The 113899-nt window shown below is 69.5% G+C and carries 106 protein-coding genes and 2 pseudogenes (1 of these 108 cut by a window edge); 69 read left to right on the top strand and 39 right to left on the bottom strand.

The window, feature by feature from the left end; all coding sequences use genetic code 11:
- Both KME78_RS10690 and KME78_RS10695 read left to right on the top strand, forming a co-directional pair.
- Positions 1 to 227, top strand: a pseudogene (locus KME78_RS10690) (TRAP transporter large permease subunit); the annotation flags it as partial.
- A gap of 17 nt (positions 228 to 244) precedes the next feature.
- The gene (locus KME78_RS10695; RefSeq protein ID WP_219528671.1) at positions 245 to 481 is read left to right on the top strand and encodes a hypothetical protein; all 237 of its coding nucleotides are present in this window, start codon (positions 245 to 247) and stop codon (positions 479 to 481) included.
- Here KME78_RS10695 and KME78_RS10700 read toward each other — a convergent pair.
- Entirely contained in the window at positions 478 to 1119 is a 642-nt protein-coding gene (locus KME78_RS10700) for a TetR/AcrR family transcriptional regulator (RefSeq protein ID WP_246650908.1), read from the bottom strand. The two genes, KME78_RS10695 and KME78_RS10700, sit on opposite strands and share 4 nt — an antisense overlap.
- A gap of 256 nt (positions 1120 to 1375) precedes the next feature.
- On the opposite strand from KME78_RS10700, the gene KME78_RS10705 reads away from it, so the two are divergent.
- The 4 genes from KME78_RS10705 to KME78_RS10720 all read left to right on the top strand — a co-directional run bounded on the left by KME78_RS10705 (position 1376) and on the right by KME78_RS10720 (position 4952).
- Positions 1376 to 2359, top strand: a complete 984-nt coding sequence (locus KME78_RS10705; RefSeq protein WP_219528672.1) for a sugar ABC transporter substrate-binding protein — start codon at positions 1376 to 1378, stop codon at positions 2357 to 2359.
- Positions 2356 to 3399, top strand: a complete 1044-nt coding sequence (locus KME78_RS10710; RefSeq protein ID WP_219528673.1) for an ABC transporter permease — start codon at positions 2356 to 2358, stop codon at positions 3397 to 3399. The genes KME78_RS10705 and KME78_RS10710 overlap by 4 nt, the downstream gene beginning before the upstream one ends.
- The gene (locus tag KME78_RS10715; protein WP_219528674.1) at positions 3396 to 4151 is read left to right on the top strand and encodes an ATP-binding cassette domain-containing protein; all 756 of its coding nucleotides are present in this window, start codon (positions 3396 to 3398) and stop codon (positions 4149 to 4151) included. The genes KME78_RS10710 and KME78_RS10715 overlap by 4 nt, the downstream gene beginning before the upstream one ends.
- A 192-nt stretch (positions 4152 to 4343) precedes the next feature.
- A complete protein-coding gene (locus KME78_RS10720) occupies positions 4344 to 4952 on the top strand; it encodes an NYN domain-containing protein (RefSeq protein WP_219528675.1) in 609 nt (202 codons plus the stop codon).
- Between the two features lie 118 nt (positions 4953 to 5070).
- Here the strand turns inward: KME78_RS10720 and KME78_RS66040 are convergent, their stop codons facing one another.
- Positions 5071 to 5982 (bottom strand): LysR family transcriptional regulator, encoded by a 912-nt coding sequence (locus KME78_RS66040; protein ID WP_219528676.1) that lies wholly within the window; start codon positions 5980 to 5982, stop codon positions 5071 to 5073.
- Between the two features lie 120 nt (positions 5983 to 6102).
- Here KME78_RS66040 and KME78_RS10730 point away from each other — a divergent pair, with 120 nt between their 5' ends.
- From KME78_RS10730 to KME78_RS10740, 3 genes are all read left to right on the top strand, one after another.
- Complete coding sequence (locus KME78_RS10730; protein ID WP_219528677.1) at positions 6103 to 6396, top strand: muconolactone Delta-isomerase family protein; 294 nt, start codon at positions 6103 to 6105, stop codon at positions 6394 to 6396.
- A gap of 2 nt (positions 6397 to 6398) precedes the next feature.
- Complete coding sequence (locus KME78_RS10735; RefSeq protein ID WP_308126890.1) at positions 6399 to 7592, top strand: YbfB/YjiJ family MFS transporter; 1194 nt, start codon at positions 6399 to 6401, stop codon at positions 7590 to 7592.
- Between the two features lie 73 nt (positions 7593 to 7665).
- Positions 7666 to 8661 (top strand): alpha/beta fold hydrolase, encoded by a 996-nt coding sequence (locus KME78_RS10740; RefSeq protein ID WP_219528679.1) that lies wholly within the window; start codon positions 7666 to 7668, stop codon positions 8659 to 8661.
- Positions 8662 to 8670: 9 nt separating this feature from the next.
- Here KME78_RS10740 and KME78_RS10745 read toward each other — a convergent pair whose 3' ends face one another.
- Entirely contained in the window at positions 8671 to 11394 is a 2724-nt protein-coding gene (locus tag KME78_RS10745; protein WP_219528680.1) for an AfsR/SARP family transcriptional regulator, read from the bottom strand.
- Positions 11395 to 11475: 81 nt separating this feature from the next.
- Here KME78_RS10745 and KME78_RS10750 point away from each other — a divergent pair, with 81 nt between their 5' ends.
- From KME78_RS10750 to KME78_RS10760, 3 genes are all read left to right on the top strand, one after another.
- Entirely contained in the window at positions 11476 to 12393 is a 918-nt protein-coding gene (locus tag KME78_RS10750; RefSeq protein ID WP_308126891.1) for a M23 family metallopeptidase, read from the top strand.
- 69 nt (positions 12394 to 12462) lie between these two features.
- Positions 12463 to 12756 (top strand): hypothetical protein, encoded by a 294-nt coding sequence (locus KME78_RS10755; protein ID WP_219528681.1) that lies wholly within the window; start codon positions 12463 to 12465, stop codon positions 12754 to 12756.
- Positions 12757 to 12763: 7 nt separating this feature from the next.
- The gene (locus KME78_RS10760; protein WP_219528682.1) at positions 12764 to 13234 is read left to right on the top strand and encodes a pyridoxamine 5'-phosphate oxidase family protein; all 471 of its coding nucleotides are present in this window, start codon (positions 12764 to 12766) and stop codon (positions 13232 to 13234) included.
- Positions 13235 to 13261: 27 nt separating this feature from the next.
- Here KME78_RS10760 and KME78_RS10765 read toward each other — a convergent pair whose 3' ends face one another.
- Positions 13262 to 14023 (bottom strand): SDR family NAD(P)-dependent oxidoreductase, encoded by a 762-nt coding sequence (locus KME78_RS10765; RefSeq protein ID WP_219528683.1) that lies wholly within the window; start codon positions 14021 to 14023, stop codon positions 13262 to 13264.
- Between the two features lie 45 nt (positions 14024 to 14068).
- Here KME78_RS10765 and KME78_RS10770 point away from each other — a divergent pair, with 45 nt between their 5' ends.
- On the top strand, positions 14069 to 14437 hold the full coding sequence (locus KME78_RS10770; protein ID WP_219528684.1) for a carboxymuconolactone decarboxylase family protein: 369 nt from the start codon (positions 14069 to 14071) through the stop codon (positions 14435 to 14437).
- A 50-nt stretch (positions 14438 to 14487) separates the two neighbouring features.
- Here the strand turns inward: KME78_RS10770 and KME78_RS10775 are convergent, their stop codons facing one another.
- From KME78_RS10775 to KME78_RS10790, 4 genes are all read right to left on the bottom strand, one after another.
- Positions 14488 to 15114, bottom strand: coding sequence for a maleylpyruvate isomerase N-terminal domain-containing protein (locus KME78_RS10775; RefSeq protein ID WP_219528685.1), 627 nt, complete (start codon positions 15112 to 15114; stop codon positions 14488 to 14490).
- A gap of 8 nt (positions 15115 to 15122) precedes the next feature.
- Complete coding sequence (locus tag KME78_RS10780) at positions 15123 to 15938, bottom strand: alpha/beta fold hydrolase (protein WP_219528686.1); 816 nt, start codon at positions 15936 to 15938, stop codon at positions 15123 to 15125.
- A gap of 146 nt (positions 15939 to 16084) precedes the next feature.
- Positions 16085 to 17293: an FAD-dependent oxidoreductase gene (locus KME78_RS10785; RefSeq protein ID WP_219528687.1), complete on the bottom strand. Its 1209-nt coding sequence runs from the start codon at positions 17291 to 17293 to the stop codon at positions 16085 to 16087.
- A 123-nt stretch (positions 17294 to 17416) separates the two neighbouring features.
- Positions 17417 to 18382: an Lrp/AsnC family transcriptional regulator gene (locus tag KME78_RS10790; RefSeq protein ID WP_219528688.1), complete on the bottom strand. Its 966-nt coding sequence runs from the start codon at positions 18380 to 18382 to the stop codon at positions 17417 to 17419.
- A gap of 192 nt (positions 18383 to 18574) precedes the next feature.
- Here KME78_RS10790 and KME78_RS10795 point away from each other — a divergent pair, with 192 nt between their 5' ends.
- The 3 genes from KME78_RS10795 (at position 18575) to KME78_RS10805 (ending at position 20338) form a co-directional block, all read left to right on the top strand.
- Positions 18575 to 19195, top strand: a complete 621-nt coding sequence (locus tag KME78_RS10795) for a hypothetical protein (RefSeq protein ID WP_219528689.1) — start codon at positions 18575 to 18577, stop codon at positions 19193 to 19195.
- A gap of 158 nt (positions 19196 to 19353) precedes the next feature.
- Positions 19354 to 19923 carry a TetR/AcrR family transcriptional regulator gene (locus KME78_RS10800; protein ID WP_219528690.1) on the top strand — a complete coding sequence of 190 codons (570 nt, stop codon included), beginning with the start codon at positions 19354 to 19356 and terminating at the stop codon, positions 19921 to 19923.
- The gene (locus KME78_RS10805) at positions 19916 to 20338 is read left to right on the top strand and encodes a thioesterase family protein (RefSeq protein ID WP_219528691.1); all 423 of its coding nucleotides are present in this window, start codon (positions 19916 to 19918) and stop codon (positions 20336 to 20338) included. Before KME78_RS10800 ends, KME78_RS10805 begins: the two co-directional genes overlap by 8 nt.
- A gap of 37 nt (positions 20339 to 20375) precedes the next feature.
- On the opposite strand, the gene KME78_RS10810 is transcribed toward KME78_RS10805, so the two are convergent.
- Complete coding sequence (locus tag KME78_RS10810; RefSeq protein WP_219528692.1) at positions 20376 to 21521, bottom strand: FAD-dependent oxidoreductase; 1146 nt, start codon at positions 21519 to 21521, stop codon at positions 20376 to 20378.
- Positions 21522 to 21624: 103 nt separating this feature from the next.
- On the opposite strand from KME78_RS10810, the gene KME78_RS10815 reads away from it, so the two are divergent.
- Complete coding sequence (locus KME78_RS10815) at positions 21625 to 22323, top strand: TetR/AcrR family transcriptional regulator (protein WP_219528693.1); 699 nt, start codon at positions 21625 to 21627, stop codon at positions 22321 to 22323.
- Positions 22324 to 22539: 216 nt separating this feature from the next.
- Here KME78_RS10815 and KME78_RS10820 read toward each other — a convergent pair whose 3' ends face one another.
- On the bottom strand, positions 22540 to 23316 hold the full coding sequence (locus KME78_RS10820; RefSeq protein ID WP_219528694.1) for a FadR/GntR family transcriptional regulator: 777 nt from the start codon (positions 23314 to 23316) through the stop codon (positions 22540 to 22542).
- An 87-nt stretch (positions 23317 to 23403) separates the two neighbouring features.
- On the opposite strand from KME78_RS10820, the gene KME78_RS10825 reads away from it, so the two are divergent.
- The 5 genes from KME78_RS10825 to KME78_RS67890 all read left to right on the top strand — a co-directional run bounded on the left by KME78_RS10825 (position 23404) and on the right by KME78_RS67890 (position 27046).
- Complete coding sequence (locus KME78_RS10825) at positions 23404 to 24294, top strand: carbon-nitrogen hydrolase family protein (protein ID WP_219528695.1); 891 nt, start codon at positions 23404 to 23406, stop codon at positions 24292 to 24294.
- Positions 24295 to 24299: 5 nt separating this feature from the next.
- Entirely contained in the window at positions 24300 to 25655 is a 1356-nt protein-coding gene (locus KME78_RS10830; RefSeq protein WP_246650909.1) for an APC family permease, read from the top strand.
- 308 nt (positions 25656 to 25963) lie between these two features.
- Positions 25964 to 26299, top strand: coding sequence for a PadR family transcriptional regulator (locus KME78_RS10835; protein WP_219528697.1), 336 nt, complete (start codon positions 25964 to 25966; stop codon positions 26297 to 26299).
- A complete protein-coding gene (locus KME78_RS10840; protein WP_219528698.1) occupies positions 26296 to 26682 on the top strand; it encodes a DUF1048 domain-containing protein in 387 nt (128 codons plus the stop codon). The genes KME78_RS10835 and KME78_RS10840 overlap by 4 nt, the downstream gene beginning before the upstream one ends.
- Positions 26683 to 26866: 184 nt before the next feature.
- The gene (locus KME78_RS67890; protein WP_372454903.1) at positions 26867 to 27046 is read left to right on the top strand and encodes a CPBP family glutamic-type intramembrane protease; all 180 of its coding nucleotides are present in this window, start codon (positions 26867 to 26869) and stop codon (positions 27044 to 27046) included.
- Here KME78_RS67890 and amaB read toward each other — a convergent pair.
- Positions 26997 to 28517: an L-piperidine-6-carboxylate dehydrogenase gene (gene amaB, locus KME78_RS10850; RefSeq protein WP_219528700.1), complete on the bottom strand. Its 1521-nt coding sequence runs from the start codon at positions 28515 to 28517 to the stop codon at positions 26997 to 26999. The genes KME78_RS67890 and amaB overlap by 50 nt on opposite strands.
- A 25-nt stretch (positions 28518 to 28542) precedes the next feature.
- Positions 28543 to 29934: a 2-oxoadipate dioxygenase/decarboxylase gene (hglS, locus tag KME78_RS10855; protein WP_246650910.1), complete on the bottom strand. Its 1392-nt coding sequence runs from the start codon at positions 29932 to 29934 to the stop codon at positions 28543 to 28545.
- Positions 29935 to 30074: 140 nt separating this feature from the next.
- On the opposite strand from hglS, the gene KME78_RS10860 reads away from it, so the two are divergent.
- Entirely contained in the window at positions 30075 to 30968 is an 894-nt protein-coding gene (locus KME78_RS10860) for a LysR family transcriptional regulator (RefSeq protein WP_219528701.1), read from the top strand.
- A gap of 175 nt (positions 30969 to 31143) precedes the next feature.
- On the top strand, positions 31144 to 33375 hold the full coding sequence (locus KME78_RS10865) for a HelD family protein (RefSeq protein ID WP_246650911.1): 2232 nt from the start codon (positions 31144 to 31146) through the stop codon (positions 33373 to 33375).
- A 76-nt stretch (positions 33376 to 33451) separates the two neighbouring features.
- Here the strand turns inward: KME78_RS10865 and KME78_RS10870 are convergent, their stop codons facing one another.
- Positions 33452 to 33901, bottom strand: coding sequence for a MarR family winged helix-turn-helix transcriptional regulator (locus KME78_RS10870; protein ID WP_219528703.1), 450 nt, complete (start codon positions 33899 to 33901; stop codon positions 33452 to 33454).
- A 97-nt stretch (positions 33902 to 33998) separates the two neighbouring features.
- On the opposite strand from KME78_RS10870, the gene KME78_RS10875 reads away from it, so the two are divergent.
- From KME78_RS10875 to KME78_RS67100, 3 genes are all read left to right on the top strand, one after another.
- Positions 33999 to 37235: an efflux RND transporter permease subunit gene (locus tag KME78_RS10875; RefSeq protein WP_219528704.1), complete on the top strand. Its 3237-nt coding sequence runs from the start codon at positions 33999 to 34001 to the stop codon at positions 37233 to 37235.
- Between the two features lie 81 nt (positions 37236 to 37316).
- On the top strand, positions 37317 to 38747 hold the full coding sequence (purB, locus tag KME78_RS10880; RefSeq protein WP_219528705.1) for an adenylosuccinate lyase: 1431 nt from the start codon (positions 37317 to 37319) through the stop codon (positions 38745 to 38747).
- Entirely contained in the window at positions 38744 to 39517 is a 774-nt protein-coding gene (locus KME78_RS67100; protein ID WP_219528706.1) for a GNAT family N-acetyltransferase, read from the top strand. Before purB ends, KME78_RS67100 begins: the two co-directional genes overlap by 4 nt.
- Positions 39518 to 39548: 31 nt before the next feature.
- On the opposite strand, the gene KME78_RS10890 is transcribed toward KME78_RS67100, so the two are convergent.
- Entirely contained in the window at positions 39549 to 39815 is a 267-nt protein-coding gene (locus KME78_RS10890; protein WP_219528707.1) for a protealysin inhibitor emfourin, read from the bottom strand.
- A 134-nt stretch (positions 39816 to 39949) separates the two neighbouring features.
- Complete coding sequence (locus KME78_RS10895) at positions 39950 to 41026, bottom strand: M4 family metallopeptidase (protein WP_219528708.1); 1077 nt, start codon at positions 41024 to 41026, stop codon at positions 39950 to 39952.
- A gap of 190 nt (positions 41027 to 41216) precedes the next feature.
- Here KME78_RS10895 and KME78_RS66045 point away from each other — a divergent pair, with 190 nt between their 5' ends.
- The 4 genes from KME78_RS66045 to KME78_RS10915 all read left to right on the top strand — a co-directional run bounded on the left by KME78_RS66045 (position 41217) and on the right by KME78_RS10915 (position 44357).
- Positions 41217 to 42224, top strand: coding sequence for a DUF4037 domain-containing protein (locus KME78_RS66045; protein ID WP_281428690.1), 1008 nt, complete (start codon positions 41217 to 41219; stop codon positions 42222 to 42224).
- 61 nt (positions 42225 to 42285) lie between these two features.
- On the top strand, positions 42286 to 43338 hold the full coding sequence (locus KME78_RS10905) for a class I SAM-dependent methyltransferase (RefSeq protein WP_219528710.1): 1053 nt from the start codon (positions 42286 to 42288) through the stop codon (positions 43336 to 43338).
- Positions 43339 to 43407: 69 nt separating this feature from the next.
- Positions 43408 to 44061 carry a TetR/AcrR family transcriptional regulator gene (locus tag KME78_RS10910; RefSeq protein WP_219528711.1) on the top strand — a complete coding sequence of 218 codons (654 nt, stop codon included), beginning with the start codon at positions 43408 to 43410 and terminating at the stop codon, positions 44059 to 44061.
- Positions 44058 to 44357 (top strand): DUF6204 family protein, encoded by a 300-nt coding sequence (locus tag KME78_RS10915; RefSeq protein WP_308126921.1) that lies wholly within the window; start codon positions 44058 to 44060, stop codon positions 44355 to 44357. Before KME78_RS10910 ends, KME78_RS10915 begins: the two co-directional genes overlap by 4 nt.
- A 262-nt stretch (positions 44358 to 44619) precedes the next feature.
- On the opposite strand, the gene KME78_RS10920 is transcribed toward KME78_RS10915, so the two are convergent.
- Positions 44620 to 45372, bottom strand: a complete 753-nt coding sequence (locus KME78_RS10920; RefSeq protein WP_219528713.1) for a MerR family transcriptional regulator — start codon at positions 45370 to 45372, stop codon at positions 44620 to 44622.
- Between the two features lie 71 nt (positions 45373 to 45443).
- Between KME78_RS10920 and KME78_RS10925 the strand changes: the two genes are divergently transcribed.
- Together KME78_RS10925 and KME78_RS10930 are read left to right on the top strand one after the other, a co-directional pair.
- Positions 45444 to 46397: a MerR family transcriptional regulator gene (locus tag KME78_RS10925; protein ID WP_219528714.1), complete on the top strand. Its 954-nt coding sequence runs from the start codon at positions 45444 to 45446 to the stop codon at positions 46395 to 46397.
- On the top strand, positions 46394 to 46906 hold the full coding sequence (locus tag KME78_RS10930) for a hypothetical protein (RefSeq protein ID WP_219528715.1): 513 nt from the start codon (positions 46394 to 46396) through the stop codon (positions 46904 to 46906). The genes KME78_RS10925 and KME78_RS10930 overlap by 4 nt, the downstream gene beginning before the upstream one ends.
- A gap of 317 nt (positions 46907 to 47223) precedes the next feature.
- Here KME78_RS10930 and KME78_RS10935 read toward each other — a convergent pair whose 3' ends face one another.
- The 3 genes from KME78_RS10935 to KME78_RS10945 form a co-directional block, all read right to left on the bottom strand.
- Positions 47224 to 48234, bottom strand: coding sequence for a tyrosine-type recombinase/integrase (locus tag KME78_RS10935; RefSeq protein ID WP_219528716.1), 1011 nt, complete (start codon positions 48232 to 48234; stop codon positions 47224 to 47226).
- Positions 48235 to 48299: 65 nt separating this feature from the next.
- Positions 48300 to 49829, bottom strand: a complete 1530-nt coding sequence (locus KME78_RS10940) for a helix-turn-helix domain-containing protein (protein ID WP_219528717.1) — start codon at positions 49827 to 49829, stop codon at positions 48300 to 48302.
- 16 nt (positions 49830 to 49845) lie between these two features.
- Positions 49846 to 51549, bottom strand: coding sequence for an enoyl-CoA hydratase-related protein (locus tag KME78_RS10945; protein ID WP_219528718.1), 1704 nt, complete (start codon positions 51547 to 51549; stop codon positions 49846 to 49848).
- Between the two features lie 259 nt (positions 51550 to 51808).
- Between KME78_RS10945 and KME78_RS10950 the strand changes: the two genes are divergently transcribed.
- Entirely contained in the window at positions 51809 to 52732 is a 924-nt protein-coding gene (locus KME78_RS10950) for a hypothetical protein (protein WP_219528719.1), read from the top strand.
- On the opposite strand, the gene KME78_RS10955 is transcribed toward KME78_RS10950, so the two are convergent.
- Both KME78_RS10955 and KME78_RS10960 read right to left on the bottom strand, forming a co-directional pair.
- Positions 52712 to 53965, bottom strand: a complete 1254-nt coding sequence (locus KME78_RS10955) for an amidohydrolase (RefSeq protein ID WP_219528720.1) — start codon at positions 53963 to 53965, stop codon at positions 52712 to 52714. The genes KME78_RS10950 and KME78_RS10955 overlap by 21 nt on opposite strands.
- A 146-nt stretch (positions 53966 to 54111) precedes the next feature.
- Positions 54112 to 55140: an Lrp/AsnC family transcriptional regulator gene (locus KME78_RS10960; RefSeq protein WP_219528721.1), complete on the bottom strand. Its 1029-nt coding sequence runs from the start codon at positions 55138 to 55140 to the stop codon at positions 54112 to 54114.
- 262 nt (positions 55141 to 55402) lie between these two features.
- On the opposite strand from KME78_RS10960, the gene KME78_RS10965 reads away from it, so the two are divergent.
- From KME78_RS10965 to KME78_RS10990, 6 genes and pseudogenes are all read left to right on the top strand, one after another.
- Positions 55403 to 56941: an ABC transporter substrate-binding protein gene (locus tag KME78_RS10965; protein WP_219528722.1), complete on the top strand. Its 1539-nt coding sequence runs from the start codon at positions 55403 to 55405 to the stop codon at positions 56939 to 56941.
- A 48-nt stretch (positions 56942 to 56989) separates the two neighbouring features.
- The gene (locus KME78_RS10970; RefSeq protein WP_219528723.1) at positions 56990 to 58045 is read left to right on the top strand and encodes an ABC transporter permease; all 1056 of its coding nucleotides are present in this window, start codon (positions 56990 to 56992) and stop codon (positions 58043 to 58045) included.
- Positions 58032 to 59735, top strand: coding sequence for a dipeptide/oligopeptide/nickel ABC transporter permease/ATP-binding protein (locus KME78_RS10975; protein ID WP_219528724.1), 1704 nt, complete (start codon positions 58032 to 58034; stop codon positions 59733 to 59735). Before KME78_RS10970 ends, KME78_RS10975 begins: the two co-directional genes overlap by 14 nt.
- Positions 59728 to 60537: an ATP-binding cassette domain-containing protein gene (locus KME78_RS10980; RefSeq protein ID WP_219528725.1), complete on the top strand. Its 810-nt coding sequence runs from the start codon at positions 59728 to 59730 to the stop codon at positions 60535 to 60537. Before KME78_RS10975 ends, KME78_RS10980 begins: the two co-directional genes overlap by 8 nt.
- A complete protein-coding gene (locus tag KME78_RS10985; protein WP_219528726.1) occupies positions 60534 to 61790 on the top strand; it encodes a metal-dependent hydrolase family protein in 1257 nt (418 codons plus the stop codon). The genes KME78_RS10980 and KME78_RS10985 overlap by 4 nt, the downstream gene beginning before the upstream one ends.
- 461 nt (positions 61791 to 62251) lie before the next feature.
- Positions 62252 to 63033, top strand: a pseudogene (locus KME78_RS10990) (transposase).
- 329 nt (positions 63034 to 63362) lie between these two features.
- On the opposite strand, the gene KME78_RS10995 reads toward KME78_RS10990, so the two are convergent.
- Positions 63363 to 63773, bottom strand: a complete 411-nt coding sequence (locus KME78_RS10995; protein ID WP_219528727.1) for a MerR family transcriptional regulator — start codon at positions 63771 to 63773, stop codon at positions 63363 to 63365.
- A 55-nt stretch (positions 63774 to 63828) separates the two neighbouring features.
- Between KME78_RS10995 and KME78_RS11000 the strand changes: the two genes are divergently transcribed.
- The gene (locus KME78_RS11000; protein ID WP_219528728.1) at positions 63829 to 64782 is read left to right on the top strand and encodes an SDR family NAD(P)-dependent oxidoreductase; all 954 of its coding nucleotides are present in this window, start codon (positions 63829 to 63831) and stop codon (positions 64780 to 64782) included.
- A gap of 312 nt (positions 64783 to 65094) precedes the next feature.
- Here KME78_RS11000 and KME78_RS11005 read toward each other — a convergent pair whose 3' ends face one another.
- The 3 genes from KME78_RS11005 to KME78_RS11015 all read right to left on the bottom strand — a co-directional run bounded on the left by KME78_RS11005 (position 65095) and on the right by KME78_RS11015 (position 66599).
- Positions 65095 to 65349: a hypothetical protein gene (locus KME78_RS11005; RefSeq protein ID WP_219528729.1), complete on the bottom strand. Its 255-nt coding sequence runs from the start codon at positions 65347 to 65349 to the stop codon at positions 65095 to 65097.
- 29 nt (positions 65350 to 65378) lie between these two features.
- A complete protein-coding gene (locus KME78_RS11010; protein ID WP_219528730.1) occupies positions 65379 to 65522 on the bottom strand; it encodes a hypothetical protein in 144 nt (47 codons plus the stop codon).
- Between the two features lie 702 nt (positions 65523 to 66224).
- Entirely contained in the window at positions 66225 to 66599 is a 375-nt protein-coding gene (locus KME78_RS11015; protein ID WP_219528731.1) for a nuclear transport factor 2 family protein, read from the bottom strand.
- Positions 66600 to 66664: 65 nt separating this feature from the next.
- On the opposite strand from KME78_RS11015, the gene KME78_RS11020 reads away from it, so the two are divergent.
- The 3 genes from KME78_RS11020 to KME78_RS11030 are packed head-to-tail and all read left to right on the top strand — an operon-like array spanning position 66665 to position 69185.
- Entirely contained in the window at positions 66665 to 67597 is a 933-nt protein-coding gene (locus tag KME78_RS11020) for an ABC transporter ATP-binding protein (RefSeq protein ID WP_308126892.1), read from the top strand.
- On the top strand, positions 67597 to 68355 hold the full coding sequence (locus KME78_RS11025; protein ID WP_219528732.1) for an ABC transporter permease: 759 nt from the start codon (positions 67597 to 67599) through the stop codon (positions 68353 to 68355). The genes KME78_RS11020 and KME78_RS11025 overlap by 1 nt, the downstream gene beginning before the upstream one ends.
- Positions 68355 to 69185: an ABC transporter permease gene (locus KME78_RS11030; protein WP_219528733.1), complete on the top strand. Its 831-nt coding sequence runs from the start codon at positions 68355 to 68357 to the stop codon at positions 69183 to 69185. Before KME78_RS11025 ends, KME78_RS11030 begins: the two co-directional genes overlap by 1 nt.
- A gap of 10 nt (positions 69186 to 69195) precedes the next feature.
- Here KME78_RS11030 and KME78_RS11035 read toward each other — a convergent pair whose 3' ends face one another.
- Positions 69196 to 69498: a DUF952 domain-containing protein gene (locus KME78_RS11035; protein WP_219528734.1), complete on the bottom strand. Its 303-nt coding sequence runs from the start codon at positions 69496 to 69498 to the stop codon at positions 69196 to 69198.
- Entirely contained in the window at positions 69486 to 70040 is a 555-nt protein-coding gene (locus KME78_RS11040) for a GNAT family N-acetyltransferase (protein ID WP_219528735.1), read from the bottom strand. Before KME78_RS11040 ends, KME78_RS11035 begins: the two co-directional genes overlap by 13 nt.
- 167 nt (positions 70041 to 70207) lie before the next feature.
- Here KME78_RS11040 and KME78_RS11045 point away from each other — a divergent pair, with 167 nt between their 5' ends.
- The 3 genes from KME78_RS11045 (at position 70208) to KME78_RS11055 (ending at position 74487) form a co-directional block, all read left to right on the top strand.
- Positions 70208 to 72481 carry a S9 family peptidase gene (locus KME78_RS11045; RefSeq protein ID WP_219528736.1) on the top strand — a complete coding sequence of 758 codons (2274 nt, stop codon included), beginning with the start codon at positions 70208 to 70210 and terminating at the stop codon, positions 72479 to 72481.
- Positions 72482 to 72644: 163 nt separating this feature from the next.
- Positions 72645 to 73148 (top strand): SigE family RNA polymerase sigma factor, encoded by a 504-nt coding sequence (locus KME78_RS66050; RefSeq protein WP_308126893.1) that lies wholly within the window; start codon positions 72645 to 72647, stop codon positions 73146 to 73148.
- Positions 73135 to 74487, top strand: a complete 1353-nt coding sequence (locus tag KME78_RS11055) for a hypothetical protein (protein WP_219528737.1) — start codon at positions 73135 to 73137, stop codon at positions 74485 to 74487. The genes KME78_RS66050 and KME78_RS11055 overlap by 14 nt, the downstream gene beginning before the upstream one ends.
- A 148-nt stretch (positions 74488 to 74635) precedes the next feature.
- Here the strand turns inward: KME78_RS11055 and KME78_RS11060 are convergent, their stop codons facing one another.
- Positions 74636 to 77869, bottom strand: a complete 3234-nt coding sequence (locus KME78_RS11060) for an AfsR/SARP family transcriptional regulator (RefSeq protein WP_308126894.1) — start codon at positions 77867 to 77869, stop codon at positions 74636 to 74638.
- Between the two features lie 304 nt (positions 77870 to 78173).
- Positions 78174 to 78881, bottom strand: a complete 708-nt coding sequence (locus KME78_RS11065) for an alpha/beta fold hydrolase (RefSeq protein WP_219528738.1) — start codon at positions 78879 to 78881, stop codon at positions 78174 to 78176.
- A gap of 82 nt (positions 78882 to 78963) precedes the next feature.
- Between KME78_RS11065 and KME78_RS11070 the strand changes: the two genes are divergently transcribed.
- Positions 78964 to 79917, top strand: a complete 954-nt coding sequence (locus tag KME78_RS11070; protein ID WP_308126895.1) for a helix-turn-helix transcriptional regulator — start codon at positions 78964 to 78966, stop codon at positions 79915 to 79917.
- Positions 79918 to 80096: 179 nt separating this feature from the next.
- On the opposite strand, the gene KME78_RS11075 is transcribed toward KME78_RS11070, so the two are convergent.
- Together KME78_RS11075 and KME78_RS66055 are read right to left on the bottom strand one after the other, a co-directional pair.
- Positions 80097 to 80690 (bottom strand): MerR family transcriptional regulator, encoded by a 594-nt coding sequence (locus tag KME78_RS11075; RefSeq protein ID WP_219528739.1) that lies wholly within the window; start codon positions 80688 to 80690, stop codon positions 80097 to 80099.
- Between the two features lie 25 nt (positions 80691 to 80715).
- The gene (locus tag KME78_RS66055; protein ID WP_281428691.1) at positions 80716 to 80850 is read right to left on the bottom strand and encodes a hypothetical protein; all 135 of its coding nucleotides are present in this window, start codon (positions 80848 to 80850) and stop codon (positions 80716 to 80718) included.
- On the opposite strand from KME78_RS66055, the gene KME78_RS67895 reads away from it, so the two are divergent.
- The 3 genes from KME78_RS67895 (at position 80846) to KME78_RS11090 (ending at position 82914) form a co-directional block, all read left to right on the top strand.
- Positions 80846 to 81142: an alpha/beta hydrolase gene (locus KME78_RS67895; RefSeq protein ID WP_372454904.1), complete on the top strand. Its 297-nt coding sequence runs from the start codon at positions 80846 to 80848 to the stop codon at positions 81140 to 81142. The genes KME78_RS66055 and KME78_RS67895 overlap by 5 nt on opposite strands.
- A 118-nt stretch (positions 81143 to 81260) precedes the next feature.
- A complete protein-coding gene (locus KME78_RS11085; RefSeq protein ID WP_219528740.1) occupies positions 81261 to 82145 on the top strand; it encodes a DUF2268 domain-containing putative Zn-dependent protease in 885 nt (294 codons plus the stop codon).
- A gap of 10 nt (positions 82146 to 82155) precedes the next feature.
- Entirely contained in the window at positions 82156 to 82914 is a 759-nt protein-coding gene (locus KME78_RS11090) for a MerR family transcriptional regulator (protein ID WP_219528741.1), read from the top strand.
- Positions 82915 to 82949: 35 nt separating this feature from the next.
- Here the strand turns inward: KME78_RS11090 and KME78_RS11095 are convergent, their stop codons facing one another.
- Both KME78_RS11095 and KME78_RS11100 read right to left on the bottom strand, forming a co-directional pair.
- Positions 82950 to 83918, bottom strand: a complete 969-nt coding sequence (locus KME78_RS11095; protein WP_219528742.1) for an ornithine cyclodeaminase family protein — start codon at positions 83916 to 83918, stop codon at positions 82950 to 82952.
- The gene (locus KME78_RS11100) at positions 83915 to 84727 is read right to left on the bottom strand and encodes a PhzF family phenazine biosynthesis protein (RefSeq protein ID WP_219528743.1); all 813 of its coding nucleotides are present in this window, start codon (positions 84725 to 84727) and stop codon (positions 83915 to 83917) included. Before KME78_RS11100 ends, KME78_RS11095 begins: the two co-directional genes overlap by 4 nt.
- Before the next feature lie 71 nt (positions 84728 to 84798).
- Between KME78_RS11100 and KME78_RS11105 the strand changes: the two genes are divergently transcribed.
- The gene (locus KME78_RS11105) at positions 84799 to 85683 is read left to right on the top strand and encodes a LysR family transcriptional regulator (RefSeq protein ID WP_219528744.1); all 885 of its coding nucleotides are present in this window, start codon (positions 84799 to 84801) and stop codon (positions 85681 to 85683) included.
- Between the two features lie 18 nt (positions 85684 to 85701).
- On the opposite strand, the gene KME78_RS11110 is transcribed toward KME78_RS11105, so the two are convergent.
- Positions 85702 to 86439, bottom strand: coding sequence for an SDR family oxidoreductase (locus KME78_RS11110; RefSeq protein ID WP_219528745.1), 738 nt, complete (start codon positions 86437 to 86439; stop codon positions 85702 to 85704).
- A gap of 94 nt (positions 86440 to 86533) precedes the next feature.
- Here KME78_RS11110 and KME78_RS11115 point away from each other — a divergent pair, with 94 nt between their 5' ends.
- Entirely contained in the window at positions 86534 to 87397 is an 864-nt protein-coding gene (locus tag KME78_RS11115) for a LysR family transcriptional regulator (RefSeq protein ID WP_308126896.1), read from the top strand.
- 37 nt (positions 87398 to 87434) lie between these two features.
- Here the strand turns inward: KME78_RS11115 and KME78_RS11120 are convergent, their stop codons facing one another.
- Positions 87435 to 87758, bottom strand: coding sequence for a DMT family transporter (locus KME78_RS11120; protein ID WP_219528747.1), 324 nt, complete (start codon positions 87756 to 87758; stop codon positions 87435 to 87437).
- Between the two features lie 138 nt (positions 87759 to 87896).
- On the opposite strand from KME78_RS11120, the gene KME78_RS11125 reads away from it, so the two are divergent.
- The 3 genes from KME78_RS11125 to KME78_RS11135 all read left to right on the top strand — a co-directional run bounded on the left by KME78_RS11125 (position 87897) and on the right by KME78_RS11135 (position 92305).
- Positions 87897 to 88826 carry a radical SAM protein gene (locus KME78_RS11125; RefSeq protein WP_246650914.1) on the top strand — a complete coding sequence of 310 codons (930 nt, stop codon included), beginning with the start codon at positions 87897 to 87899 and terminating at the stop codon, positions 88824 to 88826.
- Positions 88827 to 88895: 69 nt separating this feature from the next.
- On the top strand, positions 88896 to 90107 hold the full coding sequence (locus tag KME78_RS11130) for a cytochrome P450 (protein WP_219528748.1): 1212 nt from the start codon (positions 88896 to 88898) through the stop codon (positions 90105 to 90107).
- Between the two features lie 95 nt (positions 90108 to 90202).
- On the top strand, positions 90203 to 92305 hold the full coding sequence (locus KME78_RS11135) for a transglycosylase domain-containing protein (RefSeq protein WP_219528749.1): 2103 nt from the start codon (positions 90203 to 90205) through the stop codon (positions 92303 to 92305).
- Between the two features lie 230 nt (positions 92306 to 92535).
- Here the strand turns inward: KME78_RS11135 and KME78_RS11140 are convergent, their stop codons facing one another.
- A complete protein-coding gene (locus tag KME78_RS11140; protein WP_219528750.1) occupies positions 92536 to 95901 on the bottom strand; it encodes a discoidin domain-containing protein in 3366 nt (1121 codons plus the stop codon).
- 399 nt (positions 95902 to 96300) lie between these two features.
- Entirely contained in the window at positions 96301 to 97359 is a 1059-nt protein-coding gene (locus tag KME78_RS11145; RefSeq protein ID WP_219528751.1) for a LacI family DNA-binding transcriptional regulator, read from the bottom strand.
- Between the two features lie 183 nt (positions 97360 to 97542).
- Here KME78_RS11145 and KME78_RS11150 point away from each other — a divergent pair, with 183 nt between their 5' ends.
- From KME78_RS11150 to KME78_RS11190, 9 genes are all read left to right on the top strand, one after another.
- Positions 97543 to 98604, top strand: coding sequence for a LacI family DNA-binding transcriptional regulator (locus KME78_RS11150; RefSeq protein ID WP_219528752.1), 1062 nt, complete (start codon positions 97543 to 97545; stop codon positions 98602 to 98604).
- Positions 98605 to 98651: 47 nt separating this feature from the next.
- Complete coding sequence (locus KME78_RS11155; protein WP_219528753.1) at positions 98652 to 99962, top strand: ABC transporter substrate-binding protein; 1311 nt, start codon at positions 98652 to 98654, stop codon at positions 99960 to 99962.
- Between the two features lie 61 nt (positions 99963 to 100023).
- Positions 100024 to 101166 carry a carbohydrate ABC transporter permease gene (locus tag KME78_RS11160; RefSeq protein ID WP_219528754.1) on the top strand — a complete coding sequence of 381 codons (1143 nt, stop codon included), beginning with the start codon at positions 100024 to 100026 and terminating at the stop codon, positions 101164 to 101166.
- Positions 101163 to 102062, top strand: coding sequence for a carbohydrate ABC transporter permease (locus tag KME78_RS11165; RefSeq protein WP_219528755.1), 900 nt, complete (start codon positions 101163 to 101165; stop codon positions 102060 to 102062). The genes KME78_RS11160 and KME78_RS11165 overlap by 4 nt, the downstream gene beginning before the upstream one ends.
- Positions 102063 to 102065: 3 nt before the next feature.
- Positions 102066 to 103028, top strand: coding sequence for a glycoside hydrolase family protein (locus KME78_RS11170; protein ID WP_219528756.1), 963 nt, complete (start codon positions 102066 to 102068; stop codon positions 103026 to 103028).
- Between the two features lie 189 nt (positions 103029 to 103217).
- Complete coding sequence (locus KME78_RS11175; RefSeq protein ID WP_219528757.1) at positions 103218 to 105476, top strand: glycoside hydrolase family 3 N-terminal domain-containing protein; 2259 nt, start codon at positions 103218 to 103220, stop codon at positions 105474 to 105476.
- A gap of 172 nt (positions 105477 to 105648) precedes the next feature.
- Entirely contained in the window at positions 105649 to 106278 is a 630-nt protein-coding gene (locus KME78_RS11180) for an SAM-dependent methyltransferase (RefSeq protein WP_219528758.1), read from the top strand.
- Positions 106279 to 106322: 44 nt separating this feature from the next.
- Positions 106323 to 107030 carry a hypothetical protein gene (locus KME78_RS11185; RefSeq protein ID WP_219528759.1) on the top strand — a complete coding sequence of 236 codons (708 nt, stop codon included), beginning with the start codon at positions 106323 to 106325 and terminating at the stop codon, positions 107028 to 107030.
- Positions 107031 to 107121: 91 nt separating this feature from the next.
- Positions 107122 to 107847 carry a TetR/AcrR family transcriptional regulator gene (locus KME78_RS11190; RefSeq protein ID WP_219528760.1) on the top strand — a complete coding sequence of 242 codons (726 nt, stop codon included), beginning with the start codon at positions 107122 to 107124 and terminating at the stop codon, positions 107845 to 107847.
- Between the two features lie 7 nt (positions 107848 to 107854).
- Here KME78_RS11190 and KME78_RS11195 read toward each other — a convergent pair whose 3' ends face one another.
- Together KME78_RS11195 and recD2 are read right to left on the bottom strand one after the other, a co-directional pair.
- The gene (locus KME78_RS11195) at positions 107855 to 109036 is read right to left on the bottom strand and encodes a L,D-transpeptidase (protein ID WP_246650915.1); all 1182 of its coding nucleotides are present in this window, start codon (positions 109034 to 109036) and stop codon (positions 107855 to 107857) included.
- A gap of 160 nt (positions 109037 to 109196) precedes the next feature.
- Positions 109197 to 111455, bottom strand: a complete 2259-nt coding sequence (gene recD2 / locus KME78_RS11200) for an SF1B family DNA helicase RecD2 (protein ID WP_219528762.1) — start codon at positions 111453 to 111455, stop codon at positions 109197 to 109199.
- Between the two features lie 58 nt (positions 111456 to 111513).
- Between recD2 and KME78_RS11205 the strand changes: the two genes are divergently transcribed.
- The 4 genes from KME78_RS11205 to KME78_RS11220 all read left to right on the top strand — a co-directional run.
- A complete protein-coding gene (locus KME78_RS11205) occupies positions 111514 to 111690 on the top strand; it encodes a hypothetical protein (RefSeq protein ID WP_219528763.1) in 177 nt (58 codons plus the stop codon).
- Positions 111691 to 111953: 263 nt separating this feature from the next.
- Positions 111954 to 112271, top strand: coding sequence for a DUF6355 family natural product biosynthesis protein (locus KME78_RS11210; protein WP_219528764.1), 318 nt, complete (start codon positions 111954 to 111956; stop codon positions 112269 to 112271).
- Between the two features lie 542 nt (positions 112272 to 112813).
- Positions 112814 to 113842 (top strand): AraC-like ligand-binding domain-containing protein, encoded by a 1029-nt coding sequence (locus KME78_RS11215; protein WP_219528765.1) that lies wholly within the window; start codon positions 112814 to 112816, stop codon positions 113840 to 113842.
- Positions 113843 to 113891: 49 nt separating this feature from the next.
- Positions 113892 to 113899: the start of a hypothetical protein gene (locus tag KME78_RS11220; protein ID WP_219528766.1), read on the top strand. Its footprint extends 256 nt past the window's final position; 8 of the gene's 264 nt are visible here — the first part of the coding sequence; the start codon lies at positions 113892 to 113894; its stop codon lies off the right edge, out of view.

Here is a 113899-nt window from a genome sequence, read left to right on the forward strand (position 1 = left end):
CAAGCGCGCGGACGGCGGCCGGAGTCGCGCCGGCGGCCGCGGCCACCGCCATCATGATCTTCGCCTCCACCGAGGGCGCCTCGCCCCCGGGCGCGGCCCCGATCTACATCGCCAGCGGCATCGCCGGCATCGACCCGGCCAGGATCTTCGCCCGGCTCATCATCTGGTTCGTCGTCCCGGTCCTGGCCCTCGGCGTGCTGGTGGCGACCGGCGTACTGCCGATCTGATCGAAAGGACCCTCGCAGTGGACACCCTCAAGCGCGCGACGATGACCCTTTTCAAGATCGGGCTGGTCGTGTTCCTGGCCCTCGGCGTCGCGGTGGTGCTGGCCCAGGCCGCCGGTCTGGTCGCCGGTGACCCGGGGCTGGTCTCCGGCGCCGTGTCGAGCCTCGGTATGGCGATGACCGTGGCGGCCGGGGTCACCGGGCTGCTCGGCTTCGTGATGTCGTACCTGTTCAAGTGGAAGGCGGGGGAGGACTAGGCCGAACCGGGCGCCCAGCGGGCCCGCAGCTCGGTGTCCTCCGGCGGCGGGCCGGGCAGCGGCCGCTTGTCCGGCGGCAGCCGCAGCGAGTCCAGCACCAGCGCCAGGTAGCGGTGCCTGAGCTGCTCGGTGCGCCCGTGGTCGCCCAGCTTGACCGAGGCGAGCTGCTCGAACAGCAGCGCCACGTCGGACACCGTGATGTCCGGCCGGAGCACCCCCGCCGCGGAGGCCTTGCCGTGCACCTGGATGGCCAGGTCACTGGCCCGCGTGGCGGCCTGGAAGAGTTCCTCCGTCGGCTGGAACGTCCCGGCCAGCGCGATCGTCAGCGAGTGGGTGTCGGCGTCGACGATCTCCCGCATGTAGGTGGCGAAGGCGTCCCAGGGGTCGCCCGGGTCGGCCATTGCCTTCTCGGCGGCGGCGATGTACAACGTCAGCCCGTCGAAGCAGAGCTTCTGCAACAGCGTCTCCTTGCCGGGATAGCGCCGGTAGAGGGCGCTGATCCCGACGCCCGCCCGCTCGGCCACGGAGGCGATCGGGGCCCCGGGATCGGCGGTGAACACCGCCCGTGCCGCCTGAAGGATCAACTCGTCGTTTCGGGCGGCCTGTGCCTTGCGGCCGCTCATCGGTGCAGAGGTCATGCGTCCAGCATACGGGAACGGATAATTCCGTTCTACTCTCTGCGAACAGCGACCTTGATCGGGACGATCGGCGTAGAATCATAGCTGGTCAAAGCCCCTATCGGCGGCGACAGCCAGGGCCGGTGGGCCGGTGTGCCCTGATCTTACTTCTTGATATCACGGCGAAAAGATGATCGGGCCATTAGTCCGCATGTCTATACAAAGAGATGACATTGGGGTAGAACCAGGGCGAGCCCGTTGGTCTTGGAGGTGTCGGATGAGACGAATCCCGATCGTGGTGGCGTTGCTGGGCGCTCTGACGTTGAGCGGCTGCTCCTCGGCGCAGCAACCCGCCGCGCAGAGCAGTGCCCCCGCCGCCGGATCCGCGCCCGCCGCGGCGAGTGGCGGCACCTTCGCCGTCATCACCCACGCCGGACCCGGAGACTCCTTCTGGGACGTGGTCAAGAACGGCGCCGAGGCCGCCGGCAAGCAGTACGCCGCGAAGGTCACCTACCAGGGCGACGGCGACCCGGCCAAGCAGTCGCAGCTCATCGACCAGGCGGTGTCGGAGAAGGTCGACGGCCTGGTGGTGTCCATGGCCAACCCCGACGCGCTCAAGGAGTCCATCGGCAAGGCCGTCGCCGCCAAGATCCCCGTCGTGACGATCAACTCCGGCGGTGACTCCTCCAAGGCGTTCGGCGCCATCACCCATGTCGGCCAGTCCGAGGAGGTGGCCGGGCGCGGCGCGGGCGAGCAGCTCAAGGCCGCCGGTGTCACCAAGCTGCTGTGCGTCATCCACGAGGCCGGCAACGTCGGCCTCGACCAGCGGTGCAAGGGCGCTGAGGCCACGCTCGGCGGCACGGTCGAGCGGCTGCAGGTCGATGTGAGCAACCTGGCGGACGTGACCTCCAAGGTCACCGCCAAGCTCCAGTCCGACAAGCAGCTCAACGGCGTGCTCACGCTCAACCCGGCGGTCGCCGTCGCCGCCCGCGACGCCATCAAGGACGCCGGGACGCAGACCAAGCTGGGCACGTTCGACCTGTCGGGCGACGTGGTGAGCGCGATCAAGGACGGGGACATCCTGTTCGCCGTTGACCAGCAGCAGTATCTGCAGGGCTACCTGCCGATCGTCTTCCTCTACCTGTACAAGAACAACCTCAACACCGTCGGCGGCGGCCTGCCGGTCAACACCGGCCCCGGCTTCGTGGCCAAGGACAACGCCGAGCAGGTGGCCAAGCTGGCCGAAGCCGGCACCCGATGACCGTCGCCCCCACCGTCTCCTCCGACGAGCGGATCGGCAGGGTCGGCCTGGCACGCCGGCTGCTGATCCGCCCGGAACTGGGCGCGGTCGTCGGCCTGATCGCGGTGTTCGTGTTCTTCGCCGCCCAGTCGCCGGTGTTCCGGTCACCTGCCGGCATCGCGAACTGGCTCGACCCGGCCGCGACACTCGGCATCATGGCCGTCGCGATCGCGCTGCTGATGATCGGCGGCGAGTTCGACCTGTCGGCCGGCGTGCTGACCGGCACGACCGGGCTCATCCTGGTCACGCTGGCCACCCGCTACGGCTTCGACGTGTGGACGGCCATGCTCGTCGGGCTGGTCGTCGCGCTGGTCATCGGATTCGCCAACGGGATGATCGTCACCAGGACCCGGCTGCCCAGCTTCATCGTGACGCTGGGCACGTTCCTCATGCTGCAGGGCATCAACCTGGGCGTCACCAAGGCGCTGACCGGCACCGTGCAGGTCAGCGGCCTGCGCAGGGCCCAGGGCTACGAGATCGCCCGGACGATCTTCGCGGGCACCATCGAGATCGGCGGCACCTCCTTCCGCGTGGCGATCCTGTGGTGGGTGCTCATCACGGCCGCGGCGACCTGGGTGCTGATGCGGTCCAGGGCGGGCAACTGGATCTTCGCGGTCGGCGGCAACGAGCAGGCCGCCCGCGCGGTCGGGGTGCCCGCCGCCCGTACCAAGATCGCGCTGTTCATGACGACCGCGGTCGCCGCCTGGCTGGTCGGCTCGATCCTGGCCCTGCGGTACACCTCCGTGCAGGCCAACATCGGCATCGGGCAGGAGTTCATCTACATCATCGCCGCCGTGATCGGCGGGTGCCTGCTCACGGGCGGGTACGGTTCGGCGATCGGCGCGGCCATCGGCGCGGTGATCTTCGGCATGGCCGACAAGGGCATCGTCTTCCTGGGCTGGGACGCCGACTGGTTCAAGTTCTTCCTCGGCGCGATGCTCCTGCTGGCCACACTGGCCAACCGCCTGGTCCGGCGGTACGCCGAGGAGGTGAAGCATTGATCATCCAGACGCGCGACATCGGCAAGACCTTCGGCTCGGTGCTGGCGCTGCGCGAGGTGTCGATGAGCGTCGAGGCGGGTCAGGTCACCTGCGTCCTGGGTGACAACGGCGCCGGCAAGTCGACGCTCATCAAGATCCTCGCCGGTGTGCACCAGCATGACACCGGATCATTCCTCGTCGACGGCTCCGAGGTGCGCTTCGGCAGCCCGCGAGAGGCACTGGATCGCGGCATCGCCACCGTCTACCAGGACCTGGCGATGATCCCCCTGATGTCGGTCTGGCGGAACTTCTTCCTCGGCTCCGAACCCCGCAAGGGCCTGGCCTTCGACGTGGCCACCGCCCGCCGGGTGGCCCGCGAGGAACTGCGGGCCATGGGCATCGACATCCGCGACGTCGACCAGCCCGTCGGCACGCTGTCCGGCGGCGAGCGGCAGTCGGTGGCGATCGCCAGGGCCGTCCACTTCGGCGCCCGGGTGCTCATCCTCGACGAGCCCACCTCGGCGCTGGGCGTCAAGCAGGCAGGCGTCGTCCTGCGGTACATCGCCAGGGCCCGCGACCGGGGCCTCGGCGTGGTGTTCATCACGCACAATCCGCACCATGCCTATCCGGTGGGGGATCGGTTCCTGCTGCTCAACCGGGGGACGAGCCTGGGCGAGTACGGCAAAGGGGACATCACCCGGGAGGAACTGACCGGGTTGATGGCGGGGGGAGCGGAGCTGGAGCAGCTGTCGCACGAGCTGGACCGGGAGTGAGACTCGGCCTCGCTGTAATGCGGCGGTAATCGGGACCGGATTCGTGTTCTGCTGGGCGGCAATCAGGCGTCCAGCGCTTTGCTATCGCGAACGTTTGTGATGCGTCTGCGGTTGAGCCGGCCGCGCCCCCGGGGGTCTTGGGCAGGCCGGCGTGCCGTACATCTCATTCATCGCAACGAGGGGGACACGATCATGGCTACCGGATACGGAGCGGCCGCCACTGTCCTGAACGAGCACAGCAGGTGGATCGCCTACATCGACGCGGCCAACCTGTACTACGGGATCTGCGAGACGGCGGGCCCGGAGTACTGGCGCGTGGACGTCGTCAGGATGTGCGACCAGGTGCTGAAGAAGTACAACGGCACGCTCACCAAGGTGAAGTACTTCACCACCGCGCTGAGCGGCCAGGCCGGGGTGGATCAGCGGAAGTTCGAGCAGGACACCATCAGCGTCTACGGCCAGCAGTTCCAGCCGTTCATGGGGCAGGCCAAGTACGACGACAAGACCGGCAGCTTCAAGGAGAAGCAGGTCGACGTGCGGCTGGCGGCCCAGCTGGTCGGTGACCTGTGCACCGGCGGGTGCGAGGCGGCGCTGGTGGTCAGCTCCGACTCCGACCTGGCCGCGGCGATCCGCGAGGCCAGGTGGTACGCGCCGGGGAAGACCATCGTGGCGGCCCATCCCGACGGTGTGCGCTCCGGCGCCTACGCCGAGGTGGTCAACGAGGCCATCCCGATCGACGCCGGTCTGTACAGGAATGCCGCGCGCCTGGACGTCACGCTCGAGAGGTCCCGCAAGAAGTAGGCCGACCCGCGTGCTCCCGCCGTCCGGGCCGACCGGCGGCGGGAGATCTACTTTGTAAAGGGGCCGACGCCGTGGCCGATGGGTGCTCACGCGTTGACCCGGTGATGATCGCGACCTGTTACCTGTACGGGTCACCCTCGGGCAGCCAGGCGTCCGGGGCGTGGATCCCGTGGTCGCCGACCCCGTCGGTGAGGGCGTCGACGGCGGCCAGGACGGCGGCGCGGACTTCGCCGCGGCGCCAGACCAGGGACCAGGTCCACCAGACCTCCGGTGCGGTCAGCGGGCGCCGGACCAGGTCGGGCGGTAGCGGAGCCGTCTGGCCCTTGGGGGAGTTGACGATCGGGCGGCGGCTGCGGCGAACGTGGTCGAAGAAGGCGGGGCCGGTGATGCCGCCGTCGGAGATGTGTACCGCGCGGGCGCCGGTGTCATGGGCCAGGTGTTCGGCGTACAGGTTCCACGACGACCAGGACGTGGTGTCCTTGTCGAGGAGGACGGCGGTGTCCCGGGGGCGGACCGCGCCGGTGTCGTCGCCGGTGGAGACCGCGTGCAGCCGGTCGGCGCCGATGAGCCGGGCGCTGAGGCCGTGCCGCTCCAGGTCCTGCGTGCTCACCCAGCACACCGCGAGGTCCAGGCTGCCGTCGCCGACGCGGGCGGCCTGGGTGTGGGAGGGCGCGATCCACGCGTCGACGTGCAGCTGGGCCACCGCGGAGGTGCGGGCGGTCAGGTCCGCGGGGAGCCAGCTGACGTAGCCGAGCCGGACCGGTTCGGAGCCGGACATCTCGGCCGCGCGCCTTCGGAGGTCCTTGGCGCCTTCCAGCAGGGCGCGGGTGTACGGGAGCAGGGCGGCGCCGGCCGGAGTCAGGGCCACCGAGCGGCGGTCGCGGTCGAACAGGCGCACCCCGAGGTCACGTTCGAGCGCCTTGATCTGCTGGGACAGCGAGGGGCCGGCGATCAGCAACCGCTCGGCGGCCCGGCCGAAGTTCAGTTCCTCGGCGACCGCGAGGAAGTAACGCAGCTGGCGCAGTTCCACGCCGGCCATGTTACGTGCGGTGGGAGGCCGCGCCTATCAGCAGGGAGGGAGCTGGTCGTGGCGTCGTCCCTGGTGGAGGGCACATTGTGGGACGTGCGTACCGCCATGAAAGGAAAGGCTATGAAGGAGTTCCTGGTCGAGATCACCACCCATGTCCCCGAGGGCACCGACCCGGCCGAGGTCGACCGGCGCCGCGCCGCCGAGGCCGTCCGCGCCAAGGAGCTGGCCGCCACCGGGAACCTGGGCCGGCTGTGGCGCCCGGTCGGCGAGCTGCGCAGCATCGGCCTGTGGCGCGCCGCCGACGAGGCCGAGCTGCACGAGAAAGTGCTCGGCACGCTGCCGTTGCGGTCATGGATGACGCTGGTGGTCACCCCCTTGGAGTCCCACCCCAACGACCCGGGCCGGACCGCATGAGCGTGGGAGCCCTGCGACACTCTCCCGCTCGACCTGCCGGACCCGCCCGATCAGGTAGCCCTTCGACCTGGGCCCATGTCGCCCAGGCCGCCGCGGCGCTGGCGGCGAGCATGGGGGTCGGCCGGTTCGTCTACACCCCGATCCTTCCCCTGATGCACGCCCAGGCGGGGCTGTCGGCCAGTGCCGGCGCGAGCCTGGCCACCGCCAACTACGTCGGCTACCTCGCGGGCGCGCTCGCGGGCATCCTGGTCCCCGCGCTGGTCCGCTCACCGGCCGTCCTGCGCGGCTCCCTGATCGTGCTGATCGGCACCCTCGCCGGAATGTCCGCCACCCACGACACCACCGTGTGGGCCGTGCTGCGGCTGCTGGCCGGGCTGACCAGCGCCCTGATCTTCGTCATCGCCGTCAGCTCGCTCCTGAGCCATCTGCGCGAACATCCCGCCCACCTGACCGGCTGGGCGTTCGGCGGGATCGGCGCCGGCATCGCCGTGTCCGGGGTGATCGTCCTCTTCCTGCGCTCCGTCGATGCCTGGCAGGTGGCCTGGTGGGCCTCGGCCGGGCTCGCCGCGGTCTTCACCGTCGCCTCGTGGAATCTGCGTACCGAGTCCGCGCTCGCCCCCACCGCTGGCGCGGCCCCGCAGCCGAGAGCGCGTACGCACCGCTGGTTCACCGCGCTGCTCGTCAGCTACACCCTGGAAGGTGTCGGCTACATCGTCGCAGGCACCTTCCTGGTCGCCGCGATCGAGCAGAGCTCTCCCGGCCGGCTCGGCAGCGGCGCCTGGGTGCTGGCCGGTCTGGCGGCCGTGCCGTCCTCCGCGCTCTGGGCCTGGCTGGCGCGGCGCTGGTCTCGCCCCGACCTGCTCTGCGCCGCGCTGGTCATCCAGGCGGTCGGCATCGCCCTGCCCGCGCTGGTCGGCGGCGTGGCGGCCGCCTTGATCTCGGCGTTCCTGTTCGGCGCGACGTTCCTCGGTGTCGCCACCATCGCCTTGGCCACCGGCGCCCACCTGCGCTTTCCCCGCTCGGTCGCCCTGTTGACCGCTGGATACTCCATCGGCCAGATCCTCGGACCACTCGTCGTCACCCCGCTGCTCCGCCATGGGTACCACCAGGCGCTGGTGCTGGCGGCGGTGCTGGTCGTCGCCGCCGCCGTCGCCGCGGTCGTCCTGCGGATCGGGTTCCCCCACCACACGGCGTAGGTCATGGCATCGTCCCTGGTCACAGGCGTACGCTGGAAATTCCGCGGCAGCGGCGCCCTGAGGAAGGGCTCAGATGATCAACAGACGAGCTTTCGGCAAGATGGTGGGCGCGGGAGCGGCCGCGGCCCTGCTCGGGAACCTCCCCAGCCTCGCCTCGGCGGCAAGGAACACCTCCTTCGGTCCGCTCAGGCAGATCAACGCCGGCGTCCTGAATGTCGGCTACGCCGAAGCGGGTCCCGCCGACGGGCCCGCGGTCGTCCTGCTGCACGGCTGGCCTTATGACATTCACAGCTATGTCGACGTCGCGCCTTTGCTGGCGGCCGAGGGTTACCGGGTGATCGTCCCGTATCTGCGCGGTCATGGCACCACGCGTTTTCTCTCGGACAAGACGTTCAGAAATGCCCAGCAGGCGGTGATCGCGCTCGATGTCATCGCTCTGCTGGACGCCCTCAAGATGAAGAAGGCGATCCTCGCCGGTTTCGACTGGGGATCGCGGACGGCCGACATCATCGCGGCGCTCTGGCCGGAACGCTGCAAGGCCCTGGTCTCCGTGACCGGCTACCTGATCACCAACCGGGAGAGCAACAGCAAGCCGCTGCCGCCGAAGGCCGAGTGGGCATGGTGGTATCAGTATTACTTCGCCACGGAGCGGGGCCGGCTCGGCCTTGAGGAGAACCGGCACGATCTGGCGAAGCTCATCTGGACGTTCAACTCCCCGACGTGGAATTTCGACGATGCCACCTTCGACCGCACCGCGGCGGCCTTCGAAAATCCGGACTATGTCCGCATCGTCATCGGTAATTACCGCTGGCGGCTGAGCCTGGCCAAGGGCGATCCACGATACGACCGGCTCGAAAAGCGGCTTGCCGAAGGGCCCGTCATCGCCGTACCCACGATCACCCTTGACGGTGAGTCGGATCCCTTCACGCCCGCTGGGGACGGCGCGGTTTATCGCGGTAAGTTCTCCGGCAAGTACGCGCATCGGACTCTGCGCGGAATCGGGCACAACGTGCCACAGGAAGCGCCGCAGGCCTTCGCCGCGGCGGTCGTCGACGTCGACCGCCTCTGAATCGAGGAGTCAGACGGCTTCCGCGGCGAGGGAACCTCTGAGCGCCACGGCCTCGCTCAGGTAGTCGCGGGCCAGTTCGGCCCGGCCCGCCGAGCGGTGCAACTCGCCGAGGAGTTCGGCCGAGGACGCCTGCCCGCTGCGGTCGCCGAGCTGCTTGAAGACCGCCCGCGAGCGTTCCAGGCCCGTGGAGGCGGGGACGAGATCGCCGCGCGCGGCCTGGAGCCCAGCCAGCCGCTGCAGAGCGTAGGCGCCGCAGTGCGGGTCGCCCAGGCTTTCGAAGATCTCCAGCGCGTGCTCGACATGGTGGCCGCCGAGCTGGATGGACACGCAGCCCTCGCGGTGGACGTCGCCGAGCTCCTGGGCCAGCCGCAGCGCCTGCCCCAGCCAGCGCCCCGCCTGGACGGGGTCGCCGGACTTCAGCCAGACCCTGCCGATGGCCTGCCGGGTGAACGCCTCGCCGCTGAGATCGCCCGTCGAGCCGAACATCGCCAGGGCGCGCCGGAAATGCGACAGCGCGACGGGGTGCCGGCCGCGGAACTGCGCGACGGCGCCGAGCCCGCAGATGGAGGTGGCCTCCGCCCTGGTGTCGCCGAACTCGCGGAAGGCCGTGCGGGCGCGGGCGAACATCTCCTCCGACTCGGCGTAGCGGTCCTGGTAGAGGCAGACCTGCGCCAGGCCGCGCAGCATGGCGGCCTCCCCGTACGTGTCGCCCGCGGCCCTGGCGGCCGCCAGCGCGGTGCGGTGGGTGCGCTGCCAGGTGGCCAATTGGCAGCGAAGGTCGAGGTAGGGGACCATCGCGGCGGCCAATCCCCACGCCTGCTCGGCCATGCCGGTCGCCGCGGCCAGGCTCACGGCGTCCTCCAGCGCCCCGTGTTCGACCTCGAACCAGGCCACCGGGTCGGCGGTGAGCCGGTCGAGGGTGCCGCGCGGCAGCAGCCAGCGTTCCGCGGCGGCCGAGCTGAGGGTGAACACCGTGGTGGGCAGTTTGGCGGTGGCCAGCTCGGTCGTCGCGGTCCATCCGGCGACCACCCTGGCGAGCGCGGCGGGATCGGGTTCCTGTTCGAGCGCGTGACAGCGGACCAGGTCGGGCAGCTGGTAGCGCGGCTGGCCGAGCCGGTCGGTGCCGACCAGCCGTAACAGGTCGGCGTCCAGCAGGGCGTCGGTGACATCGTCCGCGCGGTGCCTGTCGAGCACGGCGTCGACCACCCAGCCGGGCATCGGCGCGCCGCTCAGCCGGCCGAGGGTGTGCAGGGCGCGGGCGGCCTCGCCCGGCAGGCCCCGGTAGCTGTGGTCGAGGCCCGTACGCACGTCGAGGTCGCCGACGCGCAGCTCCCCGATCCTGCGGTGCTCGTCCATGAGCCGATTCTGGAACGCCGCCAGCGGCCAGCCGGGCCGCGCCGCCAGCCGGGCCCCCGCGATCCGTACGGCCAGCGGCACGAACCCGCACGCCCGCACGATCGCCGCGGCCGCCTCCGGCTCCTGTGCCGTCCTGGCCTCGCCGACGATCCCGCGCAGCAGGTCCTCGGCCTCGTACGTCGACAGCGGCTTCAGATGGATCTGGAGCGCGCCGGGCAGCGAGGTGAGCTTCGTCCTGCTGGTCACGATCACCGCCGGCCCGCGGCCCGGAAGCAGGGGCCGTACCTGCGCGGCGTCCATGGCGTCGTCGAGCACCACGAGCATCGGGCGCTCGGCCAGGATCGAGCGGTACAGAGCCGAGCGTTCGGCGGGGGAGGAGGGGATCGAGGTCGCGCCCATCGCCCTGAGCGCCTGGGCGAGCAGATCGGCCGGGTCGTTGGCGGCCAGGCTGAGGAACAGCTGCCCGGCGGGGAACCTGTCGGTGAGGGCGTAGGCGTTGTGCACGGCCAGCGCGCTCTTGCCCGAGCCCGGCGGACCCGAGATCACCGCGAGGGAGAACGGGCCCGCGAGCGCCACCGACTCGTTGACGCGGCCCACGAAGTCGGGCACGTCAGGGGGAAGCTGCCTGGGGACGGGCACGACCGCCTCGGTCACCCCGACCGCGCCCGTGACCACGACGGGCGGCGGGCCGCCGTCCAGCACCTTGGCCTGCGCCTCGCGCAGCCCCGCTCCCGGCTCCACGCCCAGTTCGGTGACCAGTTGCCGCCTGATCGTGGTGTAGCAGGCCAGCGCCTCGGCCTGCCGGCCGCTCCAGTGCAGGGCGAGCATGAGCTGCCCCCACAGGTCCTCGCGGAAGGGATGCTCCGCGCACAGGGGGCGCAGCAGGGCGACGGCCTCGCCGTACGCTCCCTGTTCGAGGCGGGCGGCGATCAGCTCGCGGGCGGCGGCCAGCCGTACCTCGTGAAGGAGGGCGAGCCTGCGCGTCCACAGCGGATGCTCCGGCAGGTCGGCCAGCGGCGCGCCACGCCACAGCGCGAGCGCGGCGGCCAGCGAGCCGGGGTCGCGGCGCGCCACCAGATGCTCGAACCGCAGCAGATCGAGGTCCTGGAGGGCGACCTCGATCAGGTAGCCGGCGCCCTCGGCGCGGATGCGCGCGCCGAGAGACGAGCGCAGGGAACTGGCGTAGGTGCGGAGGTTCGCCTGCGCCGAGCGGGGCGGGCGTTCCCACAGCACTTCGGCCAGCAGATCCGCGCTGACGAGGTGGTTGGCGTCGAGAAGCAGCGAGGCCAGCAGCATGCGCGGCTTCCTGCCGGAGATGCGCACGGGCCGCCCTCCGGCCAGCGCCTCCAGCGGGCCGAACACCTGGAAGGACACCATGGCAGCCTTCTGTACGTTTTTTGTACGGATCATTCCCAATCTGGGCCCTAACAAGACACATTCGGTGCAGAAGGGGTCCCAGTGAAATTCGGAGCAGTCGCGGTCGCGGCCTTAGCCCTGTTCTTCAGCGTCGCCGCCGCCGACCCGGGCGACGAGGGCGGCGACCCGCCCAACCAGGTGACGGCGGACGTGAGCGTCATGGCCACCAACTTCCAGCTGCCCTTCCCCTGCGGGCAGTCCTGGACCGGCAACTCCAGCGCGAGCAGCGCCCACGTGTCGTGGGAGATCGACTTCAACAGGGGCAGCACGGCCGACGCCGACCTCGGCGACCCCGTGGTGGCCGCCGCGGCGGGCACGGTCGTGATCTCCTCCCACCAGGGCTCCACCAACGGCTACGGCAACCTCGTCAAGATCGACCACGGTGGCGGCTGGGCGACCTACTACGCGCACCTGAACGTCCGCTCGGTCAGCGTGGGCGACACCGTCGCCCAGGGACAGAAGATCGGCACCGTCGGCAACACCAGCAAGCCCGGCAACAACATCTCCCCCCACCTCCACTACGAGGTACGGCTCGGCAGCGACTATCCGTCCAACATCCAGAAGGCCGTCTTCAACGGGACGACCTACGGCTACCCCATCCAGACGCTGACCTCCAAGAACTGCGGCAACACCACCAACCCGTACACCCCGCAGGAAGTGTGCGGCGACGGCTACAGCGTGATCGACTCGGCGGCCCTCGGCACCGCGGGCAAGGTCTACCTGCTCTACAACAGCTCCACCGGCTACAACTGCGTCACCACGCTGAAGAGCACCTCCCTGGGCACCGCCACGGCGACGACCGCCTACCTGGAGGTGCAGGGAAGCAGCAGGGTCACCGATTCAGGCAACTTCTCCTACTACGCCGGGCCGGTACGGGCCTCGGCGGCGGACAAGTGTGTGAAGTGGGGCGGTAAGGCAGGCTCCTCCACCTACGACAGCATCTTCGAACATTGCACCTGATCGATCGAGCTCCGGACAGGGCCTCCACGGCGCGGTGGCGGCCCTGTCCGCGTGAGTTACGTTCAGTCCATGTCGCTGGCCGAACACGCCCGGGTCCTGCAAGCCGAGGCGAACGACGTCTGGAAGGTCGACATGACGTTCTGGCTGCACGTCGTCGAGCGGCCGCACGTCCCCGACGCGCTGCGGCTGCGTGCGGCGACCGATGGCCAGCGCCTGACGATCCTGCGCCTGAAGCACGAGTGCCCGCACTACCCCGACACGATCGGTGGTGCGGACATCTGCACCGCGGTGCTGGAACGCGGCGTACGGACGGTCGAGGAGCTGCTGGAGGGATCGTCGTTTTGTCGGTGCCGTCGTTCATGATGCTCGCATGACGTCGTGGAAAGAGTTCGAGCTCCAGGCTCCCGGGCTGGCGGCGGTCGCCCGGGAGGTGATGGAGCGGCACAAGCACAAGGTGCTGGCCACGCTCCGTAAAGACGGCTCGCCGCGGGTGAGCGGCACCGAGTCGCGTTTTGACGGCGGTGAGCTGTGGATGGGGTCCATGCCCGGCGCCGTCAAGGCGCTCGACCTGCGGCGGGATCCGCGCATGGCGATCCACGTCACCTCACCCGACCCCGATGAGGCCGATCCGTCGTCATGGGCCGGCGACGTGAAGCTGGCCGGGCGGGCGGTCGAGATCACCGATCCGAAGGTGCTGGCCGAGGCGGGCCTGCCCGGCACCGATTCACACCTGTTCAGGATCGAGCTGTCCGAAGTGGTGTGGACCCGGGTCGAGGGGGACGAGCTGGTCATCGACACCTGGCACGAGGGCGCGGAGGTCCGGCACATCCGCCGTAAGTAATCTACATAGTAAAGGCGCTCGGCTGGCTCAATGCACGAAAAAACCACCATCGACGAACAGCATCTGTCCGGTGACAAACGCGGAGGCGTCACCGGCCAGAAACACCGCGGCACCGGCGAAGTCGGCCGGCACGCCGTTACGGCCGACCATGTGCCGGGCCGCGAGCGCCTCGACCCGGCCGGGGATGGCCTGGGCCGGCTCGGTCAGTGGCGTCAGCACAAAGCCGGGGATGATCGTGTTGACGCATACGCCCTGGGGTGACCAGGCTTCGGCCTGTGACCGGGTGAGTCCGGCGATGCCTGCTTTGGCCGCGCCATACGCACCGCTGTTGCCGAACGCGCTGACGGTCTGCTGGGAGCCCACGTTGATGATCCGTCCCCACCCGCGTTCGGCCATGCGCGGGCCGAAGTGCTGGCCGAACAGGTAGGGGGCGGTCAGGTTGACGGCGATGGTCTGCTCGTAGTCGTCGTCGGTGAGCTCGGCCATGGGCTTGCGGATGTTGTTGGCGGCGTCGTTGACCAGGATGTCGATCCGGCCGGCGGTGGCGCAGACCCGTTCCACGGCGGCGCGGTCACCGAGGTCGGCGCTGATGCGGGAGGCCGTCACGCCGTGCTGCTCCAGCCGCTGTACGGCCTTGTCGAGCTCGGCCTCCCGGCGAGCCACGATCACGACCTCGGCGCCGGCCCGGCCGATCGCTTCGGCCATGGCGTAACCGATGCCGGAACTTCCGCCTGTCACCAGGGCTCGCCGGCCGGCCAGGGAGAAGAGATCACGAAGGTAGTCAGACACGAACGGTCAAATTAGCATCCCGGGCGAGGCCACTCGCGGCGGGGCTTGGCGGCAGGTCTTGACCCGCTCCTGGTCGAGCTGGTGAAGATCCGCACGTCGCAGATCAACGGCTGCGCGTTCTGTCTGCGTATGCACACCCGTGACGCGCTCAAGAAGGGCGAGAGTACAGACCGCCTCGCGGTGCTGCCCGCGTGGGCGGAGACCGGCTACTTCTCCGAGAGCGAGCGCGCGGCCCTGCGCTTGGCTGAGGCGATCGCGCGGGTGTCGGACGGTCATGTGAGCGATGCGGACTACGCGGCGGCCGCCGCGGTGCTCTCCGAGGAGCAGGTCTCGGCGGTCGCCTGGCTGTCGACGATGATGAACGCCTTCAACCGCGTGGCGATCACGAGCCGATACACCGTCGCCGACTACTGAGCCATCATGATCCGAGTACGGTTTGCCGGTGGCTTGCTGACTACCGGCGCTCAGCTTCCTCGAAGGCCGAACCTCTTGTTGGCTGAGGGCAGCCGTCCCGTGGCCTCCAGGACGTAGGTGGGCAGATCCAGCGGGGACGGTCGCGCCGTACCGAAAAGGCCGTCGAGCGTCTCGCCCGCGAGCTCCAGTGCCTCCGGCGCGGGCGGACGGTCTGTCTGGAGGTCGAGGTGGTGGATGGCGGCCTCGGTGGCCAGGGTGGCCAGGAAGTCGGGGACGGCGAGCACGTGGCCTTGGGTCGCGACGAACCCGGCGGGGTCGGCGGCCAGCGCCGCCCGCACCGCCGCGGGAGCGGTGTCCTGCCAGACCCGCACGAGGCCGGAGGGCCGCGCGAAGGCGGACGCGGATCTGCGTACCCACCAGGCGTGGCCGTCCTCGCCGTCCTCGCCCGGCTTGACGGGGGCCCAATAGGTCACGTAGTCGACGTCGGGCGGTCCGTCCGCGGGGGTGGCCAGGGCGACGAGTGCGCGCTGGGCGTCGCAGAGCATGTGGAAGAGCAGGTCGACGGCGGCCCATCCGGCGCACCTGGTGGGCTGGAGCAGGTCGATCTCGTTCACCGCCGCTGTGAGCTCCCGGTAGGAGGCGGCGAAGGCGGTGCGGGCGCGTTCGATGTCCATCATGCGGTGCCTCAGCGGACGGTGAGCCAGGCGCGGACTTCGTCCATGAGCGGGACGGGCGCGTCGTGGTGGACCAGGTGACCGGCGGCGTCGATCAGCGAGAGTTCGGCGGCGGGGATCAGGCTCTGCAGGCGTCGGGCGATATCGGTGGGGATCCACTCGTCGCGAGAGCCCCACAGGATCCTTACGGGGATACTGATGCGGCCCAGTTGCGCTTCGTTCTCTTGGAGGAAGCGCTCGTCATAGTGGGCGATCTGCCGGTAGAAGGCGGGCTGGCCGTCCTCTCCCGTCCACGGCCGCACGAGGGCGTCGAGATCGTCGTCGCGGAGGCCGCGGTGGCTCGCGCCCTGAATGTAGGCACGCACGATGGCGGTGTGGATGTAGGCCGGCAGCCGCGCCAGGACGTCAGGATGGTCTTGCACGAACGTGAAGAAGGGCGAGCCGCTGGGCGGGATGGCCACGACGTCGACGAGCATGAGCGAGGCGTAGTCGACACCCAGGGTCAGGTGCGTGCGCAGGGACACGGCGCCGCCGAAGTCGTGGGCGATCACGTGTGGCCGGTCCAACCCCCAGTGCGTGAGCAGCGCCGCGAACGCATCGGCCTGCGCGCCGAAATCCACCGGATGCTCGGCATGCTTGGAGGAACGGCCATATCCGGGCATGTCCCACAGGTAGACGGTGAAGTCGCGGCTCAAGGCCTGCGCGAACGGCTGCCACAACACCGACGAGAACGGCGTGCCATGACAGAACACCACGGCCGGACCCGCGCCCGCCCGTCCCCAGGCAATCCGCCTTCCGCTCCACTCGAATCGCTCCGTCAGCTCCATGCCTTGCCACATTAGTAAGTCGTGCTCAGTTTCCCGGCGGCAGGTCTCAGGCCCAGCCATGCCAGGGGATGGCCTCGCTCATCTCCAGCAGCGGGAGGTCGCCATGCTCGCGGCCAAGGGGCTGACCAGCAAGCGGCGTGCCGGGTTCATGCCGCAGGGAGCGGGTCCTGGCCGAGGAAGCGGTGGCCGTTGTCGGCGGACGCGCGTACCGCGGCGAACCCGTAGTCGAGCATGGCCGTCTCGTAGTCACGCACCGCCGCCACGAGCGGGCGTCCGTGTGCCGCCTTGTTCAGCGCGTCCGCCAAGGTCGCCGCGTCACGCAGCGCGGTGTTGGCGCCCACCCCGCCCGCCGGGCTCATCGCGTGGACAGCGTCACCCAGCAGGGTGACGGCGGTGGTGGGCCATGCCTCGATGGGGACGCTGGTACGCAGTACGGCGGGGAAGATACTGGCCGCATCCCACTCCCGCACGATGCGCTGGACGCGGGGATGCCAGCCGTCGATCAGGTCCAGCACCATCGCGCGGAGCTCGGCGCCGCTCATCCGGTGGAGTTCGTCGTCGGTGCGGGGCAGGTGCTCGCCGCGGAGTCCGAAGCTGCAGGTCATGTAGTCCTGAACGGCGTGGAGCCGGACGGCGGGGGCGTGCCGCAGGACGGCCTGCTGGATCGGCTCGGGGAACTCCACCGGCGCCACCCCGATGAAGGCGTCGCGGGGGCCGACGATCGCGGTGAAGACGTTGAACATGTCGTCGCCGAACAGCGCCCGGGTCCGGTCATCGAGCGGGATCTTGCCGTAGAGCTGGCGCAGGCCGGTGTCGACGACCCGGGCGTGGGGGAGGAGCTGACGGCGGATGACGGAGTTCACGCCGTCGGCGGCCACGAGCACGTCGCCGGTGGCGGTGCTGCCGTCGGCGAAGTGGGCGGTGACGCGGCTGTTCGCGGTGGCGTTCTCGGCGCGGCCGGTTGGGGCGGTCGCGAAGCCGGTGCAGGTCTTGCCGAAGGTGACGACGTCTTCCAGACCGGACAGCAGGATCTGGCGCAGGGTCAGCCGGTCGGCCGCCAGGGGTGCGGGTCCGGGCTCGGCTTCGGCCGTCCATCCCGGGACGAGCTGCTCGTCGAGGAAGACCGAGCGGGGGCCGGGCGTCCCGGCGGTGGCCAGGAACAGCTGCCACAGCCGTGGTGGCAGGGCGTGTTCGAGGGCGCGTCGGCCATCGGCGTTGATGTGGAGGCGGTAGCCCTGTGCGCGGAAGATCGGGGTCGGGTCCTGCTCGTGTACGGAGACGCTGATGCCGTCCTGGCGCAGCCGCTGGGCCAGGCACAGGCCGCCGAGACCCGCGCCGATGACGATCACATGCATGGTGGTGGATCCCTTCTGGTCGTCGGCAACTGTCGGTGCTTGACGGGGTGAAGGCGAGCCAGGAGCGGCGATGTGGCGATTTCCGGCACGAGGGGTGGTAGTGGAGGCGGAATCCGACGGCTGTCACAGAAGGGCGCCCGCTCGCTTGACGGTCCGGATCAGGGGTGCCGTCTCGACGTGCCGTACGGCCTTCAGCGATCCGATGCGCTCGGTCAGGTACCGGTACAGGTCGCGGGAGTCCCGGCAGGTGACGCCGGCGAAGAGGTTGGCGGGACCCGTCGTGGCGGCGGCCACGGTGACCTCCGGGTGCCGGGCCAGAGCCTCGCCCACGGCGGCGAGCTTGGCGGGCTTGACGGACATCCACAGCCAGGCCTCGGCGTGGAAGCCGAGGGGTTCGGGCGGGATGTCGACGTCGAAGTAGAGGATCCCGGCCTGCCGCAGGTACGCCATGCGCCGCCGTACGGTCGACTCCGACCAGCCGGTGATCACGGCCAGGTCCGTGTGGTGGGTGCGCCCGTCCGTTGACAGGGCCTCCAGCAGCGCGTGGTCCGCTTCGTCGAGCCGGATGGTCTCGTCGGGCACGACGAGGGGCGGCGGCTGGAGTTCGGCTGCCTGCTCGGTGGACAGTGCCCGCAGGCCCGCCCAGCCCGCCGGCCCGCCCGCGAACCTGTGCAGCATGCGGTGCGCGGTGACGCCCACCACCTGCCGGCTGCGGGGGAGCTTGTCCAGGAGGAGCGCGTCGCGTTCGGCGGGGGTACGGGCCAGGGTGCCGCAGGCGATCTCGGTGCCGCCGGAGAGCAGGCTCACCCAGGCGGTGTCGGTGCGGCGGGCCAGGGCGGAGGCGACCGCGCTCGCGGCGTCCGGGGTGCAGCGCAGGCGGATCGCCCACGATACGTAGTCGAGCCGGAACCCGTCGACCACGCCGACGACGCGGAGGATCCCGGCCGAACGCAGCCGCCGGTAGCGGCGGGCGATCGTGTTCTCGGAGACGCCGAGCACTTCGCCGATCTTGCTGAAGGGTGCTCGGCCGTCGATCTGGAGCGCGTGTGCCAGACAGCGATCCAGGCGGTCCAGCGTGCCGGATTCCATCCGGGTAAGGTATCTCTGCGCCGATCAAGGGCATGCTGATGGCGCCGCGCGGGTGGGACTCGTCGCGGGCGCCTCTGCGGCAGATGCCGGGTTTCATCGCAGGTTTCATCGCCTGCCGGGCGGCGTGGTGGCGTCAAAGGTGAGCAGCGTTTCAAGCTTGCACTGACGCCATTATGGCGTCATAGTGATGTCATGGATCTCGCGCCGTACGTCGACAATCTGCGCCGCGAACTCGCGGTCGCCGCCGAGGCGGGTGGCGACGATGCGCGCGCGCTCGCCGAGCGCCTCACCTCGCCGCTGGAGTCGGCCACGCGCCTCGTGCTGCTGGAGGCACTGTCCGCCGCCGCTGACGAGATCACCCGTGAGCTCGCGCCGGGGTCGGTCGATGTGCGGCTGCGCGGGCGCGACCCCTCTTTCGTCGTGACGCCGCCGCCCATGGACCGCTCGCTGGATGACGAGAGCGAGGGCGGTTTCGACGCGCTGCCGGGTGGGGCGGCCGGTCGGCGGTGGTCGGGTGCGGGCGCCTCGACCGGCTCGGGAGTTCCAGTGGGACGAGGGGCTTCGGGGACGCCCACGGCTTCGGCGGCGGTGCCGCAGGAGGGCGAGGAGGGCGGCACGTCGCGGATCTCGCTGCGGGTTCCCGAGCAGCTCAAGCCGCGGATCGAGGAGGCGGCCAGTCGCGAAGGGCTCTCCGTCAACGCCTGGCTCGTCCGGGCCGTCTCCGCGGCGCTCCAGCCCGAGGGTGCGGGCGGCCGTTCCGGGTGGCGCGAGGACTCGAAGGGGGGCCGGCGCTACACCGGCTGGGTTCGCTAGCGCGGCCGTCGAAGACGTTCACGTCCGGCGCGCAAGCCGGTGAAGGCTTTCGCGTCCGGCGCGCCAGCCGGTGATCGCGCGGTGCGGGGCGTTCGTCGCCCGCGAAGACGCCGCTGCGAAAGGTTGTCCGGGGTTTACAGACCTGTAAGTATGGCTTCGTGGAGAAGTACAGTCCCGGTGGGCGGCGGCTGCTGGAAGTGGCCACCGAGGTGTTCTACGCCGAGGGGATCCGGGCCACCGGCGTGGACGCGCTGGTGGAGCGTGCCGGGGTGTCGAAACCCACCCTGTACGCCCAGTTCGGGTCGAAGGAGAACCTGGTGGCCGCCGTGCTGGAGTGGCGGCGCGCCGTACGGCAGGCGGGGCTGACGGAGTTCCTCGTCGAGAACGGCGGGTCGGCCCAGGAGCGGCTGCTGGCGGTGTTCGACTGGTTGGCGCGGGGGCACCGGAGCGAGGGGTTTCGCGGGTGCCCGTTCACCAACGCCGCGGTGGAGCTGCCCGATCCGGACCATCCGGCGCGCAAGGTGATCTCCGAGTACAAGGGATGGCTGCGGCAGCGGCTCACCGAGCTGGCCGAGCAGGCCGGACTGGCCGATCCCGAGGGACTGGGTTACGCGTTTTTGCTGCTCATCGACGGGGCCAATGCCCGCGTCGTGGTGGATGGGGATCGGTCGGCGATGCTGCGCGCCAAGGCCGCGGCCGCCCGGATGATCGGTGGAGCGCATGGCTGAAGGGCTGGTCGCGGGGCTGGAGCACGAGTTCGCGTTCGTGGTGCCGCGGAGCAAGGTCGTGGCGGGGCTGTATCCGGAGTCGGCGGAGTTCGGGGTGATGCCGCCGGTGTTCGCCACCGGGTTCCTGGTCGGGCTGCTGGAGTGGACGTGCGTACGGGCTGTCCTGCCGTACCTGGACTGGCCGCGCGAGCAGACGGTCGGCACGCGCGTCGACATCACCCATCAGGCGCCGACGCCGGCGGGGATGACGGTGACCTGCCGGGTGCGGCTGGTGTCGGTGGAGGGGCGGCTGCTGCGGTTCGAGGTGGCGGCCGAGGACGGCGTCGATGTCATCGGTGAGGGTACGCACGAGCGGGTGATCATCGACGCCGAGCGGTTCACCACGCGGGCCCTGGCCAAGGGCCGGCGGGCCTGAATCCAGGCCGGGGATGAGGCAGGACTGGGTTCCGCTTTCAGCGCTGCTCCTGGGGATCGCCGTCGAAGAGGTCGATGAATCCGAACGGTGCGCGGTCGCCGAGGCAGAGGTCCAGCATGTCGTGCGCGTCGGCGTAGAAGGGCTCGGTGCGCGGGAACAACGCCTCTTCGTAGGCGGTGAGTGCCGCCTCGACGTCGTCGGGGTGAGCGGCGATCGCCTTGCCGAGTTCGGCGCCGTCGAGCATCGCCAGGTTTGCGCCGTCACCGGAGGGCGGCATCAGATGCGCGGCATCTCCGAGGAGCGTCACCCCGGGCACGCGCCCCCATCGGTGCCCGTCCGGGAGTGTGTGGATCAGGCGCGCGATCGGAGCGGTCTCGCCGTCGGTGATCAGCGCGGTGAGCTCCGGAGCCCACCCGTCGAACTCGGCCGCGACCCGAGCGGTCGCGGCGGCGACGTCGGTGAAGTCGATGCCGGCGATCCACTCGGCGGAGCGGTTCAGCTCGACGTACGTGTGCAGGATGTTCCCCGCCTCGCGGTGGGCGATGATCCCCTTGCCCGGGGTCAGCGCGTACATCGCGCCGACCCCGACCGCCTCGGCCGTCGCGGCGTGCCGCTCGTCGGCGTCGTACAGGTAGGTGTCGATGAACGTCGTGCCGGTGTACTCGGGCTCGGCGTCGGACAGCAGCGGGCGGATCTTCGACCAGGCGCCGTCGGCGCCGACGAGGAGTCTGCTGGTCACGCTTGAGCCGTCGGCGAAGGTCAGCTCGTGCCGGCCGTCGCCGAGGGGCCGGACGCCGGTGACCTTGTGTCCCCACTGGACCGTCTGGTCGGGCAGGGAGTCGAGCAGGATCCGGCGCAGGTCTCCGCGCAGCACTTCGGGACGCCGCGCCATGCCGTCGTCGGGGGCGTCGAACAGCAGCTTGCCGTGCTGGTCGAGCACGCGCGACGCCTCGGCGCCCTCGTGGATGATCGCGCGGAACTCCTCGGTGAGCCCGGCGTCGGCGAGCGCGCGTTGCCCGTCGTCCTCGTGGATGTCGAGCTGGCCGCCCTGCGTGCGGGACTTCGCGAAGGGGTCGGCCTCGTAGACCGTCGCGGGGATGCCATGGACGTGCAGGACCCGGGCGAGGGTCAAGCCGCCGAGGCCGGCGCCGACGATGGCGATCGGGTGGTGGCTGGTGGTCATGGGCTTGCTCGTTTCCGTGCCGGGCATCTGCCCGGACACTCATATGGACCGGCGTTCCATAAGTAATATGGAACACCGGTCCAGGGTGTGTCAAAATGAGGTCATGCCGCGGACACGAGGAAGAGCACCCACTGGGGGGCGCGCCGACGCCCTTTCGCGAGAGATCATCGTCGACGCGGCCATTGCGCTGCTGGACGAGCTCGGCGAGCGGGGACTCACCTTCCGGCTGCTGGCCAAACAGCTGAACACCGGACCCGGCGCGCTCTACTGGCACGTGACGAACAAGGACGAGCTCGTCGCCCTGGCCGCCGATCAGGTGCTCGGCGACGCCCTCGCCGCGGCCCCGCACTCCGAGGAAGGCGCCGGCACCGCGCTGCGCGCGCTTGCCATCGCCGTCTTCGATGCCCTTGACCGGCACCCGTGGGCGGCGTCCCACGTCGACGCGCCGGCCACGCTGGCGAACGCACTGCGCCTGCTCGATCGCATCGGTACCCTTGTCGAACGAACCGGGTTGCCGGCCGAACGGCATTTCGAGGTCGCCACCGCGATCTCCTACTACATCACCGGCGTCAGCGCCCAGATCATCGCCCCATGCACCACCGTCGGCGCGTCCACCAGCCGCGACGCCTTCCTCGCCCAGACCGCCGAACGCTGGGAAGAACTCGACCCCGCCGACTACCCCTTCCTGACGCGCACCACCGCAGACCTGCGCTCCCACAACGACCGCGACCAATTCACCACTGGCCTCGACCTGCTCCTGGACGGCCTGAACACGATCGCAGACCCGCGACCGCCCGCGTGATACCGCGATTCAGGTGGTGCGGCGTCGATCGTGCGGCCGTCCTGTGAAGATCACGTAGAGGACGCTGAGCACGCCGCCCAGCCGCTCCTGACGCTCGCCGGCCGGAGCGGCGAGCGGCCACGACACCAGCGCCTCGGCCCGCCCACCTGGGCCGTGTCCTCGGCCGGCCCGAAATCGCCGGTGAACCGTGAGACGTGGCAGCGCGAGGCCGGCGAACTAGCTGGGGCCAGCCGTGGAGCCGGGCCCGGTTGCGGAGGTTCCTGACCCGTCCGATGTCGGCAGCAGGCCGACGAACATCGTCCGATGCAGGACGTCGACGTGCGCGCGGGCGATCGTGACGGCCTCGACAGGGTCCTGCCGTTCGAGGGCTGCCACCAGGGCGGCGTGCTCCCGGTTCGACTGGCGCAGGTAATCGAGCGGGTAGGGCAGGTAGTAGCGGTAGAGCTGGTGCAGGACGGGAGCGTAGTGGTCGGCCGCGGAGTCCACGCCGGTGGATGAGGCCAGCAGCAGGTGGAAGCGTTCGTCGCCTGCGTGGAAATCGGCCCAGCTGGTGGCCTGATCCATGGTCGCGACCAGCGTCTTCAGCTCGGCGAGCCGTTCGGCCGTGACAGCGGTGGCGGCCAGGTGGGAGATGCCGCACTCCAGCATCAGCCGGTGGTCGATGAGGCGGTGGACCTCGGCGGTGGCCGCCCGGTAGGCCTCGATCTCGGCCACCTGCCCGACGGTGGGTTCGTCGGCGACCATGGTGCCGCCGGTCCTGCCGCGGCGCCGTACCAGGACACCCTCCTCGCACAGTGCGATGAGCGCGCGGCGCACGGTGATCTCTCCGACGTCCAGAGCGCGCGCGACCTCGGCCGTCGGCGGCAGGCGCTCGCCCGGTTTGAGCAGGCGCAGGTCGACGGCCAGTGCGATGCGCGCACGGACGGTGTCGAACGCGGTGAGCCGGCGAAGCCCCTCCAGGGCCTGGGAGTTGAGCGCGGTCAGGGCCTCCATGGCACTACCGTACGTTGCTTTAAAAGCTCAATATGAGCTATTTTGTCGGCACGGCATGAAAGTGCTGGTCAGAAGGCAGGTTGAACGATGCGACAGCCACTACCCCTCGCGCTCGCGCAGGCCGCTCCGGTTCCCGCCGGGGCGCCGGTGTCCCAGTTCGCCGAGCAGGTGGAGGACCTGCTGGCCACCTTCCCTGGCACCCGGCTCGTGGTCTACCCGGAGCTGCACCTGGTCGGCAGCCGGGTACGGCCTGCCGAGCGGGACGCCGAACTGGCCGAGGCCGCCGAACCGCTGGACGGACCGCGAGTCGCGGAACTCGCCGCGCTCGCCGGAGACCTGGGCGTCTGGCTGGTGCCCGGCAGCGTCTGCGAGCGCGGCGAGGGCGGCGCGCTCTACAACACCGCGCTGGTCCTGTCCCCCGAGGGCGAGCTGGCCGCCTCCTACCGCAAGATCTTTCCGTGGCGGCCGCGCGAGCCGTACCGTCCGGGCGACCGATTCGTCGTGGTCGACCTTCCCGGGCACGGCAGGATCGGCCTGTCCATCTGCTACGACGCGTGGTTCCCCGAGGTGGCCAGGCACCTGGCATGGCTGGGCGCCGAGGTGATCGTCAACCCCGTGCTGACCACCACCTCCGACCGCGCCCAGGAACTGGTGCTCGCCAGGGCGAACGCGATCGTCAACCAGGTCTTCGTGGCCTCCGTCAACGTCGCCGCGCCCACCGGCACGGGACGCAGTCTCGTGGTCGACCCCGAAGGGCGGGTCAGGACGGAGGCCGGCGAGGCGGACACCGTCCTCACCGACGTGCTCGACCTCAGCGAGGTGAGCAGGGTCAGGCGGTACGGCACCGCCGGGCTCAATCGCATGTGGTCGCAGTTCACCGACAGCGACGTCTGCCTGGAGCTCCCCCTCTACCAGGGGCGCCTCGACCCCGCCCGATGGACTCCGGACGGCACCTTCCCACCCCCTGGCAAGGAATGATCGACATGCAACCGACCCTGAAGCGCACGCTGGGCCTGCGCTCCGTCGTCCTGTTCGGGCTGGCGTACCTGACGCCACTGATCGTCCTGGGCATCTTCGGTGTGGTCGCCGAGACCACGAAGGGCGCCTCGCCGTCCGCCTACCTGATCGCGCTGGTCGCCATGCTGTTCACGGCGCTCAGCTACGGCCGGATGGCCGCCGCCTTCCCCGTCGCCGGCTCGGCCTACACCTATGTGCGGCGCACGGTCGACTCGCGGGTGGGTTTCCTGGTCGGCTGGGCGGTCCTGCTCGACTACTTCTTCCTGCCGATGGTCATCTGGCTCATCGGCGGCTCCTACCTGTCGGCGCAGTTCCCCGGCGTGCCCTCATGGCTGTGGATCGTCGCGTTCGTCGTGCTGACCAGCGGGCTCAACCTGGCGGGGATCAAGGTGGCCGACCGGGCCAACTCGGTGCTCATGCTCTTCCAGGTCCTGGTGCTGGCGTTCTTCGTGCTGCTGTCCGTCGGCCACCTGGTCGGCGGCGAGGGCGTCGGCTCGCTGTTCGACCTGACGCCCTTCACCGGCACCGGCGCCACGCTCTCGACCGTCGCCGCGGGCGCCGCCATCGCCGCCTACTCCTTCCTCGGCTTCGACGCCGTCACCACGCTGACCGAGGAGACGATCGAGCCGAGGCGGACCATCCCGCGGGCGATCCTGCTCGTCGCGCTGATCGGCGGCGGCATCTTCGTGCTGGCCTCCTACGTGACCCAGCTCGTCCACCCCGGCGGCGCGTTCGCCGACTCCTCCGCGGCGGCCGCGCAGATCGCCGAGACCATCGGGGGCAGCCTCTTCGGCGCGATCTTCCTGGCGGGTCTGGTGGTCGCGCAGTTCACCTCCGGCCTGGCGGCCCAAGCAAGCACCACCCGCCTGCTGTACGCCATGGGCCGCGACTCGGTGCTTCCCCATCGCGTCTTCGGCTACCTCCACCCCCGCTTCCGCACCCCGGTCTTCTCCATCCTGCTCACCAGCCTGGTCGGGCTGGTCGCCGTGCGCATGGACGTGGCCACCTCGACGTCGTTCATCAACTTCGGCGCCTTCACCGCCTTCACCTTCGTGAACGTGGCCGTCATCGCCCTCTACCTGCGCGAGCGCCGTGAGGGCCGCAGGCTCGGGCCGGTGGCGTACGTGGTGGCGCCCGCGATCGGGGCCGTCATCGACGTGTGGCTGCTGACGCAACTGGACAGGCACGCCATCACGCTCGGCTTGGTCTGGCTCGTCGTGGGCGTCGGCTACCTCGCCTACCTGACCCGGCTGTTCCGCGTCCCGCCGCCCGAGATCGACTTCAGCGAGCACCAGGGCAGCGAGTCCGCCTCCCACACCTGACCGCCAAGCGGCTGACCAGCGAGATCGCTTGACAACCCCGGATGACGATCGCGGAGTTGTCAGCGTACGGTTCGGTTCGGTTGCGGCTCACCTGGTGATCGTGGTTGCCCGGGGCGGATCACCTTCTCAGTCGGGGTGTCGGGTGGCGGGGAGGGGCGCGCCTCCTCTGCCTGCGGATCCCCGACCTGCGGATCGGGGCACGGATGGGTCTCTGTGGCGCGGCTGTGCAATTCAGTGTTGCTAAGTACCGGTAGTCAGTGTTACTGTGTACCGATAGATGGCCGTGCTGGATAGCTGAAGGATGTTCCATGGGCAAGCAAGTGACGGAGATGCTCAAGGGAACGCTGGAGGGCATTGTCCTGGCGATCCTGTCCAGCCGGCCCGCGTACGGCTACGAGATCACGGCGTGGCTGCGGGATCAGGGCTTCTCCGACATCGCCGAGGGCACCATCTACGCGCTGCTGGTCAGGATCGAGCAGCGCGGCTTCGTCGACGTGGAGAAGGTCCCGTCGGAGAAGGGGCCGCCGCGCAAGGTCTACTCCCTGAACGCTCAGGGACAGGAGTACCTCGACGAGTTCTGGAGGACCTGGAGCTTCCTCGCAGAACGGCTCGAACAGCTCCGCGAAGGAGGTAAGCAGCCATGACCGCTGGGCCGGGTGAGCCGAAGAAGCGCTACCTGCAGTACCTGGAGGTGGTCACCGGGTCGCTCGAGGAGAAGAAGCGCTGGCGGCGGTACAAGGCGCGCATCAAAGAGCTTCCCGAGGACTATCGCACGGCGGTCGAAGCGCTGGAGCGCTACCTGATGCACTTCGGACCGGGGGACGGCGCGGTTTCGATGCACGAGGACCTCGCCGATCTGTTCGAGCAGAGCGCGGCGGACGGCACCCCGATCCGCGAAGTCGTCGGGCAAGACCCCGTGGAGTTCGTCGAGGCGTTTCTCGCGAACTACCCGGAGGGCCAGTGGATCCGCCGGGAGCGGGAACGGCTGACCAGCGCCATCGACCGCGTCACGGGCAACGAACCATGACGAACTCCCATATCGTCACGCCGAGGTCCTAGACGGGCACCACTCCCTGCCGCTGTCCATCACGCTCCACCTTGTCCCCGGAGCCCTGATCGTCGCCGTCTGCCTGCAGGAGCTGCCGTCGCTGCGTGGCGTGGTGCGCTACCTGGACAAGCCGATCTCACGCGGGAAGCTCGCCGCTCTGATCGTGTCGTTGGCGTCGTGCGTTCCGCTGACCGGACTGGCCTTCCCGATCATCGAAGAGCTCTACTTCCGCGGCTTCCTGCTGCCCCGCCTCTCCCGGCTGGGCCGGTGGGCGCCGGTGGTCAACGCGGCCGTCACAGGAAGCTCACGTTCTGGGCGAGGGTCAGCTGGTCGGAGTAGTTGACGGTGCTGGTCGTGCGCCGCATGTAGGCGCGCCAGGAGTCCGAGCCGGACTCGCGCCCGCCGCCGGTCTCCTTCTCACCGCCGAAGGCGCCGCCGATCTCCGCGCCGGAGGTGCCGATGTTGACGTTGACGATGCCGCAGTCGGAGCCGTCGGCGGCCTGGAAGCGTTCGGCCTCGCGCAGGTCCCGGGTGAAGATGCTGGAGGACAGCCCCTGGGGGACGTCGTTGTTCAGGGCGATGGCCTCGTTCAGCGTCCGGTAGGTCTGTACGTACAGGATCGGCGCGAAGGTCTCCTGCCGGACGATGCCGCTCTGACCGTCGATCCGGACGATCGCGGGCTCGGCGTAGCGGGCGGCGGGGGCGGCGTCGGCCAGGCGGCGCCCGCCGCCGGCCAGGACCGTGCCGCCTTCGGATTGCGCGGCGCTCAGGGCCTGCCGCATCGCGTCGTGTGCCTGTTCGGAGATGAGCGGGCCGACCAGGGTGGTGTCGTCGAACGGGTCGCCGATGGGCAGCTTGCCGTAGGCGGTGGTGAGCCGGTCGATCAGGGCGTCGGCGATGTCGGCGTGCACGATGAGCCGGCGCAGGGTGGTGCAGCGCTGCCCGGCGGTCCCGGCCGCGGCGAACACGATGGCGGGCGCGGCCAGGTCGAGGTCGGCCGAGGCGGTGACCACGGCGGCGTTGTTGCCGCCCAGCTCCAGCAGCGAACGGCCGAAGCGGGCCGCGACCCGCGGGCCGACCTGGCTTCCCATGCGGACCGAACCGGTGGCGCTGACCAGCGCCACCCGCCGGTCGTCGGCCAGCCGTTCCCCGATGGCGCGCTCGCCGAGCAGCAGCCGGTGTACGTCGCGGGGAACGCCGCTCTGCCCGGTCGCCGCGGCCAGCAGCCGGTCGCAGGCGAGCGAGGTCAGGGGGGTCAGTTCGGAGGGCTTCCAGACCACGGTATCGCCGCAGACCAGGGCCACGGCGGTGTTCCACGCCCACACGGCGGCCGGGAAGTTGAACGCGGAGATCACGCCGACGACGCCCAGCGGGTGCCAGGTCTCCGACAGCCGGTGGCCCGGCCGTTCGGAGGCGATGGTGCGCCCGTAGAGCTGGCGCGACAGGCCGACCGCGAACTCGCAGATGTCGATCATCTCCTGGACCTCGCCGAGCGCCTCCGAGCGGATCTTGCCCGCTTCGATGGTGACCAGGTCGGCCAGGTCGTTCTTGTGCTCGCGCAGGAGTTCGCCGAGCCTGCGGACCACTTCGCCGCGGCGGGGGGCGGGCACGGTGCGCCAGGACAGGAACGCCTCGTGCGCCGCCGCGATCGCCTCGTCGGCCTCGGCGGGGGTCGCGGCCCTGAGGCCGAACAGGTGCTCGCCGGTGATCGGCGAGCGGGCGTGGAGGTCGTCGCCCTGCTCCGGGGTGACGTCCAGGCGGGTCAGGATGTCGAGCGCGCGTCGCCGCAGGGCGTCGGTGGTGGGAAGGGTCATGAAGGGTTCTCCGTCTGGGAGGTCGTCAGATGATCTCGGGCAGGCCGAGCGCGTGGGCGGCGCCCTGCAGGGATCGCTGCTGCTGGGTCTCGTACAGGGCGAACGGGTCCAGCACCTCGCGTCCGATGGCGCCGGACAGCCAGTCGGCGTCGTAGCCGGCGGCGGTGTGGCTGTCGTCCTTGACGCCCTGCCCGCTGAGGTTGGACTGGAAGATCCCGGCCGCCGAGCGGGGCAGGAAGTCCTCGTACACGATGGGCTCGGCGCGTACCCAGCCGTGGTCGAGCAGGTCGGCCAGGCCGGTGGCGGGGGGCCGCCCGTCACGCACGCGGTCCGGCACCGGCTGGTAGGTGAAGAACCCCAGCCGGCCGAGCGCCAGATCCCGTTCGGTCGCGGGGAACTCCCGTTCCCAGATCGACCGGGCACGGCTGTGGGGGTGATCGTCGCCGTCTGTGCCGCCGTGGTCGGCGCGCGCCTGCAGGTCGTCGTAGCGTTCCCGGCCGGCGCGGGTGAGCGCGATCCCGCGCGCCTCCACCTCGCCGAAGCGCACCCGCAGCGATCCCGTGGTGATGCCGCCGTCGGGCTCGCGCAGGGCACGCGGCTCGGCCAGGGCGCGGAAGGAGGTCTGGCGCAGCAGTACGTCCGGCCCGGACCAGCGGGGCGGCCCCTGAATCGTGTCGATCATGGTGATGCCGCGCTCGGTCATCCGCCGGTACAACTCGTCGATGTCGAGCACGCGCGGCGTCAGGTGGTTGATGTGGGTGCTGGTCACGCCGCCGATGTCGGCGGCGACCGCCGAGACCCGCTCCAGCCTGTCGTACCAGGCCCTGTCGATCGGCTCCTCGGCCAGCGCGAACGCGTGGACGGCCAGGGCGAGGAAGCGTTCGGCCTGCTCCTGCGGCAGTTCGCGCTCCCGTTCCGCCCGATCGGCCAGCTCCAGCAGCTCGGGCGGGAACAACTGGCGCGCGGCCAGGAACCGCTCCAGCCGCTCGCGCAGGTCCGCATCGAAGAAGCGGGGATCGGCCGGGGTGAGCATCGAGGTGAAGACCCGGAAGGGGTTGCGGGCCAGCTCGTCGTCCGCGACGGGACGAAAGGCCGTCGAGACCACGGGCACGGCGCTGGAGGCGGCCTCACGCAGGTCGTAGAACCCGACCGGGCGCATGCCCAGCGCCCCGAAGATCCGCGCCACCTGCTGGAGCTCGGCCGGGGTGCCGACCCGGATGGCGCCGTGCCGTTCGGCGGTGACGCGGTCGATGGAACCCAGCCGCTCGGCGCCGGCTCCCGCCCGCTGGAGCACGCTGTCGTTGACCTCCCGGGAGACCTCCACCAGTGTCCGGTAGGCGGGCACCTCCTGCCCGTACATCTCCGACAGACGCCGCGCGAACGAGGCGCGCAGCCGTCCTTGAGAGACCATGACCATGCGTTATCTCCTCCAGGTGCCCGACAGCTCTGTCCACGATGGAGGCGATCCCGGGTGAATCCAAGCCCCAGGAGACCGATAGATTTCCGGCCAAAGCCCAAGCACTGCTTATGGTGCTCCACCGGCGACTTGGAGGCGACATGGTCAAACCCCTGCTTCTGGTCACCTTGCGAGAGGTGTGCCGGACCGGATCGTTCGCGCTCGCGGCGCGTGAGCTCGGCTACACGGCTTCGGCCGTCTCCCAGCAGATCGCGGCGCTGGAGAAGGACACCGGGCTGGTGCTGTTCGAGCGCGAGGCGCGCGGCGTGCGCGCCACCGCCGCGGCTCATCGCCTGGTGGAGCTGAGCCAGCGGGTGCTGGCCACGTTGGAGGACTTCGGCTACGAGGTGCGCGAACTGGCCACCGGCACCACGGGGCGGCTGCGGCTGGGCAGCTTCCCCACGGCCAGCGTGCGCCTGGTGCCGCCGACGCTGTCGGCGTTCACCCGCCGATACCCCCGGGCGGAGATCCTGCTGGAGGAGGGCGAGCCCGAGGAGCTGATCCCGCGGGTGATCGACGGGGCTCTGGACCTGGCGCTGGTGTATGAGTACGGGCTCACTCCGCAGTCGTGGCCCGACGGGCTGGCCGCCCACCATCTGCTGCGTGAGGACCTGCTCCTGCTGCGTCCCCGAGATCATGGCCCGGGCGCCGAGCTGTCGGCGCTGGCGGGGGAACGCTGGATCACCAGCCGCGAGGGGACCGGTGGTGCCCTGTCGCTGGCCCGGCTGTGCGCGGCGGCCGGATTCGTGCCCGTGGTCACCTTCCGCAGCAACAACTATGACGTGGTACGGCATCTGGTGGCCGCCAGGCTGGGGGTGGCGGTCGTGCCGGCCCTCGGTCACGTGCCCGACGACCGCGTCGTGGCCACGCCGCTGAGGCTGCCCGCCGCGCACCGCACTGTCGTGGCGCTGCACCGGGAAGCCAACGGCAATCCCCTGCTCGCCGACGCGCTCGCCACCCTGCGACAGGTCGTCCTGCCGTTGAACGACGATTGAGATGCGCGCGACTGCGTAGACGGTTGCGGGAAAGGCGGAAAGAGCGATAGTCTCGCTTACTTGGCACTCAAACCAAGGTGGGTTCACACGCCTCCCGTTAGGAGTATACCAGGGAATGGCTAATCGTCAAGATGCTCTTGCGGAAGCCCTTGACACGGAGCAGGGGACTGTTTCCATGCTCTACGGCAGACTCGACGCGGCGCGCGAGCGGGCGCGGGAGGTGCTGCGTGAGGTGTACGGCCGGGGCGGCGCGCTGGGCACCCGCCAGGCCATGGTCGAGCGTGAGGTGCGGGCCTCGGAGCAGGCGCGGCGGCTGACGCAGCTGGACGGGGTCGAGCGCGGGCTGTGCTTCGGCCGCATCGACGAAGCCGGCGGCCGGCGCACCTACATCGGCCGGATCGGGCTGCGTGATGACGAGCACGAGTCGGTCCTGATCGACTGGCGCGCTCCGGCGGCCCGCCCGTTCTACGTGGCCACGGCCAGTGATCCCGGCGGCCTGCTGCGCCGCCGTCACCTGCACACCAAGGACCGCCTGGTGGTGGGCCTGGATGACGAGGTGTTCGATCTGGAGCGGATGAGCGAGGGCGATCGGCGCACGCTGGTCGGTGAGGCGGCGCTGCTGGCGGCGCTGCGGCGGGGGCGTACGGGCCGGATGGGTGACGTGGTGGCCACCATCCAGACCGAGCAGGACCGGGTGATCCGCGCCGGGCTGCAGGGGGCGCTGGTGGTGCAGGGCGGCCCCGGCACCGGCAAGACGGTCGCCGCGCTGCACCGCGCCGCCTACCTCCTCTACACCCACCGCGACACCCTGGAGCGGCGGGGGGTGCTGGTGGTGGGGCCCAATCCGATGTTTTTGCGCTACATCGGCCAGGTGCTGCCGGCGCTGGGCGAGACGCAGGTGGTGATGTCGACGGTGGGGGAGTTGTTCCCCGGCGTGCGGGCGGTGGCGGCCGACGGGCCGGCCGCGGCGGTGGTCAAGGGCGATGTGCGGATGGCCGAGGTGGTGGCGGAGGCCGTCCGGGAGCGGCAGCGGCTGCCCGCGGGCGATCTGGAGGTGTGGCTGGACGGCCGGCTGCTGCGGGTGCCGCACGCGGTGTGCGCGGCGCTGCGTGAGCGGGCGCGGGCGGTGCGGTTGCCGCACAACATGGCGCGCAAGCTGTTCGTCACCGAGCTGCTGAAGGAGCTGGCGCTGGCCGAGGCGCGGGCGGTGGAGGAGGCGCTGAAGCTGGCCGAGATGGAGTTCGAGGATCCGGAGCTGGCCGAGCCGCTGGATCTGGAGCGCGATCTGGACGAGGTCGATCTCGCACTGGCCTCGGCGCGGCTGTGGCAGGAGGATCCGGTACGCCAGGCGGTGGAGGAGTTGTGGCCGGAGCTGACGCCGCAGCGGCTGATCGGCGAGTTGCTGGCCTCGCCGGAGACGTTGTGGCAGGTGGCGCCTCCGGGCCTGGACTGGCAGGCGCTGGTGCGGCCGCAGGACTCGCCGTGGACGGTCGGCGACGTACCGCTGCTGGACGAGGCGGCCGAACTGCTGGGCGAGGACGACTCGGCGAGCCGGTCGGCCTCACGGGAGGCCGAGAGCGCATGGGAGGAGCAGCAGCGTTACGCCCAGGAGGTCCTGGAGACGACCGGCCTGCTCGAGGAGGGCATCTTCGACCGGGCCGACGTGCTGGCCGATCGGCACGCCGACGCCGGCGCCGACCTGAGCACCGCCGATCGGGCCGCGGCCGACCGCCAGTGGGCTTATGGCCATGTGATCGTGGACGAGGCCCAGGAGCTGTCGGCGATGGCGTGGCGGACGGTCATGCGCAGGGTGCCGGCCCGCTCGCTGACGGTGGTGGGCGACATCGCCCAGACGGGTTCGGCGGCCGGCGCGCGCTCGTGGGGCGAGGTCCTCGATCCCTACCTGCGGGGCCGCTGGCGCGAGGAGCGGCTGCTGGTCAACTACCGGACCCCGGCGGAGATCATGCGGGTGGCGGCCGACGTCCTGCGCGCGGTCGACCCGTCGCAGAGCCTGCCGGAGTCGGTCAGGGACGGGGAGGCCGAGCCGCGCGCGGTCCGTACGGGCCTGGCCGGCCTGCCCGCCCTGGTGGCCGAGGAGCTGCGGGAGATCGGCGAGGGCCGCCTGGCCCTGCTGACCCCGGACGCCCGCCAGGCGGAGACGGCGGCGCTGTTTCCCGGCTGCGACGATCTGGAGGCCCCGGTGGTGGTCCTGACGGTGACGCAGTGCAAGGGCCTGGAGTTCGACGCGGTCATCGTGGTGGACCCGCAGGCCATCCTGGCCCAGTCCCCGATGGGCGGCCAGGACCTGTACGTGGCCGTGACCAGGGCGACCCGCCGCCTGACGGTCACCCATGAGAACGGCCTGCCGGAGGTCCTGGCCCAGCTAGCCAAGAAATCTACTTTGTAAAGGCGCTCGGGCGGCCCAAAAAACCAAACACCTAATCGAATAAATCCTCATCTATCAAACAGCGGCCTGCGGGCGGTCATGGGTAGAGCTGGTCGGCGACCTCGCGGATGCGGGTGGTCACCCGCAGGAGGGAGTGCAGGGTCTCGGTGTCGAGGTGGCGCATGATGTTGCGGTAGTGCTCCAGGCCGGCGTCGTTGATCTCGGCCATGAGCTCGGTGCCCGCGTCCGTCAGCTCCACGCGGCGGACGCGGCGGTCGTGCGGGTCTTCGCGCCGGCTGACCAGGCCATGGCTGACCAGCCGGTCGACGATGCCGGTGACGGTGCCGAGCCCGACGCCGAGGCTCTGGGCGAGCTCCTGGCCGGAGGTGGAGCCGTTGAGGGACAGCACCATGACGACTTTGAGTTGGCGCATGGTGAGGTTGGAGGTGAATAACGGCGATGGGCTCTGGGCGAAGGTCCGCCCGAGGTCGCGCTGGGTTTCGGTGATCCGGCGGATCAGGTCTTCGCGTTCGTCGTCCACACTCACCTCTCGCTTCCTGAGAATGTTATCAGGAACGCCAAGGCAGGCTAAATATTCGTAAAAGGCGAAGTGTTAGTCTGGAGCGAACTCTGAAGGGACCTCCATGACCGCGTTCGCCCGGTTGAGTCTTGCCAACCGCAGTTTAGTGATCTTGCTGGCGCTCGTGCTCAGCGCGTTCGGCGCGTTCACGATTCCGCAGCTCAAGCAGCAGTTGTTGCCGTCACTGTCGTTCCCCGGCGCGTTCGTCATCGCGTCGTATCCCGGTGCTTCGCCGGAGATCGTGGAAGACCAGGTGACCAAGCCGCTGGAGGACTCCTTCCAGGGCATTCCCGGCATGGAGCAGATGACCTCGACGTCGAAGGAGGGCCTGACGCAGGTCCAGGTGGCCTTCGCGTTCGGCACCGACATCGAGGCGTCGATCAACAAGATGCAGCAGGCGGTCAGCCGGGTGCAGCCGCAGTTGCCCTCCGGTGTGGAGCCGCAGGTGGTCGCGGGTAACACCGACGACATCCCGGTGCTGGTGCTGGCCGTGGGCGACGGCGGCGACGAGCGGGCGATGGCCGACAAGCTGCGCCGGATCATGGTGCCGGAGTTGCAGTCCGTGGAGGGGGTGCGGGAGGCGACGGTCACGGGCACGCGTGACGAGGTCGTGACGATCAAGCCGGATCTGAAGAAGATGGCGCTGGCGGGTGTGTCGGCGGCGCAGATCCCGGAGGTGCTGAAGGCCAACGGGACGCCGATCCCGGCGGGCACCCTGAACGACGGCTCCTCGTCGCTGACGGTCCAGGTGGGCCAGCGTGTCGATTCGATCGAGAAGCTGAAGGACCTGTACCTGACCCCGGCCCAACCGCAGACCGCTCAAGCCCAGCCTCAGGCGCAGCCCCAGCAGGGGCAGCCGCAGCAGGGGCGTCCGGGCGGGCAGCCGCAGGGCGGCCCGGCGCAGACGGCCACGCTGGTCAAGCCGAAGCCGCTCAAGCCGGTCAAGCTGGGTGACGTCGCGGAGATCACCCGTGGCCTGGCCGATCCGACGACGATCACCCGTACCGACGGCAGGACCAGCCTGGGCGTGTCGGTGACGATGTCGCCCGACGGCAACGCGGTGTCGATCTCGAACGCGATCCGCGAGAAGCTGCCCGAGCTGGGCAGGGCGCTGGGCGACTCGTCGGAGACGGCCGTCGAGGTGGTCTTCGACCAGGCCCCCTACGTGCAGGAGTCGATCGAGAACCTGACCACCGAGGGCCTGCTGGGCCTGGTGTTCGCGGTGCTGGTCATCTTGGTGTTCCTGCTGTCGGTGCGCTCGACGCTGGTGACGGCGGTGTCGATCCCGCTGTCGGTGGTGATCGCGCTGATCGCGTTGTGGGCGGGCGACTATTCGCTGAACATGCTGACGCTCGGCGCGCTGACGATCGCGGTCGGCCGGGTGGTGGACGACTCGATCGTGGTGCTGGAGAACATCAAGCGTCATCTCGGGTACGGCGAGGCGAAGCTGTCGGCGATCTTGTCGGGGGTTCGCGAGGTGTCGGGCGCGGTGACGGCCTCGACGCTGACGACGGTGGCGGTGTTCGCGCCGATCGCGGTGGTCGGCGGCATGGTGGGTGAGCTGTTCGGGCCGTTCGCGGTCACGGTGGCGGTGGCGTTGCTGGCTTCGCTGGTGGTGTCGCTGACGGTGGTGCCGGTGCTGGCGTACTGGTTCTTGAAGGCGCCGGCGCTGACGCCGGAGCAGGCGCGGGCGCAGCGTGAGGAGGCCGAGGCCAAGGAGTTGCGCAGCCCGTTGCAGCGCGCCTATCTGCCGGTGTTGCGGTTCGCGACGCGGTTCAAGCTGGTGACGGTGCTGATCGGGCTGGCGGTGTTCGTCGGCACGCTGGGGCTGGCGGGCCAGTTGCAGACGAACTTCCTGGACTCCTCTGGCCAGAACACCGTCTCGGTGTCGCAGAAGATGCCGGTGGGCACCGACCTGGCCACGACGGACGCGGCGGCCAAGAAGGTGGAGGGCGTCCTTTCCGGCCTGGACGGGGTGGAGACGTACCAGGTGAACGTGGGTGGCGGCAACGCGATGCGCGGTGGCGCGGGCGGTGGCGCGGATCGGGCGTCGTACTCGCTGACGTTGAAGGAGGGTGCCGAGACGCCGGTGGTAGAGCAGGCGTTGCGCGACAAGCTGGCCGGTCTTTCGGGGATCGGTGAGGTGACGGTCGGCGGGTCCGGCGGCGGCGGGTTCTCCTCCGACTCCATCGACGTGATCGTGCAGGCGGCCGACGCCGAGACGCTGCGGACGGCGGCGGACGCGGTCAAGACGGCGATGGGCCAGGTGCCGGGGTTGCGTGATGTGGCCTCGAACCTGGAGGCGAGCGCGCCGCGCGTCGAGGTGCGGGTGGACAAGGAGAAGGCGGCGGCCAAGGGGTTGTCGGAGGCGCAGATCGGCCAGTCGGTGGCGCAGGCGTTCCGCGGGGCGCCGCTGGGTCAGGTGACGCTGGACGGTCGGGCCAGTGATCTGGTGCTGCGGGTGGGTGATGCGCCCGAGGATGTCAAGGCGATCGAGGGTCTGAAGCTGGTGACGGCTTCGGGTGTGGTGAAGCTGTCGTCGGTGGCCGATGTGGAGCGGGTGGCCGGGCCGACGCAGGTGACGCGGATCGATGGTGAGCGTTCGGCGACGGTGTCGGCCAAGGCGACGGGCTCGGATCTGGGCAGTGTGACGCAGGCGCTGACGACGAAGCTGGACGGGGTGACGCTGTCGGCGGGTGCCTCGTATGAGATCGGTGGGGCGTCGGCGGATCAGCAGGAGGCGTTCGCGGATCTGGGGATGGCGATGCTGGCGGCGATCGCGATCGTGTTCATGATCATGGTGGCGACGTTCCGGAGTTTCGTGCAGCCGCTGATCTTGCTGGTGTCGATTCCGTTCGCGGCGACGGGCGCGGTGGGGTTGCTGGTGGCGACGGGCACGGCGATGGGTGTGCCGGCGTTGATCGGCATGCTGATGCTGATCGGGATCGTGGTGACGAACGCGATCGTGCTGATCGACCTGATCAACCAGTATCGCGCTCAGGGGATGGGGATCGTGGAGGCGGTGATCGAGGGTGGCCGGCGCAGGTTGCGGCCGATCCTGATGACCGCGGTGGCCACGATCTGCGCGCTGACGCCGATGGCACTGGGGGTGACGGGGTCGGGCGGGTTCATCTCCCAGCCGCTGGCGATCGTGGTCATCGGTGGTCTGGTGACCTCGACGCTGCTGACGCTGGTGCTGGTGCCGACGCTGTACACGGTGGTGGAGCGGGCGAAGGAGCGGCTGCGCCGCAAGCCGGCCGAGCCGAAGCCGGAGCCGAAGGTGCTGGCCCCGACCTCCTGACGCGAGCTGATTCAAGGGGGGTGCTCCGCCCGTGCGGCCTGGTGCCGTGCGGGCGGAGCTGTGTGAATAGACTTGTGCGACGTGACTTCCAAGCCGCGTATCCCTGATGTCCTGGCCGCCCGTTATGCCTCTGCGGAGCTGGCCCGGTTGTGGTCTCCCGAGTACAAGGTGGTCGCCGAGCGGCGGCTGTGGCTGGCGGTGTTGCGGGCGCAGGCGGAGCTGGGGGTCGCGGTTCCCGAGGAGGCGGTGGCCGACTACGACAAGGTGGTCGAGCAGGTCGATCTGGCGTCGATCGCGGCGCGGGAGCGGGTGACGCGGCACGATGTGAAGGCGCGCATCGAGGAGTTCAACGCGCTGGCCGGGCACGAGCAGGTGCACAAGGGCATGACCTCGCGCGATCTGACGGAGAACGTCGAGCAGTTGCAGGTGCGTGACAGTCTGCTGCTGGTGCGGGATCGGGTGGTGGCGTTGCTGGCCCGGCTGGCGACGCTGGCCGAGGAGCATGAGGCGACGGTGATGGCGGGCCGTTCGCACAATGTGGCGGCGCAGGCCACGACGCTGGGCAAGCGGTTCGCGTCGGCGGCCGATGAGCTGCTGGTGGCTTTCCGCCGCTTGGAGGAGCTGATCGCCCGTTATCCGCTGCGTGGGATCAAGGGGCCGGTGGGGACGGCTCAGGACATGCTGGATCTGCTGGACGGGGATCGCGGGAAGCTGGCGGAGCTGGAGGGGCGGGTGGCCGCGCATCTGGGGTTCGAGCGGCGTTTCACCAGTGTGGGGCAGGTCTATCCGCGGTCGCTGGATTTCGAGGTGGTTTCGGCTCTGGTGCAGTTGGCGGCGGCGCCGTCGTCGCTGGCCAAGACGATCCGGTTGATGGCCGGGCATGAGCTGGTGACCGAGGGGTTCCAGGAGGGGCAGGTCGGTTCGTCGGCGATGCCGCACAAGATGAACACGCGCTCGTGTGAGCGGGTGAACGGTCTGACGGTGGTGTTGCGGGGTTACGCCTCGATGGTGGGCGAGCTGGCGGGCGATCAGTGGAACGAGGGTGATGTGTCGTGTTCGGTGGTGCGCCGGGTGGCGTTGCCGGACGCGTTCTTCGCCTTCGACGGGCTGGTGGAGACGATGTTGACGGTCCTGGATGAGTTCGGGGCGTTCCCGGCGGTGATCTCGGCTGAGCTGGATCGGTATCTGCCGTTCCTGGCGACGACGAAGATGCTGATGGCGGCGGTACGCGCGGGGGTGGGGCGTGAGCAGGCGCACGAGCTGATCAAGGAGCACGCGGTGGCGGCGGCGCTGGCGATGCGTTCGCGGGGCGCGGCCAACGAGTTGCTGGATCGGCTGGCGGCCGATGAGCGTTTCCCGGTGGATCGGGCGGGCCTGGAGGCGCTGCTGGGTGATCGGGTGTCGTTCACCGGTGCGGCGGCTGACCAGGTGGAGGCGGTGTCGCAGGCGGTGGGCGAGGTCGTGGCGGCCCATCCGGAGGCGGCGGCCTATCGGCCGGGCTCGATTCTGTGATCGTTGAGCTTGCGCGGCTGGATCAGGTGCGGTCGGTGTGCGGTGATGACGATCTGCTGATGTGGGCGGCGCAGGGGTTATCGGGTGGCGTGCGGGCGTGGGCGCTGGGTGATGGGGTGGTGGTGGCTTCGCCGGGGGTCTCGCGTCATGACCGGCTGGCGGTGTGGGGTGGTGCGGCGTGTGTGACGGAGCTGGTGCGGCATGCGCTGGCGGAGGTGGGTCCGTCGTATCGGCCGTTCGGTGATGTGGAGTTGATGGCGGATGTGACGGCGAAGGTCGCGGGGTTGGAGGTGGCGGGCACGTTCTGCTGGATGAGCCTGCCCGGCCTCCCCGCCCCGGCTTCAGACGCGGGCGCGGTGAGTGGGCTCTGGGACGCGTCGCAGGGTGGCTGGTTGGGGCCGGGGGCGGACGCGGAGGTGGCCGGGTTGCTGGCGGCCGCCGCGCCGCGGTCGTATGCGGCGCCCGGTATGGCCGGGGTGCGGCGCTGGGCGGGGGTCTGGATGGAGGAGGCGGGGCACAGGGTGTTGGCGGCGGTGGCGGCTGATGCGTGGAGTGCTCCGTCGGTCGGGTTCTTGGCGGGGGTGGCGACGGCTGCCCGGTTTCGCGGGCGGGGGCTGGCGGAGCGGCTGTGCCGGTGGGTGTCGGGTGAGCTGGTGGCGGCGCGGGGCAGGGCGGCGCTGATGGTGGATGAGGACAACCGGGCGGCGATCGGGGTTTATGAGCGGATCGGTTATCGCCGTAGAGCGGTCATGGCGTCGCAGGTGACGTAGGCGTGGCCGGCTCCGGGAAAGGTTTGTGGTTTTAGAAGGGGGTGGCGTGGCGGAGTAGCTCGGTGAGCAGGGGGCGCAGGGCGGCGGGGACGTCGGGTTCGGTGAGTTCGGTGGTCTGGTCGCCGGTGGGGTGGTGGACGGTGAGCCGGTAGCGGGGCTGGGCCGCCGTGGCGGGGGTGGCGGCGGGTTCGGCGGCGCTGAGGGCGGTCAGGACGCTGCGCAGGTCGTCGTCCAGGTCGGTGTCGAGGGTGACGTGGCGGCGCAGGCCGGTGAAGCCGCCGCTGGTTTCGAGCGTCACGCGCATGGCGTCCCTTCCGGCGGATGGTTCGTCTTTCACGGTACGCGGGACAGACTCCGCACGGGTCTGTGGCGGGTATCGTCGCGGAACCCTCGCGGGATGCCGCGCCGGCAGGCCCGTGCGGAGAGCGTGGGTTACCAGAATCCCTGCTGCCGGGCGGCGCCGCGGACGGTCTGGGGGGACTGGCGGGGGACGAGGTTGTTGCGGGCCAGGATGCGGGCCTGGGCGACGGCGACGGTGGCGGCGTCGGTGAACTTGGCGTTGGGCCACAGGTTCTGCAGGGTCTGGTACATGATCAGGGTGGCGGCGTCGAGGCCGATGTCCTGGCTGATGAGGTAGAACCAGCGGTTGGTGATGCCGGACATGATGTGGGGGTCGGCGGGTTCGAAGTAGCCGGACATGTCGCGGGGTTGCGGGTCGCGGCCCATGAGGGGGTTGTCGAAGGCGGTGCCGGGTTCGGCCATGTTGCGCAGTGCTTCGCCGTAGAGGTCGTCGGCCATGATCTCGTCGCCGATGAGCCAGTTGTGGGTGTGGGCGTCGTGGTTGTTGGCGTAGGCGTCGATGGCGGTGCCGAGCATGTCGCTGAAGGATTCGTTGAGGGCGCCGCTCTGGTCGTTGGTGTAGTTGAGGTTGGCGCTGAACTGGGTGACGCCGTGGGTGAGTTCGTGGGCGCACACGTCGGCGCTGGCGGTCAGGTCCTTGAAGACCAGGCCGCTGCCGTTGCCGAACACCATGCGCAGGCCGGCGTCGTCCCAGAAGGCGTTGTCGAAGCCGACGCCGAAGTTGACGTTGGCGACGAGGTTGAGTCCGGCGTTGTCGATGGAGTCGCGGCCGAGTTTGTCTTTGTAGTAGGTGCGGACGATGCCGAGGTAGTCGTAGGCGTCGTTGGCGTTCTGGGCGCCGACGGCGGGGTCTCCTTCGCCGCGGATGAAGGTGACGTCGAAGGTCCACTGGTTGAGGTCGTCGTAGATGAGGCGGCCGGCGGTGCCGGGTTTGGGGATGGTGAGTCCGGGTGGGACGGTTTCGGGTTCGGCGGTGAGGCGTTGCTGTTCGCCCAGGGGCAGGGCCTCGGGGCTGCGACGGCCGCGGCGGAACTGGGCGGAGACGACCGCTGAGCGCTGGGCGGAGGCGGGTTCGGCGCTCTGTTGTGCCTGGACTTTGGCGATGTGGTCGAGGACGTGGGGCGGGACGAAGCTGCAGCGATATGCCATGGCGCAACCCTTGTGCCGGGGGTGGTTGTGACGTTTCCACGTAAGCGGGGGCCGGTGGGGGCGCGCATCGGTGGTGGTCTCAGGGCTATCCCTAGGGCCGTCTGGAGGGTGGCTGGAAAATCGGATGAGGTTCGCCAGGTGGTCAGGCAGAGTTGACGGTGTGATGTCCGATTTTGTGCCTGGTATTGAGTTGTCCCGAGCCTTTTATGCCGAGGTGGTGGCGCCGCTGGTGGAGCGGGTGCCGCATAGTGCCGCGTTGATCGGGCCGGGGTCGGAGGTGCTGGCGTTCGACACGGGCCGGTCCGCTGATCATGACTGGGGTCCGCGGGTGCTGGTGTTCGTGGAGCCGCAGGCGGTGGCGGAGGTGGAGGCGCGGGTGCTGGCCGGGCTTCCGGAGCGGTTTCGGGGGCTGGCGACGGTGTTCGACTATCACGGTGCGCTGCGGCCGGGGGTGGTGGTCGACGATCTGGAGGCTTGGCTGGTGGGGCGGCTGGGGTTCGATCCGCGGCGGGGGGTGTCGCTGCTGGATTGGCTGTCGGTGCCGTGGCAGAGCCTGGCGGAGGTGACGTCGGGGGAGGTGTTCCATGACGGGCTGGGCGGGTTGGAGGCGGCTCGGGCGGCGTTGCGCTGGTATCCGGGGGATGTGTGGCGTTATGTGCTGGCGTGTCAGTGGCGGCGTATCGCGCAGGAGGAGCCTTTTCCCGGCCGGTCGGGTGAGGTGGGCGATGAGCTCGGCTCGGCCGTCGTGGGGGCGCGGCTGAGCCGGGAGGTGATGCGGCTGGCGCTGCTGTTGCGCCGCCGCTACCCGCCGTACGCCAAGTGGCTGGGCAGCGCTCTGGCGCGGATGCCCGGTTCGACGGAGCTGGGGGAGTCGCTGGGGCTGGCGGTGGCCGCCCGGTCGTGGCGGGAGCGGGAGGACGGGCTGGCCGCGGCCTACGGGCGGCTGGCGGCGTTGCAGAACCGGGTGGGGCTGGCCGAGCCGCTGGATGAGCGGGTGCGCGGTTTTCATGATCGGCCGTTCCGGGTGATCGGGGGTGATCGGTTCGCGCAGGCGTTGCTGGGGTCGGTGTCGGATCCGGTGATCAGGGGGTTGCCGGTGGTGGGGTGTGTGGATCAGCTGTCGGACTCGGTGGATCTGCTGCTGGAGCCGGGCCGGGCCCGGGCGGTGACGGCGGCGGCGCTCGGCCTGGGCGCCTGACAGGTGTTTGCCTCCTTCTGCCGGGTAGCGGGACCCGACGAACGGAAAGCACGAGAGCGTCATGAGCACGAAAACCGACGAGTTCGCCGACCGCCTGTTCCACGCGGCGCTCGGCGCGATAGAGGTCCTGTCGGTGCACATCGGTGACCGGCTGGGCTGGTATCGCGCGCTGGCCGAGCACGGTCCGGCCGATCCCGGTGAGCTGGCCGCCCGCGCGGGCGGCCACGAGCGCTACGCCAGGGAGTGGCTCGAACAGCAGGCCGCGTGCGGCATCTTGGAGGTCACCGCCGATGGGCGTTTCGCGCTGCCCGGCGGCGCGGCGGAGGTGCTGACCGACTCCTCCAGCCTGGCCTACCTCGCGCCGCTGGCGCGGATGCTGACCAGCGCCGCCGTGCAGATGCCCGCTCTGCTGGAGGCCTACCGGGGTGGTGGCGGGGTCGGCTGGGCGAGCTTCGGCGAGGACATGCGCGAGTCCCAGGCGGACCTGAACCGGCCGTGGTTCGAGCGCGCGCTGCCGCAGGCCATCGCGGGCGTGCCCGGCCTGGACGCAGTTCTGCGCCGTCCCGGGGCCCGCATCGCCGACCTCGGCTGCGGCGCCGGGTGGTCGACGATCGCGCTGGCCAGGGCCTATCCCGAGGCCACGGTGGAGGGCGTCGACATCGACGGCCCGTCCGTCGAGCTGGCCGCGCGCAACGCCGCGAGCGCCGGTGCCGGGCCCGGCGTCACCTTCCGCCAGGGGGATGCCGCCCTGCTCGGTGAGGATCGCTACGACGCCGTGTTCGCCTTCGAGTGCGTGCACGACATGCCGCGACCGGTGCAGACGCTGGCGGCGGCGCGGCGCGCGGTCGTGCCCGGTGGGGCGGTGGTGGTGATGGACGAGGCAGTGGGTGAGCGCTTCGCCGGGCCCGCCGATGAGGTGGAGCGGCTGATGTACGGCTTCAGCCTGCTGATCTGCCTGCCGGACGGGATGAGCGACCCGCCTTCGGCCGCCACGGGAACGGTGATGCGGCCGGACACGCTGCGCCGGTACGCGCGCGAGGCCGGGTTCGCCGACCTGGAAGTCCTGCCGATCGAGGACTTCGGATTCTGGCGCTTCTACCGCCTCATCCCCTGACAGCGAAACTGCACTCAACCCCAAAAATGCAATGGACTTGAAGTTTGGGGTTGGGTTAAGTTGTTCCGCATGTCCGAGGGGTTGCGGGAACGCAAGAAGCAGCAGACGCGCCGCCGCATCCGCGACGTGGCCACCGCCCTGTTCGTGGAACGCGGCTTCGAGCACGTCACGATCGCCGAGGTCGCCGCGGCGGCCGAGGTGTCCGTCAACACCGTCTACAACTACTTCCAGACCAAGGAGGACCTCGTCCTGCCGCCCGATGAGGCCTCACCCCATCGCCTGGCCGACATCGTGCGCCGGCGCCCCGCCGGGCAGGCCGCCGTGCCCGCGGTGCTGGAGCACCTGCGTGCGGAGGTACGGCGACGCGACCGCAAGATGGGCCTGACCGAGGGGTTCGGCCGCGTCCTGGAGATGATGCGCGCCGCCCCCACCCTCACCGCCCGCCTGGGCGACCTCGGGCAGCAGATGACCGACGAACTGGCCGCCGTCCTGGCCGAGGAGACCGGCGCCGCGCCCGGCGACCCGCTGCCGCGCATGGTGGCCTGGCACATCGGCGGCTTCCACGCGCTGGTGTACGCCGAGATCGGCAAGCGCACCGCGGCCGGCGACAGCGCCGACGACATCGCCCCGGCCGTGCTGGAACTCCTGGACGTCTTCGAGGACCTGCTCGGAGAACGCCTGCTCACCTACGCTCCACGAAAGGACCGACCTTGTTCAGAGTGATGATCCGCGGCAAGTTCGACGCCCTGGACGACACCGCCCGTGAGGCCGTACGGGCCGCGGGGAACGCCGCCTTCACCGAGGCCGGGACGTTCACCCACGACCAGAGCGTGTCGTCGTTCACCTTCCGCTGCCAGGTCCCCGCGGGACCCGACGACGGCGAGAACGAGGCCACCAGGGCGGCGATGGCGGCCCTGGACGCGCACGGCCACCCGTATCAGCTGCTGCACGTCGCGGTGACGGACATGCGCGACATCAAGATCCGCCGCAAGGGACATCCCAGGACCACCTCGGGCTGATCCCCGGAGCGGCCGGCCGAGGTCACAGCCACTCCGGTGTCGTTGCCCGGGCCGCGGAGGGTAAGGACGCTCACGTAACGGCGGCCGGCCACGTGCGGGGTCAGAGGCCGTTTTCCTGGAGGCCCCCGGCCACGTGCGGCGGGGGGCGGGTGACCCATGCTTGCCGTAAAACGGCGAAAAAGCCGTCACCTGGCAGCGGGACACAAGCCCGCGCGGAACGGACGCCTCAGTGGCGAGCGGCGGCGAAGCGGGAGTGGGTGGTTCAGCGGCGGGCGTTGGCGGTGATGGCGAGGCGGAAGTAGGCGGCCAGGCCCGGCACCTGGCCGTCGAAATACGCCGTGAACCGCGGATCCATCACATACAACTCACCCAGCCCCCGATGGATCTCATACGTGCAGGTGTAGAACCACCGGCTGATATGACCGCGATGACGCTCGGCTACCTCCATCGCCGCCGCCCCGTCCGGCGGCAGCCCCGCCTCGAACACCGCCACCAGATCGCCCAGCACGGCCGCCGCCTCGGCCTTGAGCCGCAGCCAGTCGGCCTTGGTGTAGGCGGCGACCCGGCGGCGGCTCTGCTCGTACTGCTCGCCGCCGCCCCAGCGCCGCTCCACCTCCGCCTCGTGATCCTCCGGCCGGAAGCCGCCGAACACCTCCAAGCGTTCGGCCGGGGTGAGCGCGACGCTCATCGTGCGCGCCTCCATCGCCCGCTCCACCGCGGCGATCACCTCGCTGAGCCGCTCGGACTTGCGGACCAGCAGCTCATGCTGGCGGCGCAGGTGCGTCAGCTCGTCGGCGCGCGGCTCGTCCAGGATGACGGCGATCTCCTCCAGCGCGAAACCCAGCTCCCGATACAGCAGCACCTGCTGCAGCCTGATCAGATCCGCCTCGGTGTAACGACGGTAGCCGGCCGAGCTCCGCTCACCCGGGCAGAGCAGGCCGACCTCGTCATAGTGATGCAGCGTGCGCACGGTGACGCCGGCCAGCCGCGACACCTGCCCCACGGACAAACTCATGACACCACCATGAACCCTCACGTTACGTCAGGCGCAACCCCCGGCTGGACTCTCCCACCGAGGGAGGGCCCATGCTGGGGGACGTGGACGAGGATCTCCTGCCGATCGGGCAGTTCGCCCAGCTTGCCCGGTTGAGCGTGAAGCAGTTGCGGCACTACGACGAGATCGGGCTGCTGCGGCCCGCCTGCGTGGACGCCGCCACCGGCTACCGCTACTACCGCGCCGCACAGGCCCGCACGGCGCTGTCGATCGGGCTGCTGCGCTCACTCGATGTGCCGCTGCCCGTCGTGGGCCAGGTCCTGTCCGGCAGCCAAGACGCCCTGGAGTCCGTACGCGACTCGCTGGAGGCCGAACTGGCCCGGCGGCGGCGCGCCCTGGCGTCACTGGAACGCGTCATGGCCGACGGCCTGCCCGCCACCCAGGTCCGCATCGTCACCGTACCGGCGTACCGCGTCGCCCTCATCCGCGAACGCGCCGGCGGCCCGTCCGACATCGCCCGCGCCACCAGCGCCGCCGCCTCACGCCTGGTGGCCGGCATGTACCGGGCGGCTGACGCGGGCGCCGGACCACACCTCGCGCACGCCGACGCCGCGCAGACCGGAGACGGCTCGTCACCCGCGCACGCCGATGCCAGGTGGTCCTCCGGCCAGGCGTCTGCCCGGGCCGCTGACACGCATCCGGGCGGGACTGCAGTGGCAACGGGCGGGCCGCAGTTGATCGGGCTGTTCCCCCTCGACCTGAGCGACGCCTTCGACGTGGCCGTCGCGCTCGTCCTGCACGACGGCTGGGAGGCCGGCGGGGAAGCGCGGGTGGACGTGCTGCCCGGGGGCACGTTCGCCGCCGCCACCCACATCGGCCCCTACGACCAGATCTCCCTGACCGCCCACGCCGTCCTGGCCTGGTGCGCCGAACGCCGCCACCCCATGCGCGGCCCCATCCGCGAGGTGTACGTGTCTGACCCGGCTCGCACCCCGCCCGATGAGTTGATCACCCACCTGATGATCCCTTTGGAGGAAGAGTCATGAACGCCGAACTGACCACCCACGGCCCGGTCACCTGCCTGAACGTCACCGGCCTCGGCGAGCCCGGTGGCAGCGAGCACCTGTCGGCCATCGGCGCTCTGTTCACCGTCGCCGGCGCGATGGGCGGCCCCGGCGGGCCGCTGGAGGGCCTGTGGTGGGTGGAGGACGAGCGGCCCGGGCTTGAGGTGCCGCGCGAGCAGTGGCGCTGGCACCTGCTGCTGCCCCTGGCCGCCGCGCCAGAACCGGGACGGCTGGAGCAGGCCCGCGAGTCCGTGCGCGCTACCGGGGCGGCGGTGGACCGGGTGCGCGTGTCCGTCTTCACCGAAGGACAGTGCGTGGAGATCCTGCACCACGGCCCCTTCAGCGAGGAACACCTGTCGCTGAAGGTCATGCAGGAGTTCATGGACGAGCATGCGCTGGTGCCCAACGGGCCGCACCACGAGGTGTACCTGACGGCCTTCGACGACCCCGACCCGCGCACGGTGCTGCGCCAGCCTGTACGCCCGGCTTGAGGCTCATCTGGGGGCGCCTTCGACGGCGCGATGTGAGCATCTCCGGCACTGTGATCAACGCCAGGTTCTGCGCCACCTCGCAGGCGACGCAGAACGAGCCCGTCCTGTGTGTGCCGGGCGGTTACAGCGGCGTGGTGGCGTTCGGGACGCGGGGCGTGTTCGCGGGCAACCCGCCGTCCTTGGCGCTGCCGGAGCGAATTCGGGGAGTCGAGGGAGCCGAGGGAGAACGTCGAGGCGAGCGGCGGCCACCTCGGCACCGCTCACCGGTGCGGAGCCCGCCGCGGTGCCTGCGTGACCCACCCGTCCGGCCGGCCCGGTCACCGCTCCGGGTCGGCCCGCTTCAGCAGCGGGTGTGCCCGCATCGCCCCCTCCAGTTCGCCCGGCAGCTCATCGCGGTAGCGGCCCAGCGTCGACAGGTCGCTGTGGCCCAGCACCCGCCGCACCGCGTCCATGTCCACCGCGTCGGCCAGCAGATGTGTGGCCGTCGTATGCCGCAGCCCGTGTGGCGTCACCGACCGGCGCTGGCCGGCCTCCACCCGCTGCTGCACCCGGTCGATCACCGCCTGCACGTCACCTCGCGCCAGCCGGCGCCCCCGCCATGACAGCAGCAGCGCCTTGTCCGGCAGCGGCGCCCGCTCCCGCGTCAGGTAGGCCTCCAGCGCCAGCGTCACATCGCGGGGGAGTGGCACATCCCGGGTGCGGCCGCCCTTGCCGAAGATGCGCCAGTAACGCATTCCGTCGTTGGTGTAGAAGTCCTCGACGTTGGCTCGTACCAGCTCCGAGACCCGGGGTCCCATCGTCGACAGCAGCAACACGATCAGCGCGTCGCGCAACTCGGTGCGCTGGTCTCGCCGCCCCCGTGCCGGGGTCTCGCCCGCTGACCGGGCCGCGCCGATCAGTCCTTGTGCCTGCTCGCGGGTCAGCGCCCGTCGCTCCGGCCGTAGCCCGCCGCGTTCTCTGGCCGTGACCGTCGAGTGCGTCATCGGGTTGATCTGCACCCAGCCCGCCAGCGTGGCGTGCTTGAACAGGGCCGAGATCGAGCGGCGGAAGCGGGCCTGCGACGAGGGGCTCTGCCCGCCGCCGGCCGCCGGGCGCCGCCCGTCGGGCTTGCGGGCGAACGCGAGCAAGATCGCGTCGACGTCCTCGCCCGACAGGTCGTCGAGCACCGTCGACTCCCCGGCCAGCCTCACCAGTGTCGCCACGTCGCGCGCGTAGAGCTCGGCTGTGGCCTGCGACAGCGCCCCCGTGAGTGTTCTGGCCCGCACCAGCTCCACATAGCGATCGGCTGCCTGGACCACCGTCAGCCGATCGAGCTCAGCAGGCCGCACCGTCCCCCCTCACGCTGGAAGATCTCCATCACAGGCAGACGGTAGCGGGCCCCACCGACAGAAAATCAGATGTCGCGGAACGTCTCGATCCGCGCGCCCAGGGCGTTGAGCCGCTCGGCCAGGTCCTCGTACCCGCGGTTGATGACGTACACGTTGCGCAGCACCGAGGTGCCTTCGGCCGCCATCATCGCCAGCAGGACGACCACCGCCGGGCGCAGCGCCGGTGGGCACATCATCTCCGCGCTGCGCCAGCGCGTGGGTCCCTCCACCAGGACGCGATGCGGATCCAGGAGTTTGACCGAGGCGCCGAGCCGGGTCAGTTCGGTCAGGTAGATGGCGCGGTTGTCGTAGACCCAGTCATGGATGAGCGTCGAGCCCTGCGCCGTGGCCGCGATCGCGGCGAAGAACGGGACGTTGTCGATGTTGAGTCCGGGGAACGGCATGGGGTGGATCTTGTCGATGGGGGAGACCAGCTTGGAGGGCCGCACCGTGAGGTCCACCAGCCGGGTGCGGCCGTTGGCCGCCGGGTATTCGCCGCCCCGGTCGTGGTCGAGGCCCATCTCCTCCAGCACCGCCAGCTCGATCTCCAGGAACTCCACCGGGACCCGGCAGATCGTCAGCTCCGAGGAGGTCACCACGGCCGCCGCCAGCAGGCTCATCGCCTCGACCGGGTCTTCTGAGGGGGAGTAGTCGACGTCGCACTCGATGGAGGCCACGCCGTGCACGGTCAGCGTCGTCGTGCCGACGCCTTCCACGCGCACGCCCAGCTCCTCCAGGAAGAAGCACAGGTCCTGGACCATGTAGTTGGAGGAGGCGTTGCGGATCACCGTCACGCCGTCGTGCCGGGCCGCGGCCAGCAGCGCGTTCTCCGTCACGGTGTCGCCGCGCTCGGTCAGGACGATCGCCCGTGAGGGCGACACGCCCCGGTCCACCTGCGCGTGGTAGAAACCGCCTGTCGCGGTGATGTCCAGCCCGAAGTGCCGCAGCGCCGACATGTGCGGTTGTACGGTGCGTGTGCCCAGGTCGCAGCCGCCCGCGTACGGAATCCTGAACTCCTCCGCGCGATGCATCAGCGGCCCCAGGAACATGATCACGCTTCTGGTGCGGCGGGCCGCCTCGGTGTCCATCGCCTCCAGTTCCAGCCGGGCCGGAGGGACGATCTCCAGGTCGCTGCCCTCGTTGATCCACCGCGCCCGCACGCCGATCGAGGCGAGCACTTCCAGGATCCGGTACACCTCTTCGATCCGGGCCACCTTGCGCAGGATCGTCCGGCCGGAGGTCAGCAGGGACGCGCACAGCAGTGCCACGCACGCGTTCTTGGAGGTCTTCACGTCGATGCTGCCCGACAGCCGTCGTCCGCCCACCACGCGCAGGTGCATCGGCCCGGAGTAGCCCAGGGAGACGATTTCGCTGTCGAGCGCCTCGCCGATGCGCGCGATCATCTCAAGACTGATGTTCTGGTTGCCGCGCTCGATGCGGTTGACCGCGCTCTGGCTGGTGGCCAGAGCGTCCGCCAGCTGCAGCTGGGTCCAACCACGGTGCTGGCGGGCGTCGCGGATGAGCCGGCCGATCCGTACGAGATAGTCATCAGTCATAACACGACAACATATCTCACATATGAGATGCTGCTGCGACGGGCCCCGCCGACGCGCCGGACAACTCCCGGTGAACCGCGAGGTGCTCCGGCGTCGCCACCACCTTACGCTTGTGCACGAACGCCTGACGCGCCTGCCGGAATCCGTTGCGGTCGTCGAACATGTCCCGGCTCATCTCGGCCAGTTCCTCCACCCGGTAGGCCTCCAGGGGTTTGCGCCGCTCGTCGACCTCCTGCGCCTGGCGTTTGATCTCCAGCAGCCGCCCGTAGTCGTCGCCGGCCGCCAGGTGCTCGGCGTACTCCAGCACCGACCGTTCGAACTCCAGGCGCGAGCCGGGCAGCAGCCGGTCGGCCAGCCCCAGCTCCACCGCCTGCGCCGCGCTGATCGGCAGCGCATCGCCGGTCAGCCGCCCCGCGACCACCGCGCCCACGCGGCGGGGCAGCACGTACGTCCAGTACTCCGACCCGAACAGCCCCATCGTCCGATAGTGCGGGTTCAGCACCACGCCCTCGCGCACCAGCACCCGATCGGCGCCCAGCCCCATCATCACGCCGCCCGCGCCCGCGTTGCCGCCCACCGACGTCACCACCAGCTGCCCCGTGCACGTGATCACCTCGCGGCACACCTGGTTGATCGCGTTGATGTTCGTCCAGGCCTCCAGTTCGGGGTGGCGCGCCGCCTCGATCACGTTGAGGTGGATGCCGTTGGAGAACACCTCGCCGCCCCGTACCACCAGCACGCGGGTGTCCTGGGCCGTCGCGTACCGCAGCGCCGAGGCCAGGCGGCGGCACTGCTCGCTGGACATCGCGCCGTTGTAGAAGTCGAAACTCACCACCCCCACGGCGTCGCTGCGGTCGTAGGTCACCTCGCTGTAGCCCGGGCGCTCCTCCAGCCCGGTCACCCGCTCGCCCAGGACGGTCGCCGCCGGCAGCTTGATCGCGCCTGGCTCCTCCACCCGCAGGTGCCCCACCCACACCGTGCCGTCGCCGGTGTGCACCAGCACCGCGCCCTCACGCCGCGCCGCCACCGTGCCCGGCGTCCCGGCCAGCACCGGACCCCGGTAGACGTCGAAGATCCGCATCATCCGCCCGTCCAGCATCACCCGCCCACCGGGCGCCCCGTCGGCCGAACGGACCCGCCGCAGCACCGCGTCGGTGCTCTGCGACCAGGAGAACTCTCGGTCGGCATGCCGCATCGCCGCCCGCAGCCGCCCGCGCACCTGCGGCGAACGGTAATCCAGCGGCACCGGCACGAAGGCGGCGTCCATCGCCTTGGCCGCCACCTCCACCACCAGCTCCACCGCCGCGTCGGCCACCGGCCCGTTGTACAGGGCGGACTTACGCGGCGGCTCGGCCGGCATCGCGAAGGTCCGATATCCCCAGATCGGCCCGGCGTCCATCTCCTCCACCGCCTGCAGCGCCGTCACGCCCCACTCCTGCTCGGCGTCGGCGATCGCCCAGTCCAGCGACGAGGGACCCCGGTCGCCGGGCGGCCCCGGGTGGATGATGATCGTGCGGTGGTTCTGCCACAGAAGCGCCGGCACCTTCTCCTTCAGGAACGGGCAGATGATCAGGTCGGGTTTGGCCAGCTGGGCCGCCTCGACCATCACCTGCTCCGAGACGGCCAGCTCGACGGTGACGTCGTGACCCGCCCGGCGCAGTTCCAGCCAGGCACGCTGGGTCAGGCCGTTGAAGGAGGAGCAGAGCAGCAGGATGCGCAACGGAGGACTTCTTTCAGGCGGTCGTTCGAAGGGGACGGGGGCCCGCCGTGTGCGGGCCCGGGGGAGGGGGCCGGCTGGGGGTCGGCTCAGCCGGGCGAACCCGGGCCCGGGTGATCCCAGGAGTCCCGGATGTTTACGGCAGTCCCATATGGCCCGTACATGCCATCGATGCTGACACGAACCTGCAAGTGCTGATGACACATCTCCGCAAAATTCCGCCCGGACCAGCCCCAAATGACCCGCTTTGTCGGAATTGAATGTGGGGGATAGGCGCCCGCACGCCCCGCCCAGCCCCAACCGCCCAGCCCAGCACCCGACCGAAACCCCGCCCGGCACCCACCCGACGCCCGCTCGACGCCGCGGCTGGCACGTGCGCACAGGGCGGCGGTTGCGCCCCTCCCGCCCCGGCCTGTCGGACGCGGTGACGGCCTGCTCGCCAGCCGGTGTCCCGGCCGTCACCGGCCTGGACCGCGCACCTCAGACCGTTCACGCCGCCCAGCGGGATGACCTGCCCGTCTCACCATCCGGCAGGGCGACCCTCCTCGACGACCACCCGCCCCACGGCGCCTACAACCTGGCCGGCGCCGTCGCCGTCGTCCACCACGCCGACCACCGCCAAGCCTTCGGTGCCCCAGCCCGCCTCCCCGCGCCCGGCGGCCGCCGGGCGGTGATCGGGCCGGGCAAGGACTGCTCGACCCTCGCCCACACCCTCACGCTCGCCGACCGGACCGTCACACCGGCCAGGCCGTCACACCCTCCGGCTCGCCGGCCGGGCCATCTGCCGCACGTCCCCGACGCGCTGCGGTCGCGTGCGGCGACCGATGACCGCAGCGCGGGGATGCCCGCCATGGACCCGGCCACGCCGTGGCCGGAGATCGCCCGGGTGGCTGGAGTACGGCAGCTGGGCTTCAGCGCCGAGACGGCCCTGGGTCGGCACGCTCAACTGGCCGTTCCCGACGAGGCGTTACCTGGACGCGTTACCACGACGACGATGACGCGACGCGCTGCCCAGGCGCGCTACCCGGACGCGCTACCCAGGCGCCGCTACGCGCCTGCTGCTCCTGCGCCGCTGCACGCTGGTCCGGGGCGAACCCCGATGATGACTCTCCTACGGGACACGGTCAAAGGCCCGGCTACCCGCCGCGGGCGTGAGGGCCGCGGCTCAATCGCGGCGGATGAGTGATTCCAGGACGTCGATCCCGATCGGGATCGACTCCTCCCGCACCTCGAAGGTCGCACTGTGATGGGGACCCGGGCTGCCGGCCCCGACCATCAGGTAGGCGCCCTGGCCGCCGCGTTCCTGCACATGCCGGATGAGCAGGTTGGCATCGTCGCTTCCCGCATAGGGCCGGGTCCGGATCACCTCCACGATGTCGGGGTGGGCCTTGGCCGCCTCGACGATGCGCTCGACCAGCTCCTCGTCGGGGGTCACGGTCGTGGAGCGGCCCATCACGGCCAGCGCCGCCCCCACGCCCTGCGCGCGGGCCGCCCCTTCCACGATGGAGGCGATCCGGTCCACCAGCTCGTCGGCGACCTCGTCGACGGTGGCGCGCGCCTCGCACGTCATCACCGCCGTGGACGGCACGATGTTCACCCCGTCACCGGCGACGAGCGTGCCGACATTGAGCCGGGTGTCGGCGGAGCTGAAGCGCGGGATCGCCATGATGGCCAGCGCCGACATGGCGGCGGCCAGCAGCGCGTTGCGCCCGGTCTCCGGCGAGCCGGCGGCGTGGGAGGCCTCGCCGGTGAAGTCGACTTTCAGCTTGCGGGTGGCCAGGCCGCCGGTGAAGCTGCCCACGACCGAGCCGACGGCCATGTCGCCCGCCATGTGCACGGCGAGCATGGTGTCGATGCCGTCGGCGACGCCAGCGTCGATCATCGTCTGCGCTCCCCGTACCCCCTCTTCGGCGGGCTGGAACAAGATCCGCAGCGAGCCCGCGAAGTCACGGTCGGCCAGACGGTGCAGCAGGCCCACGCCGATGGTGGCGTGCGCGTCATGGCCGCACGCGTGCATCGCGCCGTTGACCGAGGCGAAGCCGTGGGCGGCCGGGAAGTGCGCCGGATCGGCGGACTCGCGCATCGGCAGCGCGTCGATGTCGACCCGCAGACCCCATCGCGGGCCCGGCCGCAGCCCGGCCACGTCGACGACCAGCGCGGTGCCGTGCTTGCGGAAGTAGCGGGCGCGCTCGGCCGCGACGCCGGACTCGATCGCGCGAGCCTCCCATGCGTCGAGCGTGCGCGGCGAGGGGTAGTTCACCACGGGGGAGAGGTCGTGGGCGTCCTTTCCGGTCAAGACGGTCACCGGCAGGCCGTCGATGGCCTCGGTGATCCGGGCGGCCGTCCCGATCTCCAGGAACGCGGGTTCCGGATTCCGGTGCAGTTCTCGCCTGAACGCCTTGAGCTGCGCGAAGTCCACGAGACCTCTTTCTCTTCCACGATGATCAGCGGCCCGGCGGGCGCCTCGCACATGCTAGGTACGGCGCCGCGAACCGGGGCCCACCGCGCGCGATCCTGCATGAAACACCAGATTTCCGCGCAGAGTCCGCATGAAGTCGCCCGGTGCTAGTCCTCGAACACCGGCTGTCCGCCGACCGGCACGTACCGAAGGCGCCGGCTGTCCAGGTCGAGGATGTAGCCCGTGCGCTTGGCGATCCTTGGCACGATCCACCGGTCCTTGACCAGCACCTTCGGGAACGCCGAGGCGACCCGGCCCTCGATCTCGTCCAGCTCCTGCAGGTTGTGCAGCCACAGGAAGACCGCCAGGTTGGCCTCGCCGGTCACCGACGCGCACATCCGCACGTGGTTGAGCGAGCGCAGCGAGGCGACGAGGCGTTCCAGATCGTGGTGCTGGACGTCGAGCCACAGCACCGCCGCCGCCGACCAGCCCATCAGGGTGTGCGCGAAGTCGACGCGCCATCTGACCCAGTTCGCCGCGAGCAGCGCGTCGATGTCGCGGGAGATCACCGTGATCGAGCGGCCCAGCTCACGCTGCATGTCGGCGGCGGTACGGCGTACGTCCGTGCTGAGCGCGGCGACGACGTCGCGGTAGGCGGGCTTGCGGTGTTCGGGCGGTTCGGAGGGCCGCAGCAGGCGCAACGCCTCGGCTTGGTCGTCGGAGAGCATGTTGAGCCGCCAGCCCGACCCTTCGAGGAAGATGCGCCGCAGGTAGTGGGTCCGGGTGCCGACGATGCCGGGGATCACGGCGATGTGCTCGTCGATGTAGCGATCCATGGACAGCAGGCTGTGCGTGGAGATCATGACGTACAGGTCGCGGGGACCCGAGGTGCAGTGCACGCTGAAGATCGGCCCCTGCCGGCCGAGCTCGGCGATCACGTCGGCGCGCCGGCCCGGGGTGCACCGGATCTCCACCAGCGCCGAGATCTCCCGCTCGGCCGAGCGCGGCCCGTCGCCCTCGAAGCAACTCGTCCACGCCTGCCGCTGCTGTGTGAGCGCCGACCAGCGGCGGGAGATCGTCGACGGGTCGACCCGCAAGATCCTGCCGAGATGGGCCCAGGAGACCCGCGGATGGATCTGCAGTGCGTTGATGATCTGAAAGTCGAGCCCGTCCACCATGCCGTCTATCATGCACATAAAGGGACGATCTGCCCACAATCGTGCATATCCGTCGCGGGTGTCGCCACCTGAACACCCGGCGACCCGGCCGGCGGCAGGCGGCCTTCCAGAGTTCGCCCACTGTTCCTCTTTTGGCAGTGAGACGGACTTGCCGGGCAGGATCGTGCGGGCCAAGCGCCCCAGCGTCCAATTCCTTGCGCGGTGACCCTCAAAAGGCCTCTGACCGGCGCACACGACTAGGCTCGGCGCCATTCTTTCCGCGGTTGCACCTGGAGGATTGGTGTTTCGCAAAACGATTCTTGTGCTGACGGCCATGGCCGCGGCGGGACTGGGCGCGGTCAGCTGCGGCACGGCCGCAGGCACCACCGACGCCGCCAACATGTCCCTCAACACCGATCCCGCCACCTTCGACCCAGCACTGGCCAAGGGCGGCGACGACTTCACCATGGCCCGCCTGCTGTTCGACACCGTCGTACGCAAAGACTCAGGCAACGCCCTGGCCGGCGGCATCGCCTCCTCCTGGAAGGCCCAGGACGCCGCGCACTACACCTTCACCATCCGCAGCGGACTGACCTGCTCCGACAAGACCCCCATCACACCGTCCGTGGTCGCGGCCTCCCTGACCCGATTCGCGGCCAAGGAGACCGGCTCCTCCGCCCGCACCCTCACCCTCGGACCGGCCACCGCCACCTTCACCGCCGACGACACAGCAGGCACCGTACAAGCCACACTGTCGGCCCCCTGGTCGGACTTCCTCACCGGACTCACCCTGCCCCAGGCCGGCATCATCTGCCCGGCAGGCCTCAAAGACGCCAAAGCCCTCGCCGCGGGCAAAGTCACCGGCGCCTTCTCCGGCCCCTACACCCTGACCGCCTCACAGCCCGCCGTGTCCTACCAGCTCACCCTGCGCGACGACTACAAGGCCTGGCCCACCTTCGCCAAACCCCTGGATGGCGAACCCGCCAAACAGCTCAACCTCACCCCCATCACCGACTACGCCACCATCGCCACCCAACTGCTGGCCGGCAGCCTGGACGTCGGCGTGATCATCGACGAGAACGTCGCCCGCTTCGACGGCAACGCCTCCTTCACCACCTCCAGCACCTCCAACACCACCACCTACCTGCTGTTCAACGAACGCCCCGGCACCGTCTTCGCCGACCGGCCGGACCTGCGCGCCGCCGTCGCCCAGGCCATCGACCCCCAAGCCTTCAGCGACATCATCAGCGGCAAACGCGGCAGCACCATCCTGTCGGTCGGATCAGCCAAACTCGCCTGCGCCAACACCGACAAAGCCCTGCTGAAGACCCCCGACCCGGCCGCCGCCAAGAAACTCGCCGGAGTCCGCTTCCGCATCGTCGGCACCACCCTGCTCCAAGGCGGCAACGACTACATCGCCGAAGCCCTGCGCAACGCCGGCGCCGACGTCAAAGTCGACTCCCTCGACAACGCCAACTGGGCCACCCTGACCACCGCCGGCGGCAAGGACTGGGACATCAACGTCCAAGGCGACAACAACCAGATGGGCACCCTCACCTCCTCCCTGCTGCGCGTCATGGGCCCCGCCACCGAGGACGGCGGCCGCAACAAGACCGGGCAGATCAACAAGGAGGGCTACGGCTTCGTCACCAAGGCCATGGGGGAGATCGACCGCGACGCACAATGCGCCGCCCTGCAGTCCGCGCAGAAATCCTTCCTGCAGCGCGTCGACGCCATCCCGCTGTCGACCCTGCCCAACACCACCGTCGTCGCCAAGGGATTCAGCATCCGCACCTTCGACGAATACCTCGACCCCGCCACCCTCCGCATCGTCAAGTAGCCCGTCACCACCCAGCCCATCGTCCAACAGCCAGAAGGCGCCCCAGTCATGGCCTCACTCACATCCCCGCACGCTCCAGGCGCCCCGCCGCCGGAGCCCCCCACCGGATCCCGGTCAAAGCGGCTGCGGATCTCCTCCGCCTGGCTGCGGTTCGCCGTGCGGCGCCTGGCCAGCCTCGTGGCGATCTTCGCCGCGCTGCTCATCGTGTCGTTCCTGATCGTCCAGCTCATCCCCGGCGACCCGGCCGTCGGCATCGCCGGAGCCAACGCCGACCTCGCCGACATCCAGCGCGTCAGAACCGAACTCGGCCTCGACCGCCCCCTCTGGCCCCGATTCCTCGACCACGTCAGCGGAGTCCTGACCGGCGACCTCGGCACCTCCTTCATGTACCGCCAGCCGGTCGAGACCATCATCTCCAACCGGCTGCCCTTCACCGCGACCATCGCCACCACCGCGATGCTCGCCGTCCTGCTCATCTCCATCCCCCTGGGCATGCTCATCGGCGTCCTCACCCGCGGCGGCCGTCGCAAATGGCTCGACGTCGCCTTCGGCATGCTCACCGGCTTCCTCGACTCCATCCCCGGCTACATCATGGCCTCCTTCCTGGTCGTGATGTTCGCCCTCGGCATCGGCCTGCTCCCGCTCTTCCCACCCGCCTACACCCCCCGCTTCGGAGCGGCCTCGTTCGTCCTGCCCGTCGCGGCCATCGCCATCGGCCCGATCTGCACCATCTCCCGCGTCGTCCGCCGAGAAACAGCCGTCGTCCTCGACACCGACTACATGCGCACCGCCCGAGGCTGGCGCCTGCCCGCCCTGCGACGCCACCTGCGCTGGGCACTACCGAACCTGCTCACCACCACCCTCACCCTCAGCGGACTCATCCTCACCGGCATGATCGGCGGCGCCATCATCATCGAATCGGTGTTCGCCCTCCCCGGCCTCGGCAGCGGCATCATCAAGGCCATCCTCGACCGCGACTATCCCGTCATCCAAGGCATGGTCCTGGTCATCGGCATGATCGCGGCACTCGTCAACCTCCTCGTCGACATCCTGCTCGGCCTCATCGACCCACGGACCCTCGGAGGACCCCATGTCTCCGCATAACCGGTCCCGCTGGAACCCCGGCCTCATCCTCGGCCTGGCCCTGCTCGCCCTCATCGTCGCCATCGCCGCACTGGCCCCCCTCCTGTTCACCACCCCGGCCAACGCACTCGGCCCCAGACTCGCCCCACCCTCACCCGAGCACTGGCTCGGCACCGACGCCGCCGGCCACGACGTCCTGCTCCGCAGCCTCGTCGCCACCCGCCTCACCCTGCTCCTCACCGCCGGAGCCACCGCCATAGCCGTCATCACCGGCATCATCCTCGGCACCGGCGTCTGGCTCGTACGACCCTGGGCCAGAGAGATCTTCCTGCGCGTCATCGACGCGATGGTCGCCTTCCCCGGACTCCTGCTCGCCCTCGTCGTCGCCGCCGTACTCGGCGCCGGCGGCTCCTCAGCACTCATCGCCATCGGCCTGTCCGGCATCCCCTACTTCGCCCGCCTCACCGCCAACCTCGCCGCGAAAATCTCCCAACAGGAGTACGTCTCCACCGCCCGCCTCCTCGGCGTCAGCCACAGCCGCATCGCCACCCGGCACATGCTGCCCAACATGGCCGAACCCCTGCTCGTCCTGGCCGCATCGACCTTCGCGGCCACCCTCACCGCCATCTCCGCCCTGTCCTTCGTCGGACTCGGCGTCCAGTCACCCGCCTACGACTGGGGCAAACTCCTCAACGAAGCCCTGCCCTCCCTCCTGGCCAACCGGCCCTACCAAATGGCCGGCCCCGCCGCCCTCATCGTCGTGACCGGCCTGGCCGCCGTCCTCATCGGCGACGGCCTCGCCGGCGCGGCGAACCCACGAGCACACCACACACCCAGCAAGACCCGGCCACACCCCACCACACCCGACCAAACGCCACCCCCCAGCGACGAACACCTCGCCGACATCCGCGACCTGTGGATCCACTCCGGCGACACACCCCTGGTCAAAGGCATCACCTTCACCATCAGACACGGCGAGATCCTCGGCATCGTCGGCGAAAGCGGTTCCGGCAAAACCCTCACCGCCATGGCCCTGGCCCAACTCCTGCCCGACGGCCTCACCCCCACCGCCACCCGCATGTCCATCAGCGACCTGGACCTGCGCCGCCCCGCACCCCCCACCGCCATGACCGACGCCATCAGCCTCATCTACCAAGACCCCGGCTCCACCTTCAACCCCGCCCTGCGCATGGGCACCCAGCTCACCGAAGTACTACGCACCCACAAACGCCTGGGCACCCGAGCAGCCACCCAGCGCGTCCTCGACGCCCTGCGCACCGTCCACATGAGCAGACCCGAACACCGCCTGAAACAACACCCCCACGAACTGTCAGGCGGCATGCGGCAACGCGCCATGATCGCCACCGCCCTGACCGTCCAGCCACGCCTGATCATCGCCGACGAACCCACCACAGCCCTCGACGTCACCGTCCAAGCCGAAATCCTGCGCGAACTCAAACGCGTCAACAACGAATACAACGCCTCGATCATGTTCATCTCCCACGACATCGGCGTCGTACGCGCACTCTGCGACCGCGTCATCGTCATGTACCACGGCGAGATCGTCGAACAGATCGCCGCCCGCGACCTCACCGTCGAATCCGCCCAACACCCCTACACCCGAGCACTCCTGCACGCCACCCCCGACATCGACGGCCCCGCAGGCGAGAAGCCCACCCCGCAGCCCGCGCAGGAGCACACCCATGGATGACCAGATCGCCGTCCAGGTCAGCGACCTCCAAGCCGGCTACGGCTGGGGCAGAACCGCCACCCCCATCCTGCACGGCATCACCATGAACGTCGCCCGAGGCACCACCGTCGGCATCGTCGGCGAATCAGGCTCCGGCAAATCCACCCTCGCCAAAGCACTCGTCGGCATCGTCCGCCCCACCGCCGGCAGCGTCACCATCGGCGGCGTCCACGTCTCCACCGCACGAGGCGCCGACCGCCAAGCGATGCGACGCAAAGTCCAGATGATCCCCCAGGACCCCTACTCCTCACTCGACCCCCGCCGCACCATCGGCCAAGCACTCGCCGAAGCCCTCGACCCCCGCCGCGCGAACGTCACCAAGCACACCGACGAGATCGTCCACTGGCTCGAAACCGTCAAAATGCCCGCCGACACCATCAACCGCTACCCCCACCAGTGCTCCGGAGGACAACGCCAGCGCATCGCCATCGCCCGAGGCCTGATGATCCACCCCGAAGTCGTCATCGCCGACGAGATCACCTCCGCACTCGACGTCTCCGTCCAAGCCGAGATCCTCAACCTCCTGGCCAAACTACGCCGCGAACTCAACCTGACCATGGTGTTCATCTCCCACAACCTCGCCGTCGTCCGCCACGTCAGCGACGACGTCGTCGTCCTCTACAACGGCGACATCGTCGAACAAGCCCCAGCCGCCGACCTCTACCAACACCCCCAACACCCCTACACCCGCACCCTGCTCGACTCGGTCCCCGGCGCACCAGGCTTCACCCTCGAACACCACCCGCGGAAGGACGCTGCGTGACCCCCGACCGAAACCTCCGCCTCACCAACGCCACCATCATCGACGGCACCGGAACACCACCCCTCCACAACGGCGTCCTCGACATCACCCCCGACGGCCACATCGCCTACGTCGGCACCGCCGCCGAAGCCCCCGCCAACCACGGCGCCGACGAACGCGACCTGCACGGCGCAACACTGCTGCCCGGATTCATCGACTGCCACGTCCACCTGGGATTCACCCTCGCCAACGGCCCCTTCCACACCCTCCAGAACGACCCAGCCCTCATCGTCCTGGAATCCGTCGCCCGCATCCGCGCCACCCTCGACGCCGGCATCACCAGCGCACGCGACCTCGGCGGCCTGTCCCAAGGCTTCCGCGAAGCCATCGACCAAGCACTCATCCCCGGCCCCCGGCTGAAACTCGCCGTCAGCCCGATCAGCCACACCGCCGGCCACGGCGACATGCACCTGCACGGCGGCACACTCGCCCCCACCATCCCCGAACTCATCGAAATAGCCGACACCGTCGACGAAGTCCGCAAAGCAACCCGCCGCGTCCTGCGCCAAGGAGCCGACCTCATCAAGATCTGCACCACCGGCGGCATGGGCAGCAGACACGACCACCCCGACGACGAAGGCCTGCGCCTGGACGAAGTACGCGCCATCCACGACGAACTCGACCGACACGGCGGCAAACCCATCGCCGCCCACGCACAAGGCCGCAAAGGAATCCTCACCGCCATCCGCGGCGGCGTCACCAGCGTCGAACACGGCTACGGCATCGACGACGAAGGCCTCGACCTCCTCGAAGAACGCGGCGCCTTCCTCGTCCCCACCCTGTCGACCGTGTTCGCGATCGACAAGAAGACCATGCAGCCCTACCACTACGCCAAAAAAGTGAAATGGTCCGAGATCACGAAAAAGAACATCGGCCACGCCATCGCACGCGGAGCGAAGATCGCCCTCGGAACCGACGCCGGCGTCTGCCCCCACGGCCAGAACCTGCGCGAACTCGGACACCTCGTCGACCTCGGCATGTCCCCGATGAACGCCCTCATCGCCGGCACCCGGACCGCATCCGAACTGCTCGGCATCTCCGACGAAGTCGGCACCCTGGAAACGGGCAAACTCGCCGATCTCGTGGTCACCGACACCGACCCTCTGCAGGACATACACGCGCTGGCTGATCCCTCACGCATACAGATCGTGATGAAAGCCGGCGCCTACGTGAAAGACCTTGGGAACACCGCCGCCCACACGACACCCGCCTGACCGAAACCGGCGGGGGAGACCGAGCCACCTCGGCCGACCGCACCGGCCCGGGGGAGAGGCCGGCGCCGCGACCACGCCCAGCCCGCCCCCACCATGGGCGCTGTCGCGGCCATAGTCGGCGACGTGGCCGCCGGCACACCCGCCGCCGTCCGGCCCGGCTCGGCCGGACGACCCGTCCCGGAATACGAAGTAGTGATCACAGACGACGACCGCCCGCTACCGGCAGGACAGATCGGACAAATCACTGTCAGGCTCCGAGCGCGGTCGATCATCTTCAGCGGTTACGCCGCCGCCACCGGGGAGGAGTCCTGCGCGACGGATGGTTCAGGACGGGGGATCGGGGCGGCTCGATGAGGACGGCTTCCTGTCCTGTATCAGCGAAGATGGTCCCGGATCTCACTAAGTTGGCCCCGGTCCGGGGACGGTGGGTAGTCGATGTGCCTGCCGAGCCGGACCGCTCAATGACGGATGAGCAGCTGATCTCGATGTTGGTGGGTCGAGCCCGCAGCGAGGGTCTGCAGCTGACCGGCGAGGGGCGGTCTGCTGCAGCAGCTGACCAAGCGGGTGCTGGAGTCGGCGTTGGAAGGCGAGATCACCGATCACCTCGGCTACGACCGGCACGACCCAGCCGGGAAGAACAGCGGCAACAGCCGCAACGGCAGCCGCACCAAGACCGTGGTGACCGACGTCGGCCCGGTGGAGGTGCGGATACCGCGCGATGTGGCCGGCACCTTCGAACCCCAACTGGTGCGCAAGCGGCAGCGCCGGCTGTCCGGAGTGGATGAGATGGTCTTGTCGCTGTCGGCCAAGGGCCTCACGCATGGGGAGATCTCCGCGCATCTGGCCGAGGTGTACGGTGCCCAGGTCTCCAAGCAGACCATCTCCACCATCACCGACAAGGTCATGGACGGCATGGCCGAATGGCAGAACCGGCCGCTCGATCGTGCGTCTGTGGGAGACCAGTTGGGCGGAGTTAGTGCCCTTCCTGGCCTTCGACGTCGAGATCCGCAAGGTCATCTGCTCCACCAATGCCATCGAGAGCGTCAACGCCCGCATCCGTAAGGCGGTGCGCGCCCGCGGCCACTTCCCGAACGAGAGCGCGGCCCTGAAGTGTGTGTTCATGGCGCTGATGAGCCTGGATCCCACCGGCAAGGGCCGCAAGCGCTGGACCATGCGCTGGAAGGCACCCTTGAACGCCTTCCAGATTGCCTTTGAAGGCCGCCTCACCCCTGCCAACCTCTGAACACTTCAACAACCAAGATCAGCCGTTAAGTTGACACTCCCGACCATGGCGAGGGCAGGGTGGCTTCGTATCGGACGGCGAGCTTGTCGTAGCGGGTGGCCAAGGCCGGTTGCGTTTGAGTCGGTTGATGCCGCACTCGACGGCATGGCGCTGCCGGTAGATGTGCGGGTCGAAGGTCGGCAGTCGTCCGCCCGCTGATCCCTTGGCGCGCCGGTTTGCGCCCTGGTCGGCCTTGCTCGGGATAGTGGCCTTGATCCCACGCCGGCGCAGGTAGGCCCGGTTGGCCTTGGACGTGTACGCCTTATCGGCCAAGACACCGTTGGCTTACCTCAGGGACGATTGGGCTGCCAGGGGTCGCCACCTGCGCCTGCGCCTAGGTGTTTCTCGTAGGCGGCGACCTTTGCGTCGATCAGCTGGAGACAGTCGGTGAGCTGAGTCATCTGCTCGCGGACTCGTTGCCGGTGAGCACGGAGCAGGTCAAGGCGGTCAGCCTCGTTGCCCTCGCCTTCGCTGACAAGCCAGGCCAGTTCGGCGAGGGCGGCCAGCGGCATGCCCGAGGCACGGAAGAGTACGCAGTTGCCGAGCCAGGCGATGTCCCATTCGCTGTATACCCGCCGCCCTGCCGCGTCGCGCTGTACCGGACCGGCGAATATCCCGACGCGCTCGTAGAGGCGCAGCGTGTGCACGCTCAGGCCGGTTCGCCGTGCGACTTCGCCGATACCGACACCTGTGGGTCTCATGCGCCGACGGTAGCCGTTTGACCTAGACCTCGGTCAAGCTCCTAGCGTTCCCGTCATGTACACCGCCGACGAAGTTCTCCACGGAATCGATCTGACCGGCCGCACTGCCGTCGTTACCGGCGGCTATTCGGGGGTGGGTCTGGCCATCACCCGGGCGCTCAACCGCGCCGGTGCACGAGTGATCGTGCCGGCTCGCCGTCCGGACGTCGCGCGCCGCAACCTCGGCGCGACGGCCGAGACCGTCGAGATGGATCTGGGCGATCTCAGCTCAGTCGACGCTTTCGCAACGAGCTACCTGCGGCATCATCGCGCCCTCGACTTCCTCATCACCAGTGCCGCGATCATGGCGTGTCCCGAGACGCGCGTGGGGCCCGGCTGGGAGGCGCAGTTCGCCGTCAACCACCTCGGTCACTTCGCTTTGACCTGCGGCCTGTGGCCGGCACTGACGCGGGCATCGGCCGCACGGGTCGTCGCGGTGGCCTCGGGCCGCTCGCCCGAGGATCGGATCCGCTGGCACGACGTCCACTTCACCGACGGCTACCAGAAGTGGGCCGCGTACGGGCAGTCCAAACTGGCCAACGTTCTGTTCGCCCACCATCTCGACCGGCTCGGGGCGGCGCACGGCGTGCGGGCATTCTCCGCGAGCCCGGGCTATATCCGTACGCCACTGCAGCGGCATCTGACGATCGCTGAGATGACCGAAGCCGGATGGCTGGGAACCGACGGTGAACCAGCGCCGGGCCTGTTCTGCACTCCGGAACAAGGCGCCGCGACGCCACTATGGGCCGCTACCGCAGCCACCCAGGGAGGCGCCTACTGCACCGACTGCCGCGAAAGCGAGCCGTATCCACACGACGATGTCGAGGCTGAACGGCTGTGGCGGTACTCGGCCAAGTTGACCGGCCGAGCCATCCCGTCAGACAGCATCGCTTCCACCGACTCACCAGCCGATGATGACAGCGGACAGCGGGAATTCCTGGCGGGGCGGACAAGCACCGAGAGTGACTGAGGTCAGCCGTTGTACCGCCTGTCGGACGTCGGTACCGCGAAAGTGTCCTGGCGGCGATCGGCCACAATCTCGGGGTGAATAACGGCGAAGAGGAGTCGAAGGAGAACGTCACTAGCAGGGTCGTGCGCGTTGGGGACACCAGACAGCGGACCTACTTCGAGACAGTCCCTAGCGGAGCCATCTTGTTGAGACGCGGGGCCAAGTTCGATGAGACAGGACATGTAGGCCGGGAACGGGCCGACGAACCATAGGCGATACCGAACAGAATCCACCTTCTGTTCGGTATCGGATCTTTTGGGTGATTGGGGGCGGTTAGAGGCGGTTGACGAAGCGGGCGGCCGCGCGCTGGCTCATGCCGGTCTCGCCGCGTACGAGGAAGACGGCTTCTTGGAGCTGGCCGTGCGCCTTCATCTCGCGCGCCTGGTCGACCAGGTCGGGGCTGGGGCTGGGGCGGTTGCGGGGGTTCCTGGTCAGCCGGGCGGCCAGGATGATCAGGTAGATGATCAGGGCGGTGACGACGACGGTGAGCGCGACGAGGCCCCCGGTGGAGATCGCCAGGCTGTGCATGTCTCGATCGTAACGCGCCTGACTGGTGATCAGCGGCGGCAATCTGCTTCGCCGTCGGCCTTGCCGGCGGTGATGGGTGCGATGATCAGGGCCGCGACGCTGAGAATCGCCGTCCTCGGTTCGCGATATTTCCGGGTGTTGGCGGGCGTGTCTGGTTGCTTGATAATGGACATTATGTCAAGTAGATCGGTTTTCGCCGGAGAGGGGTCCTGACTCTCGGGGTGGAGCGGCGTGCGCGTGTGGTGACGTTGGTCACCCTGGGTGCCGCTCCCCTGGCCGGTGGCCGACACGTCCCGATCCGGTGGTGTTACAGGAGGTGACGGCCGCCTCCGATGGCCGGCTCGGCTCTTGATCATTACGGTGGGTGAGGCCGGAATGTTCTGACCAGCGGGTTGACCTTCGGTTGATTCACTGTCCTTGCTGGCCTGGGCGCCTTAGGGTGGGAAATCTGCTATCGCGCCGCGAGAGGAGCAGCACGTGGGGAATCAGTCGATGTTATGTGCAGTGTGTCAGGGAGTTCTGCCTGCTACGGGACGGGAGTCCTATACGACTCTGCGGGGACGCCTGATCGTCACGAACGGTTACTGCGCGGGTGGTTGCGCCGAGCGGCGGGCCGCGATGGAGCAGACGCAGCAGGTGTCGCGTCCTGCGGCTCCGGTGGTGCAGTCCGCTCCCCTGGTGGCTCCTGAGGTTGTTCCTGCTGAGGCGTATCTGGCTTCCGCCGTCGGCCCGGTTCGGGCGCGGGTGGCGGGCTGACCGTTTGTGTGCCGGGGTTCGGGCCGGCGCGGCGCTGAGCGCCGTGCCGGTTTTCTCCGGTTTTGGGTGGGTGCCGTGTCACGCCGGGGTGGGGCGCGATGCGGTGGCCGGGCCGCTGGTCATACGTGGCCGTTCGTGGTGTGCCAGTAGTCGCGGGTCTGTACGGCCAGGCCGTCGGTGTCGAAGCGGGCGATGACGCAGCCCGCCAGGGTGATGGGTGTGCCGTCGTCGGTGGCGTGGACGCGGAATTCGATGACCGCTTGGTCGCCGTCCACGATGGGGGTGGCGAAGGTGACCTGGGGTGCGGTTTCGGTGCTGAAGGACCAGCGGATGTAGTCGGTGATGGCGCCTCTCCCCCGGTGTGGTGGCCGGAAGGGCATGGAGGTGTGGACGGCGTCGTGGCTGTAGAGGGTGGCGATGCGGTCGGCGTCGTGGTGGGTCCAGCCGTGTTGCCAGGTGTCGGCGAAGTGCTGGGCGGTTGTTCGGGTGTCCATGGGTTCCAGTGTGGCGGCGTTTAACCGGTCGATTCTGTCGGTGGCGTTGGTTATGGTCGGGGCTCGTGTCGGGTGTGCAGCCGCTGGTTCACGCGCGTGGGCTGGTGAAACGGTTCGGGGATTTCGTCGCGGTCGACGGGATCGATATTGATGTGGCGCCTGGTGAGGCGTTTGGTTTCCTGGGTCCCAATGGTGCGGGTAAGTCGTCGACGATGCGGATGATCAGCTGCGTGTCGATGCCGTCCGCGGGTGAGTTGCGGATCTTCGGGATGGATCCGGCGCGGGAGGGGCCGCGGATCCGGGGGCGGCTGGGTGTCTGCCCGCAGTTGGATAACTTGGATCCCGATCTGACGGTTCGCGAGAATTTGACGACGTACGCTCGCTATTTCGGTTTGTCGCGGGCGCAGGCGCGGGCGCGGGCCGAGGAGCTGCTGGAGTTCGCGCAGCTGCGTGACCGGGCCTCGAGCCGGGTGGAGCCGTTGTCGGGCGGGATGAAGCGGCGGCTGACGATCGCGCGGGCGATGGTGAACGAGCCGGATCTGGTGCTGCTGGACGAGCCGACGACGGGGCTGGATCCGCAGGCGCGTCATCTGCTGTGGGAGCGGTTGTTCCGGTTGAAGCAGCGGGGTGTGACGCTGGTGCTGACCACGCACTACATGGATGAGGCCGAGCAGTTGTGCGATCGGCTGGTGGTGATGGACGGCGGGCGGATCGTGGCCGAGGGGTCGCCGCGTTCGCTGATCGCGTCCTATTCCTCGCCTGAGGTGGTGGAGTTGCGCTTCGGCGGGCAGGAGCTGGCGGGTTTCGTGGCGCCGCTGGACGGGATCGGTGATCGGGTGGATGTGCTGCCGGATCGGATCTTGCTGTATGCCAAGGATGGGGATGCGGCGGTGTCGGAGGTGCATCGGCGGGAGCTGGTGCCCTCCAGTGTGCTGGTGCGCAGGTCGTCGCTGGAGGATGTGTTCCTGCATCTGACGGGCCGGACGTTGGTGGAGTGATGGCGCATCCGGCGGTGGCGGTGCTGGAGCGGCACCTGACGTTGTACAAGCGGTTGTGGCGGGCGTCGTTGTTCTCGTCGTTCGTGTTGCCGGTGCTGTTTCTGGCCAGCATCGGGCTGGGGGTGGGCGGTTACGTCGGTGGGGTGGGCGGCGTGCCGTACGTGGAGTGGATCGTGCCGGGTGTGCTGGCGTCGACGGTGTTTCAGATGGCGGTCGGTGAGTGCACGTACGCGGTGTTCGGGGAGTTCCGGTGGAATCGCGGGGCGCACGCGATGTTCGCGACGCGGGTGTCGGTGTGGGACATGATCGGCGGCTGGCTGCTGTACATCGTGTTCAGGGTCGAGATCGCGGTGGTGGTGTTCCTGCTGGTGGTGGGGGCGTTCGGGGTGTTGTCCTCGCCGTGGGTGGTGGTGACGCCGTTGGTGGCGGCGTTGCTGGCGGTGGCGGTCGCGGCGCCGGTGACGGCGTTTTCGGCGACGATCGAGCACGAGAGTTATTTCGCGTTGCTGTTTCGGTTCGTGATGCTGCCGTCGTCGTTGTTCGCGGGGGTGTTCTTCCCGGTGGAGCAGTTGCCGGTGGTGGTGCGGCCGCTGGCGTTCGCCTCGCCGTTGTGGCATGGGGTGGAGCTGGCGCGGGCGGCGACGTCGGGGGCCGCTCCCCTGTGGCCGGTGTGGGCGCATGCCGGGTGTTTGCTGGTGTTCGCGGTGGGTGGGGTGTGGTGGGCGGGTTGGGCGTTTCGTAGGCGACTTCAGGACTGATGATGGTGACGTGGGCGGTGGCCCGGCTGGTGTCGGGCCGGGGTTCGGGCCGGATTTCGGTGGGCCGGGTGGGTGCGGTCGTGGGCCGCAATGTGGGGGCGTTGCGTTCGGGTGCTTCGTACTGGCTGGTGCTGGTGTCGGGGTTTTTCGAGCCGTTGCTGTATCTGTTGTCGATCGGTGTGGGTGTGGGGGCGCTGGTGGGGCGGATCCCGGTGGGTGATGGCCGGGTGGTGTCGTACGCGGTGTTCGTGGCGCCGGCGATGCTGGCGGTTTCGGCGATGAACGGGGCGTTGTCGGAGACGACTTTCAACTTCTTTTTCAAGATGCGTTACGCCAAGACGTTCGAGGCGGTGCTGGCGACGCCGGTGCGGCCGATCGAGGTGGCGCTGGGTGAGTTGAGCTGGGCGATGGTGCGCAGCTCGGTTTATACGGCGTTGTTCTTGGTGGTGATGGTGGTGTTGGGGCTGGCCGAGCCGGTGTGGGCGCTGGCGGCGTTTCCGGCGACGATGCTGGTGGGGTTGTCGTTCGGGGCGCTGGGGATGGCGGTGTCGACGTTGCTGCGTGGCTGGCAGGATTTCGATCTGATGACGGCGGCGCAGTTGTCGTTGTTCCTGTTCTCCGGCACCTTCTCCCCTGTGGCGGATTATCCGGGGGTGGTGGAGGTGGTGGTGCGGGTGACGCCGCTGTATCACTCGGTGGAGTTGGTGCGGGGTCTGGCTTCGGGGGTGCCGCAGTGGGGGTTGCTGGGGCATGCGGGTTATCTGGTGGTGATGGCGGTGGCGGGGTTGTGGTTCGCGGCGCGCCGGATTGAGCGGGTGTTGTGCGCGTAGCGCGGGGGTGTCAGGTGTAGGGGCGGGTGGCGGTGACCGAGGTGATGGGGAGTGGGCCGTACAGGTGGGGGAAGCCGTTTTCGCGGCGGATGTCGAGTCCGGTGGGGTCGATCTCGAGGATGAGCAGTGGTTCGGTGATGTGGCGGTAGAAGGCGGCGTGCACTGCGTGGAGTTGGTCGAGGTCGCGGCTGCAGTGGATGAAGCCTTCTTCTTCGAGGGTGCGGCCGAGGGTGGAGATGCGGTACTCCCCTGCGGGTTGGGCGTTGGCCCAGTCGGTGTGCAGGGCGAGGTGCAGGATGTTTATGGTGTCCATTCTGTTTCGAGCATGGCGTAGATGATCTCGGAGGTCCATTCGCCTTTGACCTGTTCGTTGTCGATGAGGTGGGCTTCGCGGCGCATGCCGAGTTTCTCCAGGACGCGGGCGGAGGCGGTGTTGCGGGCGTCGAGGCGGCCGGTGATGCGGTGCAGGCCGAGTTCTTCGAAGCCGAGGCGGAGTAGTTCGCGGCCGGCTTCGGGGGCGTAGCCGCGGCGGTGGTGGTCGGGGTGCAGGATGTAGCCGATCTCGCCTTGGCGGTGTTGCTTGCTGGTCCAGATGAGGACGCCGTTGCCGATGAGTTCGCCGCTTTCGCGCAGGGTGATGGCGATGTCGAGGGCGTCTCCTTCGTCGAGGAGGGCGACGCGGGTGATCTTCTTTTCGAGGAAGGTGCGGACGGTGTCGAGGTCGCGGGGTTCCCAGTAGAGGTAGCGGGCGACGTCGGGCCGGGATTCGTAGGCGTGCAGCGCGTGGAGGTCGTCGGGGGTGAAGGGGCGCAGCAGGAGGCGGCCGGTGATGATCGGGTAGTGGGGTTTGAGCACGTGGGCAGTGTAGATAACCCGCTTTTGGGGCGCGAGGTGTTTTCTTCCGGTCCCTTGCTGGTGGTGGTTTTCGGGCGTGTCAACGATCTGTCAGCGGGGGCTCAAGGGGGTGTCAGCGGGGTGCGGGAGGGTCGCGGCGATCGGAGTTCTTCGACAGGAGGCGACAGATGATGACGACGCGACTCGATGCGGGGGCTTATCGGGCGGCTGAGCGGTTGCTGCGGGACAACCGCGGCAGTCTGGTGCTCGGGGACAAGGTCAGTCCGCGGTGGATCGAGGGGGGTGCCCGGTTCTGGTACGCGGTGGAGACCGCTGAGGGCCGCAGGTTCGTGCTGGTCGATCCGGTGGCGGGTAGCCGCGGGCCGGCCTTCGATCAGGAGAGGGTGGCGGCCGCGTTGGCGGCGGCGTCGGGGCGGCAGGTGGATGCGGCGGCGCTGCCGTTGGCTGGGGTGGAGTTTCGTGGTGATGGGGTGGAGTTCGACGCGTTCGGCGGGCGTTGGCGGTGCCGGTTGGACGGCTCGGTGTGTGAGGAGGTCGCGGGTGTCGCGCCGGTCGGTCCGGTGGAGGTGGCTTCGCCGGATGGGCGGCTGGTGGCGTTCCGGCGGGGGCACGATGTGTGGGTGCGTTCGCTGGCCGATGGCCGGGAGTGGGCGCTGACGGCTGATGGGGATGCGGACCGCGACTACGGGGCGAGTCCTGATTTTTTCATGTATTCGACGTTGTTGAAGAGGATGGGGCTCCCCCACGCGCCGCCGGCCGTGTCCTGGTCGCCCGATTCCCGGCGGGTGCTGACGCACCGTACCGATCAGCGGGGGGTGCGGCGGACGCATCTGGTGGAGTCCATGCCGGACGACGGCGGCGCGCCAGGGCTGGTGACGTTGCGGCAGCCGTTTCCCGGTGATGAGCGGCTGCCGCTGGCCGCGTTCGTGGTGCTGGACGTCGAGCGAGGTTCGGCGGTGGTGGCGCGGGCGGAGCCGGTGGAGATGCCGACGATTTCGCCGATCTTCATGAAGTGGGCGTGGTGGGCGCGGGACGGCTCGGCGGTCTACTACCTGGGTCGCTCACGTGATGGGCGGACGTTGCGGCTGCACCGGCTCGATCCGGTCAGCGGCGAGGTGGTGACCGTGCTGAGCGAGAGCGGGCAGAGCCGGGTGGAGCCGGCGCAGCAGCTGGGGCAGGCTCCGATGGTCAGGGTGCTGGCGGGCGGGCAGGAGGTGTTGTGGTATTCCCAGCGTGATGGGTGGGGTCATCTCTATCTGTATGACGCCGGCGGTGGTGAGCTGCGCGGGCGGGTGACGTCGGGGGCGTGGGCGGTGCAGGAGATCCTGCACGTCGATGAGGTGGCGCGGGTGGTGTACTTCGTCGCCTCGGGGCTGGTGGCGGCCGATCCGTATCGCCGGTCGGTGTGCCGGGCCGGGTTGGACGGGTCGGGGTTCGAGCGGATCACCGATGATGATCTGGACCATGTCGTCGTCGTGGCCGACGACAGGGGCTGCTTCATCGACTCGGCGTCCACGACCGCGACGCCGCCGTCGGTCACGGTGCGGGGCTGGGACGGGCGGGTGCTGGTGGAGTTGGAGCGCGCCGATGTCAGCCGGCTCACGGCGGCGGGCTGGACTCCCCCGGAACGCTTCCGCGTCAAGGCGGCCGACGGCCGGACCGACGTCTATGGGGTGCTGTATCGGCCGCATGGGTTCGATCCGGGCCGGAGCTATCCGGTTGTCGATCATGTCTATCCCTTTCCCGCGGTGCACCGGGTGAGCCCGTCGTTCGATGCCGGGTGGCACGGTTATGACGCCGAGGTGGTGGCGGCGCTCGGGTTCGTCGTGGTCGCGGTGGACGGGCGGGGCACTCCGGGGCGCGACAAGGCCTTCCATGACGCCTCCTATGGGCGGCTGGACGAGGCGGGGCTGGCCGATCATGTGGCGGCGCTGGAGCAGTTGGGAGCGGAGCGGCCGTGGATGGATCTGGACCGGGTGGGGGTCTTCGGTCTGTCGGCCGGCGGGTTCGCGGCGGTGCGGGCGATGCTGGACTTTCCTGAGGTGTTCAAGGTCGGTGTCGCCGAGTCGGGGATGCATGATCTGCGCTATGGGGATCCGGGGAGCGCCGAGGCCTATCACGGGTCGTTCGATGCGCAGAGGTATGCGCGTGCGTCGAATGCGGATATGGCCGATCGGCTGGCGGGCCGGCTGCTGCTGGTGCATGGCGGGTTGGACACGCAGGTGTCGCCTGATCTGACGTTGCGGCTGGTCGATCGTCTCATCGCGGCCGACAAGGACTTCGAGTTGCTGGTCGTGCCGCGGGCTGAGCATGTGTATGTGGGGTTCGAGTATTACGTCAATCGTCGTAAGTGGGATTTCCTGGTGCGTCATCTGCTGGGGGTGGAGCCGCCGGAGGGTTATCGCCTGTCCAGGGTTCCCATCGGTGCCGGAGAGGGGTGACCTGGGCGGGTCTCGATCTCGGGGACCGGCCGGGTCGGTGGCTTCTGCTCGCTCGCCGGCCGGTCCCGGTGCCTGCCCCGCTCTCCCTCCTGCGGCTGGGAGAGCGGGGCAACCTTCGCGGGGTGCTGTGCGTGTTTGTGGTCATGATTTCGAAGGGCGTTCGGTGACGCCGTATACAGACGGGTTCACGGAGTTCGTGGCCGCCCGCAGTACAAGCCTGTTACGTACGGCGTACCTGACCTGCGGTTCGCTGGGGGAAGCCGAGGATTTGCTGCAGACCGCGCTGGAGCGGGCGTGCTTGCGTTGGGACAGGTTGTGCCGTGGCGGTGATCCCGAGCCCTACATCCGGCGGATCATCGTCAATCTGGCGATCAGCCGGGCGCGGCGTCTGGCGATCGTGCAATTGATTCCGACGCACACTCCTCCCGAACTGCCCGCCGCGCGGGAGGACATCGAGTTGCGGCATGTCGTCTTGGACGGGTTGCGGGCGTTGCCGCCTCGTCAGCGGGCTGTGGTGGTGCTCAGGTTCTGGGATGACCTGACTGAGGTCCAGACGGCGAAGGTGCTCGGCTGCTCCGTCGGCACGGTCAAGAGCCAGACGTCCAAGGCGCTGAAACGCCTGCGGGCGCTGCTGGGTGAGGAGGTGGCGAACAGTGCGCGGTATTGAGGAACGGCTACGTCAGGGAATGGCCGATGCGGCGCGGCCGGTGCGGGGGGCGCCGGAGCTGGCCGTACGGGTGCGGGCCCGAGTGGCGGTGCGCAGACGGCGGCGCAGGTGGGCGGCGGGTGCCGCCGCGGTGGTCGCTGTCGTGCTGGTGGCGATCGGCGTCGTGTCGCCGCGCATCCTCGACCGGCCGGACCCGGTCGCGGCCCTCCCGGAGGTGGGGGGTGTGCGGGTCGGCTATGTTCCGGACGGGCTGGGTGTCCCGCAACGCCTGCGGGAGCAGGAGGAAGACGCCGGAGGGGGGATCCGGCTGCGGGGTGAGGCGCTGAGATGGCAGGCCGGCGGTGATTTCCTGCAGGTCTCGGCTTACCGGGCGGATGGCGTCATGCGTGATGCGATGGACATCATGGCGATGAATGTTGTCGACTCGCCGGTCGAGCCGCGATCCATCGATGATCCGGTGTTGTCGGGCGATGGCACCAGCGCGATGTGGGTCGCTGATCACGGCCTTGTGCTGGAGGTCACGGTCTCGGCGGCTCTGAAGAAGGAGCGTGACCGGATCGTCGCTGGGCTGCGGGTGACGGGCTGGAGTCCCGCCTTCGCCGGCCTCCGCGTCATGTACATGCCGGCGGGCATGTGGGTCTCGGGAACGGCCGGCGCGAATCCCGAGGCGCTGACCCGGCTCTGGCAGGGTGAGTCCGGTCGGCATGTCTCCATCGAGGTCGTCTACGGCCGGGCTGCGGCGACGCTGGAGAGGTTGCGTGCCGCTGGAGCGCCGCAGGAGGTGCTGACCGGTGTGCGTCCGGCCTCGGTACACGGCCGGCCGGCCTATGCGGGAGCCACCGGACAGGCGGGTGGGGTGTTGCTGTGGCTGGTCAAGCCGGGAATCGGCGTGCGGGTCAGGGCGGATCACCTGCCGGAAGGGGACCTGGTACGGATCGCCGAGGGCATCCAGTCGCCTCCTGGAGGCCAGGACGGGTCGGTCGACGGCATCGCGGCCTCGTTCGCTGGTCCGGATCTGCGGCCGGGTTCTGTGGAGACCGCTCTGACAGCGCGCTGGCGTTCCAGTACGCGGCGATGGAGCGGGCCGGACGGCGAAGACACTGTCACCGTTTCCGTTCAGCGTGGTGCGGCGGTGCCGAGCGCCACGTGGTGGAGCAGCGTTTCCCGGGGTGAGCCGAAGTCGGCGACCGTCGGCGGGGTGCAAGGGATGCTGCTCGATGCGGGGGCCTCCACGCCCGGCCGGAGGTTCGCCTGGACTCCAGAGTTCGGCCTGGCCATTGTGGTCACCGCTCCCGCAGGTGACCTGGGGCGGATGGTGAAAGGCATCGCGGCGCGATGATGCTGGACTCCCCCACCTGAGCCGATGCCGATCGGTTGGTTCGCGGTCGCGTTGCGTACGCGCGGCGGACCGGTCGGGCCGGTTGGCCGGTTGGCCGGTTGAGTCTGGTCGGTCGCGTTGCCGGTCGGTCGTGCCGGCCGGTCGGTGTTCAGGGGGCGAGGGTGGGGGCGGCGAGTTCGTCGACGGTGGCGATGGTCGCCTGTCGGCCGTGCTGGGTGGCCTCGGCGTGTTCGTGGTCGTCGAGGGCGGCTCGGGTGGCTGCTTCGATGCGGCGGGCGTCGGGGTGGGACAGGTCGGGTGTGCCGCGTATCGCGTCGCCGGCCGCCAGGAGGCGGGTGGCCTGGCGGGGGTGGCCTTGGTGCAGGGCGAGGTTCGCGATGCCGAGGAGGGTTTGGCTGATGGTGGCGGCGTTCATGGAGCGCAGGGCCCAGGCCAGGGCGTCGGCGTGGTGGGTGCGGGCGGTGTCCAGGTCGCCGTCCAGGACGTCCAGGTATGCGTGCGAGTCCAGGAGCATCGCGCGGAAGGACCAGTTGAGCGTGATGTGCTGCGCGAGTGTTTCGGCGCGGGCCAGGTGGGTGCGGGCCGTGGCGGGGTCGCCGTTCCAGCGGGCGAGGTCGGCTTTGAGGTAGGCCATCGCGACCAGTGTGTCGGGCAGGGCGATGCGCTCGGTGTCGCGTTCGACGTCGGCGATGGCGGCGGCGCTGCCTTCGGTGTCGCCGTGCAGCCAGCGCAGCTGGGCCAGTCTGAGGCGCATCAGCCATGCGTCCTGGCTGTCGACGGCTTCGGTGATGACGGCGATGGCCTGTTCGTAGCAGGTGATCGCGGTGCTCAGGTCGCCGCGCCAGGCGGCCAGGCCGGCCAGTGCGGTCAGGGAGGAGGTGATGCCCCATCGCTCGCCGATGGCGCGGAACTCGGTCAGGGCGGCCTGGAGGTCGTGGTGCGCCTCGGTGTGCGGGCGGCCAACGTTGATCAGGGTGAGGGCGCGGTTGAGGCGGGCCATCGCGCGTACCCAGGGGTCTTCGTCGGTGAACAGCTCTTTGGCCTCGGCCGGTGGGTCGGTGGAGGCGCGGGCGTTGGCCAGCATCCGTTCGAGGGGTCCGATGAGGCGTACCACGGGGTGGGGGTGCTGGGTGTTTTCGGTGAGGTGTTGTGCGGTGGCGATCCAGTCGTTGGCTCGGTGTTCGTCGCCGAAGCCGTTGAACTCGAACTGGGCGGCGATCGCGCAGGCGGTGGCTCGTACGGTGTCGTCGACCGGGCCGGGCAGGGCCAGTGCTTGGGCGGCCAGGTGGGCGCCTTCGGCCTTGTGGCCGCTGAGGGCCCAGTGCAGCCACCAGTACCAGCCGGTCGCCGCGACCAGGCGCAGGGCGGTCTGTGCGTCGCCGGCGGCGATGGCGGCGCGGGTGGCGGCGTTGAGGTTGTCGTGGTCGGCGGCGAGCCGGTGGAGCCAGCGTAGTTGTCCGGCGCGGCGCAGGTGCGGGTCGGCGGTTTCGGCGAGTTGGGCGAAGTAGGTGGCGTGGGCGTGGCGGATGCGGTCGTGTTCGCCGGCTTCGTCGAGGCGTTGGCGGCTGTAGGCCTTGATGGTCTCCAGCATCCGGTAGTGCGGTGTGGTGTCGTCGGGGGGCAGCAGGAGGGATTTGTCGGTCAGTGCGGTGAGCAGGTCGAGCACGTGGTCGGCGGGGATGGTGGTGGTGGGTGGTGCTGCCGCGTGGTCGCTTGTTGTGGTGGGGTGGTCGGCGCATACGTGTTCGGCCGCCTCGAGCGTGGCGCCGCCGGCGAATGTGGTGAGGCGGCGCAGCAGTGCGCGTTCCTGTTCGGACAGGAGGTTCCAGCTCCAGTCGATCACGGCTCGCAGGGTCTGGTGGCGGGGTGGTGCGGTGCGGCTGCCGCCGGTCAGGAGGTGGAAGCGGTCGTGGAGTTGGCCGGCCAGGTGGTGGGGGGTCATGGTGCGGAGCCGGGCGGCGGCCAGTTCGATGGCCAGGGGTATGCCGTCCAGTGCGCGGCAGATGCGTACCACGTCTGAGGTGGTGTCTTCGGTGAGGGCGAAGCCGGGGCGGGCGGTGCCGGCCCGGTCGGTGAGGAGTTGGACGGCGGCGCAGGACATGGCCGTGGTGAGGTCGGCGTTCTCGGGGGGCAGGGTGAGGGGTTCGACCGGCCAGAGGGCTTCGCCGGTGATGGCGAGTGGTTCTCGGCTGGTGGCCAGGATGCGCAGGTGGGGGCAGGTGCCGAGGAGTTGGTCGGCCAGGGTGGCGGCCGGGCCTATGAGGTGTTCGCAGTTGTCGAGTACGAGGAGTGTGTCGCGGGTGCGGAGGGCGGCTGTGAGCCGGTCGATCGGCTCGCCCGCCGAGGTGTGGCCGTGGATGCCCAGCGCGGTCAGTATCGTCTGCGGCAGGTCGGTGTCGTCGCTGATCGGGGCGAGGTCGGCCAGCCAGACGCCGTCGGTCATCTGGTGGTGCAGGGTGCGGGCGGTCTCGGTGGCCAGCCGGGTCTTTCCTGATCCGCCGGGGCCGATGAGGGTGGTGAGCCGGTGGCGGCCGATCAGGTCGCTGATCTGGGTGATGTCGTGGTCGCGGCCGACGAAGCTGGTCAGTGGGGTGCGCAGGTTCGTGGGTGGCGTCGCGCCGGTGTCGCGCTTTCGGGTTGGGGTGGTGGTGTTGAGCTGTCCGCGGAGGATCGCGGTGTGCAGGGCGGACAGTTGTGGTGATGGGTCGGCGCCGAGAGTTTCGGCGAGTGCGTGCCGGGTGCGTTCGTAGGCTGTCAGTGCCTCGGCGGGGCGTCCGGTCGCGCACAGTGCCCGCATCAGGGCGGCTGCCAGGCGTTCGCGCAGGGGGTGTTCGGCGGTCAGCGCGCTCAGTTCGGTGGTCAGTTCGCCGGCGCGGCCCAGGTGGAGATCGGCTTCGACGCGGTCTTCGGTGGCGGTGAGCCGTAGGTGTGACAGGTGGGTGCGTGATGCCTGGAAGAAGTCGGTGTCGGCCACGTCCAGCAGGGCTGGGCCGCGCCACAGGTTCAGGGCTTGGCGCAGGGTGCGGGCGGCTGTGGCGGGGTCGTGGGCCAGGGCGGAGTGTCCGGCCGCGGCGAGGCGTTCGAAGCGGGTCACGTCCACCGCCTCGGGGTTGAGTGCCAGCCGGTAGCCGGCCGGATGGGGTTCGATGCGGGCGTGCGGGAGTGTGCGGCGCAGGCGTGAGACGAGTGCCTGTACGGCGTTGACGGCTCCTGCCGGTGGGCGCCGGCCCCAGATGCCGTCGATCAGGCGGGTCATGGGGATGACGCGGTCCGGCTCGAGCGCCAGGACGGTCAGGAGGGTCCGCAGGCGGGCGCCGGTCACCGCTACGGGGCTGCCGTCGTCGGCCTGGACTTGCAGCGGTCCCAGCATCGCGATCCACACGCAACCGATTGTGCCGGGCTCTGGGCATGGTGGGGACATGTGATCGAGGAGGGTGCGTGTGCGGGCCGGGTGCCGCGTCGTTGCGGTACGCGGTGTGCCGGCTGCGGCGGGACGATGTGCTGTCGAGCCGGCGAGCACCAGCCACGTGGTCACTGCCATCCAGCCGTCCGCGTCACGTCCCGACGACCGGGTGACGGCGTTCCGGATCGCCGTCACCCATGTGTGAGGGACTGCACAGGCCCCGCAACGACCGGCGTGACCCCGTACGGGGAGATTCAGCTGTGTACCGGCCGCCGCCTGGGCATCAGAGCAGGGCGGCGAGGTCTGCTGGGCGGGAGAGCATCGGCCAGTGGCCGGTGGGGAGTTCGGTGAAGGTCCATTCGGGGGACGCGATCGGGGCGAACAGCGGGTTGCCGGAGTCGATCAGCTGGCGGATGACCGCGAGAGGCATCGTGGAAGTGATCATGGTCTTGGGGGTTGGGGGGATCTGTTCCGGCCGCGGGATGGACTGGATTGCCGCGCCCCAGGGTTGCGGGGTGGCCTTGGCCCGGATCAGCGCCAGGTGCTCATCGGTCAGGCCGGCGAACTGTCCGTCGCCTTGCTCGAAGTGCGGCACGTCGAGGGCGTACCCGTCGCCGACCTGGGTGCGCCAGGCCTTCTGGGTGTCCGGGTCGTTGAAGTCGATCACGGCCATGCCGGAGGGCAGGGGTGCGGTGTCGATGTAGACGATGCGGCGGAGCCGTTCGGGGTGCCGGTCGGCGACCGCGGTCACGGGGACGTTGGCTCCGCTGTGGCCGACGAGGATGACGTCGTCGAGGCCGTCCATTGCCGCGAGGATGTCGGCGATGTGGGTTTCGATGCCGATCTCGGGTGACAGTTCGCCTGCTCGCTCGGCCAGGCCGGTCAGGGTGACGGGCCGTACTTCGTGCCCGGCTTCGCGTAGTTGCTGTGCCACCTGCTCCCATGCCCAGGCTCCGAGCCAGAAACCGGGGATCAGTACGTAGTTCGCCATGGTCATGGTCCTTCCGTTCGTGCGATGGCTACACGCTAGGCTCGATACCGGACAGGACCCGTCCGGATAAAGAGAGAGATCTGTGTCACAGCCGACGACGCGTGTGCTGGCGATGCTCGAATTGCTCCAGGCTCATCACCGGATCGGTGGTCGTGACCTGGCCGGCCGGCTCGGTGTGGATGAGCGGACCGTCCGGCGGTACGCGGCGCGGCTGGCCGATCTCGGGATTCCGGTCGTCGCCGAGCGCGGCAGGTACGGCGGTTACCGGCTGATGCCCGGCTATCGGCTTCCGCCTTTGATGCTGACCGATGACGAGGCGACGGCCGCTGTCCTCGGGTTGCGGGCCGCGCGTCGCCTGGGTCTGGTGGCCGGGGCGGCCGAGGCCGCCTTGGCCAAGGTTCTTCGGGTGCTGCCGGTGCGGCTGCGGGATGGGGTCGCGGCGTTGGAGGAGACGCTCGACTTCACCCTCGCCGAGCGTGCCGGCGTGGCTCCGGCGGGTCGGGCTGTGCTGACGCTGGCCGCCGCGATCCGCGACCGCCGTCGCGTCACGCTCCGTTACCGCTCGTGGAAGGGTGAGGAGACCGAGCGTGATCTGGACGGCCATGGTCTGGTCTTCCACTCCGGACGCTGGTACGTCACCGGTCATGATCATCGTTCTGGCGAGAGTCGTACGTTCCGCGTCGACCGGATCGCTTCGGTCACCCCGGGCGTGGCGACCTATGACATCCCTGAGGGCTCCGACCCGGTCGGGCAGGTCATCTCCTCGCTGGCCCGGGTGCCTTACTCCCATACCGTCGAGGTCATCCTGCATGTTCCGCTCGCCGAGGCGGCTCGGCGTATCCCGTCTTCCGTCGCGGAGCTCACCGCCGCGCCGGACGGGACGCTGCTGAGCATGCGCGCCGAATCCCTCGACGGCGCCGCCACCATGCTCGCCGGCTTGGGCTTCCCCTTCACGATCACATTCCCGGACGAACTACGTGCCAGCGTCCGCCGTCTGGCCGAATCGCTTATCGATCAGTCCCGAGACCCCGGCTGACCGCCGCGACCCGGCAAAGCTGCCGGAATGGCGCTTGTGGGTTTGGCGGCTGCGGCTGTCATCCCGCTGTCTGCGCCAGTTCTTGAACATGTCAGGCTCCTTTTCATCACGCGTGAACGCCTCGGCGGCATCGGGACCGGCCGGGCGGGTTGGTTGCGCGAGTCGTGGACGGCGCCGGGTCAGAGCGTGTCGTCGTTCGGGTCCGTCGCCTGTTGGAGGAGGGCGTTCAGGTGTTGAAGGGCGCGTAGCTGCGCGGGGTTGTAGAACTCCGCCACCGCGTGTCCCATCACGTTCCCGGCCAGTTCCGCTCCTCGTGGCGAATCCGCCGCCGGGTCGTTCGACCACGGGTGCTCTGCCCGCATCCTGCGGACCAGGGGCAGAATGCGCTCGGCGAGCCGCTCGGTCGTGGCGTCGTCGGCGTCCGGGCGAAGGGTGTCGAACTCGTCATCGGTGTCGTCGCGCTCGGAGATGATCTGACGGAATTCCGCCATGCCCTGCTCGCTGAAAACCGTCGAGTAGACCATGAGCAAGGACTGGTTCGTGTCGGAGAGGCCTTGAACGACGGGGGCGAATTCGGGCGGCACATGTATCGGTGCGCGATGACGCAAGATGACGGCCAGCTCCGCACGCACCCGAGTGAGGCGCTCTATCGTCGCCGCCAGCTCGGCGTCGAGCAGACGGATCGCCTCGTCGTCCGGCTCCTCGTCGGCCCGTCCCAACGCCGCGACCTGGGACAGCGGCACCCCGAGATCGCGCAACCGCTTGATCTGCAACACACGGGCGGACCGCCGACGGCGTCTACCCCGGCTCGCTGGAGGCCTCGCTGGCGATCAACTGCCTGGACGAGGAGCGCCACACGCCGAAGCAGGAGAGCGCGCTGAACCGGGCGTGGTTCAAGGCGGCGCCGTTCACCGACCCCGATCGTCCGATCAAGCAGGCACGCGACGGCTGCGAGCGGTGGCCCGTCAAGCCGACGCTCGGCTACCCGTACGCCACCGGTGTCAGGGGCCTGGCCGGCACGCTGACGGTCTCGGTCACGGGCGACCCCATCACTCCGTACGAGGGCGGCATCAACCTGGCCAAGGCGCTGGGCGGCAGCCTGCTCACCGTCGAGGGCGAGCGGCACGGCGCCCTCCTGGCCGGCAACGCCTGCGTCAACGAGGCTGTGGCCGCTTACCTCATCGCCCTCAGGTCCCCCAAGGAAGGGGCCCGGTGCAAGCTCTGAGCCGGGTACTGGCACGTCGAAGCCTCCTACGATCGGCCAGACGGCAGGAGCTTGCGGAACCCGGACACGACCGCGCTGGTTTGACCTTGACGCTGCGTCAACTTCTAGTCTCGGGGCCATGTCGATCACTGTTCTTGACACCTACTCCGCTATGAGGCGGATCCTGCTGGCCCCGGTCGCGGACCGCGTTGGCCTGCTGCGTTCGATGCTGGAGGCCAACAGGGGCATGTACCGCTACTACCCCGGCGAGGTCGACCTGGTGGCTCTGCACCTCCAAGCGTCCGGGTTCCCCATCGACCGCGACGAGGAGCGTTGCCTCGACGCGCTCGAGACCTTGGCGGCGGCCGGAGCCTGGGAGCGGATGCGACGCGCCCTCGACAACGCTCTCGCCGTACTGGTGGAGGCGACGCCGGGGCTGCAGGCCCCGGACATCACCGTGCTGTTCGTCCTCGGCGATCCGGCTGACCAGCACTTCATGGGGCCCTGCCTAGGATTGACCGGGTTCGGCGGCATCTCGGGCCACATCGCCATCACGTTCTGGCCCTTCCCCGAGAACGTGGAGCGGCTGGAGGCCACCGCCGTGCACGAACTCCACCACAACCTGCGGTGGGCCCCGGGCGGGGTGGTGTGGGACCCGATGACCGTCACGGTCGGCGAGCACATCGTCGGCGAGGGCCTGGCCGACGCCTTCGCCCGCCAGCTCTACGGCGACGAGCTCGGTCCCGCCCGTATCGGTGTTCCGCACCTGCACGACGACGAGGTTTTCGCCAAGGTGCTCACCGGGCTCGACGTGACAGGCATGCAGAACTTCACCGCCTGGGCGCACGGCGACCCCGGCGCCGAGCACCTCGGTGTCACTCCGGTGGGACTGCCGATGGGCGCCGGGTACGCCGCGGGCAACCGGCTGGTCGGCACCTACCTGGCGGCGACCGGGCAGACGGCGGCGCAGGCCCTGCACGCCGACAGTGCGCAGATCATCGCGACCACGCTCGGCCGCGGGTGACACTGGAGGGATGGAGTGGACGATCCAGGAACTCGCGGCGAGGGCCGGCATCACCAGCCGCACCCTGCGTCACTACGACCGCGTCGGGCTCCTGGCGCCGTCCCGGGTCGGTGAGAACGGCTACCGCTTCTACGACGCCACCGCGGTCGCCCGGCTCCAGCGGATCCTGCTCATGCGCGGGCTCGGCATGGGCTTGCCGGCCATCGCCGAGGTCCTGGCCGAGGAGGTGGAGGCGGGCGACGGGCTCCGCGCCCACATCGCCGCGCTGGAAGCGGAACGCGACCGCATCGAACGGCAGATCCGGTCCGTGCGTCACACGCTCGAAGCCCTGCAGGCGGGGGCGGAACCACGGATGGACGTCATGTTGGCGGGGTTCAACGACCATTACAAGGACGAGGTGGTGTCACGCTGGGGCGAGCGCGCGTTCCAGGTGAGCAACGACTGGTGGCACGGCAAGACTCTTGACCAGCAGCGGGCCTGGAAGCGCGCCGCCGAGGACCTCGTCGCCGCATGGGTCGCCGCGGTGCAGGCCGGGGCCGCTCCGACATCGGAACGCGCCCAGTCACTGGCTGCCCGGCATGTCCAGTGGCTGAGCCAGATCCCGGGTACCCCCACGGCCGAGGGCGAGCGGGAGTGCTCGATCGAGATGGTGAAAGGCCTGGGCGACATGTACGTCGACGACCCCCGCTTCGCCGGCATGTACGACGACGCCGCGGGGGCGAGGTTCGTCCGCGACGCCCTGCAGGCGTACGCGCGCACCCGGATGTAGATGCCGGGCCCGCGACGGCACGGCTGCGCGGACGATCACGCGAGGTCGTGTGCCGATGCGGGCGCGGGCCGTTCGGGCGGGCCGTGTTCCAGCAGGCGCAGCGCGGTCTCGGCGGCGACGAGGTCCTGGATGCCGAGCCCGACCAGCTTGGCGATCGTGATCTGGGACCGGTCGGCTCGCCCTGGATGGCGGCCGAGCAGGAGCTCGCCCAGCTCGGCGTCGACGTCGGCGCCCGCGGCCCGCAGGTCGCCCGCGAACTGCCGCGCGGCCTGCCGGCTGTCGGCCACCACCAGGTCGGCCCGGTGGAAGCAGGCCGCGTCCAGCTCGGCCTTGGCCGGGTCGTCCGCCCCCACGGCGGTGACGTGCTGGCCGGGCCGCAGCCACTGTCCGGCGAGGATCGGTGTCGTACTGCTCGTCGCGGTCACGATCACGTCGGCCTGGCGCACCGCCTGCTTCGCGTCGCTCGCGGCACGCACGAGCCGGTCAGGGAGCCGGGCGGCGAGCGCGGCGCACACGGCCGTCGCCGCCGACTCCCGCCGCCCCCAGACGATCACCTGCTCGATGGGGAGCACGGCGCACGTCGCGAGCGCCTGCAGGTAGGCCTGCGCCCCGGTTCCCGCGACGGTCAGCACCGCGGCGTCCGGCCGGGCCAGCGCACGGGCCGCCACGGCTCCGGCCGCGGCGGTCCGCACATCGGTGAGGTGGTGCTCGTCTCGCAGGAGGGCCAGGGGCGCGCCGGTGCGGGCATCCAGCGCGGCGATGAAGCCGCCGGTCGGCGGCTGGGCGGCGGCGAACCAGGTGGCCACCTTGACGGTGAAGATGGATCGGCCCGGCATGCACGCGGACTTGACGTGCGCGTCGCCCTGGTCTCCGGCGGGCCGCAGGATCTGGATCGGCGCCTGGCCGCGGCCCTGGCTGAACTCGGCGAAGATCTGCGCCACCGGTTCGATGAGGTCGGCGAAGCCGACGGCGCGCCGCAGGGCGGGGGCGTCGAAGACTTTCACGGCAGCTCTCGCAGCGTGCCGGTGCCGACCATCGCGACGGTGCCGCCGACGGTGACGCGGTCCTCATGCGGCGTCACCAGGATGCGGCTCGGCCTGCCGACGAAACGCCCCTGCGCCAGAGCGAACTCCTGGCCTGCCGCGACGCGGCCGTTGCGCAGCAGGTACGCGCCGATGCAGCCGGCCGCGCTGGCGGTGGCCACGTCCTCGATGACGCCGTCGTTGTTCCAGTGCCTGCCTTCCAGGCGGTCGGCGTCCAGCAGGTAGGCGAACTGGGCCGCGCGCTGCTGAAGGAAGAGGTCGAAGTCCGGCCGGGAAATGCGGGCGCGGGCCAGGGCGTCGCCGGCGACGGGCACGATCAGGTACGGCAGGCCGGTGGAGACCACCTGGAGCGGCAACCTTCCATCGAGGTCGCCGGGCGCCAGGCCGAGGGCGGCGGCGACGCCTTCGGCCGGGACCGCGTCGCGGACGAACCTCGCGCCTTGCTGGTCCATCACCGCGGTACGCCCGGAGGTGGTCACGCGGACGGTCCCGGCCGCGAGCTCGAAGGCCCACTCGGCCTGGCCGGACAGCTCGTGCAGGACGGCGGCGGCACCGAGAACCGGATGACCGGCGAACGGCAGTTCCTCGAACAGGTCGAAGATCCTGATCCGCCGGCCGCCCCAGACGAAGACCGTTTCGAAGTGACGCAGTTCCTGGGTGATGGCGAGCATCTGCCGCGCGTCCAGCGGTGGCGGATCCACGAAGACCGCCAGGCTGTTGCCGGTGTAGGGACGGTCGGCGAAAACGTCGACGTGGTGGTAAGTGAGCACGTCACGACAGTAAGGACTGCCCTGGCCCATAGGGAACCGCAATATTTCAATGTCCTCCATAATGGACGGTTATGTCCAGGGATTTTCAGACGGCTGATCTCCGTTCCTTCTCCGCGACCGTACGAGCCGGAAGCATCACCAGGGCCGCCGCCGCCCTGCGACTGAGCCAGCCCGCGGTGAGCCAGCGGATCCAGCGGCTGGAGCAGGCGGCCGGAGAGCGCCTGCTGATCAGGGACACGAGCGGGGTCAAGCTCACCACGGCGGGCGAGGTCCTGCTCGCGTACGCCGAACGGATGCTGGCCCTGCACGACGAGGCACAGTCGATGGTCACCGGCGGCAGCACCGCCTCGGCCGGCCGGCGCACGATCGGCCTGCTGGAAGACCTGGCGATCACCACCTTGCCCGGCACCCTGGCCGACTTCGCCGCCCTGCATCCCCACGTCGAGCTGGAGGTGACCGTCAGCTCGGCGGCCACGCTGCGCCGCCTGGCCGACAAGGGCCGGCTGGACCTGGTCTTCGGCGACCCCACCGTGATGCCGGAGGCGGCCGTGCGCTGGCAGCGGCAGGTTCCGCTCTCCTGGGCCTGCGCGCCGGGCTTCGACGTCACCGCTGATCCGCTGCCGCTGGTGATGTTCTCGCCACCGTGTCAGTGGCGCCAGCCGGTGCTGGACACGCTCGGCCGCCACGGCCGCCGATGGCGCATCGTCTTCCAGAGCACCAGCCTGCCGGTCGTCCAGTCGGCGATCTCCGCCGGCATCGGGCTCGGGTCGCTGCTCGCGGACAACCTTCCCGCGGCGGCGGCGCGCCCGTCCGAGGACCTGCCGCCCGCGCCGCTGGTGGACATCGCCATCGCCCGGCGGGCGGGCACCGACACCGACGCCGCCCTCACCAGCCTGGAGCGGCTCCTGCGCCGAGCCGCGCACAACACCCTTCCCCATGAGGCGCCTGCTCGATGAGGTGAAACAGGTCCGGGGTCACCAGGGGATGACGCCGTCGTCGTCGAAGAACGAACCGCTCGGGCCGCCGTCGGGCAGTGTGGCGAGCCGGATCGCCGTGGCCGCGCCCTGCTCAGGGGTGCGGGGCCCGTGGAAGCCGGTGAAGTCGGTCGCGACCAGGCCCGGGCAGGCGGCGTTGATCAGGATGTTCGTACCGGCGAACTGCCGGGCGTAGTGCACGGTGACGGCGTTGAGGAACGACTTCGACGGCGCGTAGGCCGCCATGATGGGGCCGATCTCGATGCCCGGGTCCGCCTGCCGGGTCAGGGAGGCCACGGCACTGGAGACGTTGACGATCCGTGGCGAGGCCGAGCGCCGCAGCAGCGGCAGCATCGCGTTGGTCACCCGGATGACACCGATGACGTTGGTCTCCACGACCGCGCGGACCACGCTGAGGTCGAGCGTGGTCGGGTCCTGCGCCCAGCCCGGCCCCATCTGTCCTGAGATGCCGGCGTTGTTCACCAGGACGTCCAGGCGCCCGGCCTGCCGGCCGATCAGTGCCGCGGCGTCGGTGACGCTCTGGTCGCCGGTCACCTCCAGCGGCACCCCGAACGCCTCCACCCCGGCCGCGCGCAGCTTCTCGACGGCGCTCTCGCGCCGGGCCTCATCCCGGGCTCCCACGCCCACGCGGTACCCGAGGGCGCCCAGCCCGGCCGCGATCTCGTACCCGATCCCCTTGTTCGCGCCGGTCACCAGCGCGATCTTCGTTTCGCTCATGCCGTTGATGTTCGCTCGCGGACGAGCGGCGCGGCCAACACCGATACAGTGCCCTGTCATACCTGGCAGGTATCACTGCGGTACGGTGTGGCCCGTGGACACCGTGGAGACCCGCGAGCTGAGGTATTTCATCGCCGTCGCCGAGGAACTGCACTTCGGCCGCGCCGCCGAGCGCCTCGGCATGGCCCAGCCACCGCTGTCGCGGGCGATCCAGCAGCTTGAGCGGCGCCTCGGCGTCTCCCTGCTGGAACGTAACCGCCGCGGTGTCTGCCTGACCGGCGCCGGACAGGTGCTGCTGCACGAGGGCCGCGCAGCCCTCGACGCGAGCACCGCTGCCGTTCGCCGTACCCGTCGCGCCGGTGGCGCTGACAGTCCGGGTGGCCCCCGCGATCGCCTGGTGCTGGCAGCGAAAGCCGGCGCGTCGCACGAGCTGCTGCAGAAGCTTCTCGACGCCTACGCGGCCGAGCCCGATGCCGCCGAGATCGAGGTGCTGCCGTGCGGCATTTGCGAGCAGGAAGGGCTGCTGCGCGATGGCCGCGCTGATGTGGCGCTCATGCACAAGCCGTTCAACTCCCTCGCCGGGTTCGACAGCGAGGAACTCCTGACCGAGGGGCAGGTCGCCATCCTGCCCGCCAAGCACCCCCTCGCCGCGCGCAAGACGTTGTCCCTGGCCGACGTCAGCGACATCCCCGATCTTCCGCTCGCCCGCTGGCCCCGCCACGGCACCTACCCGCCCGGCCTGGGCCCCGAGGTCCACGACCAGACGCAGCTGGCCCAGCTGATCGCCCTCGGACGCACCGTGGCCGTCATCCCCGACTCCGCCCGCGCCTGGCTGTGGGCCGAGCACACCGCTGTCCCCCTGACCGACGCACCTCCCGTCGTCACCTACATCGCCTGGCCCGCGCACAGCCGCTCCCTCGCCCTGGCCGGGCTGATCCGCACGGCCACACGGCTATGACCGCTCGCGCCGTAGAAGCGGCGGTCAGAAGCGGCGGTCAGTGGGCGCCGGCGAGGTTGAGGACGATGACGCCGCCGATGATGAGCACGATGCCGCCGATCTTGAGGGGGGTGAGGGTCTCGCCCAGGAAGGCGGCGCCGATGAGGGCGATGGCGGCGGTGCCGGCGCCGGACCAGACGGCGTAGGCGGTACCGACTTCGAGCTGCATCTTCAGGGCGCGGGCCAGCAGGACGAAGGAGAGCAGGTAGCCGATGGCCACGACGGCGCCCCAGCCGAGGTGGCTCAGGCCGTTGCTGAGTTTGAGCGCGGTGGTCGCGATGACCTCGGCCGCGATGGCGAACGCGAGCAGCAGCCAGGCCATGGTGAAGCCCTCCCCCGATGTGGTGGTACGTCTGGCTGCCCAGCCTAGGGGGCCGCTCCCCCGGTGTGGGGAAGCGCTTGAAAAGGGAGTCGAATACGTGTTCCACTGTGGGGTGTGGGTTGGGACGCGCTTTCGTTGGTGGACGCCGCAGACGACCGCCCGGTGATCGAGCGGCGGGCGGTGCTGCGTGACGGCTTCTACGAGACGCAGGCCCGCACGATGATCGAGCGGGTGCCGCAGACCGCGGGCATCGCCCAGCGGTGGGCCGTCTCCCCCTACCGTGGCTGCGCCCATGCCTGCCGTGGCTGCGGCGCCCGCGCGGGTCATCGCCGGCTGGGGCTGGACGCGGGGCGTGATTTCGACACGCGGATCGTGGTGAAGGCCAACGCGGTGTCGCGGTTGCGGGCCGAGCTGGGCCGCTGGGGTGGTGAGGCGCTGGCGGTCGGGGTCGGGGGCGACTGTTACCAGCAGGCGGAGGCGACATACCGGTTGATGCCGGGCATCGTGGAGGCGCTCGGTGCGGCGGCGGTGCCGTTCACCGTCTACACCAAGAGCCCGCTGGTGCTGCGTGACGCGGCGCTGCTGGCGCGGGCGGGGGCGCAGGTGGCGATCTCGATCGCGTTCGTCGACGAGCGGATCCGGCGGGCGGTCGAGCCGGGCGCGCTCGGCGCGCAGGCACGGCTGGAGCTGGTGTCGGCGCTGGTGGAGGCGGGGGTGTCGTGCCGGGTGCTGATGGCTCCGGTGCTGCCGCTGCTGAGTGACGGGGCCGATCAGCTGGCGGCGACGGTACGCCGGATCGCGGCCGCGGGGGCCGGCGCGGTGGAGCCGGTGGTGTTGCGGCTGCCGCCGGGGACGCGGCAGTGGTATCTGGCGTGGCTGGGTGAGGCGCATCCGCATCTGGTGGAGCGCTATGAGGAGCTGTATGACCGGGCGGGGCTGCCCGCGGCCGGCTATGAGGAGCGGATCACGGGGCAGATCGGGCAGTTGTGCCGGGTGTACGGCATGCGGCCCGGGCCGCCGGAGCCGCCGGAGCGGGAGCCGAGGTTCCCGCAACTGGCGCTGGTCTGACCGCCCGAGGTTTAAGGCCGCTGCCTTAGAATCTTGGTGTCCCGTCAGCCAAGCAGGAGGGCACCCGTCATGACCGCCGAATCCGTCTCCCGTTACCCCTTCGACCGGGCCGAGGCTCTGCAGCCGCCCGAGGAGTGGGCGCAGTTGCAAGCGCGGTGTCCCGTGGCGCACGTACAGCTGCCCAGCGGCGACACGGCCGGCCTGATGACCCGCTACGACGACGTGCGGCTGCTGCTGACCGACCCGCGCTTCAGCCGCGGCGGGGAAGGTGCCGCGCGGGTGTCCACCACGGCCGACGGCGGGATCTTCGCCCGCCGCAGGGCCAGCGCGATGTCGATCGCGGGTGAGGGGCACCGGCGGTGGCGGCGGCTGCTCAGTCCGTCGTTCACCATCCGCAAGATCGAGGCGTGGCGGCCCCGGGTGCAGCGGATGGCCGATGAGCTGGTGGACGGCATGCTGGCCGGCTCCTCCCCGGCCAACCTCTCGCGTGAGCTGGGGCTGCCGCTGCCCGTGCGGGTCATCTGCGCGCTGGTGGGGGCGCCGAGTGAGGATCAGGACAAGTTCGCCTACTGGTCTCAGGTCATGCTGACCTTGACCCGCTATGAGCAGGCCGAGGTGGAGCGGGCGTATGAGGAGTTCGGGGCGTATGTCTCGAAGCTGGTGGAGGACAAGCGTGCGGCGCCGGGCGATGACATGCTCAGCGAGCTGACGCAGATCTCCGACAGCCAGGACGGCCGGCTCAGTCACGAGGAGCTGATCGCGACCGTGCAGGCGCTGCTGCTGGCCGGGCACGAGACCACCTCGAACATGATCGCGATCATGGTGGCGATGCTGCTGGCCGAGCCTGAGCGGTACGCGGCCGTGGTCGAGGATCCGGACCTGATCGCGGGCACGGTGGAGGAGGTGCTGCGGCTGGACAGCACGCTCAGCGTGATCGGGATGCCCCGGGTGGCCACCGAGGAGGTCGACTTCGACGGGGTGGCGGTCAGCGCGGGCACGACGCTGATCCCGTGCCGGCCGGCGGCCAACCGGGATCCGCGCAAGTTCCCCGATCCCGACCGGTTCGACGCGCGCCGCGACAACGCCGGCCAGCACCTGGCCTTCGGCGCGGGGCCGCACTTCTGCCTCGGCCAGCCGCTGGCGCGGATGGAGCTTCAGGTCGTGCTGGGCACGCTGGTGCGGCGGCTGCCGGGGCTGGGGCTGCGGGACGCGCCGGGTGATCTGCGGCTGCGTACGGGGCTGCTGTCCGGCGGGCTGCAGGACGTGTGGGTCACCTGGTGAAGCGGGCTGACCTGGCCTGATATCGGAGGCGATATCAGCGGGCGGCCCATATCGGTCTTGGACGTCATGAGGGCGGCTGTGCTGTCATGGCCGCCATGTCCAGCTCGCGGCCTTTCGCCCGCATCTCCAGCATGGCCCGGTTGTCCGTGGCCGCCACCGCCGCCGGGGTGGTGGCGGCGGCGCTCGCGCTGCCCGCCGTGGGCGGGTCGGGGGCGGCGCTCGTCGCCTCGGCCGAGGCGCTGAACCTGCGGCCGCGGGAGCTCACCGAGCCGCCGCTGGCGCAGAAGAGCACGGTGTACGACGCCGAGGGCAACGAGATCGCCCAGTTCTACGCCCAAGACCGCAAGGTCGTGCCGCTGGAGCGCATCGCGGCGGTGATGAGGACGGCCATCGTCGCGATCGAGGACGACCGCTTCTACCAGCACGGCGCCATCGACGTCGAAGGCACGGCCCGCGCCCTGGTCAAGAACCTGACCTCGGGCGGCATCAGCCAGGGCGGCTCGTCGATCACGCAGCAGTACGTCAAGCAGGTCCTGCTGAACGCCGCCGGCACCGACAAGGACAAGAACGCGGCCCTGGACGCCAGCTACGCGCGCAAGCTGAGGGAACTGCGCCACGCCATGGCCGTCGAGCGGAAGTACACCAAGGACCAGATCCTGGAGAAATACCTGAACATCGCCTACTTCGGTGCCGGGGCCAACGGCGTGGAGGCGGCGGCCAGGCGCTTCTTCGGCGTACCGGCCGCCCGCCTGAACCTGGCGCAGGCCGCCACCCTGGCCGGGGCCGTGCAGGACCCCAACGCGACCGCGCCCGACCGCGGGGCCACGGCGCGCGAGCTGCTGCTGCGCCGGCGCAATGTGGTGCTCGACCGGATGGAGCGGCTGGGCCGCATCACCCGGGCGCAGGCGCAGGCCGCCAAGGCCACCAAGCTCGGCTACAAGGGCGTCAAGCAGGCCAACGGCTGCCAGGACAGCCGCTATCCGTACTTCTGCGAGTACGTCCGCCACGAGCTGCTGTCCGATCCCGCCTTCGGCAGGACGCGGCGGCAGCGCGAGCAGGCCTTCAGCCAGGGCGGGCTCAAGGTCCGCACGACGCTGGACCCCACGGCGCAGCGGGCGGCCGAGGCGGCGATCGGCAAGCGCGTCTTCGCCGCCGATCGCGTGCTGGCCGCCGAGGCGCTGGTGGAGCCGGGCACGGGCAAGATCAAGGCGATGGCGGCCAGCCGCCCGTTCGGCGGGTCGGCCCGCCGGGGCGAGATCTCCTACAACGCGGTGGCCGACACCGGGCACGGCGGGCTGATCGGCTTCCAGCCGGGCTCGACGTTCAAGACGTTCACCCTGATCACCGCGCTCAAGCGGGGCATGAAGATCGACGACGGCATCACCGCCGGCGCCGGCTACACCGCGCCCGGCTACGCCACCTTCACCGACTGCGCCGGGCAGAACGTCGGCGACCCGTCCTGGACGGTCACCAACGACGAGGGCTCGCCCGGTTTCAAGACGCTCGCCAGCGGCACGTGGGGCTCGGTCAACACCTTCTTCATGGCCCTGCAGGAGCGCGTCGGCCTGTGCGCGACCGTCCAGACCGCCCGGTCGCTGGGGATCAAGCGGGCTGACGGCGCCAGGCTGCGCGAGGTCGAGACGTTCACCCTCGGCGTCAACGAGAGCGACCCGGTGACCGTGGCCACCGCCTACGCCGCCATCGCCGCCCGGGGAACCTACTGCCCGCCCATGGCCATCACCGCCGTCACCGGCCCGGACGGCCAGAGCGCCGCCTACCGGCCGCGGTGCGAGCGGGTGCTGGACCCGCAGATCGCCGACGCGACCGCCCACATCCTGTCCGGGGTGTTCACCCACGGCACGATGCGCGGCGTCGGCGGCATCGGCCGGCCGGCGGCCGGCAAGACCGGGACCACCGACGGGTATGCCAGCGCCTGGTTCGCCGGCTTCACCCCCGACCTGGCCGGGGCGGTCAGCGTGGGCGACCCGCGCGGCTCGCAGCGGCACAAGCTCACCGCCGTCACCATCGGCGGCCGCTACTACGGCGCGGTTCAGGGCGCCTCGCTGCCCGGTCCGATCTGGAAGGACACGATGATGTCCGCGCTGCGGGGTGTGGCGCCGGCCCGGTTCACGCCGGTGAACCTGGCCCGCTTCGGCGCTGCGGGGGTTGACGAGCATGCGAATGAGAAGTCGCGTTAGCAAGCTTGGTGACTTCCCGTTCCGGCCCGTCTGGACGAACCGAGGTTCTGTATGAACCGCGCCGTGACGGCCTCATCGTGGGCCGCCACCGCCAAGGCGATCGGCAGGTCACCCTTACAGGCTTGCACGGCGCGCTCCAGCATCCCGGGGCGGTTGCGGCCCCGGGATCATCCGATGGACGTGGCCTCTTCGTGATCTACGCCGGTCCGCTCTTTACCGGCACCAGCTCGTTAGTTGTACACGTTGAGTTCTGCGATCGACCACCAGTTGCCGGAGCTGCCGGTATTGACGACCTTGATGTAGCGGGCTGTCTGCGTGGGGAAGGATGCCAGTTGGGTCTGTTGGCCGTCCGCCACGATGGAGGAGACCTTCGTCCAGCCGGCTCCGTCTGAAGACACGTACACCTCCGCGCTTCGCGCATAGTCATCGGTACTGCTACCGGAATCCACCTCGACCTTGTTGAAGGTCTGCGCCTGACCCATGTCCACTTGAATCCACATGCCGTCGTACTGGCCTGTCCCAGAGCTGTACCGGGAACCGGTAGCGCCATCCAGCAGGTTTGCCAGTGCATCGGCGGGCCATGGACTCTCATCCGACGCCGTTGCGGTCCAGCCATCCCGGGCCAGCGGATCACCCATATCAGAGTTGTGGTACACGCTGAGTTCTGCGATCGACCACCAGTTGCCGGAGCTGCCGGTATTGACGACCTTGATGTAGCGGGCTGTCTGCGTGGGGAAGGATGCCAGTTCGAGCTGTTGGCCGTCCGCCGCCACGGAAGAGACCTTCGTCCAGCCGGCTCCGTCTGAAGACACGAACACCTCCGCGCTTCGCGCATAGTCACCGGCACTACTACCGGAATCCAGCACGACCCTGTTGAAGGTCTGCGCCTGACCCATGTCCACTTGAATCCACATGCCGTTGCGCTGACCGGTTCCGGAGCTGTACCGAGAGTCGCTGTCGCCATCCAGCAGGTGTCCGAGCACATCGGTGGGCCACGGGCTCACGTCCGACGCCGTTGCGGTCCAGCCATCCCGGGCCAGCGAATCACCCAGACCCTTGACGGTGAACGAAGATCCGCCTGCAGGTTGTCCGCCGGCTCCGTTCACCGACACCGCATATTTTCCGGAGGGAAGTCCGTCCGGAACGTAAGCGCTGATGCTCGTGTCCGACCAGCTGTCGACCTTGGCATGGACCGATCCGAAGTACACGGTGCCCAGACCTTGTGTCTTGCCGAAATGGGAACCGCTGATCGTGAACTTGTGGCCCGGGATGCCCTGACTCGGCGTCAAGGTGCCAAAGGCCGGCGTCGGGAAGCTTGACAGGCTCGTCGTCGTGAACATCGCCGACGTTCCGCTGGGCAGCGTGTAGGTGTACGAGCCGTCGGAGGATACGGGGAAGCTCTGGCGGCTGCGGGTTCCGTTGTAGACGACGGCAACACGCGCCCCGTCCAAGCCGGTCCAGTTCTGGAGTTCGAGGCCGTTGGACACCGCGGTGGGAGCCTGGATCGAAGCGGTTGCGCTCGAGGACCCGTACACGTTGATCTCACCGATGGACCAGCGGAAGAAGAACGACGCCGCGCTGCTGACGATGCGAATGTACTGCGCCTTCCGGGGTGCCATGGAGATGGTCACTCTTCCGAGGTCCCCGCTGCCGTTGGCGATCGCGCTACCCCAGTTGACGCCATCATCGGAGACATACACCTGGTACTTGGCAATGGAGTCGAAAGCCTTGTCCGCGGTGTTGTCCAGCACGATCTGGCTGACGGTCTTGGGGCTTCCCAGGTCGACCTGGAACCAGTCGCCGCTCTTCGCCCGAATTCCGGTGCGCCACCGTGTGCCGAGATCGCCGTCGACAGCGTTGGCCGCCGTGTCTGCCGCCGCATGCGAAGACGACTTGACGCTCCACTCGCTCCGGCTGAGCGCCTTTCCCGGTGGCTTGATGGAGGCTCCGACCGGAAGGGAGTAGGTGAGCAGGTCGTTTCCGGTCGTGTTGGCGTTCTGTATGGGCAGCAGGTCCGGATCGTAGGTGACCGTCACCGGGTTGCGCCCGCCGGTGGAGGGCTGCCGCGACTCCTCCGGCGACGACGTGGCCGTACCGAACGTGAAGTCGTGCGTGGGATCGGAGACATTGGTCGCCGCGGGGGTGGTGCCGCTCTGCGTGGGCCCGGAGTACGTGAACGTGACCGCGTTGCCGGCGTTCAAGGTGTAGTCGAACGACTGCGTCCCGTCGGCGACACTGAAGGTCTTCGCGGCGTTCCCATCGTTGTAGGCGACCAGGACCTTCGACCCGTCGGGATTCTGGAACGCGGCGTTCTCGATGCTTCCTGCCCCGAAGCTGTTGGAGGAGATCCGGTAGGCGCCGGGCTTCACGAACTTGCTGACCTGAGCGAGTGCGTAGTAGTCGGCGTTGTAGGTGACGGATCCGTTCGCCGGATCGATGGTGACCAGTCCGCGGCAAATACCGATACCGTTCGTGTCGCTGTTGAGCGGACCCTTGCTGGGGTCGAGTGCGATGTTCCACAACATCACGCCATTGGCCCAGTTGCGCGTGCCGTTGATGATCCACGTGTCGAGTGCGTCGTGGAAGGCCACCTGATTGCCGGCCTGCCAGTCACCGCCCGTGGCTTCGGACAGATAGGCCTCCTTGCCCGGATAGTCGTTGTGGGTCAGGGTCTGGTAGATCGGGCTGCCGCTGTAGATGTGCCATGCGGTCCCCGCGGCGTAATTCGAGGTCGCCGGATCGTTGAAGAACGACTCGGGATACGAAGGCACATCCCAGTTGTGGTCCCACGCAATGATCTTGGTGGAGATCTTGTCGGCCGCGAACGCCTGGCCCATCTGCTGAACCAGCTTGATGCCCTGGCGAGGCGTCAGGGACATGCCGGGCCAGGTGGGAGCGTTCAACGGCTCATTCTGCGGCGTGACGTAGGAGATGGGCACGCCGGCCTTGCCGTAGGCTCGGATGAACTTCACGAAGTAGTTGGCGAACGCGGAAGAGTGCTCGTCCTTGAGCGTGCCTCCGATCATGGAGCCGGAGGTCTTCATCCATCCCGGGGGGCTCCACGGGGTAGCCGTGACCTTGATCGACGGGTTGAGCGCGAGAGCCTGCTTGAGCTCCGGAATGATGTACGGCACATCATGCTGGATGGAGAACTTGGACAGCGTCGGATCCGTCTGTCCCGCCGGCATGTCGTCGTAGGAATAGTTCCCCGTCGCCGTGAAGTCCGAGGCGCCCATCGGCAGGCGGACCATGCTGAGGCCGATCCCGTTCGTGGGATCGAACAGCTGCTTCATCAACGTGTTCCGGCCACTGGTCGGCAGCTTGTTGATGAGCCAGGCCGAAGAGTCGGTCAGCGCCGCCCCGAAGCCGCGAATCTTCTGGTACTTGACGCTGTTGTCCACCTTGATGGTCAGCGGGTTGGTCGTTTGCTTCGTCTGGAATGAGACGTCGCTCTGGTGTGCGACCCACTTGTCGGCGGCGACGTCGGTGAGCCACACCTTGACAGGGGTGCCACTGCTCGACAGCGGCGCTGCTTGTGCGGGGTGTGACAGGACGGGTAGCGCTGTGAGGCCCAAAGCGGACGCCAGCAGCGACATCTTTCTTAATCTGCCCATGCCCATTTCTCCGGAGGACTCGTTTGTCGGGGTCGTGGTGTCGAAGCGGTTGCGTTCGCTCGCCGGCGGCCGCCGAGGAACTGCGGTCCCTCCGCGCCGATGAGGGCCGTCTCGCTGGATGTGCCGTCCGGTTGGTACGCACACGGGCGACGCTTCGGTCTCGGCAGGCGTCCCTCCTTGGCCGCTGACCGGTCGGTGGCAGCCGCCAGTGCCCACCTGAGGTGACCTCGCCCGCCGATGGCGGGTCTTGCGTCAGGTGATCGACGAGGAACTAATTCGGGTTAGTTGCCTGCAAGTTAGCCGTCCCTGTTTCCGGCGTCAAGAAGCTCTTACGAGGAAGTTTCCGGTGGATGAACGGGTGTGTCGGCGGCGTCGGGCGGCTCAGGCCCTGGTACGCGCGCCGGCCGGCGCCGCTGTGGAGTCGCGCATCACAAGTGGGCAGTGCACCAGGGTGCGGCCGGTGTGAACGGCAGACCCGCCGGCGGCCAGTTGCTCGGCCGCCAGCCGTCCCATCACGTCGTACGGCAGCCGTACGGTGCTCAGGGCCGGGCGGATCTCCGCCGCGAGCTGGAACTGATCGTCATATCCCATCACCGACACGTCCTCGGGCACCCGGATGCCCGCCTCCAGCAGGCCCAGGAGCGCGCCGACGGCCATCCGGTCGTTGCCGCACATGATCGCGGTCGGCCGGGGGCCGCGCCGCAGCAGTTTCCGCACCAGCTCGTAGCCGGAATCGGCGTGGTAGTTGCCGGACAGCACGGCGTGCTCGCGCGGATCGAGTCCCGCGCCGCGCAGGGCCTCGCGAAAGCCGCGCAGCCGGGCTTTGGTGGCCCACAAGCTGGCGCTACCGGTGAGGTAGGCGATGTCGCGGTGCCCGAGGTCGAGCAGCGCCTGGGCGGCCTCCCTCCCGCCGCGTACCTCGTCGGGCAGGATCGCCGGGGCGGGGTCGTGCGGGGCGAAGCAGTTCAGCAGGATGGTCGGCACGCGACGGGCGGCGTCCGGGAGCACCACCGACCTTGTGCCGACCGCGGCGAAGATCAGGGCGTCGGTCTGCCGGTCGAGCAGGTCGACGATCAGCTGTGCCGCCTGACGGTTCGAGCCGCCGGTGTTGACCAGGAGCAGCAGATTCCCCTGGCGCATGCACGCTTCGTGCGCTCCCTTGATCGAAGCGGCGGCGAACACGCCGAAGTCGGCGTCGTGATTGACGAAGCCGATGGTCGCGCTGCGTCCCTGGCGCAGCCCTTGCGCGGCACGGTTTGGGCGGTAGCCGAGCTCGGCGACCGCTTGCAGGACGCGCTGCCGGGTCTCGTCGCTGATCGTCTGCCCGGTCGTCTGGTTGAGCACGAAGGAGACGGTCGCGGGCGAGACACCCGCCAGGCGGGCGACATCGACCCGGCGCGGTCTGCTCGCCGCCGGTCGGTGACGTTCATCGGTTGACACGCCGCAAGAGTACGAGACAAGGCCGTTGACGCCTACGCTCTCTCCGGCATCGAGGGCGTCCGCAAGCCGGACACGGGGCGGAGGAGCAGTCGCCGTCACGGACTGGTAACGAGTGTTGACGTGACCGAAACGTGGTCGTACTGTTCCGTCAATCGATTAACGTCAATCGATTAATGAGGAGCCATGGCAGCCACTCTGAAGGACGTCGCCCTCCGCGCCGAGGTGTCGGTCGCGGCCGCGTCGCTCGTCCTGTCCGGCAAGGCCGAAGGCCGGGTCGCCGACGCGACGGCCGAGCGCGTCCGGGCGGCGGCGTCGGAGCTAGGCTACCGCGGCAACCGCGCCGCCCGCAGTCTGCGCCGGCAGTCGGCGCCGCTGCTGGGCCTGCTGAGCCTGGGCGTGGCCACTCTGCCCTACGCCGGAGCGATGCTCGAAGCCGCGCAGTCAGCCGCGCGCGAGCACGACTACGACCTGCTGTTCATCGAGGTCGGCACCCCGCACGACGTCGGCACCCCGGACGCCATTGCCGAGAACCTGCTCCTGCTGCAAGAGCACCAGGTGGCGGGCATCCTGATCGCCTCCTACTTCCACCGGGAGCTGGTCTTACCGGCGCAGCTGCCCGCGCCCACCGTTCTCGTGGACGCGCTGTGCCCGGACCGCGACATCGACTGGGTGGTGCCCGACGAGTACGTCGGCGAGAGCGGGGTGCTGGAGGAGCTCGCCCGCGCCGGCCACCACCACGTCGGCTGGATCTGTGAAACCCCGACCTACCCGGCGACCCGGCTGCGGACCAAGGCGTTCGACGACGTCGCCGCGCGCCACGGATGGGACGACGACCCGCGGCGCGTCGTCCTGGCCGAGCACGCCGACGCCGCGGACGGCTACGCGGCCATGCTGCGGCTGCTGGAGCAGTTCCCGAAGGTGACGGCGGTCGCCGCCTTCACCGACCGCATGGCCATGGGCGTCTACATGGCCTGTTTCGAGCGGGGCATCCGTGTGCCCCAGGACATGTCGATCGTCGGATTCGACGACCAGGTCCTGGTGTCGGAAGCGCTCCGCCCTGGACTGACCACCGTGGCACTGCCCCATCGCCAGATGGGCAAGTGGGCGGTGGGCCGGCTCATCGAGCGCATCGAGTCGGCGCAGGACCTGGGGGTCAGCCAGGTCCACATCAATGGCGGCCTCGTCGTCCGAGATTCGGTCGCCGCTCCGCGCACTGGTCGGATCAGGGCCAGTGCGCGGAGGTGAGTAATACCCACGCAACGGTGCAGCCGTTGCCTCCCTTGGAGGGGATCATGTCAATACTAGCCCGGAACCTCCCCGTGGCCGCCCTGGGCGTCGCCGGTGCGCTGGCGCTCGCCGCCTGCGGCGGCGGCGGGACGAGCGCGGGGCCGGCAGGTTCCGCCGCGGCCACGCCGGGTGGCAAGACCAAGGTCACCATGTGGACGCACAACGCCGGCAACGAGGTCGAGCTCAAGCTGGTCCAGCAGGTCACCGACGACTACAACGCCTCGCAGGACAAGTACGAGATCACCGTCCAGGCGTTCCCGCAGGAGTCCTACAATGACGCCATCGTGTCGGCCGCGGCGTCCAAGAGCCTGCCGTGCCTGCTCGACGTCGACGCTCCCATCATGCCGAGCTGGGCGTACGCCGACTACCTCCAGCCGCTGACCGTCGACGCCAAGCTCACCGACCCGCTGCTGCCGGGAGTCAAGGGCGTCTACAAGGACAAGCTGTACTCGGTCGGCTTCTACGACGCCGCCCTCGGCATCGTGACGCGCAAGTCGATCCTCGCCGGCAACGACATCCGGATCCCGACCGTCGACCAGCCGTGGACCATGGAGGAGTTCGACGCCGCCCTCACCAAGCTCAAGGCGTCGGGCAAGTACGACTACCCCCTGGACGTCGGCAGCGGCTGGACCGGTGAGTGGTCCCCCTACGCCTACTCCCCGTTCCTGCAGTCCTTCGGCGGCGACCTCATCAACCGCAGCGGCTTCTCCACCGCCGAGGGTGTGCTGAACGGTCCCCAGGCGGTCAAGTGGGGCGAGTGGTTCCAGGGCCTGTTCAAGAACAAGCTGGCCAACCCCAAGGAGTCCGAAGACCGAACAGCCTTCCTGCAGGGCAAGGTCGCGATGCAGTGGAACGGCTCCTGGGCCGTGGGCGACGCGGTGAAGAAGTTCGGCGACGACATCCTCATCCTGCCGCCGCCCAACCTGGGCAAGCAGCCCTACATCGGCGCCGGTTCGTGGCAGTGGGGGATGTCGGCGACCTGCCAGACCCCTGAAGCGATCAACGGCTGGATCAGCTTCGGGCTGCAGGACAAGTACCTGTCGGCGTTCAGCGAGCAACTCGGCAACCTGCCCGCCTCCGCCGCCGCGCAGGCGCTGGGCAAGAAGTTCAAGGAAGGCACCAAGGAGCACACCTACATCGAGCTCGCCCGCAAGTACGCGCTCATCCGCCCGCCGACACCCGCCTACCCGTTCATCGCCAAGACCTTCGACAAGGCGGCGCAGGACATCATCGCCGGCGCCAACGTGCAGGACACGCTGAACACCGCCGTCGACGCCATCGGCAAGAACCTGGCCGAGAACGACAACTACCAGTGATCGGCCCCGGTCCGGGGTGTGCCGCATCCACCCCGGACCCGCCCACACCTGTGAGGTCCACGTGTCCCTGACACATGCCCGCGGCAGACCCAAGCGATCCGTCACCTACATGCGGAACCGGCCCAGGCGATGGCCCAGCCGGCCCGCCGACCGCCACAAGGCCGAAGCCAGGACGGGACGGCTGTTCACCGCCCCGGCGATGCTCCTGCTGCTGATCTTCCTTCTCATCCCGATAGCCCTGGCCCTCAGCCTCGGCTTCACCGACGCCAAGCTCTCCTCGCCGCAACCGGCCCGCTGGGTCGGCCTGTCCAACTTCGAACAGTTGCTGAGCCTCAAGCAGGTCACCCTCGACGAGGCCCGGGTCCGCGAGCTCGCCGGAATGGACGGCACCGTCCGCACCGCCCTGCGCAGCCTGACCAAGAACGGCAGCGGAACCCCCTACGAGGGCCTGTCGGTGCTGTCGGACTCCATCGCCGCCGACGGCAAGAGCGGCAGCTTCTGGCTGGCAGGCGACCCGATGTTCTGGAAGTCGCTGCGCAACACCGCCGTGTTCGCCCTCGTCGTCGTCCCCGTCCAAGGAGGGCTGGGCCTGCTGCTGGCGCTGCTGGTCAACAGCAAATTCCGGGGACGGGTGTTCTTCCGCACGGTGTTCTTCCTGCCCGTCGTGATGTCGATGGTCGTGGTGTCGATCCTGTGGGCCTTCCTTTATGAGAAGGACGGACTGATCAACACCGCGATCAAGGCGGTGTTCCCGTCCTGGGAGCCGATCGCCTTCCTCGCCGAACCGTCCACCGCGCTTGCCGCCATCATCGCCATGTCGATCTGGCAGGCCGTCGGCTTCCACATGATCATCTGGTTGGCGGGGCTGCAGACCATCCCGGCCGAGCTGTACGAGGCCGCCAAAATGGACGGCGCGGGCGCCTGGCGTACCTTCACCGCCGTCACCTGGCCGGGACTGCGGCACACCTTCGTGTTCGTCCTGGTCACCATCACCATCGCCGCACTGGGACTGTTCACGCAGATCAACGTCATGACCAAGGGCGGGCCGCTGGACTCCACCTCCACCCTCGTCTACCAGGCCTTCACCGAGGGCTACGGAAAACAGCGCATCGGCTACGCCTCCGCCATCTCCTTCGTGTTCTTCGTACTCGTGCTGTGCGTCGCGCTCATCCAGCGCCGGCTGACCAGGGAGAAGGACGCATGACCACCATCAAGGCCCGCCGGGCCCTTACGCGCACCGCCTTCTACGCGGCCGGGGCGCTGTTCTCACTCGCCTTCCTGCTGCCCATGATGTTCATGATCGTGTCCAGCTTCAAAGGCAAACTGCAGATCTTCGAAGACCTCGAATCCGTCCGGGCGTTCCTGCCGGTGGGCGACGTCGGCCCCGACAACTACGAAGGCCTGTTCGGCCGGGTCCCGCTCGCCCGCTTCTACGCCAACTCCCTGCTCATCTCCATCCTCGTCGTCGGGCTCGGCCTGGTGGTCAACAGCCTGGCCGCCTTCGGCATCGCCCGGATGCGCTGGCGCGGGCAGGGCATCGTCATGGGGGTGCTCATCGCCACCCTCATCGTGCCGTTCGAAACGCTCGCGCTCCCGCTGCTGTACTGGGTCAACAATCTGCCCTACCTCTCCTTCGCCACCGGCACGCCCGAGCTCACCACCGGCTGGATCAACACCTACGCCGTGCAGATCGTCCCCTTCATCGCCAACGCGTTCTCGATCTTCCTGTTCGTGCAGTTCTTCAAGTCCATCCCGCGCCAACTCGACGAAGCCGCCTTCATCGACGGCGCCGGTTTCCTGACCGTCTACCGGCGCATCGTCGTCCCGCTCAGCGGACCGGCCTTCGCCACCAGCGCCATCCTCACCTTCCTGCCCATCTGGAACTCCTACCTGTGGCCGACGATGGTCGTCCAGGAGGAGGCTCTCCGGCCGCTGCCCGTCGGCCTGGACTACTTCTTCCAGACCAACACCGCCGAGGGCGTGCCATGGGGCCAGATCATGGGCTACACCACCCTGGTCACCCTGCCGATCATGGTGCTCTTCGTCATCTTCCAACGCAGCTTCGTGGCCAGCGTGGCCAACAGCGGAATCAAGGGGTAATCAATGTTGCGACTGGCGGACAGCTGGATCTGGGACTCGTGGTACGCCTACGACGGTGGGCTCCACCACGTGTTCTACCTCCGGGCCTCCCGCGGCCTCGGCGACCCCGACCGCCGTCACCGCCACCCGAGCGTCGGCCACGCCGTCTCCGCCGACCTGCGGGACTGGACGGTCCTGCCCGACGCGCTGACGGTCTCGGACTTCCCGGCGTTCGACGACTGGACCACCTGGACCGGCAGCGTCGTACGCGACGACGCCGGGCGATGGCGGATGTTCTACACCGGCACCACCCGGCAGGACGGCGGCGACATCCAGCGCGTCGGCGTCGCCACCTCCACCGACCTGCTCGTCTGGGACAAGCATCCGCCGCACACCGTCCTGGAGGCCGACCCCCGCTGGTACGAGAAGCACGGCCAGTCCGCCTGGCCCGAAGAAGCCTGGCGCGACCCCTTCGTCTTCCGCGGCGACGACGGCCAATGGCACATGTACGTCACCGCCCGCGCCGGCCACGGCGATTGGCGAAGCGGTGGTGTCGTCGGGCACTGCACCTCCACCGATCTGGAGCAGTGGCACGTGCAGCCGCCGCTGACCGAGCCCGGCGCCGGGTTCGGTCACCTCGAGGTCGTCCAGGCCGAAGTCGTCGACGGCACTCCCACGCTGATCTTCTCGTGTGCGAGCGCCCAACTCGACGACGACGCTCTGCGCCGTTACGGCACCGGAGGAGTCTTCAGCGTCACCGGGCCCAGCATCCACGGTCCCTTCGACATCTCCACCGCCCGGCTGTTCCCCGACACCTCGCTCTACGCCGGTCGCCTGGTCCGGCACGACGGCCGCTGGCACCTGATGGCGTTCCGCGACCTTGTCGACGGCCGCTTCGTCGGCGAGCTCGCCGACCCCGTCCCCGTCACCAGTACGCCGGATGCGGGCCTGCTGCCTGCCGTCGACCGCAGCGGGGCGCCCCGGTAGGTCTGCCGCCGGGGACGGCGAAGACGGCGGGCGGACGGCGGGCGAGCCCCGCCCCAGCAGGCGGCAGCGTCCTTGCGACGAAGCGCCCGCCGTCGGCAAACAGCTCTGTGACCTGTGACGACTCACGACTTGGAGGCCATAGTGGGACAGCCGGTCCACTCTGCCACATACCTGGATCCGGAAGCGTCCGTGGAAGCAAGGGCCGAGGACCTGCTGTCCCGCATGACCCTGCCGGAAAAGGTCGGGCAGTTGCTGATGCTCGACGCACAACACGGGGATCTGGCGGACATCGTGTCGGCCAAGCTGGCCGGGTCGGTCCTGCATGTGCCTCCCGCGCTGATGCCGGAGGCCATGGAACTGGCCCAGCGAACCCGGCTGGGCATTCCGCTGCTGACAGCCGACGACGGCATCCACGGCCACTCATTCTGGCCGGGCGCGACGATCTTCCCGACACAGCTGGCCATGGCCTGCACCTGGGATCCCTCGTTGCTCCAGCGGGTCGCCCGTGCGGCCGCGACCGAAATCGCGGCGACCGGAATCCACGGGACGTTCTCCCCGGTGCTGTGCGTCACCCGGGACCTGCGCTGGGGCCGGGTCAACGAGACGTTCGGCGAGGACCCGCTCCTGATCGGTGAGCTGGGGGCGGCGATGGTGCGTGGCTATCAGGGTGAGGGCCTCAGCGACCCGACAGCCGTGCTGGCATATGCCAAGCACTTCGCGGGCTACTCCGAGACCCTGGGCGGGCGCGACGCGAGCGAAGCCGATCTCAGCCCACGCAAGCTGCGCTCGTGGTTCCTGCCCCCGTTCGAGCAAGCGGCTCGTGCCGGCTGCCGCGCTTTCATGCTCGGCTACCAGTCGATCGACGGGGTTCCCATCACCGCGCACCAGTGGTTGCTCAACGATGTGCTCAAGGGCGAATGGGGCTTCACCGGCACGCTGGTGACCGACTGGGACAACGTCGGCCGGATGGTCTACGACCAGCGGGTCTGCGCCGACTACGTCGAGGCTGCGGCGGTCGCGGTCAACGCCGGGAACGATCTCATCATGGCCACGCCGACGTTCTTCGAGGCCGCACAGGAGGCGCTCGCGCGCGGCCTGATCGACGAGAAACAGATCGACGACGCGGTACGGCGGGTGCTGCGGCTGAAGTTCGAACTCGCGCTCTTTGAGGACCCCCGCACCCCCGACCCCGAGCGGCAGGCGCAGGTGATCGGCTGCCGCGAACACGCCGACCTCAACCTCGAGACCGCCCGTCGTTCCCTGGTGCTGCTGCGCAACGAAGGGATCCTGCCCTTCGAAGGCGGGCTGACCTCGGACGGAACGGGCCGCGCCGCAAGCCGGGGCACGCCGAGGACGATCGCGGTCATCGGCCCCAACGCCGACAGCCCGGAAGCCATGCTCGGCGACTGGGCGGGGGCCTCGGGCCAGGTTCCGTGGATGCCCGAAGGCCATCCACGCGAGTCGGTGGAGACGGTGCTCGACGGCCTTCGCGCCGTCGCACCCGCCGGCTGGACCGTCATGCACGCCCGCGGAGCCGACATCGAAAGCCCCGCCTCTGACCCCGATGGGTCCATCGGGCCCGACGGCCAACCGCAGGCGCCCGTTTTCACCCCCGCTCCGGTCGACCAGGCCCAGCTTCGGGAGGCCACTGCCGCGGCAGAGGCCGCCGACTACGCCGTCGTGGTGGCTGGGGACAGCATCGCTCTCACGGGCGAGGGGCGCTCGACGGCCACGCTCGACCTCCAAGGAGGTCAGATCGCGCTGCTGGACGCGGTCGCCGCCACCGGCACACCGACGATCGTCGTACTGATCCAGTCCAAGCCGAGCACGCTGCCGGACTCCGCTCTCAACGCGGCGGCGCTCATCGAGGCGTTCAACCCAGGTATGCGCGGTGGCCGCGCCATCGCCGAACTCCTGCTCGGGCTCATCGAACCCAGCGGCCGACTCCCGCTCTCCTTCGCACGCCACGTCGGACAGCAACCCGTCTTCTACAACCAGGTGCGAGGCCAGCACGGGGACCGCTACGCGGATCTCACCCAGAACCCCATGTTCGCGTTCGGCGAGGGGCTCACCTACACCACCGTCACCTACTCCGACCTTGTCGTGCACGACCCGGATATCTCTGCTGACGGCACCGTCAATGCCACGGTACGACTCACCAACAGCGGCAGCCGTTCGGCCCTGGAAACGGTCCAGGCATACATCAGCGACCTGACCACCAGCGTCACCTGGGCCGAGCAGGAGCTGAAGGCTTTCACGCAGGTCGAGATCCCTCCCGGCGAGAGGCTGGACGTCGACATCAGCATCCCTGCCTCGCACTGCTCACTCGTCACAGCCGACAATCGCCGCGTGGTCGAACCCGGCGAGTTCACCCTCCGCGTCGGCCCCAGCTCTCAGCGGGAGCAGCAGCTGAGCGCAGGATTCCGCATCCGGCCAAAAACTGGATGAATTCCGCAGGTCAGCACCATCGGAACGGCCCTCCACGCCAAGCGGTGCTCCAGGGACCGCGGCGCGCTGGGCAGGTGGGCGCAAACGCGCTGTTTGCAGGTTCGGCAAAGGGATTTGCCTGGCCGGGAGGCGCGGGTGGAGCATCTGCGGTAAACGGAGGAAGGACGCGCAGATGGCCGATGACACAGAGCTCTGGGACGCTCGCTACCGTGAGGGCGATCAGATCTGGAGCGGGAACCCCAACGTCATCCTGGTACGTGAGGCCACCGGCCTGGAGCCGGGCAGGGCGCTGGATCTGGGATGCGGGGAAGGGGCCGACGCCGTCTGGCTGGCGCGGCGCGGGTGGCGGGTCACCGCCGTCGACATCTCCGGCGTCGCCCTGGAGCGGGCGGCCCGGCACGCGGCACGCGAAGGCGTCGCCGAGCGGATCGACTGGCAGCGGCACGATCTGGCGGCCTCGTTCCCTGAGGGCCTGTTCGAGCTGGTTTCCGCGCAGTTCCTGCACTCTCACGGGGACCTGCCGCGGGAGAAGGTCCTGCGCAGCGCCGCCGCGGCCGTCGCGCCGGGCGGGGTGCTGCTCGTGGTGGGCCACGCGGGGTTCCCGCCGTGGGAGCACGATCACCCTCACGACCTGCGCTTTCCCACCCCTGATGAGGTGCTGGAGGCTCTGGAGCTGCCGGAGGGGCAGTGGGAGGTGCTGCTCAGCGAGGAGCACGAACGCAGCCAGACCGGCCCCGACGGGCAGGCGATCGTCCGGACGGACAACGTGGTCAAGGTACGGCGGGTGAGCCATCCAGGCTGAGCGCCCACTAGAGTCGGAGCGTTTTCGGAGCCGCGGGGGGCGAGATGTCGTTCAAGGCCGAGCAGATCGCGAGACTGGCCGGGTCGGGGTGGGCGCGGTGCCCGTCGGTGGCCTCGGCGGTGGCGGCCGCCGGGCTGCCGGCCGTGACAGCGGACTACCTGGCGACGGCTTTTCCCGACGAGCGGTGGGAGGCCGCCGAGCGGGCCGCGTCGGCCCTGGGCGAGCACTTCGCCGCGGCGCGCTTCGCCGAGGAGACGACGTACGGGGTCCTGCTCGTACCGGATCCGGACCGGCTCGACACCCGGCGGCCCATGGCGGCCGGCACCCGGCGGGACCAGCTCGGCGTGGCCACCGCCGACGTGTTCGACGCGCGGCTGCCCGCGGGCGTGCTCGGGGTGCGGCCCGGCCGGCCGTGGGCCATGGTCGTCACGGTCACCGGTGCGTTCGGGCCGTCGCTGGGCAGCCACGACCAGATCGTGAACGGGGCCGCGCGGGCGTTCACGGTGGGTGGCGTCGACACCAGGGCGTTGATGATCCGTCAGGTGTGGGGCGCCCGGGTGCTGCAGGGCGGCCGTGAGCTGCCTGACTGCGAGGCGAACGAGCGCTGGACGTTCACGTTGTTTCCGGGTGAGGGTCTCACCGATGGGCTCGCGGAGTCGGGCACCGTGCTGAAGGGCAAGGTGCGCTTCCGGCTGGGCAAGGCGAATCGGGGCATCGGTTCGGCCCGCGCGGCCCCCGCCATAGCCGTCTGACAGGCCTGCGCACACTGTACTCATGAAGCTGATCGTTCGCAGGAGCGCACGATGTACGCTACGGTGGCCGGAGAACAGAGGAGACCACCGCATGCCAGCCGACCAGCACCCCATCCCCTCGGTATGGGCCCGCCCGCGCGCCAGGCGGGAGCAGCCGGCGCTGAGCCGCGAGCGGATCGTGGCCGAGGCCGTCGCGCTGCTGGACGCCGAGGGCATCGACGCCCTGAGCATGCGCAGCCTCGGGACCCGGCTGGGGGCCGGGGCCACCTCGCTCTACCGGCACGTGGCCAACAAGGACGAGCTGATCGAACTGGTCGTGGACGAGGTCTACGGCGAGCTGCGGGTGCCCGAGGCCGGCGATGCGGCCGGCTGGCGGGCGGCCATCGCCGCCGGCGCCCACAGCCTGCGCTCGATGATCCTGCGCCACCCCTGGCTCGTGTCGGTGCTCGGCCAGGTCGGGCTCGCCGACCTCGGCCCGAACCTGACCCGCCAGTCCGAACGGCTGCTGGCCGTCTTCCAGGCGGCGGGTTTCGATCCCGTCGAGGCCGACCAGGCCATGAGCACGATCATCGCCTACGTCATCGGGATGACCCTCAGCGAGGCGGCCTACCTCGCCCTGCTCGCCCGCAGCGGCCAGAGCGAGCAGGACCTGCTGGAGAGCCTGCGTCCGGCCGCCGAGCAGGCCGTGCGCGAGCATCCCCTGCTGCGCGACGGGTACGCCGCGCGGCAGGGCCAGGACCCGCGGCTGGTGCGCGAGGACAACTTCGCCTACGGCGTCGAACGCGTCCTGGACGGCTTGCAGGCCCGGCTCACGTGACCCCGCGCTAGAGGGCGCTGCCCTTCTTCCACTTGGAGAAGGGCAGCTGCCAGAAGCCCCAGCCGTTGTTCCACTCCAGGTCGCGGGTGGTGCCGGTGATGTCGACGACGTCGCCGCGCTGGAAGTGGTTGTAGAACCACAGGGCCTGGTCGGGGCGGGAGTTGATGCAGCCGTGGCTGACGTTGGAGCGGCCCTGGGCCCAGACGTTGTCCTTGGCGTGGACGTACTCGCCGGAGTTGGAGATCCGCACGGCGTGGTTGATCATGACGTCGTAGTAGCCGGGGTCGCCCTTCTTGCGGCCGGGCGAGATCATGCGCACCGGGTTGCCGCGCTCCATGGTCAGGTGGACGCCGGAGGTGGTGGTGTACTCGCGGGTGGTGGCCATGCCGGCGCTGATGCGCATCGTCTGCACGCGCTTGCCGTCGCGGTAGACGTACATCATGTGCTTCTTGGTGTCGACCTTGCTGATCACCCTGGCGCCGATCTTCAAGGAGGTGTCGTAGTCCTTGACCCCGTACAGGCCCTGGCCGCCCTTGACGCCGGTCAGGCGGGCGTTGAACGTGACCTTCTGGTGGGCGGGCCAGTACTTGGCGGTGCGGTAGATGACGGTGGTGTCGTTGATCCACCGCCAGGCGCCCTTGGCGGGCTTTTGCGCGTCGACCTCCAGGGCGCGCTCGACCTTGGCCTTCTCGCTGACGGGCTGGTTGAAGGTGACGATGATCGGCGCCCCCACGCCGACCGTCTCCCCCTTGGCGTTGGGCGTGACGTCGGCGACCTGCAGTTCGCGCTCGGGCGTGAGCGTCTTGAACGTGCTGGCCGCGCTGGTCACGCCCGCCTTGGCGCTGACGTTGTACGAGCTGGAAGGGCGCAGGGTGCCCTTGGAGACCCATTTGGTCTTGTCGGCGTTGAAGGTCCCCTCGACGGCCTTGCCGCCGCCTTCGGCCGTGACCTCTTCCAGGGTGCCACCGGCGGCGGTCACGACGATCTTCTTCTCGGGGCTGACCTTCGAGGTGCCTTCCGCGGGCGAGATCTTGATCGTCGGCGCCTCGGGGGTCGCCGAGGTGGTCGCTTTGGCCGCCTCGGCGTTGCGCTCGGCGGTGGGCGCGCTCGAGCAGGATGCGGTCAGTACCGCGGCCGCGAGCAGGGCCATGCCCGCGACGGGCGTCCTCCAACCGGGCGTGACGTTCAAGTCAGTCCTCTCCCCCATAACAGCAAAGTCAATGTCAAAGACCTTAATGCTCCTGCATGTATGACGCGGATGAGTTTGGGATAGTTCGATAACGTTTGAATCACTTGTTGCTGAGAACCCCAGGTCAAGCGCGCGCCACAGGGGTAATGAGGAGAAATCCTCAGTGCTGGGCCAGGCGGTGGGTCAGGCTGGTGTGCCGCCGCCCGGCGCCCTTGGTCCGTACGGCCTGCGCCAGCGCGCGCCGCGACCCGACGATGACGACCAGCCGCTTGGCCCGGGTGATCGCGGTGTAGAGCAGGTTGCGCTGCAGCATCATCCAGGAGCTGGTGGCCAGGGGGATGACCACGGCCGGATACTCACTGCCCTGGGAGCGGTGGATGGAGACCGCGTAGGCGTGGGCGAGCTCGTCGAGCTCGTCGAAGGCGTACTCGACCTGCTCGTCCTCATCGGTCAGGACGGTCAGCTTCTGCTCGTCGGGGCGGATGTCGACGACGATGCCGACGGTGCCGTTGAACACCCCCGCCGCGCCCTTTTCGTAGTTGTTGCGCAGCTGGGTGACCTTGTCGCCGACGCGGAAGACCCGCCCGCCGTAACGCCGTTCGGGCATGTCCTCGCGCGAGGGGGTCAGGGCCTCCTGCAGCGCGATGTTGAGCGCGCCGGCCCCGGCGGCGCCGCGGTGCATGGGGGCCAGCACCTGTACGTCGCGGCGCGCATTGAGGCCGAACTTACGCGGGATGCGCCGGGCCACCACATCGACGGTCAGCGCCGCGATCTCCTCCGGCTCCTCGCACGGGAACAGGAAGAAGTCCGTCATTCCCTCCAGTTTCGGGTGCAGGCCGGTGTTGACGCGGTGGGCGTTGACCACCACGCCCGACTCCTGGGCCTGGCGGAAGATCTGCGTCAGCCGTACGCGGGGGATGTCCTCGGCGGCCAGCAGGTCCTTCAGCACCTCGCCCGCGCCGACCGAGGGCAGCTGGTCCACATCCCCCACGAACAGCAGGTGCGCGCCGGGCGCGACCGCCTTGACGAGCTTGTTGGCCAGCAGCAGGTCGAGCATGGACGCCTCGTCCACCACCACCAGATCGGCGTCCAGCGGGTTGTCGCGGTCGAAGGTGGCATCCCCGCCGGGCCGCAGCTGCAGCAGCCGGTGCACGGTGGTCGCCTCGTGGCCGGTCAGCTCGGCGAGCCTCTTGGCGGCCCGGCCGGTGGGCGCGGCCAGGATCACCTTGGCCCGCTTGGCGCGGGCCAGCGTCACGATGGAGCGCACGGTGAAGCTCTTGCCGCAGCCCGGCCCGCCGGTCAGCACCGCGACCTTCTCCGTCAGCGCCAGCCGTACGGCCTGGCGCTGCTCGGCGGCCAGGTCGGCGCCCGTCTGGCCGCGCAGCCACTGCTCGGCCCGCTCCCAGTCGACCTCGGCGAAGGCGGCCAGCCGGTCGCGCCCGCCGCGCAGCAGCGACAGCAGCGCCGAGGCCAGCGACAGCTCGGCGCGGTGGAAGGGCACCAGATAGACCGCCGGCACGATGTTGTCGCCGGCCGGGATCTCCTCGCGTACCACGCCCTCCTCGCCGACCAGCTCCTCCAGGCAGTCGGCGACCAGGGCGGCGGGCACCTCGAGGATCTTGACGGCGTCGCCGATGAGGTTGGGCGCGGGCAGGTAGCAGTGGCCGTCGTCGGCGGCCTGGGACAGGGTGTAGCGCAGCCCGGCCTTGACGCGCTCGGGGCTGTCATGGGGGATGCCGACCGCCTGGGCGATGGTGTCGGCGGTCTTGAAGCCGATGCCCCACACGTCGTCGGCCAGCTGGTACGGCCGGCTCTTGACGACGGAGATGGAGCCCTCGCCGTACTCCTTGAAGATGCGCACCGCGATCGAGGTGGACACGCCGACGCCCTGCAGGAAGATCATCACCTCTTTGATGATCTTCTGCTCCTCCCAGGCGGCGGCGATCAGCTTGGTCCGCTTGGGGCCCAGGCCCGGCACCTCCACCAGCCGCTCGGGCGCCTGCTCGATGACCTCCAGCGTGGCGGTGCCGAAGTGGTCGACGATCCGCTCGGCCATCTTCGGCCCGATGCCCTTGATCAGGCCGGAGCCCAGGTAGCGGCGGATGCCCTGGACGGTGGCCGGCAGCACGGTGGCATACGACCACACCTCGAACTGCTTGCCGTACTTGGGATGGGAGGTCCAGCGGCCGCTCAGCCGCAGCGACTCGCCGACCTGCGCGCCGAGCAGCGGTCCTACGACGGTCAGCAGTTCGGCGCCCGACCGGTCGGTGGCCACACGCGCGATCGTGTAGCCGGTCTCCTCGTTGGCATACGTGATGCGCTCAAGTACTGCGCTCAACTGAGTACCAACATCTTTGGAGCCCGTGTCCGGGCTTCCCTCGGGCCTCCCCACGCCGATGAGACTAGGGCAGATCTTCATCAGCGCGACACTTTCCGCGAGCCGCTGAGCCACTCTGTCTCACAACATGCGGGCAAAAGTGCTGGCGTCAGCTGGCGATCTCCTGGCCCGCGCTTGTGCCGAACGCGACGCCCTCTCCCCTGCCGAAGCGGCCAGGCTCGCACATCGGCCGGGACGCATCTGCCTGACGGACCTGCCCGACCTCGAACGACTGCGGGAACGGCAGCAGCCCCAACTGTCGCCGTTGGGGGCGTGAGCGATGAGACGTACGTCGAACACTGGTCCCCCCAATGAGCCGTCTCTGGGACGGTGCTTTTCCAAGGCGCAAATCCACCGGCCATGTTGGGTTTCGGTCGACAGGCTTCTCGCGGTCCCTTGAGTTGTGGTCAGGCAGAGAAGCTTTCCGCTCGGCGGACTGTCTAATTACCGGCAAATGTCCTCCTGCTGCCCTGTTTCTCGCGTCCACCATCTCGATACTTGTTAAGTACCTGTACTAGCTGGGCATCTCTGGAGGAAATTATGAGCTTCACAACGTCCGCCTTCGCGAAGTCGGCGATCGTAGCCTTAGCGGCCGCCACCGTCGCGTTGGCCGGGGCTCCGGCCTCAGCCGCGACGATCGCCGATCCAGAAACAACCGCCCAGTTGCGCTGCGGCTACTACAGAGACGCGAACGGAAACTGGTACGGGCACTGCGATGCGCCTCCGCGGACCGACGTCATCATCAGAGTCGAGTCGTATACCGGCAATTACGACATGTGTGTCAAGCCGGGGCTGACGAAGCTCGACCCCTTCGCCCATGGAGCCTATTACGTCGGCAGACTGTGCTCGGCCGGGTGACGCAAGACCTCGCGGCTGCTGGGCGGTTCGCCCTGCAGTCGCGACACCGGGAAGGGAAAAGCCGGCTGCATCGGGGCGGATTTTGATTGCGGCGATACCCGGCCCGAGAGATCTGGGATAACGCTCGCAATCTCGGCTTTCGCACAGACTCTCACGTGCAGCGGTCCTACAGGTAGGAGCGGCGCGCCCGGATCATCAGAGCCGAAGAGGCCGACGCGCCCAACGCCGTGAAGTACGCTCGCCGTTGCCGAGTGCACGCACCAGACGGGTGGAAACGATTGGTCCCGCAGGTCGAGGGTGATGAACAGTTCGCCCACGTTGATCGCCGCTACACCCCCTCGTGGAGTTGTGCAGTAGGCAATTAAGGACGCGAGCCGCTAGATGCGCGACGCTCGGATAATGTCCGGCGGCTGCCTCGATCCGCCTAATCAGGCATTCGATCCGCCGTAGCGGTTTCGATGCCGAACGTTGCTTGTGCGGATAGGTATTCGGCCGCGACGAGGACAACGGCAAAACAGTTGCGTCGGCAACCTGCTCAGGCAATGCTGATCCGGCCAGGTGGTGTCAACCCTGTGGTGGGGATGATGGATGTGATCAGCACCGCCGACGTTCCGGCGGGAGAGCGGTTCGGTTTCTGGCGCGAGGTGCACTCGAAGCTCTGGGCGCCCTACGATTTACGCTGCGAATCGCAGTGGATGAGTCGATTCCGGGCTCAGGTCGCTATCAGCGACTTCGGCCCCGTACAAGTGACGCGGATAAGCACGGAGCCGCACTCGATCCACCGCACGCCCAAGCTCATTCGCCAGGGCGATCCCGAAGTGTTCATCCTGGCCTGTACGGTGCGCGGTGGCGGCGTGGTGGTGCAAGACGACCGGCATAGGGAGGTCGGAGTCGGAGATCTGGTGCTTTATGACACTTCGCGCCCCTATTGGGCCGAGTTCGCGCCGGATGTTCCAGCGAGCCAGCAGCAACTGCTGCTGCTGCGCTTCCCGCGCTCGTTGCTGCCGTTGCCCGCCCGGGACCTGCGGCGGCTGAATGGAGTTCGCATCCCGGGCGCCCAGGGCGTCGGCTCGCTGTCGTCACAGTTCCTGCTGCAGATCGCCGGGCACATGGACGAACTCAGTCCGACCGACACCGCCCGGCTGTCCACCCTCACGCTCGACGTGCTGACCGCGGTGCTCGCCAATGCGCTGGACACCCAGAGCGCGGTGCCGCCCGATACCAGGCGACGAGCGCTCATGGCTCAGATTCACGCCTTCATCCGGGAAAACCTCGGCGATGCGCGGCTGGATCCGGGCGCGATCGCCGCAGCGCACCACATCTCCCTGCGCTACCTGCACAAACTCTTCCACCAGGAAGGGCACACCGTCGCCGGTTGGGTACGCGAGCGCCGCCTGGAGCACTGCCGGCGCGACCTCGCCGACCCCCTTTCGGCCACCCGCCCGATCAACGCCATCGCGGCTCGGTGGGGGTTCACCAGTCCCGCGCATTTCAGCCAGGCGTTTCGCAGCGCCTACGGCCTTTCACCGCGCCAGTTCCGCGAGCGGTCCGCGACAGTGCACCCGGACTAAAGGCGTGTGCGCCCACCCGTAACGACAGGCCCGACTACAGCCTGCACCCTTGAGCGA

This window comes from Nonomuraea guangzhouensis (assembly GCF_019396345.1).
Lineage (GTDB): Bacteria > Actinomycetota > Actinomycetes > Streptosporangiales > Streptosporangiaceae > Nonomuraea > Nonomuraea guangzhouensis.

Coding starts and splice junctions, on each gene's coding strand:
- KME78_RS10700 (WP_246650908.1), bottom strand. CDS start 1,119: ATGACCTCTGCACCGATGAGCGGCCGCAAGGCACAGGCCGCCCGAAAC.
- KME78_RS10705 (WP_219528672.1), top strand. CDS start 1,376: ATGAGACGAATCCCGATCGTGGTGGCGTTGCTGGGCGCTCTGACGTTG.
- KME78_RS10710 (WP_219528673.1), top strand. CDS start 2,356: ATGACCGTCGCCCCCACCGTCTCCTCCGACGAGCGGATCGGCAGGGTC.
- KME78_RS10720 (WP_219528675.1), top strand. CDS start 4,344: ATGGCTACCGGATACGGAGCGGCCGCCACTGTCCTGAACGAGCACAGC.
- KME78_RS10730 (WP_219528677.1), top strand. CDS start 6,103: ATGAAGGAGTTCCTGGTCGAGATCACCACCCATGTCCCCGAGGGCACC.
- KME78_RS10740 (WP_219528679.1), top strand. CDS start 7,666: ATGATCAACAGACGAGCTTTCGGCAAGATGGTGGGCGCGGGAGCGGCC.
- KME78_RS10745 (WP_219528680.1), bottom strand. CDS start 11,394: ATGGTGTCCTTCCAGGTGTTCGGCCCGCTGGAGGCGCTGGCCGGAGGG.
- KME78_RS10755 (WP_219528681.1), top strand. CDS start 12,463: ATGTCGCTGGCCGAACACGCCCGGGTCCTGCAAGCCGAGGCGAACGAC.
- KME78_RS10760 (WP_219528682.1), top strand. CDS start 12,764: ATGACGTCGTGGAAAGAGTTCGAGCTCCAGGCTCCCGGGCTGGCGGCG.
- KME78_RS10775 (WP_219528685.1), bottom strand. CDS start 15,114: ATGATGGACATCGAACGCGCCCGCACCGCCTTCGCCGCCTCCTACCGG.
- KME78_RS10780 (WP_219528686.1), bottom strand. CDS start 15,938: ATGGAGCTGACGGAGCGATTCGAGTGGAGCGGAAGGCGGATTGCCTGG.
- KME78_RS10785 (WP_219528687.1), bottom strand. CDS start 17,293: ATGCATGTGATCGTCATCGGCGCGGGTCTCGGCGGCCTGTGCCTGGCC.
- KME78_RS10790 (WP_219528688.1), bottom strand. CDS start 18,382: ATGGAATCCGGCACGCTGGACCGCCTGGATCGCTGTCTGGCACACGCG.
- KME78_RS10795 (WP_219528689.1), top strand. CDS start 18,575: ATGGATCTCGCGCCGTACGTCGACAATCTGCGCCGCGAACTCGCGGTC.
- KME78_RS10805 (WP_219528691.1), top strand. CDS start 19,916: ATGGCTGAAGGGCTGGTCGCGGGGCTGGAGCACGAGTTCGCGTTCGTG.
- KME78_RS10810 (WP_219528692.1), bottom strand. CDS start 21,521: ATGACCACCAGCCACCACCCGATCGCCATCGTCGGCGCCGGCCTCGGC.
- KME78_RS10815 (WP_219528693.1), top strand. CDS start 21,625: ATGCCGCGGACACGAGGAAGAGCACCCACTGGGGGGCGCGCCGACGCC.
- KME78_RS10820 (WP_219528694.1), bottom strand. CDS start 23,316: ATGGAGGCCCTGACCGCGCTCAACTCCCAGGCCCTGGAGGGGCTTCGC.
- KME78_RS10825 (WP_219528695.1), top strand. CDS start 23,404: ATGCGACAGCCACTACCCCTCGCGCTCGCGCAGGCCGCTCCGGTTCCC.
- KME78_RS10830 (WP_246650909.1), top strand. CDS start 24,300: ATGCAACCGACCCTGAAGCGCACGCTGGGCCTGCGCTCCGTCGTCCTG.
- KME78_RS10835 (WP_219528697.1), top strand. CDS start 25,964: ATGGGCAAGCAAGTGACGGAGATGCTCAAGGGAACGCTGGAGGGCATT.
- KME78_RS10840 (WP_219528698.1), top strand. CDS start 26,296: ATGACCGCTGGGCCGGGTGAGCCGAAGAAGCGCTACCTGCAGTACCTG.
- amaB (WP_219528700.1), bottom strand. CDS start 28,517: ATGACCCTTCCCACCACCGACGCCCTGCGGCGACGCGCGCTCGACATC.
- hglS (WP_246650910.1), bottom strand. CDS start 29,934: ATGGTCATGGTCTCTCAAGGACGGCTGCGCGCCTCGTTCGCGCGGCGT.
- KME78_RS10860 (WP_219528701.1), top strand. CDS start 30,075: ATGGTCAAACCCCTGCTTCTGGTCACCTTGCGAGAGGTGTGCCGGACC.
- KME78_RS10865 (WP_246650911.1), top strand. CDS start 31,144: ATGCTCTACGGCAGACTCGACGCGGCGCGCGAGCGGGCGCGGGAGGTG.
- KME78_RS10875 (WP_219528704.1), top strand. CDS start 33,999: ATGACCGCGTTCGCCCGGTTGAGTCTTGCCAACCGCAGTTTAGTGATC.
- KME78_RS10895 (WP_219528708.1), bottom strand. CDS start 41,026: ATGGCATATCGCTGCAGCTTCGTCCCGCCCCACGTCCTCGACCACATC.
- KME78_RS10905 (WP_219528710.1), top strand. CDS start 42,286: ATGAGCACGAAAACCGACGAGTTCGCCGACCGCCTGTTCCACGCGGCG.
- KME78_RS10910 (WP_219528711.1), top strand. CDS start 43,408: ATGTCCGAGGGGTTGCGGGAACGCAAGAAGCAGCAGACGCGCCGCCGC.
- KME78_RS10920 (WP_219528713.1), bottom strand. CDS start 45,372: ATGAGTTTGTCCGTGGGGCAGGTGTCGCGGCTGGCCGGCGTCACCGTG.
- KME78_RS10925 (WP_219528714.1), top strand. CDS start 45,444: ATGCTGGGGGACGTGGACGAGGATCTCCTGCCGATCGGGCAGTTCGCC.
- KME78_RS10930 (WP_219528715.1), top strand. CDS start 46,394: ATGAACGCCGAACTGACCACCCACGGCCCGGTCACCTGCCTGAACGTC.
- KME78_RS10940 (WP_219528717.1), bottom strand. CDS start 49,829: ATGACTGATGACTATCTCGTACGGATCGGCCGGCTCATCCGCGACGCC.
- KME78_RS10960 (WP_219528721.1), bottom strand. CDS start 55,140: ATGTGCATGATAGACGGCATGGTGGACGGGCTCGACTTTCAGATCATC.
- KME78_RS10970 (WP_219528723.1), top strand. CDS start 56,990: ATGGCCTCACTCACATCCCCGCACGCTCCAGGCGCCCCGCCGCCGGAG.
- KME78_RS10975 (WP_219528724.1), top strand. CDS start 58,032: ATGTCTCCGCATAACCGGTCCCGCTGGAACCCCGGCCTCATCCTCGGC.
- KME78_RS10980 (WP_219528725.1), top strand. CDS start 59,728: ATGGATGACCAGATCGCCGTCCAGGTCAGCGACCTCCAAGCCGGCTAC.
- KME78_RS10995 (WP_219528727.1), bottom strand. CDS start 63,773: ATGAGACCCACAGGTGTCGGTATCGGCGAAGTCGCACGGCGAACCGGC.
- KME78_RS11000 (WP_219528728.1), top strand. CDS start 63,829: ATGTACACCGCCGACGAAGTTCTCCACGGAATCGATCTGACCGGCCGC.
- KME78_RS11005 (WP_219528729.1), bottom strand. CDS start 65,349: ATGCACAGCCTGGCGATCTCCACCGGGGGCCTCGTCGCGCTCACCGTC.
- KME78_RS11010 (WP_219528730.1), bottom strand. CDS start 65,522: ATGTCCATTATCAAGCAACCAGACACGCCCGCCAACACCCGGAAATAT.
- KME78_RS11015 (WP_219528731.1), bottom strand. CDS start 66,599: ATGGACACCCGAACAACCGCCCAGCACTTCGCCGACACCTGGCAACAC.
- KME78_RS11025 (WP_219528732.1), top strand. CDS start 67,597: ATGGCGCATCCGGCGGTGGCGGTGCTGGAGCGGCACCTGACGTTGTAC.
- KME78_RS11030 (WP_219528733.1), top strand. CDS start 68,355: ATGATGGTGACGTGGGCGGTGGCCCGGCTGGTGTCGGGCCGGGGTTCG.
- KME78_RS11035 (WP_219528734.1), bottom strand. CDS start 69,498: ATGGACACCATAAACATCCTGCACCTCGCCCTGCACACCGACTGGGCC.
- KME78_RS11045 (WP_219528736.1), top strand. CDS start 70,208: ATGATGACGACGCGACTCGATGCGGGGGCTTATCGGGCGGCTGAGCGG.
- KME78_RS11065 (WP_219528738.1), bottom strand. CDS start 78,881: ATGGCGAACTACGTACTGATCCCCGGTTTCTGGCTCGGAGCCTGGGCA.
- KME78_RS11085 (WP_219528740.1), top strand. CDS start 81,261: ATGTCGATCACTGTTCTTGACACCTACTCCGCTATGAGGCGGATCCTG.
- KME78_RS11090 (WP_219528741.1), top strand. CDS start 82,156: ATGGAGTGGACGATCCAGGAACTCGCGGCGAGGGCCGGCATCACCAGC.
- KME78_RS11105 (WP_219528744.1), top strand. CDS start 84,799: ATGTCCAGGGATTTTCAGACGGCTGATCTCCGTTCCTTCTCCGCGACC.
- KME78_RS11110 (WP_219528745.1), bottom strand. CDS start 86,439: ATGAGCGAAACGAAGATCGCGCTGGTGACCGGCGCGAACAAGGGGATC.
- KME78_RS11120 (WP_219528747.1), bottom strand. CDS start 87,758: ATGGCCTGGCTGCTGCTCGCGTTCGCCATCGCGGCCGAGGTCATCGCG.
- KME78_RS11130 (WP_219528748.1), top strand. CDS start 88,896: ATGACCGCCGAATCCGTCTCCCGTTACCCCTTCGACCGGGCCGAGGCT.
- KME78_RS11135 (WP_219528749.1), top strand. CDS start 90,203: ATGTCCAGCTCGCGGCCTTTCGCCCGCATCTCCAGCATGGCCCGGTTG.
- KME78_RS11140 (WP_219528750.1), bottom strand. CDS start 95,901: ATGTCGCTGCTGGCGTCCGCTTTGGGCCTCACAGCGCTACCCGTCCTG.
- KME78_RS11150 (WP_219528752.1), top strand. CDS start 97,543: ATGGCAGCCACTCTGAAGGACGTCGCCCTCCGCGCCGAGGTGTCGGTC.
- KME78_RS11155 (WP_219528753.1), top strand. CDS start 98,652: ATGTCAATACTAGCCCGGAACCTCCCCGTGGCCGCCCTGGGCGTCGCC.
- KME78_RS11165 (WP_219528755.1), top strand. CDS start 101,163: ATGACCACCATCAAGGCCCGCCGGGCCCTTACGCGCACCGCCTTCTAC.
- KME78_RS11170 (WP_219528756.1), top strand. CDS start 102,066: ATGTTGCGACTGGCGGACAGCTGGATCTGGGACTCGTGGTACGCCTAC.
- KME78_RS11180 (WP_219528758.1), top strand. CDS start 105,649: ATGGCCGATGACACAGAGCTCTGGGACGCTCGCTACCGTGAGGGCGAT.
- KME78_RS11185 (WP_219528759.1), top strand. CDS start 106,323: ATGTCGTTCAAGGCCGAGCAGATCGCGAGACTGGCCGGGTCGGGGTGG.
- KME78_RS11190 (WP_219528760.1), top strand. CDS start 107,122: ATGCCAGCCGACCAGCACCCCATCCCCTCGGTATGGGCCCGCCCGCGC.
- recD2 (WP_219528762.1), bottom strand. CDS start 111,455: ATGAAGATCTGCCCTAGTCTCATCGGCGTGGGGAGGCCCGAGGGAAGC.
- KME78_RS11210 (WP_219528764.1), top strand. CDS start 111,954: ATGAGCTTCACAACGTCCGCCTTCGCGAAGTCGGCGATCGTAGCCTTA.
- KME78_RS11215 (WP_219528765.1), top strand. CDS start 112,814: ATGCTGATCCGGCCAGGTGGTGTCAACCCTGTGGTGGGGATGATGGAT.